The sequence below is a fragment of the Streptomyces sp. 4N124 genome, from assembly GCF_052245395.1.
In the GTDB taxonomy this organism is placed as follows: domain Bacteria; phylum Actinomycetota; class Actinomycetes; order Streptomycetales; family Streptomycetaceae; genus Streptomyces.
This window is the reverse complement of sequence record NZ_JBQQBS010000032.1, coordinates 1-113070: the sequence shown is the minus strand read 5'-3', so window position 1 is coordinate 113070 and position 113070 is coordinate 1. Positions and strand designations below refer to the sequence as shown.

The window sequence follows — 113070 nt, the reverse complement described above, 5'->3', positions numbered from 1 at the left end:
ATCTACGACGCGGCCGCGGGGCGGGGCGGGCTCAGTGCGCCCCGGTGCCCGTGAGGGAGCGGACCTCCAGCTCGGCGTACTTGCCGGTGTCCGGCTCCTCCTTGGAGAGGTAGGTGCCGACGATGCCCATCAGGAAGCCGAACGGGATGGAGATGATGCCCGGGTTCTTCAGCGGGAACCAGGAGAAGTCGACGTCCGGGAACATCGCCGTGGGGTCGCCGGAGACGACGGGCGAGAACAGCACCAGGCCGACGGCCACGGTCAGACCGCCGTAGATCGACCACAGGGCGCCCTGGGTGGTGAACCGCTTCCAGAACAGGCTGTAGAGGATCGTCGGCAGGTTGGCGGAGGCGGCGACCGCGAAGGCGAGGGCGACGAGGCCGGCCACGTTCAGGTCGCGGGCGAGGGAGCCCAGGAGGATCGAGACGGCTCCGATGCCGATGGTCGCCAGACGCGCCGCCCTGACCTCCTCCTTCTCGGTGGCCTTCCCCTTGCGGATGACGTTGGCGTAGATGTCGTGCGCGAAGGAGGACGACGAGGCCAGGGTGAGACCGGCGACCACGGCGAGGATCGTCGCGAAGGCCACCGCCGAGATCGTGGCGAGCAGGATCGCGCCCCATGCGGAGTCGACGCCGCCCAGGTGCAGGGCGAGCAGGGGCGCCGCCGTGTTGCCGGACTTGTTGGACGCGATGATCTCTTCCTGCGAGATCAGCGCCGCCGCTCCGAAGCCGAGCGCGATGGTCATCAGGTAGAAGCCGCCGATGATGCCGATCGCCCAGTTGACGGACTTACGGGCGGCCTTGGCGTTGGGCACCGTGTAGAAGCGGATCAGGATGTGCGGCAAGCCGGCGGTGCCGAGCACGAGGGCGATGCCCAGGGAGATGAAGTCGAGCTTGGTGGTGCCGGTCGCGCCGTACTGGAGGCCGGGCTCCAGGAAGGCGGCGCCCTTGCCGCTGTTCTCGGCGGCGGTGCCGAGCAGGTCGGAGATGTTGAAGTTGAACTTCAGCAGCACCAGGAAGGTGATCAGGATGGTGCCGCTGATGAGCAGCACGGCCTTGACCATCTGGACCCAGGTGGTGCCCTTCATACCACCGATGGAGACGTACACGATCATCAGGACGCCGACGAGGGCGACGATCAGGATCTTGCCGGCGTCGGAGGTGATGCCGAGCAGCAGCGAGACCAGGACACCCGCACCCGCCATCTGGGCCAGCAGGTAGAAGATCGAGACGACGATCGTGGAGGTACCGGCGGCCGTGCGCACAGGGCGCTGGCGCATGCGGTACGCGAGGACGTCGCCCATCGTGTAGCGGCCGGAGTTCCTGAGCGGCTCGGCCACCAGGAGCAGGGCCACCAGCCAGGCGACCAGGAAGCCGATGGAGTACAGGAAGCCGTCGTAGCCGAAGAGGGCGATGGCGCCCGCGATGCCGAGGAAGGACGCGGCCGACATGTAGTCGCCGGAGACGGCGAGGCCGTTCTGGAAGGCGCTGAACGAACGGCCGCCCGCGTAGAAGTCCGCGGCGTCCTTGGTTTGGCGGCCCGCCCAGACGGTGATGAACAGGGTCGCGACCACGAAGAGCGCGAACAGGGTGATGATCAGTGGTCGGTGCTCGCTGGCCTCGTTGGCCGCAAGGGTCATCGCGGGGCTCATGCGCCGCCCTCCATCTGGGACTTGATCGCTTCTGCCTTGGGGTCGAGCTTCGCGGCGGCGTGCCGCGAGTACCACCAGGCGATGAGGAACGTGGTGAGGAACTGGGCGATGCCGAAGACGAAGGCGACGTTGATGTTGCCGGCCACCTTGGTGCCCATGAAGTCGCCCGCGTAGTTGGACAGCAGGACGTACAGCAGGTACCAGGCGATGAAGCCGACGGTCAGCGGAAAGGCGAAGGAGCGGTAGGAGCGGCGCAGTTCACCGAACTCCGCGCTCTCCTGCACCTCGACGAACTCCTCTGTGGAAGGGAGTTGGTGTTCTTCTTTCGAGGGGGGCGGTGCGTCGGTAGCCACGGAGTCTCCTCGCGTTGCGGGTGTGGGTTGTACGAGTGGTGATGTGGATCACTTGAACCGGGTGGCGATGTTAGGGCCCCCGAGCGTGATCCGACAGGGGGCTCGATCGTGCTCGGCCTCCTGCTCAAGGTCACGGCGCCACGCGAGGACCGGTTCAACCCTCGGTACTTCTTTCCGAACCAACATCGGGGAAGTCATTGCTGGCCAGCGCAATCGGGAGATAGTTTCGCCCTGCGCCACCCGTCATGTACCTGCCCGAGCACCATCTGTGTCTCGGGCCGGTTTCGTTTCCGGATGATGTGGAGACCCCATGCCTCATCTGCGTTCCAGACGTCGGCTCGCTCTCGCCGTGCCCGTCGTCCTGTCACTGACCGCCTCTCTCGGCTTCCTGCCCGCGGCCGCCTCGGCCGCACCGCAGGCGGAGCCGGCCACGCAGTCCGCGGACGCACCCGTATTGGCGTATGTCGTCAACACGAAGACGGACCGTCGCACCATCGCGGCCGTGCAGAAGGCGATCGCCGCGAAGGGCGGCACCGTCGTCGAGACGTACGCGAAGATCGGCGTGATCGTCGTGCACTCGGCGAACCCGGACTTCGGCGCGCAGATCCGCGCCGTGCGCGGGGTGCAGACGGCGGGTGCCACGCGCACCGCGCCGCTGACCGCCGCCGGCACCACGGACGAGGGCGCCGCGCAGCTCCTGACGAAGGAGCAGGCCGCGAAGGTCGCCCAGGCCTCCGCCGCCACGGGCGCGAGCGAGCCGCTCGAAGCCGACCAGTGGGACCTGCGGGCGATCGGCGCCGACAAGGCCGCGCAGATCAACCCGGGCAGCAGGAAGGTCACCGTCGCCGTCATCGACACCGGCGTCGACGACACCCACCCCGACATAGCCCCGAACTTCTCCCGCTCGCAGTCGGCGAGTTGTGTCGGCGGCAAGGCGGACACCAGCGAGGGCTCCTGGCGGCCGTACACCGCGGAGGACTACCACGGCACGCATGTGGCCGGTGAGATAGCCGCGGCCCGCAACGGCATCGGTGTCGCCGGTGTCGCGCCGGGCGTCAAGGTCGCCGGGATCCAGGTGACCGACCCCGTCAACGGCCTCTTCTACCCGGAGAGTGTCGTCTGCGCGTTCGTGTTCGCCGCCGACCACGGCGTGGAGATCACGAACAACAGCTACTACGTGGACCCGTGGCTGTACAACTGCCTGGACGACCCCGACCAGAAGGCGATCGTCGACGCGGTCAACCGTGCCCAGCTGTACGCGCAGGGCAAGGGCACCCTCAACGTCGCCGCGGCGGGCAACTCCAACCACGACCTGGACGCGGACTCCCTCGTCGACGACTCCAGCCCCGACGACTCCACGCCGGTCGAGCGCACCATCGACCCGCACGAGTGCTTCGACGTGCCGACGATGCTGCCGGGCGTCGTCACGGTCAGCGCGGTGGGCGTGAACAACGTCAAGTCGTACTACTCCACCTACGGCAAGGGCGTCGTCGACGTCGCGGCGCCGGGCGGTGACCGGCTGTACCAGATTCCGGACACGCCGTCGAAGAACGGCCGCATCCTGTCCACGATGCCGAACAACTCGTACGGCTTCCTGCAGGGCACCTCGATGGCCTCACCGCATGCCGCGGGTGTCGCCGCGCTGCTGAAGTCGACGCACCCGAAGGCGACTCCGGCGCAGCTGCGGGCGCTGCTCAAGGCGCAGGCCGACAACCCCGGTTGCCCCGACTCGTACGACCAGAACGGGGACGGCACGCAGGACGCGGTGTGCGAGGGACCGAAGCGGGTCAACGGCTTCTACGGTTTCGGCATCGTCGACGCCCTGGACGCGGTCAAGTAGTCCCAGCGCGCGGTGCGGCCCAAGGCGGGCCGCGCCGCCCGGACTTCCCGCACGGTCCGCCCGTACCACGAACGAACTGGAGAGACCATGACAGCGCCTCACCCGCGCTACCGCAGAGCGATGGCGATCCCGGTCGGGATGGCCATGGCGACGGCACTCGCCTTCCTGCCGAACGTCACCGCGTCCGCAGCCGACGCGCCCGTCTCGGCCGAGGCCGAGGCCGAAGCCACCTCGCTCAGCTATGTCGTCAACGTCCGCCCCGGACACGGGGTTCCCGGACAGGTGAAGAAGGCGATAGCCGAGGCCGGCGGCACGATCGTGACGTCGTACGACAAGATCGGCGTGATCGTCGTCCACTCGGCGAACCCCGACTTCGCCAAGATCCTGCGCACGGTGCGTGGGGTGGACTCGGCCGGCAACACCCGTAACGCGCCGCTGCCCGCGCAGTCGACGACCGACGTCGGCACGCCGAGGGTGCTGAGCGCGGCGGAGGCCGACGCCGCCGAGGCCGTGGACGGGCAGGATCCGCTGGAGCCGCTGCAGTGGGACCTGCCCGCCATCAAGGCGGACAAGGCGCACGAGAAGTCGCTCGGCAGCTCCAAGGTGACCGTCGCCGTCATCGACACCGGCGTCGACGACACGCACCCCGACATCGCGCCGAACTTCGACCGCGAGGCGTCCGTCAACTGCGTGACGGGCAAGCCCGACACGGCCGACGGGGCGTGGCGACCGGGCGCGACGGAGAGCCCGCACGGCACCCATGTCGCCGGTGAGATCGCGGCCGCCAAGAACGGCGTCGGCATGACGGGTGTGGCGCCCGGGGTGAAGGTGTCCGGCATCAAGGTGTCCACCACCGCCGGCTACTTCTACACGGAGGCCGTGGTCTGCGGCTTCATGTGGGCGGCCACGCACGGCGTCGACGTGACCAACAACAGCTATTACACCGACCCCTGGTACTTCAACTGCAAGGACGACCCGGACCAGAAGGCGCTCGTGGACGCCGTCTCCCGGGCCTCGCAGTACGCGGAGCGCAAGGGCGCGGTCAACGTCGCGGCGGCCGGCAACGAGAACTACGACCTCGCCGCCGACGAGATCACCGACCCGGTCTCCCCGAACGACGCCACGCCCACCGAGCGGGTCGTCGACCCGTCGGAGTGCCTCGACATCCCGACCCAGCTCCCGGGTGTGGTGACGGTCGCGGCGACCGGCGCGAAGGGCATCAAGTCGTCCTTCTCCAACCACGGCCTGGGCGTCATCGACATCGCCGCCCCCGGTGGCGACTCGACCCGCTTCCAGACCCCGGCCCCGCCCGCCACCAGCGGACTGATCCTGGGCACGCTGCCCGGCGGCAAGTGGGGTTACATGGCCGGTACGTCGATGGCCTCGCCGCATGTCGCGGGCGTCGCCGCCCTCATCAAGTCGACGTATCCGTACGCCCCGCCGGCCCTGGTGAAGGCCCTTCTGTACGCCGAGGCCGACGCCACGCCGTGCACGGACCCGTACGACATCGACGGTGACGGCAAGGTCGACGCGGTGTGCGAGGGCACGAAGAACCGCAACGGCTTCTACGGCTGGGGCACCGCGGACGCGCTGGACGCGGTGACGAAGTAGTACGACCTGTGGGGGCCGGGCGGTGCTTCCGTCCGGCCCCTGCTGTCCGTGTTGATCGGGTCAACGCCGCATAGTGCTGCGTATGACCGACATCGAGGACATCGAGTACGTCTGGTCCGCGCTGGGCGGCGATCCGGCCCTGGTCCCGCGGATCTCGGTGACCGCCCGCGAGGGAGCGCTCGAAGCGCGGCTTCCGGTACGGGAGTTGGCGCGGGCGTGCGTGGGCGCGTGCACGCTGGCCGCCGCCGAGCTGGGGGCACGGCGGGGCGGGCTGCGCGACGTGCCTGGAGTGCGGGTGGACGACGGGGCCGTGGCGACGGCGTTCGTCAGTGAGCGGCATCTGCTCGTCGACGGACGGGCGCCGGTCACCTTCGCTCCGTTGTCGCGGTTCTGGCGTACGGCGGACGGGTGGGTGCGGACGCATGCGAACTATCCGCATCACCGGGCGCGGTTGCTCGCCGCGCTGGGGCTGTCCGACGACCGCGTGTCCGCCGTCGAGTCGGTGCTCGCCGAGCGTTCCGCCCTGGAGGTCGAGGAGTCGGTGTACGCCGTCGGCGGTCTGGCGGTCGCGCTGCGCACGCCCGAGGAGTGGGCCGGACATCCGCAGGGCGTCGCGCTGGCCGGGCGACCGCTGGTCGAGCGCGGGCGGCTGGACGCCACGCACGCGCGCGTGCTCGCGCCGGTCGACAGCGATCCCCTGCTGCCCGCCGCCGGACTGCGGGTGCTGGACCTGACCCGGGTGATCGCCGGGCCCGTCGCCACCCGCACCCTCGCCCTGCTGGGCGCCGACGTGCTGCGCGTGGACGCGCCTCAGCTGCCTGAACTGCCCGACCAGCACGCCGACACGGGCTTCGGGAAACGGTCGACGAGGCTGGACCTGACGACTGACCGGCGTGCCTTCGAGGAGCTGCTCGCGGCAGCGGACGTGGTCGTCACGGGGTACCGGCCGGGCGCCCTGGACCGGTTCGGGCTGTCGCCGGAGGCGCTGGCCGAGCGCAGGCCCGGGGTGGTCGTGGCGCAGCTTTCGGCGTGGGGGGCGTACGGGCCGTGGCGGGAGCGGCGTGGGTTCGACAGCCTGGTGCAGGTCGCGACCGGCATCGCCGCCGTCGAGGGCTCGCCGGAGCGGCCCGGCGCGCTGCCCGCGCAGGCGCTGGACCACGGCACGGGCTATCTGCTGGCAGCGGGGGTGCTGCGCGCGCTGACCGAGCAGTCGTACGACGGTGGCAGCAGGTTCGTACGGCTGGCGCTGGCGCGGACGGCGGCGTGGTTGATGGACGGGGTCGGTGGGGCTGAGGCGGGGGACGCCGTGTACGAGGGCCCGGACGGGTGGCTGGCCGAGACCGGCAGTGCGCTCGGGCGGCTGCGGTACGCGCTGCCGCCGGTGTCCTTCGCGGGCGGGCCGGTGGACTGGGGGCGGGCGCCGGGGGTCTGGGGTGCCGATACCGCGCGGTGGGTCTGAAGGGCGCGACCTGCCTGAGCGCCGGTGCGCCCGAAAACGTACCCATGGGTGGAATGCCGTATTGCCGGTTGCTCGGTGCTTGCCCGTTCTGCGGCGGTTGGTGACTATCTTGGGGTGACCTTGACAAGACCCACCTCCGGGGTGGCCGATGAGGGGGCCGTACGGCGCCCCGGTGCCGGCCGGGCCGTCGCCGTTCTCGTTCTCGGGGCGCTGGCGGCGCTGATCCCGCTGCTCGGTCCGTCCGCCGCGCTGCACGAGACCGGGGAGGCGGCAGCGCCCGGCACGGGTGGCATCGCCCTGCTGCGGGCGGTGCTGTTCGCGGCGCTGTGTGTCCCGGTGGGCGAGCTGTTCGTGAACCGGCTGGCCCGGGCCGTGCCCGGCGATCCCGCTCAGGCGCCGCGCAGTTGGTCCCCCTACGCGGCCGGCGTCGGTTTCGTCGCCGCGCTGGGGCTCGCCTCGGTCGTGGCCACCGGCAATCTGGTGCCGGGCAGCCTCGCCGAGATCGACGTCGGCGGCCTCTACGCCTCGCGAGACGGCAAGCTGGCGCTGGTGGAGGTCAACGCGTTCCTCGCGGCGGGCCTCTGCGCGCTCTCGCGACGACCGGCGACCGGCGTCTGGCCGTTGGCAGCGGTGGTCGTGGCGGAGGCGCTGCGCGCGCATCCCGCGACCGAGCACGACCCGCTGATCGGCTCCGGGCTGACGCTCGTTCATCTGGCCTGCGCGGCACTGTGGGCGGGTGGGCTGCTGCACGTGCTGCGCAGGCTGCGCCGCGACACGCCGACGGGAACGGTGTTGCTGGGGCTCTACGCGCGCGTGGCCGCCGTTCTGCTCGCCGCCATCACCGCGACAGGGGTGTGGAGTTCGCTGCGCCGTATGCCGCCGGACACCGTCCTGGAGCAGTTGACGACGACCGCGTACGGACGCGTCCTGCTCGCCAAGGTGCTCCTCGTGGCCGCGGTCGCCGTGCTCGCCCTGTGGGCCCGAATCCGGCTGCGCCGCGCGGCGGATCCGCTGACCGCCTGCTCCCCCGCGCGGGCGGAGGTCGTGGTGCTGGGGCTGGTGGTCGCGGTGTCGGGGCTGCTGACGGCGCTGCCGGTGCCGATCAGATGGTGAGGCTGAGTTGGTGCCTCAGTCGGCGCCTCAGTCGGCCCTTCAGTTGGCGAGGAGCGCCTTGGGGGCCGGTGGCGCTTGGACGGCCACCGGTGTTCCTCTGACCAGCAGGAGTTGGGCGGCCACGTAGGTCAGCATGATCCAGAAGTCGGGTCGCGGCAGCTGGGGCCACTCCGCGACGCCGGTCGCGATGAGCGTGTCGGAGAGCATGAAGAGGGCGCCGCCGAGTCCGGCGAGGAGTCCGAACCGGGTGACGGCTCCGTATGCCATGGCCGTGAGCAGGGCGCTGTAGCCGGCGACGGGGGGGCGGAGGTCGGCGGGGAGGTCGGGCCACAGGAGGGCGACGGTGCTGACGAGGGCGGTGGCGTAGGCGATGGCGAGAAGTGCGGCACGCGCGCGTGGGGCCGCGTTTTCGGTGCCGTACCTCTTGAAGAGCACGAGGTAGCAGACGTGCCCGGCCGCGAAGGAGGCCATCCCGGCGAGGAACGCGGGCTCGGCGTCGGACAGCAGCAGGACGTCGCCGCCCCAGCCGAAGAGGAGAGCGGCGAGGAGGAGGCGGGGGGCGCCGCGGACGTATGCGTAACCGGCAAGGAGAGGCATCAGGAGGGGCTTGGTGACGACGTGCCCGGTGTCGGAGCCGACGGCGAGGAAGGCCAGGTCGGCGACGGCGGCCAGGGCGAAGGCGCCCAGCAGAACGCGGGACTGTCTCACGCGGCCGTCGTCTCCTCGACGGGCGCTGCGGCGGGCGGAGTGGGCTGCCAGCCCGGCCCCCGGAACACCCGCCCGGCACGCTCGCGCCAACTGCCCGCCGCCTTCAGGTCCTTGGCGATGGCGGCGTATTCGTGCGTGGCGACCTTGAGCGGGTTGTAGGTGTCTATGTTCTTCGTCAGCCCGTACACGGGCCGCTCGGTCTCGGCGACGAAGGAGCCGAAGAGGCGGTCCCAGACGATGAGGATGCCGCCGAAGTTGCGGTCCAGATAGCCGCCCTGCGAGGCGTGGTGCACCCGGTGGTGCGACGGGGTGTTGAGGGCGAATTCAAACCAGCGGGGCATCTTGTCGATGCGCTCGGTGTGGATCCAGAACTGGTAGACGAGGTTCGCCGAGGAGCAGAACGCGAGCGCGGCCGGGTGCACACCGCACGCGATGAGGGGGACGTAGAACGGCCAGACGGTCAGGGAGGTCCAGGGCTGGCGCAGCGCGGTGGTGAGGTTGAACTTCCGGCTGGAGTGGTGGACGACGTGACAGGCCCACAGGATGCGGATGACGTGGTGGCCGCGGTGCGACCAGTAGTAGAAGAAGTCCTGCGCGAGCAGCATCAGTGGGACGGTCCACCACAGGACGGGCACGCGGAGCGGGGTGAGCTCGTAGATCGCCGTGTAGACGGCGACGATGGGGATCTTCCAGAGCAGGTCGAAGACGAGGCTGCCGAGGCCCATGGTGACGCTCGTCGCGGCGTCCTTCGCCTCGTATCCCGCCGCGTCGTCGTCCGGATGGATACGGACGCTGATCATCTCGATCACGGTGAGCAGCACAAAGGCGGGTATCGACCACAGCACGACATCGGGCAGGTTCGGCATGAGGGCACCGTAGAACCGCTGGTCGTCCGGGGCTAGACGTTGTTACCCACAAGTATTACCGGGAGTACGCGCTTGCTTGTTGGCGATCTCCGCCAAGTCGGGCGGCCCGTCACACCCCGGCGGCCCCCAACAATGACCCGGCTCCATAGGTGACCCCCATCGCCAGCACCCCGCCCCCCCACGTTCCGCAGCACCGCCCGCCCGGGCTCCGCCCCGCCCAGCCGCGCACTGCTCCACCCGGTGACGACGAGCGCGACCACCACCGACACCACGGTGACCGGAAGCCGCCAGTCCGCCCCCGGCAGCACGATCGCCAGCAGCGGCAGCATGGCGCCCACCGTGAACGCCACGAAGCTCGCCCCGGCCGCGTGCCACGGGTTCGTCAGCGCTTCGGGATCGATGCCGAGTTCCACGCGCGCGTGCGCCCTCAGCGCATCACGCTCCGTCAGCTGGACAGCGGCCTCCCTGGCCACGTCCCGCGTCAGCCCACGCTCCTCGAGAAGCTCCGTCAGCTCCTCGAGTTCCTCCTCCGGTTGCTCCCGCAGTTCCCGCTTCTCGACGGCCAGCGCGGCCTTCTCCGAGTCCCGCTGGGTGGACACGGAGACATACTCCCCCGCGGCCATCGACATGGAGCCGGCGAGCAGGCCCGCGAGCCCCGCCGTCAGCAGGGCCGAGCGGTCGTCGGTGGCGCCTGCCACGCCGACGACCAGGCCGGCGGTGGACACGATGCCGTCGTTGGCCCCGAGGACGGCCGCCCGCAGCCAGTTGAGCCGTGTCCCGAGGGCGCCGCCGTGGGCCTCGTCGTGCGTTGGTTCCGTCACACCGGGGAGGATCGCACCCGGGATGCCGCAGGGGTCGTACCGACGCTCCTGACGCCCCACACGGACATTCGCCCCGCTCGAACACCCGGCCGTGAGACGGCACCTGACGGACCGGACTGTCGGACCCGGCCCGTATCCTCGGTGACCATGCTCGAAGACCTCACGACCGCAGCGTCCTCCCCCACAGTGTGGCCGGCCGCGTATCCCCAGGGATACGCGGTCGTTGACGTGGAGACCACGGGCCTGGCCCGGGACGACCGGATCATCTCCGCGGCCGTGTACCGCCTGGACGCGCGCGGTGAGGTCGAGGACCACTGGTACACGCTGGTCAACCCGGAGCGGGACCCGGGCCCGGTGTGGATCCACGGTCTGACGAGCGACGTGCTCGAGGGCGCGCCCCTCTTCGAGGACATCGCCGAGGAGTTCGCGACCCGGCTGGAGGGCCGGGTGCTCGTCGCGCACAACGCCGTCTTCGACTGGCAGATGATCGCCCGGGAGTACGCACGCGCGCGCAGCGAGCCGCCGGTTCGGCAGCGGCTGTGCACCATCGCCCTCTCGAAGGAGCTGGAGCTGCCGCTGCCCAACCACAAGCTGGAGTCGCTCGCCGCGCATTTCGGCGTCGTACAGCAGCGGGCACACCACGCGCTGGACGACGCGCGCGTGCTGGCGGAGGCGTTCCGGCCGAGCCTGCACGCCGCCGCACAGGGCGGCGTACGGCTGCCGCTGCACGAATGCCGGCCGCTGACCGAGTGGACGGACCGAGCCGTGCCCCGGCAGCAGTCGAGCTATGGCGCCTACGCGCCCACCAGTTGGCGCCCGGCACGCAGAAGGCCTGCCTGCCCCTATCCCAATCCGGGTCGTTACGAAGACGGCAAACCGCTCAAGCAGGGCATGCGGGTCGCGTTCTCGGGAGACACCTCGGTCGAGCGCGACCTCCTGGAGGACCGGGCGATCGAGGCCGGACTGCATGTCGCCACCAGCATCTCCCGGCTGACCAGCCTGCTCGTCACGAACGACCCGGACTCGGGCACGTCCAAGGTGGTCAAGGCCCGGCAGTACGGCACGCCGGTGGTCGACGAGGCGGCGTTCGGGCAGCTCCTCGGGGATGTGGAAGCGGCGTCGGAGGGATGACCGTACGGACGGGTGATTGCCGTGCGACTCGCCCGGAGCCGTCTCGCCCCGGCCACGGCGACGGCCCACCCTGTGGCGCATGGCAACATGTGAAGTTTGCGGCAATCACTACGGAATGACCTTCGAGATTCATGCACAGGGCGCGGTGCACGTCTTCGACTGCTTCTCCTGTGCGATCCACCGCATGGCACCCATCTGCGAGCACTGCCGCGTCCAGATCATCGGGCAGGGCGTCGAGGTCGAGGGCCACTGGTTCTGCGGGGCCCACTGCGCCCGCGCGGAGGGGAAGGTGGGGATCGTCGACAAGGTGTGAGTCCCCCGGGCCCCGCCCCGGCCCCGCACCCGACCCATACCCGCCTGAACACACCCCACGACCGAGTTGTACGGTCGTGGGGTGTACCGCTTCCTGTTGTCCCGGCAGTGGGTGATCCTGACGCTGGTCGCTCTCCTCCTCATCCCCACGATGATCAGGCTGGGCATCTGGCAGATGCACCGCTACGAGACGCGCACCGCCCGGAACCAGCTCGTCGCCGACGCGCTGGCCGCGAAGCCGGTACCCGTGGAGAAGCTGACCTCCCCCGGACACACCGTCACCGACGACGAGCGCTACCACAGGGTGACCGCGAAGGGCCGCTTCGACACCGACGACGAGGTCGTCGTCCGCCGCCGCACCAACTCCGACGACGAGGTCGGCTACCACGTCCTGACCCCGTTCGTCCTCGACGACGGCAAGGTCCTGCTCGTCAACCGCGGCTGGATCCCCGCGGACAGCCCCAGCCAGACCACGTTCCCCAAGATCCCCGCACCGCCCCGCGGCGAGGTCACCGTCACCGGACGGCTGATGCCCGACGAGACGACCGAGGCGAGCGGCATCAAGAACCTCAAGGGCCTGCCGGACCGCCAGATCATGCTGATCAACAGCGAGCAGGAGGCACGGCGCCTCGACGCCCAGGTGCTCGGCGGCTACATCGCCCAGACGGCACCCGAGCCGAAGGGCGACACCCCGGAACTGCTCGGCAATCCCGGCAACGAGGACGCGGCGCTGAACTACGCGTACGCCATCCAGTGGTGGCTGTTCGCCGCGGGCGTCCCCGTCGGCTGGGTCATCCTGGTCCGCCGCGAGATGCGTGAGCGGACGCAGGGGAAGGACGGGGCGGACGACACCGCGCCGGCCGAACCCGCGACGGTGTAGAGGGGCCCGTCACTCTCCCGGCTCTTCACGGGATTGCCCCTCCCCCCTGCCGGGAACCCGGAACCCCGTGCACCCCCGAATCGAGGACTACGCCCTCATCGGCGACGAACAGACGGCGGCCCTGGTCGGCCGCGACGGCTCGGTCGACTGGCTGTGCCTTCCCCGCTTCGACTCGGCCGCCTGTTTCGCCAAGCTGCTCGGCGACGAGGAGAACGGCCACTGGCGGATCGCCCCCAAGGGCACGAGCGGCGAGTGCACGCGCCGCGCCTACCGTCCGAACACCCTCGTCCTGGACACCGAGTGGGACACCGACGAGGGCTCGGTCCGCGTCACGGACCTGATGCCGCAGCGCGACCGCGCCCCCGATCTGGTACGCGTCGTGGAGGGCACCGGCGGCCGGGTCACCGTCCACAGCACACTCCGGCTCCGCTTCGACTACGGCTCGATCGTGCCGTGGATGCGCCGCTCCGACGGCCACCACGTGGCCGTCGCGGGCCCGGACTCGGTGTGGCTGCGCAGCGAGCCCGAGGTGCGCACCTGGGGCAAGGACCTCGCCACGCACGCGGAGTTCACGGTCGAGGAGGGCGAGAGGGTCGCCTTCGTCCTGACCTGGCACCCCTCGCACGAGCCGCGTCCGCCGCTGGTCGACCCGTACGAGGCACTGGACGCGAGCGTCGGGGACTGGCAGGCCTGGGCGAAACGCTGCTGCTACGACGGCCCGCACCGGGACGCGGTCGTGCGCTCCCTGATCACCCTCAAGGCCCTCACCTACAAGCCGACCGGCGGCATCGTCGCCGCCCCCACCACCTCGCTGCCCGAGGAACTCGGCGGCATCCGCAACTGGGACTACCGCTACTGCTGGCTGCGCGACTCCACCCTGACCCTCGGCGCACTGGTGACGGCCGGTTACCGGGAGGAGGCCGAGGCCTGGCGCGACTGGCTGCTGCGCGCGGTCGCCGGCGACCCCGCGGACCTGCAGATCATGTACGGCCTCGCGGGCGAGCGGCGGCTGCCGGAGTACGACCTGCCGTGGCTGCCCGGCTTCGCCGGGACATCGCCCGTGCGGATCGGCAACAAGGCCGTGAAACAGCTGCAGTTGGACGTGTACGGCGAGGTGATGGACTCGCTGGCGCTGGCCCGGCGCGCGGGCATGGCCGCCAAGCCGCACATGTGGGACCTGCAGCAGGAGCTGCTGGATTGGCTGCGCGAGAACTGGCAGCAACCGGACGAGGGGCTGTGGGAGGTGCGCGGGGGCCGCCGCCAGTTCGTGCACTCGAAGGTGATGGTGTGGGTGGCCGCGGACCGGGCCGTGCGCACGCTCGAGGAGAAACCGAAGCTGCCCGGCGACCTCGACGGCTGGCGCACCCTGCGCGACGAGGTGCACGAGGAGGTGTGCGAGAAGGGCTATGACGCCGAGCGGAACACCTTCACCCAGTATTACGGCTCACGCGAACTCGACGCCTCCCTGCTGCTGATCCCGCGGGTCGGCTTCCTGCCCGCGGACGACCCGCGCGTGATCGGCACCGTCGACGCGATCCGCGCGGAGCTGAGCCACGGCGGTTTCATGCGCCGCTACAGCGCCGAGGAGACGGTCGTCGACGGACTGCCGGGCGGTGAGGGCACCTTCTTGGTGTGCTCCTTCTGGCTCGCGGACGCGCTGCACATGACCGGCCGCACCGAAGAGGCCCGCGAGCTGTTCGAACGGCTGGTCGGCCTCGCCAACGACGTGGGGCTGCTGTCCGAGGAGTACGACCCCGTCGCCGGCCATCAGCTCGGCAACTTCCCGCAGGCGTTCAGCCACGTCGGTCTGGTGAACACGGCCCTCGCCCTGTTCGGGGGCGACACGGCAGGATAGGACCCATGGATCTTGGACTGAAGGACCGGGTGTACGTCGTCACCGGGGCCACGCGTGGGCTGGGCAACGCGGCCGCGCGTGAGCTCGTCGCCGACGGGGCGAAGGTGATCATCACGGGGCGGGACGGCAAGGCCGCGAGCGAGGCCGCGGCCGAGCTGGGCGGCAACGCCGTCGGCGTTGGCGCGGACAACGCCGATCCGGAGGCGCCGGCGCGGCTCATCGCGGCCGCGCGCGAGCACTTCGGGGGGTTCGACGGGGTGCTGGTGAGCGTGGGTGGGCCCGCGCCGGGGTTCGCCGCGGACAACACGGATGAGCAATGGCAGGCGGCGTTCGAGTCGGTGTTCCTGGGGGCGGTGCGGTTCGCTCGCGCGGCGGCCGGGGAGTTGGAGGCGGGCGGGGTCATCGGATTCGTACTGTCCGCGTCAGTGCACGAGCCGATTCCGGGGTTGACCATCTCCAACGGGCTGCGGCCGGGGCTTGCCGGGTTCGCGAAGTCCCTGTCGGACGAGTTGGGGCCGCGGGGGATTCGGGTGGTGGGGTTGCTGCCGTCTCGGATCGATACGGATCGCGTGCGCGAGCTGGATGGGATGTCGGCGGATCCGGAGGCCACTCGGGCGGGGCATGAGTCGCGGATTCCGTTGCGGCGGTATGGGTCGCCGGAGGAGTTCGGGCGGGTGGCGGCGTTTTTTCTGTCTCCGGCTGCGTCTTATCTGACGGGGGTCATGTTGCCTGTGGATGGTGGGGCTCGGCACGGGTTCTGAAGCGCCGTTGCCGAGTGCAGGTCTGTGGGGGCTTGTCGCGCAGTTCCCCGCGCCCCTATCGGGGCGTCAAGTCACCCTCTCCGCTCGGTGCTTGACCGCCCTCAGTCTTACCTCCGCCGGTAGTGACTTGAGGCCCGCCGAGTCCCTCGCGTGGGCCAGTGCCTGGGTTGTGAGGTGGTTGAGGGCCTCGCCCGGGTCCACGTGGGGTTCCAGGAGGAGGCGGACTCGGGCCTCGGGGGTGCTGCGGCGGCCGGTCAGTTCCGCGTGGGCCCGGGCTACGCCGTCCAGTTGGCTTGCGTCCCCTGCCAGTACGCCCTCCAGGGCCCGGCCCCGGAGCAGGGCGCCCTCGCCGTCGCCGGTGTCGACCAGGACCTCGGCGAGGCGGCGTCGGCGGAGTTCGGCGGTGAGCCACCACAGGGCGAGCAGGAGGAGGACGGCGAGTACGGCGATGACGGTCGGCCACCACCAGCCGTCGTCCCGCCAGCGGGTGCGTTCGGCGCCGCTGAGCAGTACGTCGTGCTGCCCGTCGTGGATCCACCAGGAGGGCGGGTTCAGACCGAGGCCTACGGCTAGCACGGAACCGCCGATCAGAATCAGCAGCAGACCGATGATGCCGAGCAGCACGCGATTGACGATCCTGAGCACCGCGCTCACCCCTTCCGTCCGGGGCGCCGGACATGCACCGACAGGGCGGGGGGCCGGGCGAGCCCCAGGCCCTTGATCGCGTCGGCGAGTGTGGTGTCCAAGTCGACGCGTACGTCGTCCAGTTCGCGGAAGTGGGAGATCGCGCGGACATCGGCCCGGGCACGGCCCATCCGGACCCGTACCGATTGCACGCCGGACACCTCCATGGCCCGGTCGCGCAGCACGAGGGCGGCCGCGTCCCGGTGGAGGCCGGCGCGTACGTCGGGGTGGGTGCGCCGCATGGGCAGTACGGCGCGCAGGCCGGGCGTGGCGGCGAGCAGGATCAGCCAGAGGCCGAGGGCCGCGGCGAGGCCCGCGCCGACGAGCACCCAGGTGTCGTCGAGGGGGCGTTCGGCGAGTTGCGTGGCGAGTTCGCGGCGCCAGGCCATGGCGGGGCGGTCGGCGCGCACGGCGGCGATGTCGTAGAGGAAGGCACCGGCGACCAGCAGCAGGAGCAGCGCGACGATCGCGGCCGGGACACGGCGGGCCGACCAGAAGCGGCCGCCGTTCTCTCCGCCGACGGGTTCGTAGTCCGCCGCGGAGGCGGACTGGCTGTGTCCGCCCTCGTCGGCCTTCTCCAGGACGGGCAGCCGCTGAGTGCTCTCGGCCCCCTGCGACTCGCTCATTGGGTCCTCCCCTGTGTCACGCCGGGTACCGCGACCGGATGCAGCCGCTCCACGTGTACGGCCACTTCGTGCACCTCCATCCCCACGAGAGCGCCTACCCGCTGGGTGACGTGCCGACGCACGGAGGCGCACTGACGGCCGACGTCGGAGGGGTAGCCGAGGTCGAGGCTGACGCGGACGCGGGCGGTGTCGTGGTGGACGACGACCGAGGCGTGCGGCGGTGAGGCGTCGGGCGGCAGTGCGCCCAGCGCCTCACGCGCCGCCTGCGAGGCGATCTTCGCCACCACCCGGTCGGCGATCCGCGTGGCACCGCGCTCTCCCGGCGGTACGGCGATCCCGGGTCTGTGGAGCTCGGCGGCCCCTTCGCTCACGGACGTCACCGCCGTCGGTCGTCACGCGAGCGGAAGAGGTCGCCGATGTCCAGGTCTCCCTCCAGGAACCGGCCGACCACGAACCCGATGGCGCCCAGCGCCGCCACCAGCAGGAAGGCTCCGAACCCGCCGAAGTACCCGGCGAAGCCCAGGGCCATTCCGGCGATCATGCCGATCACAGCCATGCTCATGGTGCGCTCCTTGGCGGTTCGGTCGCCGACGGGTCACTGGATCCGCGGTTCCTGCTCCTCTTCTTCTTCCTCCGGCAGCTTCACATCACTCACCGCGATATTGACTTCGACGACCTCGAGCCCCGTCATCCGCTCGACAGCCGCGATCACGTTCTCGCGCACATCCCGTGCCACATCGGCGATCGACACGCCGTAGTCGACGACGATCTCCAGATCGAGCGCGGTCTGTACCTCTCCGACCTCGGCCTTCACGCCTCGTGTCACGGACTTGGATCCGCCGGGCACCCGGTCCCGTACGGCTCCGAAGGTCCGCGACAGGCCGCTCCCCATGGCGTGCACGCCCAGGACATCCCGGGCGGCCAGCCCGGCGATCTTCTCCACTACCCCGTCGGCGATGGTGGTCCGCCCCCGGGTCGCCGGTTCCCCGCCCCCGCGTTTGGTTGCCTTACGGGTCTGCACCGGCGGCTCGTTCTCGCCCTCCGGGGTCTGCGTCCGGTTCCGCTCCGTCATATCGGTCATCGCCGTACGTCCCTTTCGGTCGTCGTCCTTTGACCACGGTAAGTGCGGTTCCGCTCCCGCGCGCCGGGGATGCGGCAGGCTGGAGCAATGACGTCCGACCGGTTGGCGCAGACAGTTCGACAGCAGCTGGGGCTGGGCAGACTCGTCCCCCTGGGCGGCCCGCACGACGGCGCGTGGATCACGGAGGCGGCGGCCGAGGCGGTGCTGCGGCGCGCGGCGGAGGCGGTGCGCGGGGTACGCCTCGACGCACTGCGGATCGCGCTCACCGATCCGGACGACGCCCACGAGCCCGCCGTACCGCCTCAGCCGAGCGCACTGCCATCCGGCCCGCTCCGTCTGACGGCGGACTTCGGGGCAACACCGTCGGCTCCGCTGCCGACGACGGCGTCCCATCTGCGCGGGGTCCTGGCAACGGCGGCCACGGAACGGCTCGGCCTGACGGTCACGGAGGTCGACCTACGGGTGACGGCCCTGCTGGACGAGGACACGGAGCCCGAGCCCGTACGACCGCCCGAGCCGAGGCAGGCTTCGGAAGTCCGGGACGGCGACGAAGCCCGCGCGGCCGAGGCGGCCCTCGGCGTCCCGGGTGTGACCGCCCTGACGGGCACGCTGGGGCGGGCGATCCACATGGAGGAACGGCAGGCCGGCGACACCGCGCTGCCGCACCGTCATGTACGCGTGGAACTGGCGACGGACGCGGACCGCCGGGCCGTGCAGGTGGCCCGGGAGGTCCGCGTCGCGGTGTCGAGCGCCCTTCAGGACAGCCCGACGGTGGCGGTGCTGGTCACTGCGGTCAGCTGACCGCTCATTCGCCCAGCCCGGCCAGCTCCCTGAGCCGGCGGGCCTGCGCGGCTCGCTCCGCCGCGCGCTGCTCCTCGTAGGTCCGCTCCCCGGCACCCCGCAGCAACGCCTTCGTCTCGATCACGGCATCCCGGGGCGCGGCCAGGATCGCGGACGCCAGATCCGCCACGGCCGCGTCCAGCTGCTCACCCGGCACGGCGAGATTCGCCAGTCCCGTACTCACCGCTTCCTCGGCCAGCACAAAGCGCCCGGTCACGCAGATCTCCAGCGCCCGCGCATACCCGACGAGCCCGACCAGCGGATGCGTGCCGGTCAGGTCAGGAACGAGCCCCAGGCTGGTCTCGCGCATGGCGAACTGCACGTCGTCGGCGACGACGCGCAGATCACACGCGAGGGCAAGCTGGAACCCGGCCCCGATGGCATGCCCCTGGACGGCGGCGATGGACACGATGTCGCTCTGCCGCCACCAGGTGAAGCCCTCCTGGAACCCGGCGATGGCCGCGTCCAGTTCGGCGTCGCCGCCGCGCGCAAGGTCGACGAACGACGGCTCGCCCTCGATGCCTTCGGGCGTGAACATCTGCCGGTCGAGACCGGCGGAGAAGGACTTGCCCTCCCCGCGCAGCACAACGACACGCACACTGCCCGGCAGCAACCGCCCGGCCTCGCCCAGCGCACGCCACATCGCGGGGCTCTGCGCATTGCGCTTGGCCGGATTGGTCAGCGTCACCGTGGCGATCGCGTCGTCGACGGTGAGCCGTACGCCGTCCTTGTCGAGTACGGGACCTTCGGGACCTCGGGACACAACGTCCTGGTCGGGCGAAGCCATGGGGCGCCTCCGATGTGTGCGGTCATCCTGGATGCCGTACCACACGGCAGGCATCCTTAAGTGACTGCACAGTAACCACCCGGCCGCTCAGAAGACCGACCGGGTGGCCACCATCGAAAGCGAGGGGCCGCCCGGGCTCAGGACGATGCGGCCTTCTTGCCCCGAGTCGCCCCGCCGCGCCCACGCAGCGTGACGCCCGACTCGCTGAGCATCCGGTGTACGAAGCCATACGAGCGGCCGGTTTCCTCGGCCAGCGCCCGGATGCTCGCACCGGAGTCGTACTTCTTCTTCAGGTCTGCCGCGAGCTTGTCGCGCGCGGCGCCGGTTACCCGGCTGCCCTTCTTCAGAGTCTCGGCCACCCGTGCCTCCTCATGGGAAGTGCGCTCTGGTCCCCTCATGATCACCCCTCCGGGCCTTGATGGCCACCCATTCGGCAAGGTCCGTAAGACAGGGTTTTGACGACAGGAGCGCATCCCCACATGCGGAATCTGTGATTCAGCGGAGAGCTGTCCGTACGGCCGAACGGGTTGTTCCGCGAAGTGCCTGGTCAGGGACGCGCGACGGCCGAGCCCTTGTCGATAAAGGGCTCGGCCGTGAAATCGATGTAGGACACACCTCGGTACGAGGAGATCTCACACAGATGATGGATCAAGGATGAGCCGAATGATCCATACGCTGTGGATCACGCTTTCGATCAAGCCAGGGCGACGAGATCCGCGTAGTCGGCACCCCACAGGTCCTCGACTCCGTCCGGAAGCAGAATGATCCGCTCCGGCTGGAGCGCCTCGACCGCGCCCTCGTCGTGGGTGACGAGGACGACCGCGCCCTTGTAGGTGCGCAGTGCGCCGAGGATCTCCTCGCGGCTGGCCGGGTCGAGGTTGTTGGTCGGCTCGTCGAGGAGCAGGACGTTGGCCGACGACACCACGAGGGTGGCCAGCGCGAGGCGGGTCTTCTCACCGCCGGAGAGGACACCGGCCGGCTTGTCGACGTCGTCGCCGGAGAACAGGAACGAGCCGAGCGTCTTACGGACCTCGACCAGGTCGAGGTCGGGGTTGGCGGAACGCATGTTCTCCAGGACCGTGCGCTCGGGGTCGAGGGTCTCGTGCTCCTGTGCGTAGTAGCCGAGCTTGAGGCCGTGGCCCTCGACGACCTCGCCGGTGTCGGGCTTCTCGACGCCGCCGAGGAGACGCAGCAGGGTCGTCTTGCCGGCGCCGTTGAGGCCGAGGATGACGACTCGGGAGCCCTTGTCGATGGCCAGGTCGACGTCCGTGAAGATCTCCAGCGAGCCGTACGACTTCGACAGGCCCTCGGCCATCAGCGGGGTCTTGCCACAGGGCGCGGGCTCGGGGAAGCGGAGCTTGGCGACCTTGTCGGAGGCGCGGACCGCTTCGAGGCCGGCGAGCAGCCGGTCGGCCCGCTTGGCCATGTTCTGCGCGGCGACGGTCTTGGTGGCCTTGGCGCGCATCTTGTCGGCCTGCGAATGCAGCGCGGCTGCCTTCTTCTCGGCGTTCTGGCGCTCGCGCTTGCGGCGCTTCTCGTCGGCCTCGCGCTGCTGCTGGTAGAGCTTCCAGCCCATGTTGTAGACGTCGATCTGGGAGCGGTTGGCGTCCAGGTAGAAGACCTTGTTGACGACCGTCTCGACGAGGTCGGCGTCGTGGGAGATCACGATGAAGCCGCCGCGGTAGTTCTTCAGGTAGTCGCGCAACCAGACGATCGAGTCGGCGTCGAGGTGGTTCGTCGGCTCGTCGAGGAGCAGGGTGTCCGCGTCGGAGAACAGGATGCGGGCCAGCTCGATACGGCGGCGCTGACCGCCGGAGAGCGTATGGAGGGGCTGGCCGAGCACCCGGTCGGGCAGGCTGAGCGCGGCGGCGATGGTGGCGGCCTCGGCCTCGGCGGAGTACCCGCCCTTGGTGAGAAACTCGGTCTCCTGGCGCTCGTACTGCCTGAGGGCCTTCTCCCGGGTGGCGCCCTGGCCGTTGGCGATGCGCTGTTCGTTGTCGCGCATCTTCTGGATCAGTACGTCGAGGCCGCGCGCGGAGAGGATGCGGTCGCGGGCGAGGACGTCGAGGTCGCCGGTGCGGGGGTCCTGCGGGAGGTAGCCGACCTCGCCGGAGCGGGTGATGGTGCCGCCGGCGGGGCTGCCCTCACCGGCCAGGCACTTGGTGAGGGTGGTCTTGCCGGCGCCGTTGCGGCCGACCAGGCCGATGCGGTCGCCCTTGGCGACTCGGAAGGTGGCGGATTCGATGAGGACGCGGGCACCGGCGCGCAGCTCGATACCGGAGGCGGAGATCACGGTCAGACTCCAGGGCGGAGGGGGTTGGCAGGTGGGCGGCTGAGGACGTTCCCGCCGTCTAATGCGCGAGGAGAATGGCCATAGCGGCAAGTCTAACGGGGCGGTGCAAGCGCTTTTCCGGCGTTCCGGTGTCCGGACCGACCGCCGCGGCCCACTGCGGGTGCGTCGTGGCTGGTCGCGCTGTGCCCCGCGGTCGGGAGGGCGTTGTCAGTGGTGGGTGCGAGACTGGCGACAGGCAGCAGGATTCCGGTGATTTCCAGCACAGGGGAGTGATCGTCATGGCGGGCACGGGCGGCGCGAGTCCGAGCATCTACCCGACGGTGCTGTACGCGGACGCGAAGGCAGCGATCCGGCAGCTCACGGAGGCCTTCGGCTTCACCGAGCTGTCGGTGTACGAGGGCGAGAACGGCATGGTGGCACACGCGGAGCTGGTGCAGGGCAACGGCGGGGTGATGCTCGGCTCGAAGGGCCGCGGCGGCCGTTTCGACGAGCTGATGAAGGGCGCGGGCCCCGCCGGGGTGTACGTCGTGGTGGACGACGTCGACGCCCACCACCAGCGTGCCGTGGACCATGGTGCGGAGATCCTGATGCCCCCGACGGACCAGGAGTACGGCTCGCGCGACTACATGGCCCGGGACATCGAGGGCAACATCTGGAGCTTCGGCACGTACGCCCCCGAGATAAAGGGCTGACCGGGCCCTGGCTACCCGCCGGTGTGCACCTGGAAGGCCGCGCGGCGTACCGCCTTGGCCAGGGCGGGGTCGGGGTGTGCCGCGGCGAGGGCGACCAGGACCTGCACGGTGCGGGGGTGCCCGACGGCACGCACCTCGTCGAGCAGCATGGGGACCGTCGGCTGCACCGCGGACTCCAGGTGCCGCACGAGCATCGGGGCCTCGCCGTGGTCGGCGACGGCGGCGGCCGAGTCGACCCACAGCCAGGTGGCCTCTTCCCGGGTGAGGACCTCATGCGCGTCCTCCGGGTCGAACCCGTCGTACTCGGCGAGCCACAGCAGGGCGTAGGGCCTGAGCGTCGGCTCGTCGGCCACAGCGCGTACGTCGGGCTCGGCGGGGGCGCCGACGACGCGCAGTGCCTCGAAAGCGAGGCCGCGCAGCAGGGCGTCATCGCCGCGGGCGGCGTCGAGCAGTTCGGTGACGGCGCTGCCGACGGGGCGGGCGGCGAGCCAGGCGCGGTACTCGTCGCGGGCCGCCTTCGGGCGGAGCTGGGCGCAGCCGCGGAGCATCTCGTCGGCGGCGACCTCGATGTTCCCGGCGGGGCTCTGCGCGGCGACGCAGATCTGCTCCAGCTTGACCCAGACCGCCCAGCTGCCGAGCGGGGTGAGCGTGGCCTGCCCGTCGCCACAGGTGAGGGCGCCGACGGAGGCCAGGGCGTGCAGGGCCCAGTCGAGGAGCGGGTCGAGGGGGGTGGCGGCGGGCTCCGCCGCCGGCTCGGGCTGCGGACCGTAGGGAATCTCGCAGCGCTCGGTGCGCAGTTCGGTGACCCGCTGTCCCAGGAGGTCGAGGAGCTGCTCGACCGGGACGGGACCGGCGGAGAGCTGGAGGAAGGAGAGCACCTGGGGCATGGCCGAGACGACCTCGGCGACGGCGGCGGGCTCGTGGTCCGCGGGTTCCGGGTGGGCGAGGGACCAGGCGTCGAAGAGGGCGACCCAGCCGCGCAGTACGGCGCTGTCGTCGCGGTCCCAGGCACGCAGCCGCCAGCCGGGGCGGGCGCTGTCGCCGTGCACCTCGACGAGGCCGGCGAGGCGGGCGGTGTCCCAGTCGGCGCGGACCTGAGCCGGGGTCAGGCCCAGGTCCCTGGCCGCCAGTTCGGCGGTCGCGTCGGAGAGGGTGCCCTTGCCGTCGGGGCTCGCACCATAACGGCCGGGGTGCAGAGCGGCGTCGGCCCAGTGGGCGACACGGGCGGCGGAGGCCAGACCGGAGCGAGCCATTCTGGCCAGCTCCGCCCGTGCCGGAGTGCCCTCCGGGGGGCGCGGGGCGGGGCGGCTTGAGCGCCGCTGGTTCATCGCTCGGGGGGCGGCGGCCAGGGGTCGCGGGCGGACGAGTCGAAGCCTGGAGTCGCGCGGGATACGGGACGGCATGGGTGCAGTCTTCCGGTTGAAGGTACGAAAACCCAAACGGAATGTCACGGCGGGCGACGGGGATGGCCAACGCACGGGGTCCTGCGGGCGGTGGAGTGCCGAGAACAGGCCAGTGATACGGCGTTAAACGGAATCCGTGGGACCGGGTGGGATCGGAGCGGACGGGAGGTCACATCAGCGGGGTCAGAAAGCGGCGCAGCGTCTCTTCGTAGGACTGCGGGTCGGCGTTCCACATGGCTGCGTGCGGGGCGCGCTGGACCGTGTGGAGGGAGATCAGGTCGGTGCGGCTGTCGGCGAGGCGGCGGGAGAGGGCCCAGGGGGCCACCGTGTCGTCGGGGCCGTGGAAGATCAGCGTCGGCACCGAGAGCCGGCCGGGGTCGGCGGCATCGGTGATGCGGTCGCCGTGCAGCCCGGTGCGGCCCTGTGCGGCGCGGACCGCCAGCGGCAGCAGGGCGCCCGGGGTGCGCCGGGCCGAGGCCAGGGCGCGCAGCGTGGTCTCCCAGCTGAGCACCGGGGAGTCCAGGACGAGCCCCGAGACGCGCTCGCGCAACCCCGAGTGCGCGGCGGCGCGCAGCGCCATGGTGGCGCCGGTGGACCAGCCGTGCAGGACGACCTGCTTGGCGCCGTAGCGCACGGCGTAGCGGATCGCCGCGTCCAGGTCGCGCCACTCGGTCTCGCCGAGGTGGTTCAGGCCGTCCGGGGAGCGTGGGGCACCGAGGTCGCCGCGGTAGGCGAGGGCGAGTACCGGGAAGCCGCGGTGGCCCAGGAACTCCATGACGTTCATGGCGTGCTCGCGGGTGGTGGCGAGGCCGTGCACCGCGATGACCCAGATGTCCCGTACGCCGGGCACGAACCAGGCGGGCAGGGAGCCGAGTTCGCCGGGGATGTCGATGTCGGCGTGGTCCAGGCCGAGGGCGGCGCCGGGGTTGCCGACGTACACGTTCGGAGTGAGCCACACCTTGTCGCCGGGCTCGAGGGTGCCGTGGGTGACGCGTTCCAGGCGACGCACGACGGTGTCGGCGGAGTGGTTCGCCGCGTCGAGGACGGGGCCGACGACGGCGTGCGAGGCGTCGCCGGCGAGGCCGTAGGTGCCGGGGCGCAGGGAGGCCAGGGACCGGGTGAGCGCGATCTGGCCCGCCGCCGTCGCATGCACGGTGAGCCGGGGTTCGCCCGGCAGGGGCCGTCCCGGTGGCGCCTTCAGCGCGGCGTCGCTGGCGAACCGTCCGGCGGCCACGCTGGCCGCGCCGGCCGCCAGGGCTACGGTGACGGCCGCGGCCGCCGTTTTGACAGTGCGCACGGATTCAGTGTCCTGGCGGACCCGGCTGTCGGCCAGCCGGGGGACATGGTCGGGCGGGTACAGGTGATTTCCGGTGGCACAGGGGACCTCACCCCCGCTGCCCATACCCCCGCAGCTTCTCCCCCGCATCCCGCAGCTGCTTCTCCGACAGCAGGCTCGGGGACAGGCCCGGTACCGAGGAGGCCGTGAGCCAGAGGCGGCACATCCACTCGAGCTGGGCGGTGCGGTCGTAGGCCTGGTCGAGGGTGGTGCCGTAGGCCATCGTGCCGTGGTTCTGGAGCAGGCAGGCGGAGCGGTCGGTCAGGGCCTGGAGCATGTTCTCGGCCAACTCGTCGGTGCCGTACGTCGCATATGGGGCGACTCGGACGGGTCCGCCGAGCGCCCCGGTCATGTAGTGGATCGCCGGGAGCTCGGTGACGAGGGTGGAGACGGCCGTGGCGTGGACGGCGTGGGTGTGGACGACGGCGCGGGCGTCGGTCGTGCGGTGGACGGCGAGATGCATGGGCAGCTCACTGGTCGGGACGAGGGTGCCGAGCACCTGCCGGCCGTCGAGGTCGACGCCGGTCACGTCGTCCGGCGTGAGGCGGTCGTAGGGGACACCCGACGGTGTGACCAGGACCGTGTCCCCGACGCGCAGGGAGACATTGCCGGACGTGCCGACGACGAGCCCGTCGGCCACGGTCCGGCGGGCGGTGGCGACGAGCTCCTCCCAGGCGCGCACCTCCTCCTTGAGCACACCCCTCCCCCATGGCTCCCCCACAACCTCTGCCTCCTCCCGGGCCTCCCGCCCGTCCCCCTGATCCCGCCGCTGCTCAGCCATGCCGCGATCCTGCCAGGCGCGGCGTCAACCCGCCGTCAGGCGGGGGCACTTTAGGGCGGAGGACCGACCTCCGGAAGGGTGCATACAGGCACATACACCCCTCACTCCTGGCTTGGCCGGAGATCGATGAGCGTTCAAGGACACTCCAGTACTCTCTGGGGGATTTGACGTGCACGTCGCCATTCCGGGGGGAAATATGGCTCGTGATCGCAAACCGTTCCGTCGTCGCGCCCATGTGATAGCGGCCTCCGTGACGGCGTTGACTGTCGGGGGAATCGCCCTCACCGAGGTTCCGGCCTTCGCCGCGAGCAAGCCGAGGGGGCACGACGTCTCCTCGCACCAGAAGAACGTCAACTGGAGGAGCGCGGCGAGCAAGGGCGCCAAGTTCGTCTACGTCAAGGCGACCGAGTCCCACACCTACCGCAACCCGTACTTCGGCCAGCAGTACAACGGCTCGCGCACCGCGGGCCTGGTCCGCGGGGCTTACCACTTCGCACTGCCCAACAAGTCGTCGGGCAAGACCCAGGCCGCCTATTTCGTGCGCAACGGCGGCGCCTGGCGGGCGGACGGCTGGACTCTGCCGCCGGCGCTCGACATCGAGTACAACCCGTACGACAAAAGGCACAAGTGCTACAACATGAGCAACTCCAGGATGGTCGCCTGGATCAAGTCGTTCAGCAACGAGGTCAAGCGGCTCACCGGACGCCGCCCCGTGATCTACACGACCGCTCACTGGTGGAACACGTGCACGGGCAGCAGCCGGGCCTTCGCCTCGAACCATGCGCTCTGGGTCGCCCGCTACAACTCGTCGTCGGCGGGAACGCTGCCGGCGGGCTGGAGGGTCTGGACGTTCTGGCAGTACGACAACAGCGGCAGCCTGCCGGGTGACCAGAATCTCTTCAATGGATCCCTGTCCCAGCTGAAGAAGTTTGCCCGAGGCTCCTAACCCTTGGGCCGTCTGGGCCGCGCGGGTCCGGCAGTGCGACAACCGCCACGTCAGGACACCGTGCGGCCCTTCCTAGTTCATCTTCCGTTCACTCAGGTTACCTACGTTCATCCGGCCAACGACTTCGAACGATTGCCTGGGTAAATGGAAAGCTTCTCGCTGATCCTCGCGATTGTGGTGATCACCGCTCTCGCGTTTGATTTCACGAACGGTTTCCACGACACCGCCAACGCGATGGCCACGACCATCTCGACCGGTGCGCTCAGACCCAAGGTCGCGGTGGCCATGTCCGCCGTCCTCAACCTCGTCGGCGCCTTCCTCTCGGTGGAGGTCGCCAACACCATCTCCAAGGGTCTCGTCGACGAGACCGGCATACGTCCCGAGGTCATCTTCGCCGCCCTGGTCGGCGCGATTCTCTGGAACCTGCTGACCTGGCTGGTCGGTCTCCCGTCCAGCTCCTCGCACGCCCTCATGGGCGGTCTGATCGGCGCCACCATCGCCTCGGCCGGCGTCGGCGCGGTCCACGGCGACGTGCTGGTCACCAAGGTGCTGATCCCGGCGATCGCCGCCCCGCTCGTCGCGGGCATCGCCGCGCTGCTCGCCACGCGGCTGTCGTACTCGCTCGGCAAGAAGGCCGACGGCAAGGCCGCCGCGAAGGGCTACCGCGCCGGCCAGATCGCCTCCGCCGGCCTGGTCTCCCTGGCCCACGGCACCAATGACGCGCAGAAGACGATGGGCATCATCACCCTCGCCCTGGTCACCGGCGGCGCCATCGCCCCCGGCTCGAACCCTCCCACCTGGGTGATCCTCTCCGCGGGCCTGGCCATCGCACTCGGCACCTACCTCGGCGGCTGGCGCATCATCCGCACCATGGGCAAGGGCCTGACCGACCTCCAGCCGCAGCAGGGCTTCGCCGCCCAGACCAGCGCGGCCACGGTCATCCTGGCCTCCTCCCACATCGGCTTCTCCCTCTCCACCACGCACTCCGTCTCCGGCGCGGTGATGGGCGCGGGCCTCGGCCGCAAGGGCGGCGTCGTCCGCTGGTCCACGGCCACCCGGATGTTCGTCGCCTGGGGCCTGACGCTGCCGGCGGCGGCGCTGGTCGGAGCCGTCGCGGAATGGGTGACCGGCTTCGGCAGCTGGGGCACCGCCCTGGTCGCCGTCTTCCTGATCGCCTCCAGCGCCGCGATCTGGCAGCGCTCCCGCCGCGAGGTCGTCGACCACACGAACGTCAACGACACGACGGAGGAACCGGCGGGCGTGGTGACGACGGCGATCGCCGCGGTGACCCCGCCGCCCACGGGCACCGCGACCGACGAGCTGACGGCCACGATCCCCGCCCCGGCCTCCGATCCGGCGCCTTCGCAGGCCACGGTCTGACCCCCACCCGGTTCCCCCAGAAAGCGAAAGCAGCAACATGAAGATCGACTGGGCGGCCCTCGGCTCCGTCTTCGGCGTCAGCCTCGTGGTCACCGTGGCCCTCGTGTCCCTGTTCACCCTCGGCGTCGCGGGCCTCTCCCGCCGCGAACGCGCCATGTCCCAGGGCGACTCGGCCGCACTCGCGGCCACCGGCGCGTACACCTGCTTCGCGGCCTGCGCGGCGGCGGTGGGGTACGGGATCTATCTGATCGTCGCCTGACCCAGTCTGCACGGGTCCACCGCGCCGAAGGCCCCTACTCGGGTCGGCAAGGAGGGCCCGTGTCGGCGTCGTCCGAAACCTTCTCGGCAGCATTGAGCAGATCCCCCACGTCCTCAACCGGGTAATCGGCCAGTACGTCGCAGAGACCGTCCGGATGACCCCGAAGAGGTCCCAGCGACAGGGTTACCCAGCCGAGTTCGGATTCCGCGGAGATCGTGTCCTGCCCGAACCGCAAGGTGTCCCAGGGAGACCAGAGGTGCAGCGGGCTGACGAGCTCGGCTCGCTTCGTGTCCCAGAGCTCCAGGCTTTCCTTGTCCCTCCTCTCGCTCGTGCTCCGCCGGGCCAGTACGAGCGTCCGACCGTCCGCGCGAAACGGACCGACTGCACGTGTACCGGTGGCCAGCGTTTTGCTCCGGTCCGTGCCAGGCCACCACAGCATGACTTCGTCATCGGTGGTAAGCGCTGCTACCTCGCCCTCCGGTCCGAACACAAGATCTCCTGCTTCCATCCACCCCAACGACGCCTTTGGGCTTTGGTGGCCGGTCTTCGGACTCCACAACTCCGCCTGCCCGTCTCTCCGCAGAATCACGATCTCGCCCTTGCCTCCCGGACGTTCTGCGGCAGCCAGGCAGAACCGAGGGTTGGAGAGGGTGTCGACAGGACAGTCCGGCTCAGCCAGGCGGACCAGCCGCCCGTCGGCTCCGTACAGTCGGCTCAGGCCCGTTCGTCCCAGGAGGAGGAAGTCCGCCTGCCCCAGGGGCTGAACGCTGGAGATCTCGAGTGCACGCTCCTCGATGATCTCCCCGTTCTTATCGGTAGGTGAGGACCTGCCCGTCACGTAGTCAAGGTCGGGCGCCGTCCACAACTGCCATCCGTCGCTGTCCCATGCCACGACGTGGCGGCCGTCAACACTCGCGACGACCTCGGCAGTTCCCTGATCCTGATGCAGCTGCTTCTCGTGCGCCTTCCCTCCCATCCTGCTCAACAGGGCGTAGGGGATGTCCCCATCGGACGTGGGTTCACCGCTGACAAGCTCGACGAGGGGCTGACCGGACGACCCCCGTGCAACCCCTTCCAGCTCTGTCAACCTGCTGATGACCGGATACTCCGTCGGAAGCGTCGAGAACATCAGCACGTCGCGGCCCTGCAGGACAAGCACCAGCGGAGTCTGTCGCCCTGTACGGGGCACTACCGTGACAAGGCCCGCATCCATACCGATGGGAACAGTCGTGCTGTACCGCTTTCCCGTACGGCTGTCCTCCAGTACCAGCGGCATCGCATCGTGGTCCCCGTCGGCGGCGCTGATCTCAGCGTCACGCATGACGACGAAACGCCCGCTTGTATCCATTTCGTCCATGCCTTCACGGCCCAGGTCTGCCTTGCTCTCGTGTCCCACCGAGCCTGCCGCACTGAGGACCCACGCCCTGCCGCCCGATGGAAGTCGAGCAGTCGCTCTACCGCCGATGCCCAGCACAACCCCGTCCAGCACATCGGATCCCTGCGTCATCTGATCCACACTGTTCGACAGCGCGGCACTCTTGAGGCGGTACTCCTGTGCGGGTTCCTCCTCCGTGCCCACTTCCTTCCAGGTGACAGCACTGACCTGGTCCGGTCCGCCCTCCGCGGGCAGTGCGACATCGGACACGCAGTCGTCACCGTCGAAGAACCCATCCGGAACGGTGCGTTGACTGCGGCCCGGGACATCCCGGATGTAAAACGAGTGCTTGACGTCTTCGTCGCTGCACGCGTCCGAACCGCCATCGGAGACAACGTGCAGCAGCAGGTCTCCCCGAGCAGAGAAGTCCAGGCGAGAGGGCCCCCACCCGTCGCCGGGATCAGCGCCCCATCGCCACTTACTCACCGGATTCCGCTGACCGGTCCTCCATACCCTCACCCATCCGTCCAACCCACCGGCGGCGATCTTCGATCCGTCGTCGCTGACGGCCACTGCGTCCGCCTGAGCCGGCACACTTCGTGGCCGCCGCTCCTCCGACAGGCCGCCATCCAGGCCAAGCCTCAGTACGAAGATGCCGACGCTGCGATCGTCCTCCCGACGGTGCAGCACGGCGATCAGTCGCCCATCCACGGACGCAGCGGCATGAAGCACTTCCCCCTCGGGGAACATCCGCTGCACCCTGGTCGCCCGCGACAACGGCAACGCGGTTCGTGTCACCGCCTGCCGCGCCTCTGGCACATCGCTGGTCCGGCGCGCGCTGAGCGCCAGCAAGGCCGCCGCCACCGGGTCCTTTGCAGCGCGGCTCTCGGCATAGCCTGCCAGCCTGCGCGCGGCCTCCCGCTGATCGTTCTCCTTCCCACCCTGGATGAGCACAAAGGACACGAGGCTCAGCCCAGCCACGAGGGCCACAAGGCAGGACACCAGAGTGATCGCGGTACGTCCCCGTCGCACCGAACGTCTGTGATGCTGCCGGCTCAGGCGGATGAACTCGCTCTCCTCCGTGGAGAGTTCCGCCGGCCGCTGCGCCGCGCGGGTCTTCGCGGCGGTCAGCTCCTGTCCACGCAGCAGCAAGTCGTTGTGGCGTCCGCTGTCCTCCCACTCCCGCAAGCGGCCCCGCAGCTTCTCGTGCCAGGCGAGGAAGGCGCGTGACTCGTCGAGCCAGCCGCGCAACGTCGGCCACTTCCGTACGAGCGCCTCATGGGCCAGCGCCACCGTCTCCTTCCCCGAGCTGTCACATGAGATGACCAGGAGACGGGTCCCGGCCAGCGCTTGGGCGGCGGCACGGAGTTCGGGTGGGAGTTGGCCGAAGGCCCGGGCCACACGGGCGTACTCCTTGCCTCCGACCGGACGGGCCAGGCGTTCGAAGAGGCGGCGGGCCGTCGTCTCGTCCGGGCCGTCCGGAGTCTTGCAGACCTGGGCCAGTTGTTGGTCCGCATACCGGGACAACGCCCCTTCGACGCCGCCGATCTCCCGGTACGCGGCGTGCGTGAGGCGGCCGTGCTGCCGACGGTCCCAGAGTTCGGCGAGGGCGAACTCCACCAGAGGAAGGGCGCCGGGCTCGCCGCCCGCGTCGGAGACGAGCAGTTCCGGCAGGCCCGGTTCGAACTCCACGCCCGGGATGGCGTCGATGGGGCGGCGGACCACCTCGTCCAACTGGGCCGGGGTCATCGGCGCAACCATCTGGACCGTGCCGCTGAGCGCCTCGGCGTGTCCACCGGTGACGAGTTCCTCGAGAGAAGCGGAGCGCAGGGTGGCCAGGACGCGGAGGCGGCGCCCCGCCGGGTGTGCGGCGCGGGCCATCGGCAGCAGCACATCGAGCAGGGCGCGGGCGTCGGAGGGACGCGCCCCCACCGTCTCCTCGAACTGGTCGAGGAGGATGACATGGCCTGCCGTCCCGGCCAGTTCGAGGATCCGCGCACCGAGCAGGGTGGCCGTTTCCGGATCGCGGCCCAGCCGTTGTGCCAGGTCGCGTGCCGGTGGGAACTGCCCACCGACCGCCTCTGCCAGAGTCCGCACGGGATCCGTGTCCGGCTGGCCCGCGAAGTCCGTCACCGTGTGGCCGGCGGACCTGAGCAGGGGGAGCACCCCCGCCCGGACCAACGACGACTTCCCCACCCCCGATGCCCCGGCCACGGGAACGAAGGGGTGCGCGCGGAGGGCCTCGGCGATCCGTTCGCTCTCCGCCCGCCGGGCGAAGAACACCCCCGCGTCCTCCTCCCGGAAGGATTCGAGGCCCCGGAAGGGACAGGCCAGGTGCGCAGGTTCCAGCCCGAGCAGCAGCGCGGTGGGGATGAGGTACGCGGTCGTCGCCCCGGAGCCGACGTCCGCGGCCACCGTCATGCCGACCACACCGCCCTGCTCGATGTCCCAGACCGGCGCCCCGCTGAAGCCCTGTCCGACGGGCAGCCCGCGACGGGACTCGGTGGGCTCCATGGAGGTCCAGCCCCTGCCGACGGGAGCCCGGAGCCGGCCGTGCGCCCATAGGCCATGGTCGTCGGAGCGCAAGGGGAAGCCCAGCACTCGGAACCGGTGGTCCCAGACCGCCGTACCGCCCGCGAAACGCACCGGAGTGGTTCCGGGGACGATGGCCTCCAAGGCCAGTAGCGCGATGTCACCCCCGCCGTCCCCGGCGACCGGCCGCCAGTGCGTCACCGTCGCCGTCAGCCGGGCCGAGGGCGGGGTCAGCAAGGGGAAGTCGAGGGTCACCGGTGCGGCGGGCGGGGCCGGATCGGTGTCGGACGTGCCCAGCGCGTTCGCCACCACATGGGCGCAGGTGCACAGCGTCCGCTCGGCGATCAGGAAACCGCTGCCCGTGACCTCTCCGTCGCCGTTCCAGAACCGTGCGATCCCCCGCGTGAGTTCGTCGTCAGACGGCAGCGTCATCATCACGCTGCCCCGGGATGTCGGTTCGGTCCGGATTCGGCCATTCCATGGTGACCGTGAAGTGCGCCTCGGTGGAGCCCCGTGCCACCACGACCCCCGCCTCGGCGCTGAGCGTGATCCCGAACTCCACGGTCACCGAGCCGGGCGGTCTCGGCAGCCCCTGCGCACCGTCCAGTACGGCGCCGAGGGCAGGACGTACCCGGCCCAGCGCCTGCTGGAGAGTTTCGGCCGCGCCGGCGACCACTCCGCCACGGGACACCCGCTGCACTCCGGCCGGGCCGTCGCCCGCCACCTCCAGCAGCACGATCTGCCCGTCATCCAGCAGCATTTCGCCCACGTACGTCACCGCGCGTCCCCTCCCGCGTCCGTTGCGCCCCCTATGGCGCGTACGTGATATTCCAGAATCTCACCCTCCGTGATCACAAGCCGGATCATCGAATGCCGCCCGCCCGAGGGGAATGCACCACGAGTCACCCACAGCGCACCGGTCGGCGTGGTAGCGATGTGGGCTTCTGCACACTCTCCCCGCGCAGGTCAACGGCAAGTTGACGGCCCTTCCAACCCCGTGGTGGACTGCCGGGGCCATGTACGGCGGCAGAAGAGGAAGCCGGTGTGAGTCCGGCGCGGTCCCGCCACTGTCACCGGGGTAGAAAGCCCCGGGAGCCAGGAACTCTCGCCGCCGGTCTCGTCGAACCAGGGCGTGGACACCCTGAGTGAGGACATATCGCGATGCTCGGCTGCCGTTCGAGGTTCAGTACCAGGTCTCTGTCTGACCCCGCGGTCGGCTGAGCTCCATGCCCGCCGATCGCGACTTCGCGTACGGCGCCGCCGCCGGACTCCTCGGCGACCTGCTGCTCGGCGATCCGCGCCGGGGGCATCCGGTCGCCGCGTTCGGGCGGGTCGCCGGGGCCGTGGAAAAGGTGTTGTGGCGCGACCATCGCGGGTGGGGCGCGCTGCACACCGCCGTGTGCGCCGGTGGCGCCGTGGCCGTCGGGGCGCTCGCCGCTCGTGTCGTGCGTACGTCTCCCACCGCATCCGCCGCCCTGACCGGCGCCGCCACCTGGGCGGTCGTCGGGGGGACTTCGCTCGCCCGGGAGGCGCGGGGCATCGGGCGTGCGCTGGAGGCTGGGGACGTCGAGGGGGCTCGGGCGCGGCTGCCGCATCTGTGCGGGCGGGATCCGCAGGCGCTGGATGCGGACGGGATCGCCCGGGCCGTGGTGGAGTCCGTCGCCGAGAACACCTCCGATGCCGTCGTGGGGGCGCTGGTGTGGGGCGCTGTGGGTGGCGTTCCCGGGCTCGTGGGGTTCCGGGCCGTGAACACGCTCGACGCCATGGTGGGGCACAAGTCGCCCAAGTACCGGCGGTACGGCTGGGCTTCGGCCCGGCTCGACGACGTGGCGGGGTGGCCGGGATCGCGGCTGACCGCCGTACTCGCCACCGTCGCCGGCGGTGACCCCCGTGCAGCCGTACGAGCCTGGCGTGCCGATGCCGCCCAGCACCCCAGCCCCAACGCCGGGCCCGTGGAGGCCTCGTTCGCGGGGGCGCTCGGCGTGCGGCTGGGCGGGACCCTGTCGTACGGCGGACGGGTCGAGCACCGGCCCGTGCTGAACGGGGCCGGGCGCACCGTCGGTACGCAGGACATCGAAGCGGCCGTACGGCTGTCCAGGCGCGTCGGCTGGCTCGCGCTCGGCGTCTGTGTCGCCGCGCGCCGCATCGTGAAGGGGCGTACCTCATGACAGGCGGTGGACTCCTCGTCGCCGGCACCACCTCCGACGCCGGCAAGAGCGTCGTCACCGCCGGGATCTGCCGGTGGTTGGTGCGGCAGGGGGTCAAGGTCGCGCCGTTCAAGGCGCAGAACATGTCCCTCAATTCGTTCGTGACCCGGGAGGGCGCGGAGATCGGGCGGGCGCAGGCCATGCAGGCGCAGGCCTGTCGCGTCGAGCCGACCGCGTTGATGAATCCCGTGCTGCTCAAGCCCGGTGGCGAACAGAGCAGTCAGGTCGTGCTCATGGGGAAGCCCGTGGGGGAGCTGAGTGCGCGGGGGTATCACGGGGGGCGGCAGGAGCGGCTGCTCGGTACCGTGCTCGACTGTCTTGCCGAGTTGCGGGGCACGTATGACGCGGTGATCTGTGAGGGGGCCGGCTCTCCGGCCGAGATCAATCTGCGGCGGACCGACATCGTCAACATGGGCATCGCCCGTAATGCCGGGCTGCCTGTGCTTGTGGTGGGTGACATCGACCGCGGTGGTGTCTTCGCCTCCTTCTTCGGGACCGTGGCGCTGCTTTCGCCCGAGGACCAGGCACTCGTCGCCGGGTTCCTCGTCAACAAGTTCCGGGGCGACGTCAGCCTGTTGGAGCCCGGCCTCGACATGCTGCACGACCTCACGGGGCGGCGGACGTACGGCGTCCTGCCCTTCCGGCACGGCCTCGGGATCGATGAGGAGGACGGGCTGCGGGTCTCTCTGCGGGGGGCGGTGAGGGAGTCCACGGTCTCCTCCCCCGTCGGCGCTGACGTGCTGCGGGTCGCCGTCTGCGCCGTCCCGCTCATGTCCAACTTCACCGACGTCGACGCCCTCGCCGCCGAACCCGGCGTCGTGGTGCGGTTCGTGGACCGGCCGGAGGAGCTGGCGGACGCGGACCTGGTGGTGATCCCGGGTACCCGGGGGACCGTCCGCGCGCTGGAGTGGCTGCGGGAGCGGGGCCTCGCGGACGCCCTCGTGCGGAGGTCCGCCGAGCAGCGGCCCATCCTCGGTATCTGCGGTGGATTCCAGGTCCTCGGCGAGCACATCGAGGACGAGGTCGAGAGCCGGCGCGGGCAGGTCGAGGGCCTCGGGGTGCTGCCCGTCCGCGTGCGGTTCGCGCGGGAGAAGACCCTCACCCGGCCCGCCGGTGAGGCTCTCGGCGAGCGCGTCGAGGGGTACGAGATCCACCACGGGGTCGCCGAAGTCGGCGGCGGGGAACCCTTCTTGGACGGCTGCCGGGTCGGCCAGACCTGGGGTACGCACTGGCACGGCTCGTTGGAGTCGGACGGTTTCCGGCGGGCCTTCCTGCGTGAGGTGGCCGCCGCCGCGGGCCGCCGTTTCGTACCGGCCCCCGACACTTCGTTCGCCGCGCTGCGCGAGGAGCAGCTCGACCGGCTCGGCGATCTGATCGAACAGCACGCGGACACGGACGCGCTCTGGCGGCTCATCGAGTCGGGCGCGCCGCAAGGACTGCCTTTCATTCCACCGGGAGCGCCCGCATGAGCACAGTGTTGTTGTTGTCGACCGCCGACACGGATCTGTTGGCGGCCCGGGCCGCTTCCGGTGCCGACTACCGGATCGGCAACCCGACCCGCGTGGACGTCGACCAGGAACTCCCGAGCCTTGTCGAGGGCGCGGACATCGCCGTCGTACGGCTGCTGGGCGGCAAACGGGCCTGGGAGGACGGGCTCGCCGCGCTCAAGGCGTCCGGTGTTCCCACCGTGCTGCTCGGTGGAGAGGCCGTGCCCGACGCGGAGTTGATGGCCGAGTCCTCCGTGCCCGCGGGTGTGGTGGCGGAGGCGCTGCGGTACCTCGTCGAGGGCGGGCCCGCCAACCTCACCGAGCTGGCGCGGTTCCTGTCCGACACCGTGCTGCTGACGGGTGAGGGGTTCGTCGAGCCGCAGAAGATGCCGGAGTACGGCGTCCACGGCGAGCGTCCTCTGGTCGCAGGCCGGCCCACCGTCGGCGTGCTCTTCTACCGGGCGCATGAGCTCAGCGGCAACACCTCCTTCGTCGACACCTTGTGTGACGCCATCGAGGCGCGGGGCGTCAACGCCCTTCCCGTGTACTGCGGTTCGCTGCGCGGGGCCGACGCCGGGCTGTACGAGATCCTCGCGAAGGCCGACGCCCTGATCGCCACCGTCCTCGCCGCCGGCGGCACGCACGCCTCGCAGGCCTCGGCCGGCGGCGACGAGGAGGCCTGGGACATCGGGGCGCTCGCCGACCTCGATGTGCCGGTGCTGCAAGGACTTTGTCTTACGTCGTCGAAGGCGGCCTGGGACGAGTCCGACGCCGCCCTCTCCCCCATGGACGCCGCGATGCAGGTCGCGATCCCGGAATTCGACGGGCGGCTCATCACGGTTCCCTTCTCCTTCAAGGAGCAGGGCCCGGACGACGTCCCCGTGTACGTCGCCGACCCCGAGCGAGCCGCGCGGGTCGCCGGGATCGCCGTACGACATGCGAAGTTGAAGCACAAGGCCAACGCCGACAAGAAGCTCGCGCTCGTCTTCACCGCGTACCCGACGAAGCACTCGCGCGTGGGCAACGCGGTCGGCCTCGACACGCCCGCCTCGGCAATTCAGGTGCTGGACGCCCTGAAGGATGCCGGATACAGCCTCACCGAATACCCCGACAACGGCGACGAGTTGATCCACCGGCTCATCGAGGCCGGCGGACACGACGTCGAGTGGCTGACCGAGGACCAGCTGGCCTCCGCGCCCGCGCGCGTCCCGCTCGCCGACTATCAGGCGTGGTTCGGCAAGCTGGACCCGGAACTCAAGGACGCGATGCTGGAGGCGTGGGGTGAGCCGCCTGGCTCGCTGTACGTCGACGGGGACGACATCGTGCTCGCCTCGCTCCAGTTCGGGAACGTCGTCGTGATGATCCAGCCGCCGCGCGGCTTCGGCGAGAACCCGATCGCGATCTATCACGACCCGGACATGCCGCCGTCCCACCACTACATGGCCGCGTACAGGTGGCTGGAGAACAGCTTCGGCGCCGACGCCATCGTGCACATGGGCAAGCACGGCACGATGGAGTGGCTGCCGGGCAAGGGGCTCGGGCTCAGCGGAGGCTGCGCGCCGGACGCCGTGCTCGGTGAACTCCCGCTGATCTACCCGTTCATCGTCAACGACCCGGGCGAGGGCACCCAGGCCAAGCGCCGCGGCCATGCCACCGTCGTCGACCACCTCGTACCGCCGATGGCCCGTGCCGACACGTACGGCGACCTGGCCAAGCTGGAGCAGCTGCTCGACGAGTACGCGCTCGTCTCCGACCTGGACCCGACGAAGGCTCCGGCGGTCCGGGCGCAGATCTGGACGCTGGTGAAGGCGGCCGAGCTGCACCACGACCTGCATGTGGACGACCAGCCGGACGACGACGCGTTCGACGAGTTCGTCATGCACATCGACGGCTATCTGTGCGAGATCAAGGACGTGCAGATCCGCGACGGGCTGCACATCCTGGGCGGCGGCCCGGTCGGCGAGCCGCGCGTGAACCTGGTGCTCGCCGTGCTGCGCGCCTCGCAGGTGTGGGGCGGCCAGGCGAACGCCCTGCCAGGGCTCAGGGCTTCCCTCGCGGCCCATTTCGGGCTCAGCGAGAAGGAGTTGCTGGCCGAGCCGGGGGCTCCGTTGAAGGTTCCGGTCGAGCTGTCGGACCTCGTGGATGGTCCCTCCCGTTCCGCCGCCGACGCGATCGACCTGCTGGAGCAGCTGTGCCGGCGGATGGCGGAGGGGATGGAGGAGCGCGACTGGGCGGTCTCGGCGGCCCGTTCCCTGGTCGCCGACGTCCTCGGCACCGAACTCCCGGACGCCGTGGCCGTGTTGGAGTTCGCCTGCACCGAGGTCGTGCCCCGGCTCGCCCGTACCACCGACGAGATCGGGCACATCCTCAAGGCCCTCGACGGCGGCTACGTCCCGGCGGGCCCCTCCGGCTCCCCCACCCGCGGGCTCGTCAACGTCCTGCCGACCGGCCGCAACTTCTACTCCGTCGACCCCAAGGCCATCCCGTCGAGGCTGAGTTGGGAGGTCGGGCAGTCCCTTGCTGACTCGCTGGTGCAGCGGTATCTCCAGGACTCCGGGGAGTACCCGAAGTCCGTGGGCCTGACGGTCTGGGGTACGTCCGCCATGCGCACCCAGGGCGACGACATCGCCGAGATCCTCGCGCTGCTGGGCTGCCGACCGGTGTGGGACGACGCCTCGCGCCGCGTGACCGGCTTCGAGATCGTGCCCCTCACCGAGCTGGGCCGTCCTCGCATCGACGTCACGGTCCGCATCTCCGGCTTCTTCCGGGACGCGTTCCCGCACGTGGTCGGGCTGATCGACGACGCCGTACGCAAGGTCGCCGAGCTGGACGAGCCCGCCGACCAGAACTACGTGAAGGCGCACTCCGACGCGGACACCGCCGAGCACGGTGACCGACGGCGCGCGACGGCCCGTATCTTCGGCTCGAAGCCGGGTGCGTACGGCGCCGGATTGCTCCCGCTCATCGACGCCCGCAACTGGCGCTCCGACGCCGACCTCGCCGAGGTGTACGCCGTCTGGGGCGGCTACGCCTACGGGCGCGGGCTGGACGGGCGGGCGGCGCGCGGGGACATGGAGACGGCGTTCAGGCGGATCGCCGTCGCCGCCAAGAACGTCGACACGCGCGAGCACGACCTCGTCGACGCCGACGACTACTTCCAGTACCACGGCGGCATGGTCGCCATGGTGCGCCATCTGACGGGCACCAGCCCCGAGGCCTACGTCGGCGACTCCGCCACCCCCGACCAGGTCAAGACCCGCACCCTCGGCGAGGAGACGCACCGCGTCTTCCGCGCCCGTGTCGTCAACCCGCGCTGGATGGCGGCGATGCGGCGGCACGGCTACAAGGGTGCCTTCGAGATGGCGGCCACCGTCGACTATCTCTTCGGCTACGACGCGACGGCCGGGGTCGTGGACGACTGGATGTACGAGAAGCTGAGCGCGGAGTACGTCTTCGACCCGGAGAACCGGGACTTCATGAAGAAGTCCAACCCGTGGGCGCTGCGCGGCATCACCGAGCGGCTGCTCGAAGCGGCCGACCGTGGACTGTGGGCGGAGCCCGACGCGGACACGCTGGAGCGGCTGCGGGCCACCTACCTGGAGCTCGAAGGCGACCTGGAGGGCGACGACCAGTGAGTACTCCCTTTCCTTTCACGGCCGTCGTCGGCCAGGACGATCTGCGGCTCGCGCTGCTGCTGAACGCCGTGTCCCCGGCGGTGGGCGGTGTGCTGGTGCGCGGCGAGAAGGGCACGGCCAAGTCGACGGCGGTGCGGGCGCTTTCGGTGCTGCTGCCGGAGGTGGACGTGGTCGCCGGGTGCCGTTTCTCCTGCGATCCGGGCGCGCCCGACCCGGGCTGCCCCGACGGTCCGCACGAGACCGGCAGCGGGACCACGCGCCCCGCGCGCATGGTCGAGCTGCCCGTCGGCGCCTCCGAGGACCGGCTCGTCGGCGCGCTCGACATCGAGCGGGCGCTGGCGGAAGGAGTCAAGGCCTTCGAGCCCGGCCTGCTCGCCGACGCGCACCGCGGGATCCTCTACGTCGACGAGGTCAACCTCCTCCACGACCACCTGGTCGACCTGCTCCTGGACGCGGCCGCGATGGGTGCGTCGTATGTCGAGCGGGAGGGGGTGTCGGTCCGGCACGCCGCGCGGTTCCTGCTCGTCGGGACCATGAACCCCGAAGAGGGCGAGCTGCGGCCGCAGTTGCTCGACCGGTTCGGGCTGACCGTGGAGGTCGCGGCGTCGCGGGAGCCGGAGCAGCGGGTGGAGGTCGTACGGCGCAGGCTCGCCTACGACGACGATCCGGCCGGTTTCGCGGCCCGTTGGGCGGACGAGGAGGCAGCGGTACGTCAACGTATCGTCGCGGCACGGGAGTTGCTGCCGTCGGTGCGGCTGGGCGACGGGGCGCTGCGGCAGATCGCGGCGACCTGTGCCGCCTTCGAGGTGGACGGCATGCGGGCCGACATCGTGATGGCGCGGACGGCCACCGCGCTCGCGGCGTGGGCCGGGCGGACCGAGGTGCTGGCGGAGGACGTACGGCAGGCCGCGCTGCTCGCGCTGCCGCACCGGCGGCGACGGAATCCCTTTGACGCGCCGGGACTTGACGAGGACAAGCTCGACGAGACGCTGGAGGAGTTCTCCGGCGACGACGACCACGATCCCGATCCTGATCCCGATGACGGTGGGCCGGGTCCGGGCGGGGGTGGCGGGCAGCCGGCTCCGGACGACGGTCCGCAGGGTGGTGACACGGGCGCTCGGCCCGAGGCCGGTGAGGACGGCGAGCCGCAGGCCTCCGGCGCCGGGGAGCAGTCCGCCGTACGGGCCTCGGAACCGTTTCGTACGAAGGTGCTGAGCGTCCCCGGTATCGGGCAGGGTGCCGCCGGGCGGCGTTCGCGGGCGCGGACCGAGCACGGGCGGACGACGGGGGCGCGGCGGCCACGAGGGGCGCTGACCAAGCTGCATCTGGCGGCGACCGTGCAGGCGGCGGCGCCGCATCAGCGGGCGCGTGGGCGGGTCGGGCGTGGGCTCGTCGTGCGGCGGGACGATCTGCGGCAGGCGACGCGGGAAGGGCGCGAGGGGAATCTCGTGCTGTTCGTCGTCGACGCGTCCGGGTCGATGGCGGCGCGGCAGCGGATGAGTGCCGTGAAGGGGGCTGTGGTGTCGCTGCTGCTCGACGCGTATCAGCGGCGGGACAAGGTGGGGTTGGTGACGTTCCGGGGGTCGAGCGCCGATGTGGCTCTGCCGCCGACCTCGTCCGTGGATGCCGCGGCTGCTCGGCTGGAGTCCCTGCCGACGGGTGGGCGGACGCCGCTGGCCGCCGGGTTGCTGAAGGCGCATGACGTGCTGCGGGTGGAGCGGCTGCGGGATCCCGCTCGGCGGGCGCTGGTTGTCGTGGTGACGGACGGGCGGGCGACCGGTGGGCCGGAGCCGGTTGTGCTGGCCGGGCGGGCGGCTCGGTTGTTCGCCGCCGAGGGGATCGCTTCGGTGGTGGTCGACTGTGAGTCCGGGCCCGTGCGGCTGGGTCTCGCCGGGCAGCTTGCCGGTGAGCTGGGGGGTACGGCCGTGACGCTGGACGAGCTGCGGGCGGACTCCATCGCCGGGCTGGTGAAGGACGTACAGAGGAGGGCCGCGTAATGCCTCAGGGACAGCCGAGTGTCGTGCCGAACGATGGGCTGACGACTCGTCAGCGGCGTAATCGGCCTTTGGTGGTGGTGCACACCGGGGTCGGGAAGGGCAAGTCGACCGCTGCTTTCGGGCTGGCGCTCAGGGCCTGGAATCAGGGGTGGCCCATCGGGGTGTTCCAGTTCGTCAAGTCCGCCAAGTGGAAGGTCGGCGAGGAGCGGGCGCTGCGGGTGCTCGGGGACTCCGGTGAGGGCGGGTCCGTCGCCTGGCACAAGATGGGCGAGGGGTGGTCCTGGGTGCAGCGGGACTCCCAGATGGACAACGAGGAGAAGGCGCGGGAGGGCTGGGAGCAGGTCAAGCGGGATCTGGCCGCCGAGACGTACCAGCTGTACGTGCTGGATGAGTTCGCCTATCCGATGCACTGGGGGTGGGTCGACGTCGATGAGGTCGTGGCTGTGCTGCGGGACCGGCCGGGGACCCAGCATGTCGTGATCACCGGGCGGAACGCGCCGGAGAAGCTGGTCGACTTCGCCGATCTCGTGACCGACATGTCCAAGGTCAAGCATCCGATGGACGCCGGGCAGAAGGGGCAGAGAGGCATCGAGTGGTGATGTCTGTTCCTCGGGTGGTCGTCGCCGCGCCGTCGTCGGGCAGCGGTAAGACCACCGTTGCCACGGGGTTGATGGCCGCGTTCGCCGCGCGGGGGCTTGTCGTGTCTCCGCACAAGGTGGGGCCGGACTACATCGATCCCGGGTATCACGCGCTGGCGACCGGGCGGGTGGGGCGGAATCTCGATGCGTATCTGTGCGGGCCGGAGTTGATCGGGCCGTTGTTCGCGCATGGGGCGCGGGGGTGTGACATCGCCGTGGTCGAGGGGGTGATGGGGCTGTATGACGGGGCCGCGGGGGAGGGTGAGCTGGCGTCCACCGCTCATGTGGCGAAGTTGCTGCGGGCGCCGGTGGTGCTGGTTGTCGATGCGTCGTCGCAGTCGCGGTCCGTGGCGGCGTTGGTGCATGGGTTTGTGTCCTGGGATCCGGAGGTTCGGGTCGGGGGCGTGATCCTGAACAAGGTGGCTTCGGATCGGCATGAGGAGTTGTTGCGGGAGGCGTTGGAGTCGGTGGGGGTACCGGTTCTGGGTGTGTTGAGGCGGGCGCCACAGGTGGATACGCCGTCGCGGCATCTGGGGTTGGTTCCGGTTGCGGAGCGGCGGGGGGAGGCTGTGGAGGCTGTTGCGGCTATGGGGGCGCAGGTCTCCGACGGGTGTGATCTGGATGCGGTGATGGCGTTGGCTCGGGGGGCGGGGGCGTTGTCGTGTGCGGCTTGGGATGCGGCTGAGGTGCTGGGTTCTTCGCCCCCGCCGCCCCTACCCGTCCCATCCTCCAGGGGCTCCGCCCCTTCGACCCCGCCAGGGGACTCCGCCCCCTGGACCCCCACCGGGGCTTCGCCCCTGGACCCCATCGGCCTTCGGCCTCGTCCTCAAACGCCGGACGGGCTGAAGCGCGTCGCCGTGGCCGGTGGGGCCGCGTTCACGTTCTCCTACGCTGAGCACACCGAGCTGCTTGCGGCCGCTGGTGCGGAAGTCGTCGTCTTCGATCCCCTCCGCGATGAACAACTCCCTGACGGCACCTGCGGGTTGGTCATCGGGGGCGGGTTCCCTGAGGTGTATGCCGCTGAGCTGTCCGCCAACGAACCCCTGCGCAAAGCCGTCGCCGCCCTCGCGGAGTCCGGGGCTCCTGTCGCCGCCGAGTGTGCTGGGCTGCTCTATCTGTGCCGGGAGTTGGATGGGCTGCCCATGTGCGGGGTGCTCGATGCGACGGCTCGGATGAGCGGGCGGCTCACGCTGGGGTATCGGGATGCTGTTGCCGTGAGTGACAGTGTGATCGCGGGCGCCGGCGTGCGGATGCGGGGGCATGAGTTTCATCGGACGGTCGTCGAGCCGGGGGCGGGGGCCGCTCCCGCGTGGGGTGTACGTGCTCCTGAGCGGCGGGTCGAAGGTTTCGTACAGCAGGGTGTGCATGCGAGTTATCTGCACACGCACTGGGCGTCCGCGCCCGGTGTGGCCCGTCGGTTCGTGGAGAGGTGCCGGACGTCATGAGCAGCAGCAGGTTGATCGGAGTCGGGGTGGGGCCCGGCGATCCGGAGCTGGTGACCGTCAAGGGCGTCAATGCTCTGCGTGCCGCCGATGTCGTCGTCGTGCCGGTGATGGCTGCATTTGATGGGAAAGATGGCGGCGAGCGGGGGCGGGCCGAGGCCACCGTCTTGCATTATGTGCCCGAAGAGAAAGTTGTGCGGGTCGTCTTCGCGCTGAACGAGCGGAGCGATCGTGGGCGGCGTGAGGCTGCCTGGGATGCTGCCGGGGAGCGGGTGGCCCAACTGCTCAGGACACATGGGGTCGTTGCCTTCGCGACCATCGGGGATCCCAACGTCTACTCCACGTTCACCTACCTCGCGCAGACCATCGGCGAGTTGGTGCCCGGAACCGTCGTGGAGACCGTGCCCGGGATCACCGCCATGCAGGATCTCGCCTCGCGGTCGGGGGCCGTGCTGACCGAGGGGACCGAGCCGCTCACGCTCGTGCCGGTGACCGCGGGGGCCGCCGTGCTCAAGGATGCGCTGGCCGGGCCCGGGACCGTCGTCGCGTACAAGTTCGGGCGGCAGGCCGGGGAGGTCGCGGAGGCGCTGCGGGAGACCGGGCGGCTGGACGACGCCGTATGGGGGTCGGCGCTCGGGCTGCCGGAGGAGTCCGTGCGGCCTGCCGCCGAGCTCGACGGTGAACCCCTCCCCTATCTGTCGACGCTGATCGCGCCCGCGCGGCGGGACGGCGGGCGGGGCGGCAAGCTGTGAACGGCCAGGGTGCGGACGGTTCAGCCGGAGATGCCCACCACCAGCCAGATGAACGCCGCTCCGGCGATCGTGCAGAGCAGGGTCGAGCGGGCGGGCCGCATGTGGTGGGCCTCGGGGAGGATCTCGGACGCGGCGAGGCAGAGCAGTGCGCCGCCGAACAGGCCGAGGTAGTAGCCGAGCAGTTCCTCCGGGATGGTGAACAGGAGCGTGGAGGCCGCGCCGGCGACGGGGGCCGCCGCGTCCGCCACCAGCATGACGAGCGCTCGGCGGCGGGCGTTCCCGTAGAGGCGGGTGATCGTGTACGTGTTGAAGCCGTCCGCGAAGTCGTGCGCGATCACGGCGAGCGCGACCGCCACGCCCATGTCCCCGCCGACCTGGAACGCGGCGCCGATCGCGATGCCGTCCATGGCGCTGTGTCCGACCATCGCGGCCCCCGCCGACAGGCCCACCTCGGGCGTCCGGCCGTTCGGCTCGTGTGCCGCGCGTGCGGCCAGCAGCCGTTGCACCAGGTGGGCGAGGAGGAAACCCGCCACGAAGAGCACCAGGGCCGCGGGTACGCCGAAGACGTCCGCGTCCGCCGCGTCCAGCGCCTCCGGCAGCAGGTCCAGGCCGACCACGCCCAGCATCAGACCGCCGGCCAGGCCCAGGACCAGATGACGGCGGTCGGTCACGCGCTGTGCCGTCCAGCCGCCGGCCAGCGTCATCAGGAACGCGCCGAGCGCGACGAAGACCGCCATAGGGCTTTGCTATCCGATCACCCTGCGTGCGCGCATGTCCGGCACTCCCGTACGCACTGACTTTTCGCCCGACTTCGTAAGACCGCCGAATTCGTAAGACCGCTTTGCAGCTTGTAAGACCCGCTTTGCTTGTACGAGAGGACCGATTCCCCATGGCCGATGCCACCGCCGGCAAGGTGACCTTCGTCGGTGCCGGCCCCGGCGCCGCCGATCTGCTGACGTTCCGTGCCGCGCGCGCCATCGCCGAGGCCGATGTCGTGATCTGGGCGGCCAGCCTGGTCCAGGCGGAGGTCCTCCAGCATGCGCGCGAGGACGCGGAGATCCTGGACTCGGCGACGATGTCCCTGGAGGACGTGGTCGCCGTGTACGAGCGGGCCCGGACCGATGGTCTGCGGGTCGCCCGTATTCACTCCGGGGACCCCGCTCTCTGGGGCGGAACGCAGGAGCAGCTCGACCGGTGTGCCGCGCTCGGCATCGCCACCGAGGTCGTACCCGGCGTCTCCGCCTTCTCCGCGGTCGCCGCGCTCGCCCAGCGGGAGCTGACGATCCCCGAGGTGGCACAGTCCGTCGTGCTGACGCGGCTCGGCGGCGGCAAGACGCCGATGCCGCCCGGGGAAGAGGTGCGCGAGTTCGCCAAGCACGGCACGACCATGGCGATCTTCCTGTCGGCCGCCCGGAGCGGACAGCTCGTACGGGAGTTGCTGGAGGGCGGCTATCCGACGTCGACGCCGGTCGTCATCGCGTACCAGGCGACCTGGCCCGAGGAGCTGGTCGTGCGCTGCACGATCGCGACCCTGGAGGAGACGGTCAAGGAGCACAAGCTCTGGAAGCACACCCTCTTCCTGGTCGGCCCCGCCCTCGGCGCGCAGGGCACCCGCTCGCACCTGTACCACCCCGGCCATTTCCACGGCTACCGCAAGGCCGACCCCGAGGCCCGCAAGGCGCTGCGTGAGCGAGGGGCGAGTACATGATCACGGTCGTCGGTACGGGGACGGGGGCGCCGCCTCCCGAGGACGTCCTCGGCGCCGCGGAGCTGGTGGTCGGCGGGCGGCGGCATCTCGACGCCGCACGGCTGCCGTCGGGCGTTGAGCAGGTCGTGCTCGGTCCTCTGGCGCCCGCGCTCGACCGGATCGAGGCGTACGTCGCCAAGCAGGCGCCGGTCGTCGTGCTGGCCTCCGGCGACCCCGGGTTCTTCGGGATCGTGCGGGTGCTGGCCGAGCGCTTCGGTGCCGGGCTGCTCGACATCCGGCCGGGCGTGTCCTCCGTGGCCGCCGCCTTTGCGCGGGCCGGGCTGACGTGGGACGACGCGGTGGTGGTCAGCGCGCACGGGCGGGAGCCGCGGACGGCGGTCAATGTGTGCCGGGCGCAGGCGAAGGTCGCGGTGCTGACCGGGCCCGGCGCCGGTCCGGCCGAGCTGGGGGCCGCCCTGCTGCACAGTGACCGCGTCCTCGTCGTCGCGTCCGCGCTGGGCGACTCCGAGCGGGAGCGGGTGGAGCGGGTGACGCCGCGCGAGGCCGCCGCGCGTGACTGGGGGACGGCGGTGAGTGTGGTGCTGTGCCTGGACGAGGCGCGGTTCTCGGCCGGTGCGCGGACGGTCGCCGGGCCCGGGGTCGGGTCCGACCGATGGGCGCTGGACGAGGGCGAGTTCGCCCACCGCGACTCGATGATCACCAAGTTCGAGGTACGCGCCCTCGCCCTGGCCCGGCTCGGGCCGCGCCTCGGCGATCTGGTCTGGGACGTCGGCGCGGGCTCCGGTTCCGTGGCTGTCGAGTGCGCGCGGCTCGGGGCCGCCGTCGTCGCCGTCGAGAAGACCGGGGACGGCGTCGAGCGGATCCGCGCGAACGCGGCCGCACACGGGGTTGACGTACAGGTGGTCCACGGGAGCGCGCCGGGCGCGCTGGCCGAACTCGACGATCCCGACGCGGTGTTCGTCGGCGGGGGCGGGGGTGACCTGCCCGAGATCGTCGCCGCGTGTGCGCGGCGGGCGCGGCGGACGGTGGTCGTCGCGATGGCCGCGCTGGACCGGGTCCCGGCGGTGCGCGAGGCGCTCACCGCGGCCGGGTTCTCCTGCGACGGCGTGCTGCTGCAGTCGTCCCGGCTGGCGCCGCTCCCGGGGGACGTGACCCGGCTCGCGGCGACCAATCCCGTCTTTCTGCTGTGGGGCGTCAGGCCTCACGTACCTCAAGCCCTTGAAAATGAAGGAGTTGCCCAGTGATCGGCCTCATTTCCGCCACCGCGGCGGGCGCGGCTGCGCGGGACCGGCTGGCCGCGGCCTGGCCGGAGCGGACCCGGGTGTACGACGGTCCGGTCGGGGACGCCGTACGGGCCGCGTTCGCGGAGTGCGAGCAGCTGGTGTGTTTTCTGGCCACGGGGGCGGTGGTGCGGCTGGTCGCTCCGCTGCTGTCGGACAAGCGGGCCGATCCCGGTGTGGTGTGCGTCGACGAGGGCGGGCGGTTCGCCGTGTCGCTGGTCGGCGGACATGAGGGCGGGGCGAATGAACTCGCCGTGGAAGTGGGTGAGTTGCTCGGCACGCAGCCCGTGGTGACCACGGCCACCGATGCCGTCGGACTGCCGGGGCTGGACACGCTCGGGCTCGCGGTGGAGGGGGCCGTGCCCGCGGTGTCCCGTGCGCTGCTGGACGGTGAACCCGTCGCCCTCGTAACCGAGGTGCCGTGGCCGCTGCCTCCGCTTCCCGTGGCAGCGCAGGGTGCGTACACGATCCGCGTCACGGATCGCACGGTCGAGCCCGCCGAGCACGAGGTCCTGCTGCGCCCGCCGTCCCTCGTCGTCGGCGTCGGGGCCTCGCGGAACGCCCCCGTCGACGAGGTGCTCGGGCTCGTCGAGGGCACGTTGCGGGAGGCGGGGCTGTCCGGTCGTAGCATCGCCGAACTCGCCACCGTCGACGCCAAGGCCGAGGAGCCCGGCATCGTCGCGGCGGCCGAGCGGCTCGGGGTGCCGCTGGTGACGTACTCGGCCGGGGAGTTGGCCGCCGTCGAGGTGCCCAACCCCTCCGACGCGCCGCTCGCCGCCGTCGGCACCCCCTCCGTGGCGGAGGCGTCGGCGCTCATCGGCGGTGGTGAACTGCTGGTGCCGAAGCGGAAGTCGGCGATGGTCACGTGTGCGGTCGTACGACGTCCCGCGCGCGGGCGTCTCGCGGTGGTCGGGCTCGGACCCGGCGCCCGGGATCTGCTCACCCCGCGAGCGAAGGCCGAACTCCGGCGCGCTTCCGTGCTCGTCGGCCTGGACCAGTACGTCGACCAGATCCGCGATCTGCTGCGGCCCGGCACCCGGGTGCTGGAGTCGGGGCTCGGCGCGGAGGAGGAGCGGGCGCGGACCGCGGTCGCCGAAGCCCGGCGCGGGCAGGCCGTCGCGCTGATCGGCAGCGGGGACGCGGGCGTGTACGCGATGGCCTCCCCCGCCCTCGCGGAGGCGTCCGACGACATCGACGTCGTCGGCGTACCCGGCGTGACCGCCGCGCTCGCCGCCGCCGCGATCCTCGGGGCACCGCTCGGCCACGACCATGTGTCGATCAGCCTGTCCGACCTGCACACGCCGTGGGAGGTCATCGAGCGGCGGGTGCGGGCGGCGGCCGAGGCGGACATCGTCGTGACGTTCTACAACCCGCGCAGCCGGGGCCGCGACTGGCAGCTGCCGAAGGCGCTCGCGATCCTCGCCGGGCACCGGTCGGGGACGACGCCGGTCGGAGTCGTCCGCAACGCCTCACGGCCCGACGAGTCCGGCCGGCTGACGACCCTGGCCGCCCTGGATCCGGCGACGGTCGACATGATGACCGTGGTGACCGTGGGCAACACGGCGACCCGCGAGATCGCGGGCCGCATGGTGACGCCGCGCGGCTACCGCTGGCAGGAAGGGCAGGAGGGCGCCGAGTGAACCGTGTGGTCCACCCCATCGAGCAGGAGTCCTTCCGGCGGCTGCGCGCCCGCCTGGACACCTCGCACTTCCCGCCGCTGACCCGGGCGGTCGTGGAACGGGTCATCCACTCCGCGGCCGATCTCGACTACGCCGCCGATCTCGTCATGGACGAGTCCGACTTGGCCGGCGCCCATGCCGCGCTGCACGCCGGGGCGCCGGTCGTCGTGGACGTCGAGATGGTCGCGGCCGGGATCACCCGGCGCGAGACCGTCTGCCGGCTGCGGGACGCCGAGGCCGGGCCGGGGCTGACCCGCTCGGCCCATGCGATCCGGCTCGCCTACGAGCAGGTCGGTCCGGGCGCCCTCTGGGTCATCGGCAACGCACCCACCGCGCTGGAGGAGTTGCTGACGCTGGACGCCTCCCCCGCGCTCGTCGTCGGTCTGCCCGTCGGCTTCGTCGGCGCGACCGAGTCCAAGGCCGCGTTGCGCGAGAGCGGGCTGCCCGCTGTCAGCAACGTGTCCGAGAAGGGCGGTTCGGCGGTCGCCGCCGCCGCGCTCAACGCCCTGCTGTACCACCCCACTTCGCCATCCGAGGAGAAACAGTGACCACCGCGCCGCCCGCCCTGCTCATCGCCGGCCACGGCACCCGGGACGACGCCGGAGCCGAGGCGTTCCGCGACTTCGTACGGCAGTTGGGGCACCGCAATCCCCAACTGCCGGTCGCGGGCGGCTTCATCGAGCTGTCCCCGCCGCCGCTGGGCGACGCGGTGACCGAGCTGGTGGAGCGGGGGGTGCGGCGGTTCGCCGCCGTTCCGCTGATGCTGGTGTCCGCCGGGCACGCCAAGGGGGACATCCCGGCGGCGCTGGCCCGCGAGAAGGAGCGGCACCCCGGGATCTCGTACACCTACGGCCGTCCCCTGGGCCCGCACCCGGCGCTGCTGAACGTGCTGGAGCGGCGGCTGGACGAGGCCCTGGGCGGGCGCCGCCCCCAGGACCGGGCGGACGTCACCGTGCTGCTGGTCGGGCGGGGTTCCACGGATCCCGACGCCAACGCCGAGGTGCACAAGGCGGCCCGGCTGCTGTGGGAGGGGCGCGGATACGCGGGCGTGGAGACGGCGTTCGTGTCGCTGGCCGCGCCCGACGTGCCGAGCGGCCTTGAGCGGTGCGCGAAGCTGGGCGCGCGGCGGATCGTCGTCCTCCCCTACTTCCTGTTCACCGGCATCCTGCCGGACCGGGTCAAGCAGCAGACCGAGGGCTGGGCCGCCGCGCACCCCGAGATCGAGGTGCGGTCGGCCGAGGTCATCGGCCCGGAGCCGGAGCTGCTCGATCTGGTGATGGAGCGGTACGAGGAGGCCGTCAAGGGCGATCTGCGCATGAACTGCGACTCCTGCGTCTACCGCATCGCACTGCCCGGCTTCGAGGACAAGGTGGGCCTGCCGCAGCAGCCGCACTTCCACCCGGACGACGACGGCCACCACCATGACGGTCACCACCATCACGGCGGACACGCCCATGCACACTGACGGCGGCCACGACCTGCGGCACCACGGTGACGCAGAGGTGCGGGACGACGGCTCGGCCCTCGTGGACCTGGCCGTCAACGTCCGCGCCGACACACCTCCGGCCTGGCTGCGCGACCGGATCGCCGCCTCGCTGGGCGGGCTCGCGGCCTACCCGGACGGGCGTTCCGCGCGGGCGGCGGTGGCGGCGCGGCACGGGGTGGCGCCGGAACGGGTGCTGCTGACCGCGGGGGCCGCCGAAGCGTTCGTGCTGCTGGCGCGGGCGCTGAAGGTGCGTCAACCGGTCGTCGTGCACCCGCAGTTCACGGAGCCGGAGGCCGCGCTGCGGGACGCGGGCCACACCGTCGACCGGGTGTCGCTTCGCCCGGAGGACGACTTCCGGCTGGACCCGGCCGCCGTACCGGAGGAGGCCGACCTGGTAGTGATCGGCAACCCGACCAACCCCACCTCGGTGCTGCATCCGGCCGGCACGGTCGCCGAACTGGCCCGACCCGGGCGGACGTTGGTGGTGGACGAGGCGTTCATGGACGCCGTGCCGGGTGAGCGGGAGGCGCTGGCCGGGCGGACGGACGTACCGGGCCTGGTCGTCCTGCGCAGCCTGACCAAGACCTGGGGTCTGGCGGGTCTGCGCATCGGCTACGTGCTCGCCGCCCCGGAGACCATCGCCGACCTGGAACGGGCCCAGCCGCTCTGGCCGGTGTCCACGCCCGCGCTGGCCGCGGCACAGGCCTGCGTGGAGCCACAGGCGCTCGCGGAGGCCGCACACGCGGCCCACCGCATCGCCGCCGACCGGGCCCATCTGGTCGCCGGGCTGGCGGAGTTCGACGAACTGCGGGTCGTGGCGCCCGCCGAGGGCCCCTTCGTCCTCGTACGACTGGCGCGCGCAGCCGACGTGCGGCGACGGCTGCGCGAGCTGGGGTTCGCGGTACGGCGCGGAGACACCTTCCCGGGTCTGGACGAGGAGTGGCTGCGGCTGGCTGTACGGGACCGCAGCACGGTCAACTCCTTCCTCCATGCCCTGCGTCAGGCACTGGCCGGTCCCTGAGCACCCGCATGATGAAGCGCTTGCCGGTCAGCTCCGGCGACGGCGTGACAGCACCACCGCTCCGCCGCCCGCCACGACCAGGGCGATCGCTCCGCCGGCGATGTACGGGGTCGCCGAGTTGCCGCCCGTCTCGGCCAGCCCGTCCTCGGCCGGGGCGCCTTGGGGCTTCACGTCGGCCGCCGGGTCCTCGCTCGGGGCGGCGGACCCGGCGGGTGCCGTCGGTGCCTCGCAGGTCGCCTCGGCGAGCGTCAGGGTGCCGGTCACCTCGGCCACGTTGAGCTTCAACGGGTTGACGGAGACGGTGAGTTCGAGGGCGGTGGCGGCGGCCGTACGGGACGTCGTCTCCGTCTTCGACAGATCCAGCCGGACCTCGCCGACGCCGGGCACCTTCACCTCCGTCGTGCCGCCGGTGGACACCGTGACCTTCTTGCCCAGTACGGTGACGGCGCCCAGCAGGTTGGAGGAGGCGCTCGGCGTCTCGCCTGCCTTGCAGGTGGCCTTCGACGTCACGCCCTCGAGCTCGATGAGCGACAGCAGCGGCAGGCCGGGGACATGGACCCTCGCGTGGGCGAGGTGGGTGGAGGCCTGCGCCGTGCCGTCGGCGACGGTCGCCTTCGACGCCGCCGCGTCGGCGCGCAGCACCTGGATCGGCTGTCCGCCCTCGACGCCGTCCAACTGGGCGGTCAGCGCGGCCTTTTCGGCGCTCTGCGGCGCCTGCACCTCGTTGAGGGAGACCGCGAGCGGGACGTTCACGGTCTTGTTGAGCAGGGACACATCGAGCCCGGTGCGCAGGACGACGGCGTGCGCACGGCCGTCGTCGGTCGCGTGGGCGGGCCCCGCGCCGGCCAGGGCGGCGGGACCGGCGGCCAGGGCGGTGGCCGTCGCGACGGTGGCGAAACGCCGGGCGGGCGTACGGAAGTTCTTGCCGTTCAAGGTGGGGACCCCCAGCGGAGACTTGTTCGGGACCCGGCAAGAATTGCGTACCGAGAGTGAACAGTCAGCAGTCCGGCGCGACTTCACTCCAACGTGACTTTCCCGTGGATATTTTCGAATCACCGGGCACGGATGTTCCTCGAAGTCACCCCCGTACCCCCTCCTGTGCGAGCGCTCGCGTTGACACGTCGGCGTGAGACACGGAGTGAACAACGCTGCCGGGCGACCATCGGTCACGCTGCGTCAACTGGCTTCCCGGCCCGACAGGCCTACCCGACGACGTGTCCGTTCAGCACGACCCTGCGCGAGTCCGCCAGCACCCGTACGTCGGCCCGCGGATCCGCCTCGTACACGACGAGGTCCGCCGGTGCGCCCTCCTCCAGACCCGGGCGGCCGAGCCACCGCCGCGCCCCCCAAGCCGTCGCCGACAGGGCCTCCACCGGCGGGATTCCGGCCGTGACCAGTTCGGCCACCTCACCCGCCACCAACCCGTGGGCCAGGGAGCCGCCCGCGTCCGTGCCGACGTAGACGGGGATGCCGGCGTCGTAGGCGTTGCGGACGGTGTCGTAGCGGCGTTCGTAGAGGCGGTGCATGTGGGCGGACCAGCGGGGGTAGCGGGTCTCGCCGCCGGCGGCGAGTTGGGGGAAGGTGGCGATGTTGACGAGGGTGGGGACGACGGCGACGGAGCGTTCGGCGAAGAGGGGGATCAGGTCGTCCGTGAGGCCGGTCGCGTGCTCGATGCAGTCGATGCCGGACTCGACCAGGTCGCGGAGGGAGTCCTCGGCGAAGCAGTGGGCCGTCACGCGGGCGCCGAGGCGGTGGGCCTCCGCGATCCCCGCCGCCACGGCCTCCCGCGGCCAGCACGCCGACAGATCGCCGAGGTCGCGGTCGATCCAGTCGCCGACGAGCTTGACCCAGCCGTCGCCGCGCCGGGCCTCCTGGGCGACGTACGCGACCAGGTCCTCCGGTTCGATCTCGTGGGCGAAGTTGCGGATGTAGCGGCGGGTGCGGGCGATGTGCCGGCCGGCCCGGATGATCTTCGGCAGGTCCTCGCGGTCGTCGATCCAGCGGGTGTCCGAGGCCGAGCCGGCGTCCCGGATCAGCAGGGTCCCGGCCTCCCGGTCCGTCAGCGCCTGCTTCTCGGCCACGTCCGCGTCGACCGGGCCGTGCGGACCGAGGCCGACATGGCAGTGCGCGTCGACCAGGCCGGGCAGGGCCCAGCCCTCGACGGTCCGGATGTCGCGGGTGCCGGCGGGACGGTCGTACGAGATCCTCCCGCCGATCACCCAGAGTTCGTCGCGGACGTCCTCGGGCCCGACGAGGACCCGGCCCTTCACGTGCAGCACCGCACCCTGATCGCTCATGTACGGCACCCTAGTCAAGCCGCTACTCGGACTTCCCCACCTGGTCGGAGGTCTCCTCCTCCACCTCCGCCATCGCCGGGTCGAGCAGGCGGGAGAGGAAGTGGCGGGTGCGTTCGTGGGCCGGGTTGGTGATGACCTGGTCCGGGGTGCCGTCCTCGACGATCACTCCGCCGTCCATGAAGACGACGCGGTCGGCGACTTCGCGGGCGAAGGTCATCTCGTGGGTGACGACCATCATGGTCATGCCCTCGTTGGCGAGCATGCGCATGACGGCCAGGACGTCCCCGACCAGCTCCGGGTCGAGCGCCGACGTCGGCTCGTCGAACAGCATCACCTCGGGGCCCATCGCGAGGGCACGGGCAATGGCGACGCGCTGCTGCTGGCCGCCGGAGAGGGAGGACGGGTAGGCGTCCGCCTTCTCGGACAGCCCCACCCTCTCCAGGTTCTCGGCGGCGACCTTCGCGGCCTCCGCCTTGCCCCGCCCCAATACCCGCCGCTGCGGCAGCGTGAGGTTCTCGGTCACCGAGAGATGCGGGAAGAGGTTGAACTGCTGGAAGACCATGCCGATACGGCGGCGTACCGCGTCGATGTCGACATCGGGGTCGGTGAGCTCCGTACCGCCGACGAAGACCTGGCCCTTGGTGGGTTCTTCGAGGAGGTTCACGCAGCGCAGCAGCGTGGACTTGCCGGAGCCGGACGGACCGATCACGCAGACGACCTCGCCCTGGTTGATCTCCAGGTCGATGCCGCGCAGCACCTCGTTGTCGCCGAAGGACTTGTGCAGGTCCTGGACGTGGATCTCTGGACGGGTCACTTGACGGCCTCCTGGGCCTTCGCCTCCATGCGGCGTACGACGAAGCCGAGCGGGATCGTGACGAGCAGGTAGCACAGGCCCGCGACCAGGATCGGCGTGGAGTTGGCGGTCTGGCTGGCCAGGTCGCGGCCGAACTTGGACAGTTCCCGCTCCTCCAGTGTGACGCCGAGGAACAGCACGAGGGAGGAGTCCTTGAACAGGAGCACCAACTCGTTGGTCAGCGGCGGGAGGATGATCCGGAAGGCCTGGGGGATGATGATCGAGATCATCGCCCGCGCCGGTGAGAAGCCCAGCGAACGGGCCGCCTCCATCTGCCCCTTGGGCACCGCCTGGATGCCCGCGCGGATCGTCTCCGCCATGTAGGCCGCGGACACCAGGCCGAGCGCGAGCGCGACCTTGCCGTAGGTGCCGCCGGGGATCTCCGTACCCGGGAAGGCGAGCGGCACGGCCACGCCGACGAAGATGAAGATCAGCAGGGCGGGCAGACCGCGGAAGATCTCGATGTAGACGCTCGCCAGCCAGCGGTACGGGCCGACGGACGACAGCCGCATCAGCGCGATCACCATGCCGAGGACCAGGCCGAAGACGAAGCCGGACAGGGTGTACAGCACGGTGTTCTTCAGCGCCAGCGTGATGACGTCCGGGAACATCTGCTCGGCGATGTCCGCCTGCGCGAACTGGTTCTGCAGCCGGTCCCAGTCGGCCGAGACCGCGAAGGCGATCACGGCCGCGACGAAGACGGTGTACTGGATGCCGCGCGAGACCCGGCGCTTCTGACGCCGGGTCAGGCCCTTCTTCTTCGGCTGAACGGTGACGTCGGTCATGAGGCGGACGGGGAGGCCGCGGCCTCGTCGTACGGGCCGATCCACTGCTCGTACAGCTTCTTGTACGTCCCGTCCGCCTTGGCGTCCGCGAGCGCCTTGTTGATGGCGGCGACGAGCTTGGTGTTGCCCTTCTTCACCGAGAAGCCGTACTGCTCACCGGTGTTGATCTGCTCGGCGACATCGAAGGCGGCGGCGTTGGCCTTGTCCTTCAGCCAGCCCTGGACGACCGGGTAGTCGATGACGACGGCCTCGACCTGGCCGGTGCGCAGGCCGTTGAGGACGGCATCGGAGGACTCGAACGAGACCGGGTCGAGGCCCTTGCTCTTGGCGTAGTCCTCGCCGGTGGTCTGCGCCTGGGCGCCGACCTTCTTGCCCTTGAGCTCCGCGAAGGACTTGATGCCGCTCTTCTTGTCGACCAGCACGGCCTGGGTGGCCTCGAAGTACGGGTCCGAGAAGTCGACGTTCTTCTTGCGCTCGTCGGTGATGGTCATGCCGGCCGCGGCCAGGTCGCACTGGTCGGCGTTGAGGGAGCCGCCGGTCTTGAAGTTCTCGAAGGGCTGGTCGACGATGTTCTGCTTGACGCCCAGGTCCTTGGCGACCAGGTCGATCAGGGACACGTCGAAGCCCTGCACCTTGCCGTCGATCTCCGACTGGAACGGCGGGTACGGCAGGTGTGTGCAGGTGGTGAGCTGGCCCGCCTTGACGACTTCGACGCCGCCGGCCGCGGTCTTCGTACCCCCGCCGCCGTTGTCGTCGGAGGAGCAGCCGGCCACGAGCACCAGCCCGGCCGTCGCGGTGGTGGCCGCCAGAATGCGGGTCCGGCGCCCGAGGGTCGTCTTCAAGGGTGGGCCTCCTATCAGGGAACGGTGAGTTCCGATTATAAGGAAAGGTTTGAGTCACTCAAACCAAACCGATGGCTGTGGAGTCGTTCTACCTAAGATCGGCGGAGTAGACCTCCACGAAGGAAGTGAGCAACCCCGATGCCCCATCCATTCCTCGATCTTCCCCCGCTGAGCGCCGCGCATTTCGCGTCCATTGAGGACCGCGTGGCTCGACTGCTGAGTACCCGACAGGACGTCGTGATCATGCAGGGCGAGGCACTGCTGCCGCTGGAGGGGGCGATCCGCGGGACCGCCGGACCCGGCACGACCGCGCTGAACGTGATCACCGGGCCGTACGGGCAGACCTTCGGCGACTGGCTGCGGGACTGCGGCGCCACGGTGATCGATCTGGCGGTGCCCTTCCACACGGCGGTCACCGCCGCGCAGATCCTGGACGCCTTCGCCGAGCACCCGGAGATCGACTTCGTCTCGCTGGTGCACGCCGAGGCCGCGACCGGCAACACCAACCCCGTCGCGGAGATCGGCGAGGTCGTACGGCAGCACGGCGCGCTGTTCTACCTGGACGCCGTCGCCTCCGTCGGGGCCGAGCCGGTGCTGCCGGACGCGTGGGGCGTGGACCTGTGCGTGATCGGGGCGCAGAAGGCGATGGGCGGGCCCGCGGGGGTGTCGGCGGTGTCGGTGAGCGAGCGGGCGTGGGCGCGGATGGCCGCGAATCCCAGGGCGCCGCGCCGGTCGTATCTGTCGCTGCTCGACTGGAAGGAGCGGTGGATCGACGGCGGGCGCCGGGCACTGCTGCACGCCCCGGCCCAGCTGGAGATGCTGGCACTGGAGGCGTGTGTGGAGCGGATCGAGGCGGACGGCCTGGACAACGTGATGGCCCGGCACGCGGCTGCCGCCGCGGCGACGCGGGCCGGCGCGTCGGCGCTGGGCGGCGGGCTGGAGCCGTATGTGTACGAGGCCGCGGACGCGGCGCCGGTGGCCACGACGCTGCGGGCACCGGCGGGCGTGGTGGCCTCCGAGCTGGTGGCGCGGGCGCTCGCGTCGGATCCCGCGCTGCCGCTGGCCGCGGGCGGGGGCGCGCTGGCCAAGGAGATGATCCGGGTGAACCACTACGGCGTCGACGCGACGCGGGGAGCGGTCCAGGGGAGTCTGGCGGCGCTGGGGGCGGCGCTCGCCGAGAAGGGGCTGGGAGTGGATCTGGACGGGGCCCGGCGGGCGGCCGAGACTGCCTGGGTATAGTTGCTCAGCGCCCCATGCCATGCTCGGCCCATGACTGCCGACACACCGCACACGCTTCCCGACGGCCGCCCCGTCCCCCTTCTCACCGGCGACGAATTACCCATGCTCCAGAGCTGGTTGGCCTTTCACCGGGCCACGCTCCAGCTGAAGTGCGCGGGGCTGGACGACACTCAGGTGCGGCTGGCGTCCGTCGAGCCGTCCTCGCTCACCCTCCTCGGCCTTGTGCAGCATCTCGCCGAGGTCGAACGGAACTGGTTCCAGCGGGTGTTCGCCGGGCTGGACGTGCCGCCGGTGTTCGGGGAGAGGAGCGGGTACATCCTGGACCCCGACCGCGGGCTGGACGAGGCACTCACGGTGTGGCGGCAGGAAGTCGCCCGAAGCGAAGAGCTGATCGCCGGGCGGTCGCTCGAGGACACCGGGCGGATGGTGGACGGGCCCGTGGCCGGTCTTGAGGTCAGCCTGCGGTGGGTGCTCATCCACATGATCGAGGAGTACGCCCGGCACAACGGCCATGCGGACCTGCTGCGGGAGCGGATCGACGGAGTGACCGGAGCCTGAATTCGGCATTGAATTCCGGGATTCACGACCCGCAATTCGGGAATTCATTCGAGAGCAGCTTCCCGTATTCTTCTGCCCGCTTTCCACCGACCTAAACACAAAGATTTCGCGAACGCCAACCGGTGCGTTTCGGGCAGATCTCGTGAGGGTTGCACGGTTGTGACGCGTTACACATGACCATCGATTTGCCCGTTATATGCAGGTCAAATCACCCCAAACCTCTCAGTCCCCTGCGCCCACTCACGCCCGCGCGATAACACATGAACCGCTGACACGTAACCCCTTCCGGCCATGCAATTCGGATTTTCCCTCGGTAAATTCAATTCGCATGACTGCCGCACAAGCAGACTTGCACGCAGACCTGCACATCGACCGTCCGACGGTGTCGGACGGCGCCGCACTCTGGCGAATCGCCAGAGACTCGGGGAAGCTCGACCTCAACTCCTCGTACAGCTATCTGCTGTGGTGCCGTGACTTCGCCGGTACGTCGGCCGTGGCGCGCGCCGCCGACGGAAGGCCCGTCGGCTTCGTCACCGGGTATGTGCGGCCCGAGCGCCCGCGGACCCTGCTGGTGTGGCAGGTGGCCGTCGACTCCGAGCACCAGGGACAGGGGCTGGCCGCCCGGCTGCTGGACGGGCTCACCGCGCGCGTCGCGGCCGAGCGCCCGCTGACCGACGTCGAGACCACCATCACGCCGGGCAACACCGCGTCCGAGCGGCTCTTCACCTCGTACGCCGAACGCCACGGTGCGCGCGTCGAGCGTGAAGTCCTGTTCGAGGCGGGGCAGTTCCCCGACGGTCCGCACGATCCCGAAGTGCTGTACCGCATCGGGCCCCTGTCCCTCTGACCTCCCCCCACACTCTTACTTACGCTTCGAGGAGCGATTCGTCGTGACCATCACCCAGCCCGACCTCAGCGTCTTCGAAACCCTGGAGTCCGAGGTACGCAGCTACTGCCGCGGCTGGCCCACCGTCTTCGACCGCGCGCAGGGCAGCCGTATGTACGACGAGGACGGCCACGAGTACCTGGACTTCTTCGCCGGCGCCGGATCACTGAACTACGGGCACAACAACCCCGTGCTGAAACGGGCGTTGATCGACTACCTGGAGCGGGACGGCGTCACGCACGGGCTCGACATGTCGACCACCGCCAAGCGCACGTTCCTGCAGACCTTCCAGGACCTCGTCCTGCGCCCGCGTGACCTGCCGTACAAGGTCATGTTCCCGGGCCCGACCGGCACCAACGCCGTGGAGTCCGCGCTGAAGCTGGCGCGGAAGGTGAAGGGCCGCGAGGCCATCGTGTCGTTCACCAACGCCTTCCACGGCATGTCGCTGGGGTCGCTCGCCGTGACCGGTAACGCCTTCAAGCGGGCCGGCGCGGGCATCCCGCTGGTGCACGGCACGCCGATGCCGTTCGACAACTACTTCGACGGCACGGTCGAGGACTTCCTGTGGTTCGAGCGGCTGCTCGAGGACCAGGGCTCCGGGCTCAACAAGCCCGCCGCCGTGATCGTCGAGACCGTGCAGGGCGAGGGCGGCATCAACGTGGCCCGCCCGGAATGGCTGCGGGCGCTGTCCGAGCTGTGCGAGCGGCAGGACATGCTGCTCATCGTCGACGACATCCAGATGGGCTGCGGCCGCACGGGCGCGTTCTTCTCCTTCGAGGAGGCGGGCATCACGCCCGACATCGTGACCGTGTCCAAGTCCATCAGCGGCTACGGCCTGCCGATGTCGCTGTGCCTGTTCAAGCCCGAGCTGGACATCTGGGAGCCGGGCGAGCACAACGGCACCTTCCGCGGCAACAACCCCGCCTTCGTCACGGCCACCGCGGCCCTGGAGGCGTACTGGGCCGACGGGTCCGCGATGGAGAAGCAGACCCGGACCAAGGGCGAGCAGATCGAGCAGGCGATGATCTCCATCACCGAGGAGAACCTCGCCGACGTCAAGGAGTACCGGGGCCGCGGTCTGGTGTGGGGCATGGAGTTCCACGACAAGGACCGTGCCGACCGGATCGCCAAGCGCGCCTTCGAACTCGGGCTGCTCATCGAGACGTCCGGCCCCGAGAGCGAGGTCGTCAAGCTGCTGCCCGCCCTCACCACCACCCCCGAAGAGCTCGACGAGGGCCTGCGCGTCCTCGCTCGTGCCGTACGCGAAACCGTGTGAATCAACCGAGTCATCCGAGATAGGGAGCTGTTCAGCACCGTGATCGTCCGTTCGTTCAAGGACATCGAAGGCACCGACCGGCATGTGAAATCCGCGTCCGGCACCTGGGAGAGCAAGCGCATCGTCCTCGCCAAGGAGAAGGTCGGCTTCTCCCTGCACGAGACGATCCTGTACGCGGGTACGGAGACGTCGATGTGGTACGCCAACCACATCGAGGCCGTCGTGTGCGTGCAGGGCGAGGCCGAGCTGACCGACGACGAGACCGGGCGGAAATACACGATCACGCCCGGGACCATGTACCTCCTCGACGGCCACGAGCGGCACACGATGCGGATCAAGGAGGACTTCCGCTGCATCTGTGTCTTCAACCCGCCCGTGACCGGACGGGAGGACCATGACGAGAACGGCGTGTACCCGCTGCTGACCGAGGAGGGCTGACCACTCATGACCACGATCACGGACCTGTACCCCACCCGAGGCGCCGCCGAGGTGGCCGTACCCCGCCAGGACCCGGTCGTCTGGTCGGCTCCCGGCGCGCCGGGACCCTTCTCGGCGGCCGATCTCCAGGCGTTCGAGCGGGACGGCTTCTTCGCCCTCGAGCAGATCATCACCGAGGACGAAGTCACCGTCTACCGGCAGGAGTTGGAGCGGCTCGTCATCGACCCGGCGATCCGCGCCGACGAGCGGTCCATCGTCGAGCCCAAGTCGCAGGAGATCCGCTCGGTCTTCGAAGTGCACCGGATCAGTGAGGTGTTCGCCGCGCTGGTGCGGGACGAGCGGGTCGTCGGACGGGCCCGGCAGATCCTCGGCTCGGACGTGTACGTCCACCAGTCGCGGATCAACGTCAAGCCCGGCTTCGGGGCCAGCGGCTTCTACTGGCACTCCGACTTCGAGACCTGGCACGCCGAGGACGGTCTGCCGAACATGCGCACGGTGTCCGTCTCGATCGCGCTGACCGAGAACTACGACACCAACGGCGGCCTCATGATCATGCCGGGGTCGCACAAGACGTTCCTCGGGTGTGCGGGGGCCACACCGAAGGACAACTACAAGCAGTCCCTCCAGATGCAGGACGCGGGCACCCCGTCCGACGAGGCGCTGACCTCGCTGGCCGGCCAGTACGGCATCAAGCTGTTCACCGGCCGGGCGGGTTCGGCGACCTGGTTCGACTGCAACTGCATGCACGGGTCGGGCGACAACATCACGCCGTTCCCGCGCAGCAACGTGTTCATCGTGTTCAACAGCGTGGAGAACGCGGCGGTCGAGCCGTTCGCGGCGCCGATCCGGCGGCCGGAGTTCATCGGCGCGAGGGACTTCACTCCCGTGAAGTGATCCCCCGTGAAGTGATCCTCACAGCCACGACAGCGACGCGGCCCGCTCCAGTACGTTCCGTACGGCGGCCGCGTCGCCCGTTTCTCCCCTCGGCACCGCCTCCGGGGTGTACCGCCCGCCGACGAGCAGGCAGAAGTCGACGGGATCCAGCGTGAGTTCGGCCTGTACGGGGTCGGCATCGGAACCCAGTACCCATTCCTCGCCCCCGGTGACCGAGAACAGCACCGGGGGCGCGGTGGGTCCCAGGGACAGGCCGAGGACACGGACGGCGAGGCGGACCAGCTGCTTCAAGTGCTCCTGGGACGGCGGCGGGACGGCGAGGCCGAGGGCGCGGCCGATGTCGTCGGTGTGGATCCATGTCTCGAAGGCGCGCACCAGGAAGTGATCGGCGACGGGCAGCCGCATCCCCATCAACGTCATGGCGCGGGCGGCGAGTTCGGCGTCGCGAGCCTCGGGCGTGCCGAGCAGCGCGTCCGCCTGCGCGGCCCAGTCGGCCACGGTCTCCTGGGGCGTACGACCGTGCTCGTGGGCGATGACATCGGCGCTGCGGCGGTTCCAGGCGTCCTCCCAGGGCGTGCCCTCCTCGATCGGCGAGGGCGGCACGCGCGCCTCGACGCCCAGCCGGACTGCCAGGTGCTCGTCGGCGGCGAGGAGGTGGGCGACGGTGGCATGCGCGTCCCAGTCGTGTACGACCGGTGTGGCCCACCGGCCCTCCAGTTCGGGCAGCAGAGCCCTGAGCCCGGCGACGGTGGCGGCGTAGGGGGCGACGTGCCCGGCGACCGGGGAGGCAGCCGGGCGGGTACGCAGGGCGAGGGAGAGCGCACCGTCGGCCGGCTGCGCGGGAGCGTTCAGCGGGGGCCCGTCCAGGAGCCGTACCGTCTCCCGCAGCCGTGCCGCCTCCGCCGCGCAGCTCTCGCACTCGGCCAGGTGCGTCCGGACCGTCCGCTCGTCGGCCGGGTCGAGGACACCGAAGCCCCAGGCGACGAGCAGGTCACGTACCGCCTCATGATCGTCGGTCATCGCGCGCCTCCTCCCCGTGCCTGTTCGTTGCGAGTACCCCTCCCGCCATCATGCGCCCCTTTCGAGCGCCGGATCGGGTGGGTCGGCCAAAGTTTCCGCCAAGCTGCGCAGGGCGGTGCGCAGCCGGGTCTTGGCCGTGCCCTCCGGTATCCCCAGCTCCACCGCGGCCTGTCGGTAGGTGCGGCCGGCGAAGTAGGCGAGGTGGACGACCTCCCGTTGCGGCTGCGGTAGTTCGGCGAGCGCGGAGTGCAGCAGCAGGGAGCGCTCCCGGTCGACGACCGTCTCGTCGGGGCCGGGCCCGGTGTCGGGGATGGCGTGCAGCGCGGAGTCGTCGGCGCGGGCGTCCTTGCGGTGCCGGGCCTCGCTGCGCACCCAGTCCACGGCCCGCCGATGGGACAGCATGGACAGCCAGGTGCGCAGCGAGCCGCGGCGTGCGTCGAAGGCGTACGGCCTGCTCCACAGCTGGGCGAAGACCTCCTGCGCCACGTCCTCGGCGGCGGCCGGACTGCGGGTGACCCGCATGGCTACGCGCCGCACCAGGCCGCCGTACGCCGTGTACGCCTCGGCCAGCGCGGACTCGTCCCCGTAGACCAGCCGCCGGTGCAGCTCCGCGTCTGCGGGCAGCTCGACGGACGTTTTGCCCGTGGACTCCACGGCACCACCACCCCTGGTGCCCTTCCTAGCGTCCTCGGCGGGCCCGCGCCAGTGGTTCAGGAAGACAGTGCCTCCAGCAGCCGGTCGACGTCGGTCGTCGTGTTGTACAGATGGAAGGCCGCGCGCAGGTTGCCCGCGCGGTTGGAGACCTCGATTCCGGCGCTGCTCAGCTCGGGCTGGCGGTGGCCGAGGCCGGGGACGGAGACGATCGCCGAGCCGGGGGCGGGCACGGGTTCGTGGCCGAGGGTGGCGAGACCGGTGCGGAAGCGGTCGGCGAGGGCCAGGTCGTGGGCGCGCACGGCGTCCACGCCGATCTCCTCCAGCAGGGCGAGGGAGTGGCGGGCGCCGGCGTAGGCGAAGAGTGCCGGGCTCTCGTCGAACCGCCGTGCGGAGTGGGCGAGTTCCTCGACCGGGCCGTAGCAGCTGTCCCAGGGCTCCTCCCCCGCGACCCAGCCGGCGAAGACCGGAGGGAGAGAGCCGAGGTCCTCCGGGACGACCAGGAAGGCGACGCCGCGCGGGCAGACGAGCCACTTGAAGGCGACGGAGGAGACGTAGTCGTAGTCGTCCGCGTCGAGGTCCAGCCAGCCGGTGGCCTGGGACGCGTCGATGTAGGTGCGCGCCCCGTGCTCGTGCGCGGCGGCGCGGATCGCGGGCAGGTCGGCGATCCGGCCGTCGGCCGACTGCGCGGCACTCACCGCGACCAGCGCGGTGCCGGGCCGCACGGAGTCGGCGATCCGCTCCAGCGGCACCGTGCGCACCTTGAGGTCGCCGCGGATGTGGAACGGGGTCACCGTGGAGCTGAAGTCGGCCTCGGCGGTGAGGACTTCGGCGCCCTCGGGCAGGGAGGCGGCGATCAGGCCGGTGTAGACGGCGACCGAGGCACCCGCCGCCACCCGGCGGTCGGGCACCCGGGTCAGGCGCGCGAAGGAGGCGCGGGCGGCTTCGACATCGGCGAACATGTCGGTCGGCTGCCCGGCCGCCGATGCCTCCACGGCGGTGCGCATGGCGGCCACCGTCCGGGCCGGCATCAGCCCGGTGCTCGCGGTGTTGAGGTAGGTGCTCTTCGGGGCGAACTCGGAACGGACCAGGCTCTCGAAGGTCTCCATGGGTCCACTCTGGGCCCCGCTGAAGTCGTAGTCCATTGCGTATTTTTACGTGGTTCCGCGAAGGAACGCTTATACATCGCCCCTGAACTGCGGGTTCAGTGCCGATGTCAGTGCTGGGGCACCGCGCAGCCGTCGGGACCGCAGGCGTCCGCCTCGTCTCCCCCACCGACGAGCTTGAGCGACGGCCGCTCGCCCCACGCCTGGGTCAGGGCCTGGGCGAAGGCCTCGGGGGGCTGGGCGCCGGAGACGCCGTACTTGCGGTCGAGGACGAAGAAGGGCACGCCGTTCGCGCCCAGTTCGGCGGCCTCGCGCTCGTCGGCGCGGACGTCGTCGGCGTACGCCTCCGGGTCGGCGAGGATCTTGCGGACGTCGGCGGCGCGGAGTCCGGCCTCCACGGCCAGTTCCACCAGCCGTTCGTCGCCCTCGGAGAAGAGGGAGCGCTCCTCGGCGAAGTTGGCCCGGTAGAAGACCTGGATCAGCTCGTCCTGCCGGCCCTGTTCCTTGGCGAAGTGGAGCAGCCGGTGCAGGTCGAAGGTGTTGCCGTGGTCCCGGCCGCGGGTGCGGTAGTCGAGTCCCTCGGCGGCGGCCTGCGCACCGAGGTTGTCCTCACCGGCCTGCGCCTGGGCCTCGCTCATGCCGTACTTCTTGGTGAGCATCGTGATCACGGGCTGGGTGTCGCCCTTGGCCCGGCCGGGGTCCAGCTCGAAGGACCGGTGCACCACCTCGACCTCGTCCCGGTGCGGGAAGGCCGCGAGCGCCTTCTCGAAGCGGGCCTTGCCGACGTAGCACCAGGGGCAGGCGATGTCACTCCAGATCTCGACGCGCATGTCTCGGCTCTCTCCAGCTCGTGCGGGAACGGAGACTCCCTCCGCCGGAGTGTGTGAACGTTCAAGCGGCCGTTTTCATTCCCCGCCGATCATGAGGTGCAGCCGCAGATGACGGCTCCCGTCGAACGGCTCCGCGACCCAGCCGCGGCGGCCGTAGAAGGCCCTGGCCCGCTGGTTGTCGACATGCACGTCGAGTACGGCGGTGCGCTTGCGATCGACCCGCCACTGCTCGACACAGGCCGTGTGCAGGGCCGTGCCGATACCGGAGCCCCAGTGGTCGGGGTCGACATGGAACTGGAACAGCGTGACCGATTCCGCGGGGGCGCCCTCGGGGGTGCGGAAGGACGCGACGCCGACGACACGGCCGCGCTCGACGGCACACAGCACATGGGCGTCCGGCCGCTGGATCACGCCCCGCCAGGCGGCGATCCAGTCGGTGCCGTCGTCCGGGACACCGCCCGGGTAGTACGTCGCCCGGGCCCGCGCATGCAGCGCGGCGACGGTGTCCGCCTCGGCGGGCAGGACGGTACGGATCACTCGGTTTCCGGTCAGCGGCTCCCTGATCATGCCACCGAGGACGTGACCGGCCCCGCTCCGGTTCCGTGTTTTCTTGGACGCCTCCGGGGCGCTCCAGTCGGTGTCGAGAGCCCCTGCGGCTGGAGACGGCTGAACTGGGACCGGTAAGCGCTCGGGGTGAGGCCGGTGCGGCGGGTCACGTGGGCGCGGAGGGAGTCGGCGGTGCCCAGGCCGCAGGAGCGGGCCACCTGGTCCATGGGCAGGGTGGTGGTCTCCAGGAGTTCCTTCGCACGCTCGATGCGCTGATGCAGCAGCCACTGCAGGGGGCTGACCCCGCTCTCGGCGTGGAACCGGCGGGTCAGGGTGCGCACACTCACGCCCGCGTGCCGGGCCAGGTCGGTGAGGGTGAGCGGCTTGTCGAGGTTGCGCATGGCCCAGCCGCGGGTGTCGCCGCAGGCGTTGCCGCGCTCCGGCGGCAGCGGGGTCTGGGTGAACTGGGTCTGGCCACCCGGCCGGACGGGCGCGACGAGGGCCCGCCGGGCGACCTCGTTGGCGACGGCGGCGCCGTAGTCGGTGCGGATGATGTGCAGGCACAGGTCGATGCCGGCGGCGTAGCCGGAGGAGGTCAGATACGGCCCGTCCTGGACGTACAGCACGTCTCCGCGCAGGTCGACCTGCGGATACCGGCGGCGCAGTTCCTCGGCGTGCGCCCAGTACGTCGTGGCCCTGCGCCCGTGCAGCAGACCGGCCTCGGCGAGCTGGAAGGCGCCGGTGCACAGGGACGCGATCCGCTTGCCGTCGGCGGCGGCCTCGCGTACGGCGGTGACGATCCGCGACTCCGGCTCGAACGGTTCCCCGGTCCCCGCGACGAGCACCGTGTCCGCCTCCCGCACGGCGTCGAGTCCACGCCGTACATACAGGTCGAGCCCGCCGCTGGTGGGCACCGGACCCGGCTCCGCCGCACAGATGACCACCTCGTAGCCCGGCTGCCCGTCCACCTCCACCTTGCCGAACAGCATCTCCGGGATGGCGAGGTTGAACATCGACACGGGCGAGGGCGCGACGACGGCGATCCGGCGCGGGGTGCGCGACTGGGGCATGACCAGAACCTCCGGGTGCATGGCATTCCGGCCACTACTGTACGGCGGCCCGGATCCGCAGCATGGAGGGCATGTCAACGAACCGCTCTGTGAAGGACGACGAACTCGCCGTCTCCCCTGACGAGTTGGGACCCAAGAAGCCCTCCTCCGCCCTGACCCTCACCGCGGGCCTCCTCGGCTTCGCGCTGGTCTGCCTCGACGCGTCCATCGTGAACGTGGCCCTGCCCGCGATCGGTTCCTCTCTCGGCGGCGGAATGTCCGGCCTCCAGTGGGTGGTGGACGCCTACACGCTGGCCTTCGCCGCGCTGATGCTGTCCACCGGGGCGTTCTCGGACCGGGCGGGCGCGAGCCGGGCGTACGCGCTCGGGGCCGCCGTCTTCACGCTCGCCTCGGCGGCCTGTGGCCTGGCGCCGAATCTGGCCACCCTGATCGGCGCGCGGATGGTGCAGGGCGTGGCGGCGGCCGTGGTCCTGCCGGCCTCGCTCGCACTGGTGCGGCAGGCGTACGCCGATCCGGCGCGGCGGGCCCGCGCGGTGGCCGTGTGGGCCGCGGGCGGTTCGGTGGCGGTGGCGCTGGGTCCGGTGGCGGGCGGTGCGCTGACGACGGCCTGGGACTGGCGCGGGATCTTCTTCGTCAACCTGCCGGTCGGTGCGCTGATCCTCGTGCTGCTGGTGCGGGCCCCGCGCTCACAGCCCCGTCCGGCGCCGCTCGACCTGCCCGGCCAGGTGACGGCGGTGGTGGCGCTCACGGCACTGACGTTCGCGGTGATCGAGGGCGGCACGGCGGGATGGGCGGCGCTGGCGGTGGCGGTGGTCGCCGCTGTCGCGTTCTTCAGGATCGAGGCGCGCCGGCCCCACCCGGTCGTCCCCCTCGGCCTGTTCCGCAACCGGACCGTCGCGGTGACGGTCGCCACGGGAGCGGCGGTCAGCGTGGCCTTCTACAGCATGGTGTTCGTCTTCTCGCTCTTCTTCCAACAGGTTCAGGGCCGCTCGGCACTGGCCGCCGGACTGATGTTCCTGCCGATGACCGGGCTGATCGCGGTGACGAACGTACTGGCGGGCAAGCTCGCGAGCCGCCACGGCGCACGGCTGCCCATGGTGGTGGGACAGGCACTGGCCGTCGTAGGACTGCTCGTCCTGCTGTACGTCAACGCCGGCACGCCTCCTGTCCTGGTGGCCGTGCTCCTCGTCCCCATGGCACTGGGCTGCGCCCTGACGGTGCCGCCGCTGACCGCGGCGATGATGGACGCCGTGCCCGCCGAGCGGGCGGGACTTGCGGCCGGGTTGCTCAACTCGGCGCGGCAGATGGCCGGCGCCCTGGGCATCGCCGCCTTCGGGACGCTGATCTCCGACGGTTTCGTGGCCGGTATGCGGTTGAGCCTCGGGATCAGCGCGACCCTGCTGACGGTGACGCTCCTGCTCAGCTGCCGTCCCGCAGGTCCTTCGGCCAGTCCGTCCTGAACTCGATGTGGTCGTACGTCACCACGCACCCCTCCCCCATCGGCGACTGCGACATGAAGCCGACCAGGGCAGCGCCCGTCTCCTCCGCCCCGCCCAGCGTGAACAGCCGCACGAAGGTCCAGCGTTCACCGTCACGCGAGGCATGGAAGGCGAAGGAACGGCCGGTCCGGCTCACCCGGAGCCAGACCGAACTGCCCTCCACAGTGAAGGAGTTGGCATCATCGGAGTGCCCCCGGGTGACCACCGTGCACACGGTGGGCACATCCGGGGAGTACTCCAGACACAACTTCGCCCAGGCCCGCTCCCCGACATGGACGTACAACACCCCCGCGTCGAACGCCGCGGCGAACCCGACGGTGACACGGGCGATCAACTGAAAGTCCCCGACGGGCGCGCCCAACAGCCGCGGCGCATCGGACGCCGGATCCAGAGCCTCACCGGTAGGCGGCACAAACCGATCCTGCCGGGCCCCGGCCCACCCACTGAGGATGCCGTCCTCATAGGCCCAGTGCCCGTCGGGTCCGTAGGTACGGAGGGGGAAAGGCAGTTGGGGAAGTTCCACGTCCATCGCTCCAGTGTCTCAGGCTCAGTGGAGCTACCTCAGGGGCGCGGGGAACTGCGCGACAAGCCACAACGAACCCGCACCCCGCAGACAACCGCACCCCAACGGCGAACCCCGCAGAGCGCTACCGCTCCAAACGCCCGTTGAACCGTCGAGGCAACCCCAGCGGATTCTCATCCCGAAGCTCCGCAGGAAGCATCGCCTCAGGCGCCCCCTGATAAGCAACCGGCCGCAACCACCGCTCAATAGCCGTACCGCCCACCGAAGTAGAGGTCGACGTCGTAGCCGGGTAGGGCCCTCCATGATGCTGCGCGGGCGCCACCGCAACCCCCGTCGGCCACCCATTGACCAGCACACGGCCGGCCAGCGGCGTCAGCTCGGCAAGCAGCTCGGGCCCCCGCCCTTCTCCCGCCGCCTCCTCCGACGACACATGAACCGTCGCCGTCAGATTTCCCGGCAGCCGGGACAGCACGCCCTTCGCCTCCGCCTCGTCCTCATAGCGGGCCACCACGGTGACCGGCCCGAAGCACTCCTCCAGCAGCAGGTCGTACGCCCCCTCGCTGGTCAGCTTCTCGGCCGGCACCGTGAGGAACCCCGCGCTGACGGTGTGCTCACCGCCCGCTCCCGGCGTCACCGGCGAGTCCACGTCGGGCAGCTCGGTCCGCTCGGCGACCCCGGCGACGAAGTTGTCACGCATCCGGTGATCGAGCAGAACGCCCGCCTCCGTGTCGCTGACCGCCTCCGTCAGCGACTTGAGCAGCCGGTCGCCCGCAGCGCCCTGCGGTGCCAGCACGAGCCCGGGCTTCACACAGAACTGCCCGACGCCCAGCGTCATCGAACCGGCCAGCCCCGTGCCGATGGCCTCCGCACGCTCGGCGGCGGCGGCCTCGGTGATGAGCACGGGGTTCAGCGAACCCAGCTCGCCGTGGAAGGGGATCGGGACCGGCCGCGCGGCAGCCGCGTCGAAGAGGGCACGCCCGCCTCGTACCGAACCGGTGAACCCGGCCGCAGCGACCCGCGGGTGCTTGATCAGCTCGATGCCCGCCTCGAAGCCGTGGACGAGGCCCACGACGCCCGCGGGGATGCCGTGGTCCGCGGCGGCGGCCCGCAGTACGGCCGCGACCAGCTCGGACAGGCCCGGGTGGTCGGGGTGGGCCTTGACGACGACCGGGCAGCCCGCGCCCAGCGCGCTCGCGGTGTCGCCGCCGGCGACCGAGAAGGCGAAGGGGAAGTTGGAGGCCGAGTAGACGGCGACGACGCCGAGGGGCACCTTGTAGCGGCGCAGGTCCGGGATCGGCGGGGTCGCGGTGGCGTCGGGGTGGTTGATGACGACGTCGAGGAAGGCACCCTCGTCGACGATGTCGGCGAAGGCACGCAGCTGGTAGCAGGTGCGGGCGAGTTCCCCGGTCAGCCGGACCGGGCCGAGCGCGGTCTCGGCGTCGGCGGCCTCGACGAGCTGGTCCTTGGCCGCCTCGAGCCGGCCGGCGGCGGTGCGCAGGAAGGCCGAGCGGACCGTGCGGTCGGCCAGGGCGCCGCGCGCGTCGTGCGCGGCACGGACGGCGGCGTCCACCTCCTGGGCTGTGGCCTCCACCGCAACCTGTTCCCGCTGCTTCCCGGTTCGGGGGTCGACACTCCAGACTGGTGCTGCTGCCACCGCGGGTCCCTCCACACATGTAATGCCGCAGTACTGGGTCATTCACCAGGGTCGTTCGATATACTGAACGCTGTCTCTGGTGGTGAATATGCTGTTGGAGACTATTTCCCGTCGAACGAAGGGGTCAAGGGCGATGTCGGCTGGCGAGACGGGGGGCGGAGCGCAGGTCAAGTCCGCGGTAAGGACTGTTGAACTGCTCGAGTATTTCGCCGGACGCCCCGGAATGCACTCCCTCGCGGCGGTCCAGGAGGCCGTCGGATACCCCAAGTCCAGCCTCTACATGCTGCTGCGCACACTGGTCGAGCTGGGCTGGGTGGAGACGGACGCGACGGGCACGCGGTACGGGATCGGCGTACGGGCGCTGCTGGTCGGCACCTCGTACATCGACGGCGACGAGGTGGTCGCGGCGGCCCGCCCGACGCTGGACCGCCTGTCGGACGACACGACGGAAACCATCCACTTGGCCCGCCTGGACGGCACGAACGTCGTCTACCTGGCCACGCGCCAGTCCCAGCACTATCTGCGCCCCTTCACGAGAGTCGGCCGCCGCCTCCCCGCCCACTCCACCTCCCTCGGCAAGGCGCTGCTGAGCACCTACACGGACGAACAGGTCCGCAAGATGCTCCCGTAGACGCTGCCCGCTCTCACCGAGAACACGATCACGGACCGCGAGAAGCTCATCGAGGAGCTGCACCAGGTCCGGGAGCAGGGCTTCGCCGTCGACCGAGAGGAGAACACGCTGGGGCTGCGCTGCTTCGGCGTCGCGATCCCGTATCGCACCCCCGCCCGGGACGCGATCAGTTGCTCGGTACCGGTGGCGCGGCTGACCCCGGCCCATGAGCAGATGGTGAAGGACGCGCTGTTCGACGCGCGGGACCGGCTGACACTGGCCACCCGTAGGCTCTGACGCCATGGATGTGGAACTCCGCGAGATTCACGACAGCGACCTGCCCGTCTTCTACCGGCAGATGATGGACCCGGAGGCCGTGTGGATGGCGGCCTTCACCGCCAAGGACCCGGCCGACCGGGACGCCTTCGACGCCCACTGGAAGCGGATCCGGTCCTCGGCAGACGTCCTCAACCGCACGGTCCTGGTGGACGGTGACGTGGTGGGGCACGTGGCGGTGTACGGGCAGCCGGACGAGCGTGAGGTGACGTACTGGATCGACCGGGCGTACTGGGGGCGGGGTATCGCCACGGCGGCCCTTCGGATGCTGCTGACACAGGCCCCTGAACGCCCGGTGTACGCGCGGGCCGCGGCGGACAACGCCGGGTCGCTGCGCGTGCTGGAGAGGTGCGGCTTCCGGCCGACGGGCCGGGACAGGGGTTTCGCCAACGCGCGGGGCGAGGAGATCGACGAGGTCGTGCTGACGCTGGAGGGCTGAGGCCGGGGCCGAGGCTCGGGCCGGCGCTCCTCCCCCGTGCGGCGGAGGCGGATCGTCGTGGCGCAGGACGTGCCGGTCGGGCTCCGCACGGCAGCGTGGACGTATGACCACGTCACTCGTCGCCACCAAGCCCCGCCGGCTGCTCCGTGCCGTCGCCGTCGTCTCCTGCGTGCCGTATCTCGCTCTCAAGGTCGCCTGGGTCGCCGGGAGCCGGGTGGGGATCCCGGACGGCAGTTCGCTGCTGGAGCACCGGACGTCCATGGCCGTCGCCAACAGCATCTCCGTGGTGCTGGACAGCGCCGTCATCGTGCTGGCGCTGGTGCTGACCCGGCCGTGGGGGCTGCGGGTGCCCGCGTGGCTGCCGGCGTTTCCGGTGTGGGTCGCGACCGGGCTGCTCGCGCCGATCATGACCGGGTTTCCGTTGCAGCTCCTCGTGAGGGCGCTCGGCGGGAGCGTGTATACGGCCGCCGGCACCGGGCGGGAGCCCTTCCTCGACGAGTGGGTGTTCGGGGTCGTGTACACCGGGTTCATCGTACAAGGAGTGGCCCTCGGCGGGCTGTTCGTGCTGTACGCCCGCGACCGCTGGGGCCACCTGTGGCGCGGACGCGTGTGGGAGCTGCCCCGCAGTACGGTCGGTGCCGCCCAGCGCGTCACAGCGGGCGCCGCCGCCGTACTCGCCCTGCTGCCGCTCACTCTGCACCTGCTGTGGGCCTTCGGCAGTACGGCCGGGCTCAGCGCGGGGCGGGCCGGCGACCGGACCTCCGACTTCCACGTCCTGGAAGCCATGACGGCCCTCTACCTTGTCGCCGCCGTGGCCGGTGCCTGGCTGCTCGCCTTCCGCAGCGCCCCGGCGCTGCCCGTGAAGGCGCCGCTCGCCCTCGCCTGGGTCGGTTCGGGTGTTGCCGTCTGCTGGGGCGGCTGGCTGACGCTCGCGTCCCTGACGGGGGTGGACGACATCGCCGACCGTCCGACGCCGGTGATGCACCTCGCCTACGCTGGGCAGATGATCGTCGGCATCCTGGTGGCAAGCCTCGGCGCCCACTTCCTCGCGGAGCGGTCCACGGGCACGAGAGACGGCTCTTCCGCCGCGGCGAAGCAACCGGCGTGAGCGCGATCGCCCGGTTCCTGTTCGGCCGTCGGGCCCGCCGCCGCTGGATCCATCTGATCCTCGGCGGCGCGCTCGCGACGCCGTACGTCCTCGTCGGCTCGGTGGTCGTCGGCCCGGCGACCGGCTCCACGGACGTGTTCGGCTCCTTCACCCTCCAACTGGCCTCGTTCGCCCTGGGGTTGCCCCTCGCCGCCCTCACCTCCCTGTTCCCGCTGACCCGGCCGCTCGAGGTCGCCGCCGTGCGGTCGCTGTGCGGCGTGGACGAGGACCGGCTCGCCGACGGGCCCGCACGGAGCCGGTCCGCGAAGGGACGTACGGCGGCCTGGTTCACGCTGCACCTCGGGTTCGGCGGGATCATCGCCGGGATGTCGCTCGCGGTGCCGCCGTTCGCGGTCGTGCTGATCGTGCTGCCCGTCTTCGCCGGGCTGCGCGACCCCCGGCTCGGGCTGCCCGAAGCACTCGACCACACCTGGGCGTTGGCGCTCGCACCGGTCGCGGGAGCGGCGACGCTCGTCGCGCTCGCCGCCTGCGCGGCCGCGTCCGGGGCGCTGCTCGCCCGCTGGGCACCCGCCCTGCTCGGCCCCACCCCCGAGGACCGGCTCGCCGCCGCCGAGGCACGCGCCGCCGACCTGGCCGTACGCAACCGACTCGCCCGCGAACTGCACGACTCCGTCGGCCACGCCCTGAGCGCCGTCACCCTCCAGGCCGGCGCGGCCCGCCGCGTCCTCGACACCGACCCGGACTTCGTCCGCGAGGCCCTGGCCGCGATCGAGGACACCACCCGCCGCACGGTGACCGAACTGGACGCAGTCCTGGGTGTGTTGAGGAACGGCGACTCGACCGTCCCGGCTCCGACACTCGCCGCTGACCTGGACGACCTCCTACGCCGCACACGCGCGGCGGGCCTACGCATCAGGGACGTGATCGGCGTCGCCCCCGAGACCCTCCCGCCGGTCGTCTCCCGCGAGGCCTACCGCATCGTGCAGGAGGGACTGAGCAACTCCCTGAAGCACGCCGCCGACAAGCAAGTGACCCTGCACATCGAGGCCGCAGACGAGCACCTGGACATCACCCTGGAGAACCCACTGAGAGACCTAGGTGGAGCGCCCCAAAGGGGCGCGGGGAACTGCGCGACCAGCCACAACGAACCCGCAGACAAAGGACATCCGGAGCGCCCCCGCGGACACGGTCTGCACGGAATCACGGACCGAGCCCACCTACTCGGCGGCACCGCACACGCAGGACCCGTCGATGGGACCTGGCGCCTGCACGTACGCCTGCCAAGAAGGGGCCCCGCATGACCACCCCACCGATCCGTGTCGTCCTAGCCGACGACGAACGCATGGTCCGCACAGCCCTGCGCGCGATCCTCTCCGCCGAACCGGACATGGAGGTCATCGGCGAGGCGGCGACCGGCGCGGAGGCGGTGTCGGTCGTACGGAACCTCCTCCCCGACGTGGTCCTCATGGACGTCCGCATGCCGGAGGCCACCGGCATCAGGGCCACCGAACAGATCCTCGCGACCCTCGACGCACCGCCCCGCATCGTCGTCGTCACCACCTTCGAGAACGACTCCTATGTGTACGACGCCCTGCGCGCCGGAGCCGCCGGGTTCCTGCTCAAGCGGGCGGACGCCGACACGCTCGTGCAGGCGGTACGGCTGGTCGCGCGCAGCGACAGCCTGCTGTTCCCGTCCGCCGTACGGACCCTCGCGACCGAGCACGCGCGCGTGCACACCGCTGCGCCCGCCTGGGTGGCGAAGCTCACCGGACGGGAGAGCGAGGTGCTGCGGCTCATGGCGGCCGGGCTGACCAACGCGGAGATCGCGCGGCGCATGGAGGTCGGCCAGGCCACCGTGAAGACGCATGTGGCGGCGGTCCTGGCGAAGACCGGCACGCGGGACCGTACGCAGGCGGTGATCGCCGCGTACGAGGCGGGGTTCCTGAAGTCACCCCGGCCGGCTTCATGAACACCCGATGAGAAAAGCAGGCGGAACGGAACGATCCGCAGCGCCTCGATCGTCTTCTTGGCGGGATGAACAAGACGATCAGGCGCGCATCGGTCTTCGCGCTGCTGCTGGTGTTCGCTCTGCTGGTCAGGGCGACCTGGGTGCAGTTCTACGACGGCCAGGCACTCGCGGACGACAGCAAGAACCGGCGGAATGCGATCGAGACGTACTCGTCGCCGCTCGGGAACATCATCGTGGCCGGTGATTCGATCACCGGCTCGGCACGGACGAAGGGCAGCGACCTCGCATACAAGCGCACGTACACCGACGGCGCGCTGTACGCCGCGGTGACGGGCTACGCCTCGCAGAGCTACGCGCCCACGCAGTTGGAGGGCATCTACCAGGACCTGCTCAACGGCACGGACACCCGGCTGAAGACCCTGATGGACACGGTCACCGACAAGCGGGCCGATCCGGGCAACGTGGTCACGACGATCGACCCGGCCGTGCAGAAGGCGGCGTACGACGCGCTCGGCGACAAGAAGGGCGCGGCCGTCGCGATCGACCCGACGACCGGCAAGATCCTGGCGGTCGTGTCGACCCCGTCGTACGACCCGACGTCGCTGACCGACGCGGACACCGCCGGGACGGCCTGGAAGAAGCTCAACGCGGACTCCGACAAGCCCCTCACGAACCGCGCCCTGCGTCAGCCGCTGCCGCCGGGCTCGACCTTCAAGCTGGTCGTCGCGGCTGCCGCGCTGGAGGACGGGCTGTACTCGTCGGTCGACGAGAAGACGGACAGCCCCAACCCGTACCCCCTGCCGGGCACGACGAGGGCCCTCGAGAACGAGAACGCGTCCGCGCCCTGCGAGAACGCCACCATCCGCACCGCGCTGCAGTACTCCTGCAACAACGTCTTCGGCAAGATGGCCGTCGACCTCGGCCAGGACAAGGTGAAGGCGATGGCCGAGAAGTTCGGCTTCAACGACGAGACACAGGACGTGCCGGTGCGGGCCTATCCCAGCGTCTACCCGTCCGGGATGGACAAGGCGCAGACCGCCCTGACGGGCATCGGCCAGTTCGACGTCACGGCCACGCCATTGCAGATGGCCATGGTGTCCGCCGCCATAGCCAACGACGGCGAGATGGTCACCCCGCACATGGTCTCCGAGATCACCGACAGCGGCGGCGACGCCCTGGAGAACTACGACGACAGGACCAACACCACCCGCATCGTCAGCTCCGACACGGCGGAACAACTGCAGTCCGCCATGGAAACGGTCGTCTCCAAGGGCACCGGCACCAACGCCCAGATACCGGGCGCCACGGTAGGCGGCAAGACCGGCACGGCCCAGCACGGCGAGAACAACAGCAAGACCCCGTACGCCTGGTTCACGTCCTACGCCAAGTCCGGGGACAAGGAGGTAGCCGTAGCGGTGATGGTCGAGCAGTCGGACGCGGCCCGCTCCGAAGTGAGCGGCAACGGTTTGGCGGCCCCGGTAGCCAAGGCAATGATGCAAGCGGCCGTCGAGTAGGCGCCCCTTTAGGGGCGCGGGGAACTGCGCGACCAGCCACAGCGAGACCCGCACCCGACCGCGCAGCGAATCCTCACCTCACACGCCGAGAATCTGCTCAATGGGGTCGATCGCAAAGTAGACGAGGAACAGCCCCGACGCCCCCCACAGCAACCAGTGAACCTCCTTCGCCTTCCCCAGCACCGACTTGATCACCACATACGCCAGGAACCCCGCCCCGATGCCATTGGTGATCGAGTACGTGAAGGGCATCACGGCGATGGTCAGAAACGCCGGGATCGCGATCTCGTACTTGTCCCAGTCGATGTGCTTGACCTGGGTCATCATCAGGAAGCCCACGGCTACCAGCGCAGGCGCGGCGGCCTGGAGCGGGACAATGGTCAGCAGCGGCGTGAGGAACAGGGCGAGCGCGAAGAGCCCACCGGTGACCAGGTTCGAGAAGCCCGTGCGCGACCCCTCGCCGACGCCCGCCGCCGACTCGATGTACGACGTCGCGGAGGACGAGGACGCCGCACCGCCGGCGACCGCAGCCGCACCGTCGATGAGCAGGACACGGCCGAGGTTCGGGACCTTGCCCTGCTCGTCGAGGAGGCCCGCCTCCGCGCTGATGCCGACGACCGTGCCCATGGTGTCGAAGAAGTCCGACAGGATCAGCGTGAAGATCAGCAGGATGACCGTGATGACACCCACGTCGGTCGCACTGAACGCGCCGAACAGGCTGAACTGGCCGATGAGTCCGAAGTCGGGAGTGTCGACGAGCTTGTCGGGCCACTCGGGCGTGGTCAGCCCCCAGGCCTTGATGTCGGCGATCGAGTTGATGATGAGCGCGACGATCGTCATGGCGACGATGCTGATCAGGATCGCACCCTTCACCTTCCGGGCGAGCAGCGCGATGGTGAGCAGAACTCCGAGGCAGAAGACGAGCATCGGCCACCCGGTGAGCGAGCCGGTGCCACCGAGCTGAACCGGCACGGTGGTGTTGGCGGCGTCGGGGATACGGCTGACGAAGCCGGCGTCGACGAAGCCGATGAACGCGATGAACAGGCCGATACCGACGCTGATCGCCTGCTTCAGCGGCTGCGGAATCGCGTGCATGACGGCCTCGCGCAGGCCGGTCAGCACCAACACGCAGATCAGCAGGCCCTCGATGACGATGAGGCCCATCGCGTCGTCCCAGCTCATCAGCGGGGCGATCTGGAAGGCGACGACCGCGTTGAGGCCGAGGCCGGCGGCGAGGGCGAGGGGCAGATTGCCGCCGATGCCCATGATGATCGTCATCACCGCGGCCACCAGGGCGGTGGCGGTGGTGAGTTGGACGGGGTCGAGCTGTTCGCCGAACTTGTCCTTGGCGCTGCCGAGGATGATCGGATTCAGGACAAGGATGTAGGCCATCGTGAAGAATGTGGCGAAGCCGCCGCGTATCTCACGGCCGAAGGTGGAGCCCCGTTCGGAGATCTTGAAGTACCGGTCGAGGCTGCTCACCGCGGACGGCGCGGGACTTGGCCGGTCGGCCACCTTCTGCGAATCGGACATGGACACGTACTCCTTGCTGCCTGATTGATCAGTGTGCGGATGCTGGCTGGATTGTTCCCCTGTCGAACCTGTTTCAGGTTTTCTCCGTGTTACGGAATCAGCGCTGCTCACCGTCCGACGTGCCACACCTCGTTCGAAGGCTCGTACGAAGCAGGCAATCGATCACTGCTACGCTTCCGCATCTCGACCGGATGATCTCCGGACGATCACATGTCTTCCACATGCCACGCAGAGCCAGGAGAGGTCGCCCGTGGGCACAGTCGTCGACGACGCCGCCTCCGTGGAGTTCCATGCCTTCTTCGAGCGTCACTACGCCGAACTGTCCCGTCTCGCCCACCTCTTGACGGGTGAGCCGGACGCCGCCGACGATCTGGCGGCGGACGCGCTGCTCGCGCTGTGGCACCGCTGGGACCGGGTGCGCGCCGCCGACCATCCGGTGGCCTACGCCCGCGGAGTCGTCGCCAACCTCGCCCGTACCCGGATCCGCAGCGCGGTCCGCGAACGGCGGCGGGTCGCCCTGTTCTGGTCGCAGCGCGAGGAGAAGACGGAGAACCCGGACGTCGCGGGCGTGGTCGATGTCCAGGAGGCGTTGCGTAGACTTCCGTTCCGCAAACGGGCCTGTGTGGTGCTGCGGCATGCGTTCGACCTCTCGGAGAAGGACACGGCGCTCGCCCTGGGTGTCTCGGTGGGTACGGTGAAGAGCCAGACCTCGAAGGGAATGGCCGAGCTGCAAAGACTGCTCGGCACACAGGGTGCTCCCCAGAGGATGCACGCGACGATGGCGCGTACCAGTGACGCCGGAGGGAGGAACCGATGACCATGCGGCGGGACGTGCACGACGAACTGCGCGCCCGGCTGCACGAGGCGGCCGGACAGCACGAGCCCGACCGCGCGCGCATCCTGGCCCGCGTCGAACGTGGCATGACCGAGCAGACCCGGCCCGACCACCGGGCCACCCACCCGCCGGTCTTCGGCTGGGTGCGGGTCGTCAGCGCCACCGCCGCGGTCGCGAGCGTGCTGGCCGTCGGCGGGTACGCGGTCGCCTCCGCCGTGAAGGACGAACCCTCCCCGCAGCAGACGGTCGCCGTCTCGCCGACGCCCACACCGTCGCCGGACGCGACGAGCCGCGCCCCCCTCCCGCCGGTGGACCCGACGCCGAGCGCGCCGCCGAAGTCCGGGGAACCGAGCACCCCCGAGTCGCCGTCCCCGTCCGCGCCCGCCACCACCCTGGCGCCCGCGAACGGTGAGAAGGACGGCCCGCTCTGGTCGGACGGCTCGGTCGACCCGCACAGCAACGACTTCTGGGCACAGAGCAATGTGACCGTCCGGACGGACGAGCAACTCACCGCGCTGGCCGTCCAGTTGAAGGTGAAGCAGACCGGCGGGGTGAGCTCCACCGGCGCCTGGCGCGCGCTGCCCGAGCAGGACTTCACCCTCACCGTCGGCGAGCAGGACGGCTTCCTCGTCTACACCTGGGTCCTCAAGGAGGGCCGTACGGTCCCGAAGGGCGAGTGGGTGTTCGCCGGGCAGTACAACCATGAGCGCGGCGGGCGCGACGCGGGGGACGACGGCTACGCGGCGACGGCCACCGCAGGGGACCAGCAGCTCTCCGTGGCAGGCGACTTCGCACCTCACGAGGGCGACGAGTCGACGTCCGAGGGCGATTCCTAAAAAGTTCCGAGGACGCGGCAACCCTTCCCGCACGCGTGGCGACCAGGAGACGTAAGGATCCCGCACGGGCGCCGAGCCCGCCCAAGCACGAAGGGCCTGACCCTTGAGCGCGCACAAGAAGCACCCCACACGCAGACGTGTGCTCGGGGCCTCCGCGATCGGCGTCGCCGCCACCGGCGCCGCCGTCGCGGGCGGCACCGGCCTCCTCTCGTCCGCGTCCGCCGCCACCTTCGGCTACCAGGACGACGGCTCGAACTACGTGATCGACACGGGCGCCTCGCTGGTCTTCAAGGTCTCGAAGTCGACCGGCGACATCACGTCCCTGGTCCACAAGGGCAAGGAGTACGAGGGGTACGGCGGCAGGCACTCGCACGTCGAGTCCGGCCTCGGCGCGTCGACCGTCACGATCAAGCAGACCGGGTCGACGATCCTCGTGAAGGCCGTGCACGGCGCGATCACCCAGTGGTACGCGGCCCGCAGCGGCCAGAACAACGTCTACCTGTGGACCGACAAGGCGGACGCCTCCTTCACGGCGACCCGCTACATCGTCCGGCTCAAGCCCGGGATCTTCCCGAACGAGGGCCCGGACACCTGGATCGAGGCCTCGGACAAGGTCATCGAGGCGGGAGACGTCTGGCAGCGCGCGGACGGCACGACCCACTCCAAGCACTACTCGGGCAAGCGGGTCATCGACTACGACTACGTCGGCTTCACCACCGGCTCGGTCGGTCTCTGGCTGGTCCGCTCCAACCACGAGAAGGCGTCCGGCGGCCCGTTCTACCGCTCACTGCTGCGCCACTCGAACGATCTCGGCGTCGGCCTCTACGAGATCCTGCACTACAACCAGTCGCAGACGGAGGCCCAGCGCTTCGGTCTCCAGGGCCCCTACGTCCTGTCCTTCACGGACGGCGGCACCCCCGCGTCCTCGCTGTTCCACGCGAACCTCGACACCTCCTGGGCCGACGGCCTCGGCATCACCGGCTGGGTCGGCAAGGCGGGCCGCGGCAGGGTGGCGGGCGTCGGCCTGAAGGGCATGGACGCCACGTACGCCTACACGGTGGGCTTCGCCAACAAGGACGCCCAGTACTGGGCGAAGGCCGCCGCCGGCACCGGTGCATTCTCCTGCAAGGGGATGCTGCCGGGGACGTACACGCTGACCGTCCACAAGGGCGAACTCGCCGTCCACACCGGGGAAGTGAAGGTGACGGCGGGCGGCTCCACGGCGCTCAACACCCTCACCCTCACCAGCGACCCCTCCGCCGCGCAGACCGTCTGGCGGCTCGGCGACTGGGACGGCACGCCCGGCGAGTTCAAGAACGCCCAGCTGATGACGTACGCGCATCCGTCCGACGCCCGCGCGGCAAAGTGGACGGGCAACGTCACGATCGGCAGCGGCAGCGAGGCCGCGTCCTTCCCGGCGTACATGTGGAAGGACGTCAACGACGGCATCCTCGTCTACTTCAAGCTGACCAAGGAGCAGGCCGCCTCCGCGCACACCCTGCGCGTCGGCGTCACCACTGCCTACATCAACGGCCGGCCACGGGTGACCGTGAACGACTGGGTTTCGGCCATCCCCACCGCCCCCGCTCAGCCATCTACGCGCTCTCTCACCACGGGTTCGTACCGGGGACACAACCACACGTTCACGTTCAACGTCCCTAGTAGTGCGTGGAAGACGGACGTGAGTCAGTACAACGTCCTGAAGCTCAACATCGTCAGTGGTTCGACCGGCTCGGCCTACCTCAGCCCGGGCACGTCGTTCGACTGCATAGACCTGCTGATCTGAGCCCCCCTCGATCAGCAGTCGCCGGCCTGAGCCCCCCTCGGCCGGCAAAGAAAGGCCCCGCCAGTGACGACCGGCGGGGCCTTTCGGTGTGCCCGTTCAGTTCATCGTCGACCCGATAGTCGTGGAACCCGTCGTCAGGAAGGTCGTCGCAGGCAGCGAGCCATCCGCCTTGCGCGCCCCGTACGCCGTAGCCGCATCCGTCGACTTGAAGCCCGGCGTGGACACCCCCTTGTCCCAGTTGTTCGCAGCACACACCGTGCCGGAACCCACCTTCGACAGCCCGCCCTTGTTGCCCACCGCCAGATTCCGCGCCAGTCGTGCCTTACCCGTGGCGAAGTAGAATCCGGCCTCGGCATTGGCGTACGCGGTGTTGCGGTTCAGCGCCATCGCACCGGTGTTGGAGTTCTCGGTGAACCCGTGCAGCGTGTTGTCCCAGGCCGCGTTGTTGTTGACGGCATGCGCCACCCTCGCGCCCCCGCCGCCCAGCTTGAACCCGTTGCCATTGCCCTCGAACGCGGAGTCGCCCCACCGGTTCTTGCCGTTGCCGAAGGCCCACGCGTGCTCGATGGTGACCGGCGAGGAGAACTGCCACAGGTCGAGCCCGTCATCCGAGTTGTTGTAGAGCCGAGCGCCCGTGATCTTGTTGCCCGTGCCCGAGCCGAACTTCACCGCGATCCCGTCGGCGTTCTGGCCGTGCCCGGCGGGGTCGTAGTTGCCGTGACTGTCCAGGTTCTGCACGAGGTTGTCGGTCGTGCCGTCACCGCGCAGCGTGAACCCGGAGTCGCCGTTGTTGGCGGTGACCAGGTTCTTGAAGACGCCGCCCACGGAAGACGTGGCGACGAAGCCCTGCGCCGGGGAGTTCTGGAAGGTGAGGTTCTGCACGGTCCAGTAGTCGCCGTAGATCCCGGCCAGCCAGGAGCCGGCGGGCAGCTTGGAGCCGTCGATCTTCACCTTCTCGCTGCCGTGGGGCCGCAGTGTGATGCGGTTCGAACTGGTGCCGTTGGCCGTGGACTTGAGGGTGGCCGTCGGGTAGTACGTGCCGGCGCGCACCTCGATGACGGAACCCGCGGCGGCGCGGGCGACGGCCGACTCCAGCTGGGCGGTGTTGGAGACGGTGACGGTCGTCGCGGCTGCCTGGGCGCCGCCGTTCGACAGTCCGAGGTAGACGCCGCCGGCGCCGGCGGAGACGGCCACCGCCGCCGCGATCGAGAGGGTGCGCGTCCTGCGGTGGCGTCCGGTGCTGAGCCGCACTGGGCGTTCCTTTCCTAGGGGGTGGGGACGCGATGCAGTCGCCGCCATGACGGGAAGAGGTTGCCGTGTCCCTGGCGAAAGCGACCGAAACTTTCGCCACCCTCCATCTCACGCCTACCGATTGACGTGCTGTTTCCCACTGGTGACACTCCGAAGGCGCCGCATCATCCAACAGAAACGCCCACACTCCTACAGGACTGCCCATGCGCCCCAGAGCCGTGCTCGTCGCCTGTCTAGCCCTCCTCCTCACCCTTGTCACCGCCCCAGCCGGCACCGCGCAATCAGGAGCGCCGCCCGTGAGCAAGTCCAAGTACGCCGGTTATCTCTTCGCCTACTTCACCGGCGAGGGCACCGCAGACGGCGAGCAGATCCGCTACGCCCTCAGCCGCGGCAACGACCCGCTGCGCTGGCGGGAGCTGAACGCGGGCAAGCCGGTCCTCACCTCCACCATCGGCGAGAAAGGCCTACGCGACCCGTTCGTGATCCGCTCCCCCAAGGGCGACAAGTTCTTTCTGATCGCCACCGACCTGCGCATGTACCGCAATTCCAGCGGCAGTTGGGACCACGTCCAGCGGCACGGCAGCAAGTCCATCATGGTCTGGGAATCCACCGACCTGGTCAACTGGACCGACCAGCGCCTGGTGAAGGTGTCCCCGGACAACGCGGGCAACACCTGGGCGCCGGAGGCCTACTGGGACGACACGCTGGACGCGTACGTCGTGTTCTGGGCGTCCAAGCTGTACGCCGACGACGACCCCGACCACACCGGCTCGACGTACAACAAGATGCTGTACGCGACGACCAAGGACTTCCGCACCTTCAGCGAGCCGAAGGTCTGGGACGACCCCGGCTACTCGGTCATCGACTCGACCGTGGTGAAGCACCAGGACACCTACTACCGCTACACCAAGGACGAGCGGGACCCCACCTCCTCCAGCCCCTGCTCGAAGTTCATCACCGCCGAGAAGTCGACGACGCTGACGGACACCTCGTACGACTTCGTCTCGGACTGCATCGGCAGCGGCTCGATCGACCGCGGTGAGGGCCCGACGGTGTTCAAGTCCAACACCGAGGAGAAGTGGTACCTGTTCATCGACGAGTACGGCGGCCGGGGCTACGTCCCCTTCGAGACCACCGACCTCGACTCGGGCAAGTGGACCATGTCCACGAACTACCAGCTCCCCGCAAGTCCCCGCCACGGCACGGTGATTCCGGTGACGCAGGCCGAGTACGACCGGCTGCTGGCCGCCTACCCGGTCACGCCGACGTCGGTCGTGGACGCGACGGCGAAGGGCCAGAAGGGGTACGCGATCGTCACCGAGGCCACGAGCAAGGTCGTGCTGCCGATGCAACCCGCGGCGGATCTACGGCACTTGGCGCCCAGGTTCGCCGTCGGCGCGGGCGCGAAGGTGACCCCGCCCAGCGGCACGCGCCGCGACTTCCGCGAGCCGCAGACATACAAGGTGACGGCGGCGGACGGAACGACCAGAACCTGGACGGTCGAGGCGGTGCCGACCCGCAGCCCGGTCCTGCCAGGGCTGTACGCCGACCCCGACATCCGCTACATGGACGGCCGTTACTGGATCTACCCGACCACGGACGGCTTCCCCGGCTGGAGCGGTACGCAGTTCAAGGCGTTCTCGTCGAAGGACCTGGTCCACTGGAAGGACCACGGCGTCATCCTCGACCTGGGGCCTGATGTCTCCTGGGCCGACAAGAACGCGTGGGCTCCCGCGATCGCCGAGAAGGACGGCAAGTACTACTTCTACTTCTGCGCCGAGCAGCAGATAGGGGTGGCCGTCGCGGACTCCCCCGCGGGCCCGTTCAAGGACGCCCTCGGCAAACCCCTCGTCGCCAAGGGCGGTTCCCTCAGCGGCCAGATGATCGACCCGTCCGTCTTCACGGACGACGACGGAACGTCGTATCTCTACTGGGGCAACGGACACGGCTACGTCGTCCCGCTCAACGACGACATGACCTCGTACGACCCCTCGAAGGTGCAGGACATCACCCCGGACAACTTCCGGGAGGGTTCCTTCGTCGTCAAGCGCAAGGGCACGTACTACTTCATGTGGTCCGAGGACGACACCCGCAGCGAGAACTACCACGTCGCGTACGCGACGGGACCGTCCCCGCTCGGCCCGTGGACCAAGCGGGGCACGATCCTGTCCAAGCGCCCGGAGTACGGGATCAAGGGCACGGGCCACCACTCGGTGGTCAACACCCCTGGTACCGACGACTGGTACATGGTCTACCACCGGTTCGCTCTCAACGGCCCCGGCACGGCGGGCGGCGACGGCACCCACCGCGAGACGACCATCGACCGCATGGAGTTCGCGGCCGACGGCACGATCAAGCCGGTGGTGCCGACCCTGGAGTCGATCAGGCCGGTACGGCGCTAAGCGCTCCGCTGGAAGTGCCGCGCTATGCCGTCAGTCGCCTGCGGCACCGTCGTGGCTGGTCGCGCAGTTCCCCGCGCCCCTTCGGGGCGCTGCCGAGCCGCAGCGGACTTCGCCGCCGGGCCCGCTTAGCTCACTCACAGGACGGTGTCGAGCCAGGCGAACACCTCGTCCTGCATGCGGTCGTCGAAGACATGGCCGAGGTCGGGCCATGTCTTCAGACGCAGCCGTTCCTCGGCGTGGCGCGAGCGCCAGACGGCGGTCAGCTTGTCGTGGGCCACCCGTACGCCGTCGGCGGGGAAGAGGGGGTCCAGGGCGCCGCTGAAGAAGAGCATCGGCCTGGGTGCGGCGATGCTCGCCACGTCGGGGAAGTCGAGGAACCGGGGAAGCCCGGGGTGGAGCATGTAGTACGACGACTGCCCGCGCAGCGTGTTGTTGCCGGGCACCATCATTTCCTTCAGGCCGGTCATCCAGCAGACGGCCGCGGTGGCCGCGACGGAGTCGGTCAGCGCGGCGGTCTGCCAGGCACGGAACGCGCCCATGGAGAACCCGACGGCCGCGACCCGGTGTGCGTCCACGCGGTCAAGGCCCGCCAGGAATCCGGCGGCACGGGCGTCCTCACGGGCCATGAGTCCGGCGAGCGAGGAGCCGAGGTTGAAGAAGTTGCTGGCGAGGGCCTGCTGTTGCTCGTAGGTGAGGGGCCCGCGGTCGCCCCAGCCGGGCGCGTCCAGGCAGAGGACGACATACCCGCGCCGGGCGAGTTCGTCGCCGATGAACCTGCCGCTGAAGTGCCGGTCCGCCCAGGCCCGCGCGGAGGCGAGCCGGGTGTCGTCGTACCAGGGCCGGACCAGCTTCTCCTTCCCGATGTCGAACGTGGCTCCGTGATCGTGCAGAAGCACTACGGCGGGGAAGGGCCCGGGACCGTGCGGCGTGAGCAGGACACCGCCGACGCGTTCGTAGCGGGTGAGGGAGAGGGTGACCAACTCCCGTGTGCGGGAGTCGTCTTGTACGGCGTGCGTGAACTCGGGTGCGTACGGAACCCCGTCCTGCCGCCCGACGACGAGCAGCTCCTCGACCTTGGCCCGCGCCGCCCGCCGCCACTCCTCGAAGTCCCGGATCGGCGAGGTGCCCCAGGCGAGCGGGAAACGCAGGTCGTCCTTGAGGGTGGAGTGGAACTCAGGCAGCGGGGCGCCAGTCACGGAGGTATGCCTCCCGGGTGTGCGACTCGGCTTCCTCAGCGCCGAGTTGGGGACGGTTCTCCGGGGCGCTGATCACGGCGCCGGGTCCGGTGTTGCCGAACTCACGGAACCGCATGCTCTGCCACGGGTACTCCTCCCGCATGTTCGTATACGGCGCCACCGCGTCGATGCCGCGCCCGATCCACGTGTCCCGCACGACCAGCGAAGGCCAGGCGGTGGTGTCGGAACTCGGCACCCAGGGCCGGGCCAGCTTGTACGCCCCGTCCTCCGCGCCGCTGGTGATACGGCACTTCAGGGCCAGGTAGCCGTACGGGTTGGCACCGGCCGTGGACGGCGCGAACACCATGCCCTTGGGCGTGAAATCGACGTCCCGGGCCAGCGTGTGGAAGCGGCAGTGCTCGTACACGGCGGTGGCCCGCCCGAAGACGAAGTCGACGTCACCCTCGGCGTAGCAGTGCGCGAAGTACTGCCGGGCGAAGGTGCCGAGCGCCATCGAGTCGGCGTACAGCGTGTCCTGATGTCCGAGGAACCGGCATCGCCAGAACGCCGAGCGGTCGCCCTGCACCTTGATGGCGACGGCCTGGGTACCGGTGATCTCGGGGTGGTCGGCGCGGAGCCAGTCGTTGGCGAAGGTGATGTCCCGCGCGGTGAACCCGTCGGCCTGCACGGTGGTGGTGGCGGACCCGCTGGTGCCGTACGTGCCGCCGCCGGGTTTCGGAGTACCGGCGGCGTTGTCGTACACGATCACGACGTCGCGCGAGTTCTTCGAGGCGCCGATCCAGGTCGCTTCCGTCCGGGTGGCGTCGACGGCGACCGTCTCCCGGTAGATGCCGGGTGCGAGGATCAGCGTCCAGCCGCTGCCGGCTGCGGCGTTCACGGCGGCCTGCACGGAGGTGAAGTCGCCCTGGCCGCGTGGGTCGACGTACAGAGTCTTCGGGGTGCGGCGGGCGGCCGGTGAACCGTATCGGCCGAACGGTCGCGGTCTGCCGCCTGCCCGCGCGGGGGCGGAGGCGAGGCCGAGGGCGGCGCCCGCTGCGGCGGATGCCGTGAGGAATCCTCGGCGGGACAACGGGAACTGCGAGGGCATAGCGGTGCTCCTTCGCGGTGCGGCTCGTGTGGGTGGGTGGGCGGTCGGGCCGGAGCGGGTGCGGCCCGCCCCGGCCCGTCCGCCAAGCGTCAGCGCAGTCGGCCCGCGCCCGCGCGGTGGGCGACGATCCCCGGGACCGCCCTGGGGTTGTCGACCTTCGTCCGCAGGGCCGGCTTCCACCCGGCGCCGGACTGGAGGGTCTCCTCCGGGATCTCGGCGTTGTGGACGGCGATGAGGTCGGTCAGCTTGCCGTTGACGTAGTTGTTCTCGGCGGTGAGCGGTGACTCGTTCCACTTCTTCAGCGACTTGCCGACGCTCGCGCCGGGCGGCAGTGAGATGGCGTTGTCGGTGGCGTGGAGCTGCGAGGAGATGCCGACGCCGAAGAGGTAGTAGTCGTCCTGCTGTTCCTCGTTCACCACGTAGTGGTTGTTGTAGACGTCGACCTGTCCGAACCGCACGCGTGGGGAACGCTGGAGGATTCCGTCGAAGCGGTTGTGGTGCATGGTGACCTTGAGCTTGCCGGCGTCGATGGCGGCGAGGCCGTCGCCGTTGCCGATCAGCATGTTCTTGTCGTGGTTCTCGTAGCGGTTCCAGGACACGGTCACGTAGTTGGAGCCGCGCACGATGTCCGTCAGGCCGTCGTGCTGCTGGAAGACCTTGCCGAAGTAGACGGGCCGCTCGCTGTCGGGGTAGCGCCCGTCGGTGAACGTGTTGTGGTCGAGCCACACGTGGTCCGTGCCGTAGACGACCACGGTGTCGTACTCGGAGTTCCAGTTGCCGGTGTTGTTGTCGTCGGTCGGGTCCCACTTGGGGAAGCAGTCGAGCGGGGCCTCGATGGTGAGGTTACGCAGGATGACGTTCGAGACACCGAGGATCTGGAGGCTGCCGCCGAGGATGCCGGAGTTCTTTCCGACGCCGACGATGGTGGTGTTGCTGGGGATGAAGGCCTTGATCTCCGCGTTCTGCTGGGCGGCCGACGCGACCCGCGCGTCCTCCTGCGGCCCCATGGCGACCTTGTCGTTGCCGTAGACGGCCGGGTCGTAGTCCTTGAGGTACTGCTGGAGGTCGTAGCCGTCGGTGACGAAGGCCTCGCAGCCCTGGGACACGGCGTCGATCACGCCCTTGACCTTGATGATCTTCGGCGCGTCACCCCCGTCCTGCAGCGCGGCCTTGAACTCGGCCCACGTGGTGACGGTGTAGACGTGCTCGGCATCGGCGGCCGAACCACCGGTCGTCCCCGCCCCCTCCGATCCCCAGCCGTCACCCGCGCCGAGGACCTGACGGCCCAGGTCACGGGGTCCGGCCTGAGCAGTGGTGCCGGTGAGACCGAGGACGAGCGCGGTGCAGCCGATCAGCACAGCTGCCTTCTTCATGGCATGCCCATGCCATATCTGTGCGTTCATTGTGCGGCTCTCTTTTCTGTGGTCGGGGTGTTTACGCGGCGGCCTGCGGCCAGGTGATCCAGGACTCCGGGATCTCCTCATCGAGCCGGCGCACGTCCCGCGGGCCGAGCACACGCGTACGCATCAGCTCCCGCACCACAATCCGCGCCACGGCGATCGCACCCGGCGGATTGAAGTGCGTGTTGTCCTGCTCGGTCTCGGTCCAGTTGAAGTACTTCTTCGTCTCCTCGACTCCCAGCCCCTGCCACAACGCAAGCGACAGCGCCTGAAGGTCGAGCAACGCCACCCGCTCCTCCTCCGCCAGCGCCCGCATCGCCGCCGGATAGTCGCCATGACTGGGCACAGCGTTGCCGCCCACATCGAACCGACGCCGCTCGACGGCCGTCGCCAACACGGGCCGCGCACCCCGCGCCCGAGAGCCGTCGACGTACAACCGCAGATACTCCTGATACGTCGTCCAGGGCTCGGTGTAGCGGGTGGGATCGTCGGCCTTCTCGTCGTTGTGCGCGAACTGGATCAGCAGGACGTCGCCGGCCCGAATCTGTCCGAGGACGACATCGAGCCGCCCTTCATCGACAAAGCTTTTCGAACTACGGCCGTTTACCGCGTGGTTGGAAACGGCCCGGTCTTTGTGGAGGAAGAAGGGGAGCGCCATTCCCCACCCTGTCTCGGGTGCGGCACTGGCGTATTTCTGAGCGGCCGTGGAATCACCGGCGATGAAGAGGGTGCGGCGGGGGCGGCGGCCGGATGCGTGAGCGGTACCGGTGGCCGCAATCGGAACGACGCCAAGGGCAGCAGCAATCTGTCTACGGCTGAGAGACACAACGGTGTCCTTTTCAGTAAGGGGGAGATCGCCTACCTAGGGGCGCGGGGAACTGCGCGACCAGCCACACCGGACCCGCAGCCCCCCACAACCGAAACCCACCGAGCTCTTAGCCGTTCTGTTCCTTCCACTCGGCCTGAGCCTCATTCAGCTGGTCGGCGAGCGTGTCCAGAAAGTCCTTCGCGCTCATGTCCCCGAGCAGCACCTTCTGGAAGTTCGGCTCGTTGTCCGCCTTGGAAATCGTGTTCCAGTCAGGCAGGAAGTACGGCAGCTGCACAATCGTCGTGGACCCGTCGCTCAACGCCTGCGCAGCCAACTTCGTAGGCTCGGCCTCAGAGATCCACGAGTCCTTGGCCGCCTCCGTGTGCGCCGGCACCTGACCCGCGGACTTGTTGAACTTCGAGTTCTCCTCGTGCGACGTGGCGAACTCGATGAACTTCCACGCCGCGTCCTTGTTCTTGGAGCTCTTGAACAACCCCAGCCCGTCAACGGGGTTGGACACCTGGACCCGCTTACCGGTGGAGCCGATCGGCTGAGGGATACCGCGGAACTTGTCGACTCCGAGCGCCTTCACGTGATCCTGGTACGACCCCAGGTTGTGGTTCAGCATCCCGATCGTGCCGGAGTCCCACTGCGCGACCATCTTCGTGAAGTCGTTGTTGAGGTCGGCGGCCGGAGTGACCTTCTTGAACAGAGCCGCGTACTTCTCCAACGCCGCCACGTTCTTCGGGTCGTTGACGGTCGTCTTCTCACCGCTCGCGTCCCAGAAGGACGTGATCCCGGACTGCCCGTACATCGCGTCCAGCGCCTGCGCGATGGACCCGGCGCCACCACGAATGGTGTACCCGAACTCGTTCTTCCCGGAGTTGGTGAGCTTCTCGGCGGCCTTGTAGAAGGCCTCCCAGGTGAGCGGCTCCTCCAGCCCGGCCGCCTTGAACAGATCGGTGCGGTAGTACAGGACACCGTTGTTCGCGGAGGTCGGAATCGAGTACAGCGTGTCGTCCCGACCGCCGGCGGCCTTCAGCGACTCGACCATGTCCTCGTTGAGCTTGCCGTTCAGCGAGGACTTGCCGAGCCGGTCGTCGAGCGGCTCCAGCGCGTTCTGCGCGGAGAACCCGGCGAGCATGGCCGCGCCGACACCGCCGACGTCGGGCAGGCTGTCGGCCTGGATGGCGGTGTCGACCTTGGACTGGTACTCGGTGGAGGCGATACCGACGTACTCGACGTCGATGTCCGGGTTGGCCTTCTCGAAGTCGGCGATGATCTCTTCCCAGATGTCGGTGCGGACACCGCCGTTGTTGTCCCAGAAGACGACCTTGCCCTTGCCGCTGCCTTCCCCGCCCGCGTCACCGCCCGTCCCGCTGCCGTCGTCACCGCAGGCGGTGGCGGTCAGCGCGAGTGCTGACCCCAGGGCGACCGCTATGGCCGCGCGCCTGCTTCTGCGAATGCTGATCTTCATGGTCGGCTCTCTTCTTCTGGATCCAGCGGAGTTATGAAGTTGTGGGGGTCTGTGTCGGCTCGGGCGCCACCCCGATCCGCTCCTGCGGTCCGGAGAACCGCTTCACGATGGCGGGCACGGCGGCAGCCGGGTCGAGTCGGTAGTCGTAGAACTCCCGCGGTTCGAAGGCCGCACCCCACGCGTCGTGCCGCCCGCTGGTGTTCTTCAGGATCGATCCGCGCTGCACCAACTCGGCGGTGGCATCGGCCTGGTAGGGGTGCTGGACGTCCTGGTAGTAGGAGTTCTCGATGACCATCCTGGTCTTGCCGCGTGACCAGTTCCCGTACGTCCACACGGGGTCGCCGGGGTCCACCTGCGCCGTGAGGTAGTTGTTGTAGAGGTGCGCGTACGCGGCGTTGTCGATGGACGGGTTGCGCTGCTTGGTCTGGGCGAACCAGTTGTGGTCGATGGTGATCTGGGTCTTGACGTTGGTGGTCCAGCCGAGCCCGAACGTCTTGTTGTTGTTCTCGAACCGGTTGTAGGAGACGGTCACGTACTCGCTGTCCTTGCGGACGTCGAGCTGTCCGTCGCAGATGTTCGAGAAGCGGTTGTGGTCGACCCAGACGTGGTGGACGGTGTCCATCTGGATGCCGTCGAAGTCGGTGTCCTTGCAGTCCCAGTTGCCCTCGACCGCCGAGTCACGGATCGTCATGTTGCGGATGATCACGTTGTGGGTGCCGGGGCTGAGATGGAACTCGCCCTGCACCAGCTCTCCGCTCGCGCCGACCCCGACGATCGTCTTGTCCGAGGCGACCTCGACGCTCGCGCCGAACGGCTGAGCCGTGATCGTGCCCTGGACGCGGATGATGTACGGCTCCTCGGCGGCCGCGTACTTCATCAGCGAGGCCTGGTCGGTGACGGTGACGACCCTGCCGCCCGCGCCACCGGTGGTACCGCCGGCGAGCGAGGCGAACCCGTGCGGCCGGTCGCTCCAGCGGGACCAGGAGGCCGGGGCGGCCTTCGCCTCCCCGACGGCTCCGAGACCCAGTGCGGCGACCAGGCCCACGACCGCGGCCAGGACCAGGCCGTACCCCGGTCTCGAAGGGTGGGGCAAGCGCTTGCTATGGAAGTGCGTCATTGCGGCTCCCGACAGGCGTAACAGGCTTACGGGTGACGTGAGTTACAAGGGGGTGATCCGGAAGTGCGTGAAGACCGCGGCGCCGGCGTGTCCCCCGCCGACGGGCGCGAGCGCGAACAGTCCGAGCAGGGCGCCGACCCAGCGCCAGGGGGTGGCGGCGAAGACGGGACCGGACGACGTCCAGCCGTCGCCGATGTCGTACGAGAAGCGGCAGCGCGCCCCGGAGCCGATCTCGATCCGCAGCCGGGCCCGTCCGCCGGGCGCGAGCCGCGGATGGGCGGCGTCCCGTTCCTGCTCGGCTACGGCCTCGGCGAACCGGTGCACCAGGTGGACCGTCCCGTCGGTCCCCCGCTGCAACCCGATCCAGCTGAAGGCGTCTCCGAGCACCGCGAGCCCTGCCCTGGACCCCTGCTCCTCGCTGTGCAGGTGCAGCCCGACCTCCACCGTGCAGGGTGTCCCGGGCAGTCGCTGGGTGAGGATGCTCGGCAGTTTGCGCAGGTCGTGCGTGTCGGCCGAGCGGACGCAGGTGAGGCGGAGGCCGTCGCCGGAGTGCTGGGTGGCCCAGCCGTCCTGCGGGTTGGCGGTCCACGACCACTGGCGGCCGTGGCGTCCGCCGGGGAAGTCGTCGTCGGTGGCGGGCGCGGCCGACGGCTGCGGTGGCAGGTTCGGACGCTTGTGTACGGCGACGGGGGCGCCGTCGTCACCGAGCACCGGCCAGCCGTCCGTGCCCCAGCGCATCGGCTGGAGGTGGACGACCCGGCCGTACGCACCCCGCTGCTGGAAGTGCACGAACCAGTCCTCACCGGACGGGGTGCGCACCCAGCCGCCCTGGTGCGGCCCGTTGACGTCGGTGTCCTTCTGCTCGAGGACGATCCTCTTCTCGTACGGCCCGAAGAACCCGCGCGAGCGGAAGGCGCCCTGCCAGCCGGTCTCCACTCCCCCGGCGGGGGCGAGGATCCAGAACCAGCCGTCGTGCCGGTAGAGCTTGGGGCCTTCGAGGGTGAACCAGCCGGGGATGCGGTCCCCGTCGACGATCACCTTGCCCTCGTCGAGAAGCGACGTCCCGTCAGGGTGCATCCGGTGGCCGGTGAGGCGGTTCTTGATGCCGGAGCGGGACTTGGCCCAGGCGTGGATGAGGTAGGCCTCGCCGGTCTCGTCGTCCCAGAGGGGGCAGGGATCGATCAGCCCCTTGCCCGCCTTGACGAGGTGGGGGCGGGTCCAGGGGCCGCGGATCTCGGGAGCGTTGATTTGGTAGACGCCCTGGTCGGGGTCGCCCCAGAAGATCCAGAAGCGGTCGTCGTGGTGGCGTAACGCGGGTGCCCAGACTCCGCAGTCGTGGCGCGGGGACCTGAACTCGGCGGCTGGCTCCAGACGATGGAGGGCGTGGCCGACCAAGGTCCAGTTGACCAGGTCGCGGGAGTGGAGCAGGGGCAGGCCGGGGGCGCGGCCGAAGCTGGAGGCCGTGAGGTAGAAGTCGTCGCCCACGCGGACCACGTCCGGGTCGGACCAGTCGGCGTCGAGGATCGGGTTGCGGTACGTGTCGGTCGTCATGCGCTCACCGCCTTGCGGACCAGGGACGCCGCTTCGAGCCGGCCGATGCGGCCGTCGGCGACGACGGTGACGATCCGGCGGACGGTGGTCTCGCCGGGCGGGATCGGCAGCCGCTCCTCGGCGGCGAGGGAGGAGCCGACGCCGGGATACTCCGTGGCGCGCACGAACCACTGGTCCCGGCGGGTCTGTTCGGTGGCCCCGGCGAAGATGAGGGTCCAGGTGGAGCCCGTGAGGGCCACCCAGGCGGCGCGGGTGCCGTGGACCTCCTGCTCGCCCTCGCGGTCGATGGTGAACACGTCCGGTGCCGTGGACTCCTTGCGCGCCCGCCAGAAGAAGCCGCCGTACGCGGCGCCGGGGCGGCCGTTGGTGGCCGGGCTGCCGATCGACAGCGGGGCGGAGGTGACGTTGGTGAGGGAGAAGGTGAGGTCCAACGCCCAGGCGGCGTCGGTGAGTTCGGTGGCCGCCACCGTACGGCGCTCACGCAGCAGCTCGCCGCCCGCGGCCACCCAGCGCAGCTCCTCCACGAAGCCGTCGGGGTCGCGGAGCTGGAACGCGGTGTGCCGCTGGGCTCCGTGGTTGTCCAGCTCGGTGGGGCCCCGGTCGCGGACGTAGGTGCGCCCGCCCCAGAAGTTGTGCCCCTCGACGTCGGGAACGGCGACACCGACGCCGAGGTGGTGGGTGTGGTCGGCGGGGCTCAGCTCGGTGACCGCTGTGCCGGCCAGGGTGGTGACGGGGTGCAGATAGGGGCGTGGGGAGAGCCGGGGGGCCAGCTCGGGCCGCGTCACATAGCGGGCGACCGGGCGGCCCGCGACGCTCAGGACCGGGGAGTCGGTGGTCGTCATCAGGTGCTCACCTCTTTCGGGCGCGCTTGCGGGAGCGCCCAGGGGGCGCCCAGCTCGGAGTAGAGGGAGAGGGTGTCGGCGGCGGCGGCGACAAGGCCGTCGACGCCGGGGACCACCCGGCGGCCCTCTTCGGGGAGGAAGTGCCAGGCCTCCTCCGGCAGCGGGGCCGGGTCGGGGGCCAGTCGAATCGCTTCAACGACCTTCATGAAGGCACCCGTCGAGTCCGGCGCGACCAGCAGCTCGGCACCGGTGGTGACGTGGTCGACGAGGTTCTCCAGCAGGTCCGTACGGCCGTACTCGGTCTCCTCCGGGCCGTGGTCGGCGCGCTGGAGCAGCACACGGTCCTGCTTGTACCAGAAGGTGATCCGGCCGCGGCTGCCGTGCACGAGGACGTACGGCTCGTCGGGAACCTCGGCGCACAGGGTCGCGGCGACGGTGACCGAGCGGCCCGCCGTGGTGGTGACGCGGACGCAGGAGGTGTCGTCGGACTCGATGTCGTTGGCGCGCAGCAGCTCGGTCTCGATGTCGGTGACGTCCTCGGCGCGGGTCGTGCCGTTCAGCGCGAGGGCGGTGGCGACGGCGTGCGCGAGCGGGTTGGTCAGCACCCCGTCGATCACCTCGACACCGTTCAGCCGCCGCTTGCCCGCCCACGGCGCACGCCGGTAGTACGCCTCGGCGCGCGCCCAGGCACCCGCCCCGCCGATGCCGACCAGCTCACCGATCGCCCCCTCGGCGATCAGCTCACGGATGACCGGCACCGCGTGCGAGCCCAGCGACTGGAACCCGATCTGGCAGGCGACGCCCGCCCGGGCGACCCCGTCGGCCATCCGGCGGAACTCGGCGTACGACGGCGCGGGCGGCTTCTCCAGCAGCAGGTGCACGCCCCGCTCGGCGGCGGTCAGGGCGAGGTCGGTGTGGGTCGGGATCGGTGTGCAGATCACGGCGATCCGCGCGCCGGTGGAGTCGAGGAGGGCGCCGAAGTCGGGCGACTGGGCGGGCAGTTCGCCGCCTCCGAGTTCCGCCTCGGTCAGCGGCGTCAGCTCGCAGATGCCGGCCAGCCGTACCAGCCCCTTGTCCTGGAGCCGACGGATGTTCTCGACGTGCCAGCGGCCGTGACCGCGCGCGCCCGCCAGGACGATGTCTACGCTCATGGGAGCCTCCCTGCGCCCGCGCCGCGTGCCACCTCTCGGTCGGCCCGCTCGGCGCTGTCGATCTTTGTGTGCAGGGTAGGTGTCCAGCCGACGTCGGCCGTGAGATCGCGCTCGCTGCCGGAGTTGTAGGCGTTGTGGATCGCCAGCAGGTCGACCGGATAGCCGTTGAAGAGGGTGCCGGTCTGGTGCAGGGCGGTGCCGTTCCAGCTCTTCACCAGGTCGGCTGCCTCGATGTGGCCGGGGGTGCGGAAGGCGTTGTTCTCGGCGTAGAGGGCGGACTCGGTGGAGACGCCGAGCGAGTACCGGTGGCCGTCTTCCACGACGTACCGGTTGTTGTAGACGTGCACCTGACCGAAGCGGACGCGCGGGGCGCGTTGTACGACGGACTCGAACTCGTTGTGGTGCAGGGTCACCCGGAGCTTGCCGCGATCGCCCGTCGCCGAGTCGCCGTTGCCGATCAGCATCGCCTTGTCGTGGTCGGCGAACCGGCTCCAGGAGACGGTGATCAGGTCGGAGCCGTTGGTGATGTCCAGCAGGCCGTCGTGGCGAAGGTAGTTGCGGGCGAAGTGGGTGGGCTCCTTCGCGTCGGGGTGGCCCTGGTCGCTCGCGGTGATGTGGTCGATCCAGACGTGGGTGGCGCCGGTCAGCCACAGGGTGTCGTACGCCGTCTTCCAGTCGCCGAGGCCGCCGGTGTTGGGCTGCCAGACGGGGAAGCAGTCGTAGGCGTCGCGGAGTTCGAGGTTGCGGATGATGACGTTGTTCGCGTTCCTGACCTGGAGGCTTGCGCCCTTGAGTACCGCTGAGGAGCCGAGGCCGACGATCGTGGTGTTGGAGCCGACGTTCAGGACGACCCGTTCGGCCTGCTGGGCGGCGGACGCCTGGCGGGCCTCCTCCTGCGGGCCGCTCGGCTTCGCCGCACCCCAGGTGCGGGGATCGTACGCGGCCAGATACTTCTTCAGGCTGTAGGCGTCGGTGGCGTAGTCGGCGCAGTCCAGGTGGTCGCCGTCGTCGTCGGTGTTCGCGTCGATCGTCCCGGCGATCCGGATGATCTTCGGGGTGTCGCTGCCGCCATCGAGGGCGCGGACCAGTTCGGCGCGGTCGGTGACGGTGAAGACGTGGGTGTCGTCGGCGGCCGAGCCTCCGGTGGTGCCGGGGCCGTACGCCGCCCAGCCGTCGTTGACGGGCAGGGTGTCGCGGCTGATGTCACGGTCCTCGGCGTGGGCGGGGACGCTGAGCGCGGCCAACAGGGCCAGCGGCACGATGAGTTGATGCTTTCTCATCCCTTCACCGCTCCCGCGCTGAAGCCGGTGATCAGCCACTTCTGGATGAAGGCGAACACGATCACCACGGGTACGGCGGCGATGATGCCGCCCGCGGCGAGCGCGCCGAGGTCGACGCTGTCCGCGCTCATCAGGGTGTTGAGGCCGACGGGGATCGTCTGCTTGTCCTGGTTGTTGAGGAACATCAGGGCGAACAGGAAGTGGTTCCAGGAGTGCACGAAGGCGAAGGAGCCGACGGCGATCAGACCGGGCCGCAGCAACGGCAGGACGACGATCCGGAAGGCGGTCATCCTGTTGCAGCCGTCGACCCAGGCGGCCTCCTCCAGGGAGTACGGCACGTTCTTGATGAAGTTGCTGATCAGGATCATCGACAGCGGTAGCTGGAAGACCGTCTCCGCGAGGATGACGCTGCCCAGCGAGTTGATCATCTGCAGTTCGGCGAAGATCTCGAACAGCGGCACCAGGAGCAGCGCGCCCGGCACGAACTGGGAGCACAGCAGGCCGAGCATGAAGGCCCGCTTGACCTTGAAGTCGAACCGGGCGAGGGCGTAGCCGCCGGCCAGCGCGACGATCGTCGTCATCAGCAGGGTCGCGACGCCGACGAGGACGCTGTTCTGGAAGTAGGTGCCGAAGGACCGGTCCGTCCACACCTTCTCGAAGTGGTCGAAGGTCATCGGCCAGGGCACGAGTGAGGTGGAGCCGGCCGGGCGGAGCGCGAACAGCACGATCCAGTAGAAGGGGACCAGGGTGAAGACCAGGTAGATCCCCAGCGGGGTGTAGATCTGCCAGCGCGGGGCCTCGTCCCAGGCGCGGCGCTTCTTCGCCGGACGCTGCGGCTCGGGGACCGGGCGGCGGGCCGCCGGGGCGACCGCGGTGGCCTCCTTGATGGTGCTCACTTGTCCTCACCTCCGAACTTGCTCAGCCGCAGATAGACCATCGAGCAGAAGAGCAGGATCACGAACGCGACCGTGGTCAGGGCCGACGCGTAGCCGAAGTTGTGTGCGTCGATGCTGGTGTTGGCGATGTAGAGCGGAAGTGTCGTCGTCTCGCCCGCCGGTCCGCCGCCGGTGAGGGTGTAGAGCAGGTCGACGTTGTTGAACTCCCACACCGCGCGCAGCAGCGTGGACAGGATGATCGCGTCCTTCAGATGGGGCAGCGTGATGTGCCAGAACTGCTGCAGCCTGCTCGCCCCGTCGACCTCGGCCGCCTCGTACAGGTCCTTCGAGACGGACTGGAGGTCGGCGAGGATGAGGATCGCGAAGAAGGGCACACCGCGCCAGAGATCGGCGACGATCGCCGCCGGGAACACGGTGGAGGTGTCCGACAGCCAGCTGGTGCCGTAGGAGCCGATGCCCATGTCGGCGAGGTAACGGGTGATGCCCGTCTGGGAGTTGTAGAGCAGCACCCAGATCGCGGAGGTCAGCACCCCGGAGACGGCCCACGGCGAGAACACCAGCGCCCGGCCCAGCCCCCGCCCGACGAACGTCTGGTTGATGATCAGCGCCAGCGCCAGACCGAACAGCAGCTGCAGCCCGACCTCGACGACGACCCACTTCGCGCTGAAGATCAGCGTGTCCCAGAAGACCGGGTCCTCGGTGAAGGCGTGGACGAAGTTGTCGAATCCCGCGTAGCCGTTCCGCCAGGGTTTGGTGGGGTTGTAGTTCTGCAGGCTGTAGTAGAAGACGCTGAGCACCGGGTAGGCGATGAAGCCCAGCATCAGCACGGCGGCCGGGGCGATCAGCAGATACGGCAGTCTGCGCGGGGTGGCAGAGGCACGGCGCCGCCGCCTCGGTGGCGCGGGCGGTTTCGCCACGGCTGCGGCTTGGGCCATGACTGTTCTCCGTTCTCGTGCGTTTGCTCGTGCGGGTGAAGCGCTTACCGATCAACGTTCGGGATCTCGGCCAAGAGGGGTACGGCCGAGAGTGGTTCAGCCCGCGTACGGGTCCTGCACCGTGCCCGGCCGCGCGAGGAACTCGAAGTCGCAGCCGGTGTCCGCCTGGGTGACCTGTTCGTTGTAGAGCGCGCCGTATCCGCGCTCGTACCGCACGGGCGGCGGCGTCCACTCCGCCCTGCGGCGCTCCAACTCCTCGTCGTCCACGTTGAGTTGGAGCGTTCGCGCGTCGACGTCCAGGGTGATCGAGTCGCCCGTGCGCACCAGCGCGAGCGGGCCTCCGATGTACGACTCCGGCGCCACGTGGAGCACGCACGTGCCGTAACTCGTGCCGCTCATCCGGGCGTCGGAGATCCGCACCATGTCCCGTACACCCTGCTTGAGCAGGTGGTCGGGGAGGGGCAGCATCCCGTACTCCGGCATGCCCGGACCGCCCTTGGGGCCGGCGTTGCGCAGCACCAGCACGCTGTCGGCGGTGATGTTCAGGGCCGGGTCGTTGATGGTCCGCTGCATCGTCTTGTAGTCGTCGAAGACGACCGCGGGGCCGGTGTGCTTGAGCAGCTGCGGCTCGGCGGAGATGTGCTTGATGACGGCGCCGTCCGGGCAGAGGTTGCCGCGCAGCACGGCGACCCCGCCTTCCCGCGCGACCGGGTTGTCGCGCGGGCGGATGACGTCGTCGTTGTGGACGACGGCGCCCGCGATCTGCTCGCCCAGGGTTCCGTTCACGGTCGGCCGGTCGAGGTGCAGCAGGTCGGTGATCCGCGAGAGGAAAGCGGGCAGGCCGCCGGCGAAGTGGAAGTCCTCCATGAGGTACGTCCGTCCGCCGGGCCGTACGTTGGCCAGCACCGGCACGGTACGCGCGATGCGGTCGAAGTCGTCGAGGGTGAGCTTGATGCCGGCCCGTCCCGCCATGGCGATCAGATGGATCACGGCGTTGGTGGAGCCGCCGAGACCCAGGACGGTCGTCACCGCGTCCTCGAAGGCCTCGCGGGTGAGGATGGAGGACGGCTGGATCCCGTGCCAGGCGAGCTCCACGGCGCGGCGCCCGGAGGCGGCGGCCATCCGCTCGTGCCCGGATTCGACGGCCGGTATCGACGAGGCGCCCGGCAGCGTCATGCCGAGGGCTTCCGCCGCCGCGGTCATCGTGGAGGCGGTCCCCATGGTCATGCAGTGACCCGGCGAACGGGCCAACCCGCCCTGGAGCTCCCGCAGTTCGCAGTCCGTCAGGTTGCCCGCGCGGTGCTCGTCCCAGTACTTCCACATGTCGGTACCGGACCCGAGGGTCTCCCCGCGCCAGTGCCCCGGCAGCATCGGACCCGCGGGAACGAAGATCGACGGCACATCGGCCGAGACCGCGCCCATGAGCAGCGCCGGCGTCGACTTGTCGCAGCCCCCGAGCAGCACCGCCGCGTCGATCGGATACGACCGCAGCAGCTCCTCCGTCTCCATCGCGAGCAGGTTGCGGTAGAGCATCGGAGTCGGCTTCTGGTAGGTCTCCGAGAGCGTGGAGACCGGGAACTCCAGCGGGAAGCCACCGGCCTGCCACACCCCCCGCTTGACCGCCTCGGCGCGCTCGCGCAGATGGACATGGCAGGGGTTGATGTCGGACCAGGTGTTGAGGACGGCGATCACCGGGCGGCCCCGGTACTCCTCCGCCTCGTATCCCAGCTGGCGCATGCGGGCGTTGTGCGACCAGGTGCGCAACTGGCCCTCGGTGCCGTACCACTGGTGGCTTCTGAGTTCTTCCGGGCGCTTTCTTCCGGTCATATGGACCACCCCGCGGCTATCGCGGCGACCTCGGCGCGTTCGTCCTCGGGCAGCGGCTTGCTCGGCGGGCGGACGTCGCGGCGGCACAGGCCGAGGGAGGCGAGGGCTTCCTTGACGACGGTGACGTTGTTCGCCGAGCCGTTGGCGGCGCGGAGTTCCTCGAAGCGGCGGATCTGCTCCCAGACCTTCATGGCGGCCGGGTAGTCGCCGGATCGAAGCGCTTCGATCATGTTCAGCGAAACGGAAGGGGCGACGTTCACGAGTCCCGAGGTGAAGCCGGTGGCGCCCGCGGAGAAGTAGGAGGGGGCGTAGGGCTCGGCGAGGCCCGCGACCCAGACGAAGCGTTCCAGGCCCGCGTCGCGGGCGAAGGCGGCGAACTTGGCGGCGTCCGGGACGGCGTACTTCACGCCGATGACGTTCGGGCAGGCGTCGGCGAGTTCGGCCAGGCGGAAGCCGCTGAGCTGGGCGTTGCGGATGTACGGGACGACGCCCAGCTCGGGCACGGACTCGGCGATGGCGCGGTGGTAGTCGACCCAGCCGCCCTGGGAGACGTACGGGTGGACGGGCTGGTGGACCATCACCATCTGGGCGCCGAGTTCGCGGGCGTGACGGGCGGAGGCGACCGCGGTGGGTACGTCGTGCCCGACGCCGACCAGGATGGCGGCTCGCTCGCCGGCCTCGTCGATGGTCAACTCGGTGACGAGCTGCCGCTCTTGGGGCGTGAGGGCGTAGAACTCCCCCGTGTTCCCGTTCGGCGTGAGGATGCTGACGCCGCCGTCGAGCAGCCGGCGCAGCAGGGCCCGGTGGGCGTCCTGGTCGACGTTGCCGTCCTTGGCGAACGGGGTCACCGGGATCGCCACCACGTCGGCCAGGGCCGCCCGCTGGGCCTCGAACGTCACGCTGCTCATTCCTGACCTTCCTCGTCCTGGTGCTCGGCCTGGATCTCTTCATGGGCCCCGGGGAAGGCCCGCCGCACGAACGACGCGATATGCGCGTGAAGGGCGCGCGCCGCACCGTCCGCGTCGCCCTCCAGGGCCAGCCGCAGGATCTCCCGGTGCTCACCGGCCTCCCGGTCCCAGGAGGGCGAGGCCGCCCAGGCGACGGCGGAGACGAGGGCGGCCTGGTCGCGGACCTCGTCGAGCATCCGGCCGAGCAGCGGGTTGCCGCAGGGCAGGTACAGGGCGCGGTGGAACTCCCGGTTGGCGAGGGACCGTTCGGCGGTGTCGCCGGCCGCGTCGGCGCGGGTCAGCGCGGCGCGCGCGGCGTCGAGCGAGGCGCCGCGCCGGACCGCCCGCTTCAACGCCTCGGGCTCCAGCAGCAGCCGCACGTCGTAGACCTCGCGTGCCATGTCCGCGTCCACCATGCGCACCGTGACGCCCTTGTACTGGTTCATCACGACGAGCCCGGTCCCGGCCAGGGTCTTCAGCGCCTCCCGCACCGGGGTCTTGGACACCCCGAACTGCGCGGCCAGCTCCGTCTCGACCAGGGCCTGACCGGGCGTCAACTGCCCGGTGAGGATGCGGCGTTTGATCTCCTCCTGCACATATTGCGTGCGGGAGGGGATCGGCGTGGGCACAGAGGTCATGCGCGCCTCTCGGATCTCACATATCGCGTCTCATATATGACGTACGAAGTACGACGCGTTGAAGGTAAGAGGGGCGCAATGTTTCGTCAATGCTTCTGACAGCTTCCGACAAAGGAAGTTGGGGATTGCGGCGAGGGAGGTCCGGTCACCGCCCCGGCGTCCACCCCGGGTCCCGGCCGCTCAGCCCCACCGCACGGTCGAGCAGCGGCGCGTCCTGAGGCACCGGGACGACCGGACCGAAGATGCCGCCGCCGCGTGAGGGGTCGTCGGCCGCCGCGAGGAGCAGGTCGTAACACAGCTGGAGGGCGGCGGGGTCGGGCTCGTAGGGCTGGCCGGTGGCGCGGGCCAGGTCCCAGCCGTGGATCACCAGCTCGTCCACGGCCACGGCTCCGGCCTCCGCGCCCGACAGCGGCACGCCGCCCGCGCGGGTCTCGCCGGTCCACGCCGCCGGGTCGCGCCAGGCTTCGGCGAGTTCGTCGAGGACCTTGGGCAGCTCCTCGCGCCAGCCGGGTGCGATGTCCGGCGCGGATTCGCCGGGGTCGGTGTCCGTGGAGGGGCCGAGGTTCTTGCGGCCGGCGTCGCGGAAGGCGGCGGCCAGGTGGGTGAGGTGCCCGAGCATGTTGCGCACGGTGTAGTCGGGGCAGGGCGTGACGTCCGCGAGCCGTTCGTCGGGCACGCCGTCCGCCAGGCGCGCCAAGATCCTGGTCTGCGGGCCGAGGTCGATGGTCGGCTCGGGCATGGCAGGTCCTCCTGAAGTCGGCGATCGCGGTCTCTGCTCAGGTGGTGGACCCGCCCGCGGCGCAAAACTCATCGGCCTGACCGGCGCCCGCCCTTCCATCGTCCCTCCGCAGCCGCATTAAGGCATCTGCCCGATGCCCGCCGCCCCGCCTTAGAACCACCATGACCAGGCATGACACCGACCTGGACAGTGCTGCGCGTGCTGCGCGACCGCAACGCGGGGCTGTATCTCTCCGGCGTGGTCGTCTCCGGCTTCGGTACGTCGGCCCTGTGGCTGGCGTCCGGCGTATGGGTCAAGGACCTCACCGGCTCGGACGGCCTCGCCGCGCTCACCATGCTCGCCATGTGGGCGCCGACCCTGTTCGGCCCCCTGCTGGGCACGCTCGCCGACCGCACCCGCCGCAAACCTCTCCTCATCGGCACCAACGTGCTCCTGGCCGCCCTGCTGCCCACCCTCCTCACCGTGGACTCCGCGGACGGCCTGTGGCTGCTGTTCGCGGTCCTGTTCGTGTACGGCGCGGCGGGCGTCGTCCATGACGCGGCGGAGTCGGCGCTGGTCGTCGCCGCCGTCGACCGATCCCTCCTCGGCGACTTCAACGGGCTGCGGATGACCGCCACCGAGGGCATGAAACTCGTGGCCCCACTGGCGGGCGCGGGCCTGTACACGGCGTACGGCGGCCCGAGCGTGGCGCTCCTGGACGCGGCGACGTTCGTGCTGGCCATCGGCCTGTACGCCAGTCTCCGCGTGCGCGAGGAGAAGCCACGGCCGGTCTCCGGCCGGCGTGGGCAGACGTCCGAGGGCGCCCGGCACCTGTGGGCGCACCCCCGGCTGCGGCCCCTCGTCCTCGCGGGCGGCACGACGATGCTCTGCGCGGGCGTGAACGGCGCGCTGGTCTACGCCGTCGTCGACGGCCTCGGCCACTCCCCCGCGTACGCCGGGCTGCTCGCCGCCGTCCAGGGCGCCGGTTCCGTGGCGGTCGGCCTGTTCTCGGGCGCGGGGCTGCGGCGCCTCGGCGCACCGCGTTTCGCGGCGTGCGGGATGGCGGTCACGGCCGTCGCGGCGGCCCTGCGGGCGGTGCCGTCCGACGCGGTCGCCCTGGTGTGCAGCGCGGCGATCGGCGCGGGGCTGCCGTGCGTGCTGATCGCCGCGCTGACCGCCGTACAGCGGGAGACACCGGATGCGCTGCTGGGTCGTACCGTCGCCACGGCCAACACCTTGATGTTCGCGCCGAACGTGATCGGGCTGGCCGCGGGCGCCGGTCTCGTCGAACTGGTCGATCACCGGCTGCTGTTGCCGGTCCTTGGCCTGGCATGGCTGGTGGCGGCGGCTCAGCTCGCGGCGAGCGCGGAGCGCACCGCCTCCAGGTCGCCGTCCGACGCCAACCCGGCGTGATACAGCCGGATTTCGCTCGCCCCGAGCTCCCGGGCGCCGGCCAGGTCCGCCGTGAGCGTGGCCGGGCTGCCGCCCATGCCGGAGACGACGGTGAAGTTGGCGGCGACGACAGCGCTTCCCTGCTTCACGCTGCCCTGCTCCACGAAGGGCGTGAGCAGACCCGGCCCGCCCGCGCACGGTACGACCACACCGTCCGCGACCGACAGGATGTGCTCCGGGTCCACCCCCGCGTTCGCACCGCAGTGGTACGACACCGGGTCGGCGTGCAGCAGCACCTGGAAGCCGTCGGGAGCGGCCGCACGCACCGCTCGGACCGCCGCCTCCTGGAGCGTGCGGGCGGTGTCGTCGCGCCACGCGCGCGTGGCCGTCGCGTTCGCCTCGCCGAGCAGCTTCTCGATCGCCGCCCAGCCTCCGTCGGAGGGTGCGCCCTGCCACACGGGCTCCAGCGCGGTGCGTACGGCTGCCGCCAACTCGTCGGCGTCCAGCCCCTGTTCGCCGTACCCCGTGCGGCAGTCCGGGCAGAAGCAGAGCGACATCAGATACTGCCCGGCGTCCCCGAGGCCCACCCCGCCGGTCTTGTCGTGGGCGTGCAGGTGCTGCAGCCCGTACCAGCCGAGGGACTCCAGTTCGGTGCCGCGCGCGCCGGGCCGTACCGCCGCCTCGACGGCCAGGTCGACCAGGTACGCGCGGGTGGCGGGCTGGGCGATGCAGGGCGCCCATGGGTAGCGGTCGCCGTAGGCGTTGACGACCGAGGTGTCCGGATGTTCGGCTCCCATACGGGAGTTGTGCGCGAGGACGACCCAGGTGTGTACCTCCAGGCCGGCGTCCGCGAGCGCGGCGGCCGCCTCGCCGTAGGCGTCACCGGGGGCCCAGTCACCGGCCGCGTACGGGCGCAGCTCCCGCCCGTCCCACCGGTCGTCCGTCGGGTACAGCACGGCCGCGTGCTCGGCGGTGACGATGCGGTGACGCGGGTGGCGGGGGGTGAGGGCGCGGGTGGAGTGGTAGGCGGCGGCGAGCGTCACCTGCTGCACGCCGAGCGCGGCGATCCGGCCGGGGGCCTCCGGGTCGCCGTTGACGTCCCAGGGGTAGACGAATGTCGACGCCTTCACGCATCCTCCTGCAGCAACTCGTAGCCCCTGTCGATGAGTTCGGCCAGCTGCTTCACATGTTCCCCGGCCGGTTCGTGCAGCGGCGACCGTACCGGACCGACGTCGAGCCCCCGCAGTCGTACGCCCGCCTTGACCAGCGAGACGGCGTAGCCGCGGCCCTGGGCGCGCAGGTCGACGAAGGGCCGGTAGAAGCCGTCCAGCAGCCGGTGCGCGGTGGTGTCGTCGCCGGTGCCGAGCGCCCGGTGGAAGGCGAGGGCGATCTCCGGGACGAAGCAGAACACGGCGGAGGAGTAGAGGGTGATGCCGATGCCGCGGTAGGCGAGCTGGGTCTGTTCGGCGGTCGGCAGTCCGTTGAAGTAGAGGAAGTCGCCGGGGGCCTCGGTGCGGACGGCGCTCACGACGCGCTGCATGAGGTCCAGGTCGCCGAGCCCGTCCTTGAACCCGATGATCCCGTCCGTGCGGGCCAGTTCGACGGCCGTCTCCGGCGTGAACACGGCGTTGTCGCGCTGGTAGACGATCATGGGCAGCGCGGTCGCGTCCGCCACCTCCCGGTAGTGCCGCAGCAGCCCCTCCTGCCCGGCGACGACGAGGTACGGCGGCATGGCGAGCAGCCCGTCCGCCCCGGCCGCCGCCGCGAGACGCGCGTACCGCACGGCGAGCGCGGTGCCGTAGCCGGCGCCCGCGACGACCGGGACCCGCCCCTCGGCCGCCTCGACGGCGGCGCCCACACAGGCCTCGAACTCCTCCGGCGTGAGCGCGTGGAACTCCCCGGTGCCACAGCAGGCGAACACGGCGGCGGCCCCGGCCTCGACGCCTTGGCGGACATGGGTGCGGTAGACGTCCAGGTCGACCGCGCCGTCGGGCCCGTAGGCGGTGACGGGGAAGAACAGCGGCCCGCTGGGGATGCTCAGGCGTGCGGCAAGGGGGGCTGGCGTCACGGGCGCTCCCTATAACGAGGACGGCTGCAAACGAGGACGACTGCATGCAGAATTCTGATCAAAGTTTACGGTTATGAACAGAGGGTGCGCCACCCTTGACGGGCAAGGTCGGTGATCCTTAGCTTGTCCATGAATGTGAATACCGTGCGTGCATGCATACGGCCCTGGACTCAAGGAGAACCGAGGATGCCAGCCCCCCGCACCGTTCTGCTCACCGGCGCCGCCGGCGGGCTCGGCACCCTGATGCGGGACCTGCTCCCGGACTACGGCTACGCACTCCGTCTGCTCGACCTGCGCCCGATCGAGGGCGTGCCGGACGCGATCGTCGCCGACCTCGCCGACAAGGACGCCCTGCGCGAGGCCGTCCGGGGCGTCGACGCGATCATCCATCTCGCGGGCATCTCCTTGGAAGCCCCGTTCGAGAAGATCCTCAGGGCGAACATCGAGGGGACGTACAACCTGTACGAGGCGGCCCACCAGGAGGGCGTCGGGCGCATCGTCTTCGCCTCCTCCAACCACGCGGTGGGCTTCACGCCCCGCCCGCAGGGCGAAGACCCGCTCATTCCGATCGACACCCCCCGCCGCCCCGACACCTTCTACGGCCTGTCCAAGTCCTTCGGTGAGGACCTCGCCCAGTTCTTCTGGGACAAGCACGGCCTGGAGACCGTCTCCGTGCGCATCGGCTCCTGCTTCCCCGAGCCGACCAGCGTGCGCATGCTCTCGGTGTGGATGAGCCCGGCCGACGGCGCCCGTCTCTTCCACGCGGCCCTGACCGCCGAGCACGTCGGCCACACCGTCGTCTACGGCTCCTCCGCCAACACCCGCCTGTGGTGGGACCTGGCCACCGCACGGGCCCTCGGCTACGCACCGCAGGACGACTCCGAGCCGTACGCCGAGAAGCTCATCGCCGAACAGGGCGAGCTCGACCCGGAGAACGTGGCGCACGCCTACCTCGGCGGCCACTTCGTCAGCGATCCGCCGATCTGGCCGTACTGACATCTGGCTTCACTCATACTTGCGCTACTTTCGCGAGAGCGCTTCTGCGGCGGGCGGGCACCGAACGGGCCCGCCCGCCGCCGTATCCGGGCACGGATCATGCCCGATCTCACGGCCTTCTCGACAGCCGTGCTGGTCCGAGGCGGGCACCAGTAGAGTCGAACGGGCACACACGGGCACTATCGGGCCCCCAACAGGCCTGGTCAGTGTCGCGGACCCGCTGTAGAACTTCCCCCATGGGTCCCACCGGGCCCGAACGGGCAACGAGGCTCTGACGTACGGAAGCAGGTGTCGGCCATGGGCGAGAAGACCGCGGAAGAGCGTCAGCGGGAGATCGTCCGCGTCGCTCGCGCCTCCGGCTCGGTCGATGTCACCGCGCTCGCCGCCGAGCTGGGCGTGGCGAAGGAGACCGTACGACGGGATCTGCGCGCCCTGGAGGACCACGGGCTGGTCCGCCGCACACACGGTGGCGCGTACCCCGTGGAGAGCGCCGGTTTCGAGACGACGCTCGCCTTCCGCGCCACCAGCCATGTCCCCGAGAAGCGACGCATCGCGGTCGCCGCGGCCGAGTTGCTCGGGGACGCCGAGACCGTCTTCGTCGACGAGGGGTTCACCCCCCAGCTCATCGCCGAGGCACTCCCCCGGGACCGGCCGCTGACCGTGGTCACCGCGTCCCTGCCGGTCGCGGGCACGCTCGCCGAGGTCGAAGGCATCTCGGTGCTGCTCCTCGGCGGCCGGGTCCGCTCCGGCACCCTGGCCACCGTCGACCACTGGACGACGAAGATGCTCGCCGGCTTCGTCATCGACCTCGCCTACATCGGCGCCAACGGCATTTCCCGCGAACACGGTCTGACCACCCCCGACCCCGCGGTCAGCGAGGTCAAGGCGCAGGCCGTGCGCGCCTCCCGGCGCACCGTGTTCGCGGGCGTGCACACCAAGTTCGGGGCGGTGAGCTTCTGCCGGTTCGCCGAGGTCGGCGCACTGGAGGCGATCGTCACGAGCACACTGCTCCCGACGGCCGAGGCCCACCGCTACTCACTGCTGGGGCCGCAGGTCATCCGGGTCTGAAAATCCAACGCACCTCCTGTAGGGCACCCCCATGCCCGGCAACACCCCTTATCTCCCCAAATGTTCAGGAGCGATCCATGCGAACCCAGAGCCGTCGGAGGCCGCGAGCCACACTCGCCGCGGTCGCCGCAGGGACGCTGCTCGCCCCGCTGCTCACCGGCTGCTGGGTCGGCGCGGGCGGGGCCGGATCGGGCGGCAACTCGATCAACGTCCTGATGGTGAACAACCCTCAGATGGTGGAGCTGCAGAAGCTCACCGCCGCCCACTTCACCAAAGAGACCGGCATCAAGGTCAACTTCACCGTCCTGCCCGAGAACGACGTCCGCGACAAGATCAGCCAGGACTTCGCCAACCAGGCCGGCCAGTACGACGTGGCCACCCTGTCCAACTACGAGATACCGATCTACGCCAAGAACGGCTGGCTGCACGAGATGGACTCGTACGTCGCCAAGGACCCCGCGTACGACGAGCAGGACGTCCTCAAGCCGATGCGCGAGTCCCTGACCGCCGAGGACGGCAAGCTCTACGGCCAGCCCTTCTACGGCGAGTCGTCCTTCCTGATGTACCGCAAGGACGTCTTCGAGAAGCAGGGCCTGACGATGCCCGCGCACCCCACCTGGCAGCAGGTGGCGGACCTCGCCGCGAAGACCGACGGCGCCGAGTCCGGCATGAAGGGCATCTGCCTGCGCGGCCTGCCGGGCTGGGGCGAGGTCATGGCTCCGCTCACCACGGTCGTGAACACCTTCGGCGGCACCTGGTTCGACAAGGACTGGAAGGCCCGGCTCGACTCCCCCGAGTGGGAGAAGGCGGTGAAGTTCTATGTCGACCTCGTCCGTGACCACGGCGAGTCCGGCGCCGCCCAGTCCGGCTTCGCCGAGTGCCTGAACAACATGACCCAGGGCAAGGTCGCCATGTGGTACGACGCCACCTCCGCGGCCGGTTCCCTGGAGTCCGCCGACTCCCCGGTCAAGGGCAAGGTCGGCTACGCGCCCGCCCCGGTCGAGAAGACCGAGTCCGCCGGCTGGCTCTACACCTGGGCCTGGGGCATCCAGGACGCCTCCCGCAACCCCGACAAGGCCTGGAAGTTCGTGTCCTGGGCGTCCAGCAAGGAGTACGAGCAGCTGGTCGGCGACGAGATCGGCTGGTCGAACGTACCGGCGGGCAAGCGCGCGTCGACGTACGAGAACCCCGACTACCGCGCGGAGGCCGCCGCCTTCCAGGAGATGACCAAGGAGGCCATCGAGGGCGCACGCCCGGGCGACCCGGGAGTGCAGCCGCGCCCGGCACCCGGCATCCAGTTCGTCGGCATCCCCGAGTTCACCGACCTCGGCACCAAGGTCTCCCAGGAGATCAGCGCGGCCATCGCGGGACGCCAGTCCGTCGACTCGGCCCTGAGCAAGTCCCAGCAGCTCGCCGAGAAGATCTCCGAGGAGTACGAGGGACGATGACCGCCACGACCACCGCTCCGATCGCCGCACCATCCGTCCGCGCCGAGAAGCGCCCCTCGGGCCGCATGCGCGCCTGGGCCACCCGAGCCCCCCTCCTCCCCGCCCTGATCTTCATGATCGTGGTGACCCAGCTGCCGTTCGTGGCCACGCTGGTGATCTCGTTCTTCGACTGGAACTCGCTCTACCCCGACGCCCGCGAGTTCACCGGCTTCGCCAACTACTCCGAAGTCCTCACCGACCCGGACCTGCGCCGTTCCGTATGGACGACGATCCTGCTCACCGTGGCCGTGGTGCTGGCCAGCCTGGTCCTGGGCCTGGTCCTGGCGCTGCTCCTGGACCGGAAGTTCAAGGGCCGGGGACTGGTCCGCACCCTGCTGATCGCCCCCTTCCTGGTGGTCCCGGTGGCCGCGGCGCTGCTCTGGAAGCACGTGCTCTACAACCCCGAATACGGCCTGCTCAACGGCCTGTTGCACTATGTCGGCGGCCCACAGCCGGACTGGATCTCCAACACCCCGCTCCTCGCGGTCGAGGCCGCACTGGTCTGGCAGTGGACGCCGTTCATGATGCTGATCCTGCTGGCGGGCCTGCAGAGCCGCGACCAGCAGCAGATGGAGGCCGCGCGGGTGGACGGCGCGAGCGACTGGCAGATCTTCCGCTATCTGACGCTCCCGCACCTGCGCCGCTATCTCGAACTGGGCGCCCTGCTGGGCTCGATCTACATCGTCCAGAACTTCGACGCGGTCTTCACGATCACATCGGGCGGCCTGGGCACCGCCAACCTCCCCTACACCGTCTACCAGACCTTCTACCAGGCCCATGAGAACGGCCTCGCCTCGGCCGCGGGCGTCCTGGTGGTCATCGGCTCGATCATCATCGCGACCTTCGCCCTGCGCGTCGTGTCGTCCCTGTTCCGCGAGGAGGTGGGCCGCGCATGAGCGACATCGCCGTACGCATCCGCAAGCGCAAGGGCGTAAGCCTGGGTCTGGTGGCCTGGCTGACCGGCATCGTCTTCTTCCTGCCCATCGCGTGGATGGCGCTGACGTCCTTCCACTCCGAGGAGGACGCGGCGACCAACCCGCCGTCCTTCGGGGCCGCCCTCACCCTGGACGGCTACCGCGAGTTCTTCGGCACGGGCGGCGGCGCGAGCCCCTGGCCGTCCCTGATCAACTCGGCGGTCGCGTCCGTGGCGTCGACGCTGTTCGTCCTCGTCCTGGCACTCCCCGCGGCCTACGCCCTGTCGATCCGCCCGGTGAAGAAGTGGACGGACGTCCTGTTCTTCTTCCTCTCCACGAAGATGCTGCCGGTGGTGGCGGGCCTCCTGCCCATCTACCTGTTCGCCAAGAACACGGACATGCTCGACAACGTCTGGCTGCTGGTCATCCTCTACACGTCGATGAACCTGCCGATCGCGGTCTGGATGATGCAGTCGTTCCTCTCCGAGATCCCGGTGGAGGTGATCGAGGCGGCAAGGGTGGACGGCGCGAGGCTCCCGACGATCCTGGCCCGCGTGGTGGCCCCCATCGCCCTGCCCGGCATCGCCGCGACATCACTGATCTGCTTCATCTTCAGCTGGAACGAGCTGCTGTTCGCGAGGGTACTGACAGGCGTCGTAGCCGAAACGGCCCCCGTCTTCCTCACCGGCTTCATCACCAGCCAGGGCCTGTTCCTGGCGAAGGTGTGCGCCGCGTCGCTCGTCATCTCCCTGCCGGTGCTCGCCGCGGGGTTCGCCGCCCAGGACAAGCTGGTCCAGGGCCTGTCGTTGGGAGCCGTGAAATGAAGGCCGCCGTCATCGAGTCCGTGGGCAAGGCCGTCGTCGCCGAGGTCCCGGACCCGACGCCAGGACCGCGCGATGTCGTGGTCGAGGTCGCGGCGTGCGGCCTGTGCGGAACGGATCTGCACATCCTCCAGGGCGAGTTCGCCCCCAAGCTGCCGATCGTGCCGGGGCACGAGTTCGCGGGCGAGGTGGTCGGGGTGGGGACCCAGGTCACGGAGCTGTCGGTGGGCGACCGGGTAGCGGTGGACCCCTCCCTCTACTGCTACGAGTGCCGGTACTGCCGTACGGGCCACAACAACCTCTGCGAACGCTGGGCGGCGATCGGCGTGACGACGGCCGGGGGTGCGGCGCGGTACGCGGTGGCTCCGGTGGCGAATTGCGTACGGCTGCCCGAACACGTCCGTACTCAGGACGCGGCGCTGGTGGAGCCGTTGTCCTGCGCCGTCCGGGGCTACGACGTCCTCCAGTCCCGCCTCGGCGCCCACGTCCTCATCTACGGCTCCGGCACGATGGGCCTGATGATGCTGGAGCTGGCCAAGCGGACCGGCGCGGCCAGCGTCGACGTGGTCGACGTCAACCCCACCCGCCTGGAAACGGCCCGCCGCCTGGGCGTCTCGTCCTCGGCCGCGAACCCCGACGAACTGGACCGCCCCCAGGGCTGGGACCTGGTCATCGACGCGACCGGCAACGCGGCGGCGATCCAGGACGGGCTGGAGCGGGTGGCTAAGGCGGGGACGTTCCTGCAGTTCGGCGTGGCGGACTACGCGACGCGGGTCACGATCGACCCCTACCGCATCTACAACCAAGAGATCACCATCACGGGTTCGATGGCGGTCCTGCACAGCTTCGAACGCGCGGCGGAACTCTTCGCGACAGGGGTCCTGGACCCCGACATCTTCATCAGCGACCGCATCCCACTGGACCGGTACCCCGAGGCACTGGACCAGTTCGCATCGGGCGTCGGCCGCAAGATCGTAGTGGTGCCGTAGCCCTACCTCGCCCCCGCCGCCCCTACCCGTCCCATCCCCCAGGGGCTCCGCCCCCTGGACCCCGCTCCTCAAACGCCGGAGGGGCTGATTTGCCAGCCCCTCCGGCGTTTGAGGCCTGGAACGTCCATCCCCAACCCCCACCCACCCGCTGGGGCGCTAGCTTCTCGGCGC

General features: G+C 70.3%; 100 protein-coding genes, 3 pseudogenes and 1 riboswitch. Of the genes and pseudogenes, 51 read left to right on the top strand and 52 right to left on the bottom strand.

All coding sequences use genetic code 11. The features are described 5' to 3' along the window. Nucleotides 1-31: 31 nt before the first annotated feature. Nucleotides 32-1651, bottom strand: a complete 1620-nt coding sequence (locus tag ACTWQO_RS28865; RefSeq protein ID WP_443240286.1) for a solute symporter family protein — start codon at nt 1649-1651, stop codon at nt 32-34. Beyond that, complete coding sequence (locus tag ACTWQO_RS28860) at nt 1648-2004, bottom strand: DUF485 domain-containing protein (protein ID WP_443240285.1); 357 nt, start codon at nt 2002-2004, stop codon at nt 1648-1650. Before ACTWQO_RS28860 ends, ACTWQO_RS28865 begins: the two co-directional genes overlap by 4 nt. A gap of 310 nt (nt 2005-2314) precedes the next feature. On the opposite strand from ACTWQO_RS28860, the gene ACTWQO_RS28855 reads away from it, so the two are divergent. The 4 genes from ACTWQO_RS28855 to ACTWQO_RS28840 all read left to right on the top strand — a co-directional run bounded on the left by ACTWQO_RS28855 (nt 2315) and on the right by ACTWQO_RS28840 (nt 8027). Further along, entirely contained in the window at nt 2315-3844 is a 1530-nt protein-coding gene (locus tag ACTWQO_RS28855) for a S8 family peptidase (protein ID WP_443240284.1), read from the top strand. Nucleotides 3845-3931: 87 nt separating this feature from the next. Further along, a complete protein-coding gene (locus ACTWQO_RS28850) occupies nt 3932-5455 on the top strand; it encodes a S8 family peptidase (protein ID WP_443240283.1) in 1524 nt (507 codons plus the stop codon). An 82-nt stretch (nt 5456-5537) separates the two neighbouring features. Beyond that, nucleotides 5538-6914, top strand: a complete 1377-nt coding sequence (locus ACTWQO_RS28845; RefSeq protein WP_443240282.1) for a CoA transferase — start codon at nt 5538-5540, stop codon at nt 6912-6914. 114 nt (nt 6915-7028) lie between these two features. Further along, on the top strand, nt 7029-8027 hold the full coding sequence (locus ACTWQO_RS28840) for a CopD family protein (RefSeq protein WP_443240281.1): 999 nt from the start codon (nt 7029-7031) through the stop codon (nt 8025-8027). Nucleotides 8028-8066: 39 nt separating this feature from the next. On the opposite strand, the gene ACTWQO_RS28835 is transcribed toward ACTWQO_RS28840, so the two are convergent. The 3 genes and pseudogenes from ACTWQO_RS28835 to ACTWQO_RS28825 all read right to left on the bottom strand — a co-directional run bounded on the left by ACTWQO_RS28835 (nt 8067) and on the right by ACTWQO_RS28825 (nt 10422). Beyond that, nucleotides 8067-8735: a lysoplasmalogenase gene (locus ACTWQO_RS28835; RefSeq protein WP_443240280.1), complete on the bottom strand. Its 669-nt coding sequence runs from the start codon at nt 8733-8735 to the stop codon at nt 8067-8069. Continuing rightward, entirely contained in the window at nt 8732-9601 is an 870-nt protein-coding gene (locus tag ACTWQO_RS28830) for a sterol desaturase family protein (protein ID WP_443240279.1), read from the bottom strand. The genes ACTWQO_RS28835 and ACTWQO_RS28830 overlap by 4 nt, the downstream gene beginning before the upstream one ends. Nucleotides 9602-9710: 109 nt before the next feature. Next, nucleotides 9711-10422 (bottom strand): annotated as a pseudogene (locus tag ACTWQO_RS28825) (VIT1/CCC1 transporter family protein). A gap of 147 nt (nt 10423-10569) precedes the next feature. Between ACTWQO_RS28825 and ACTWQO_RS28820 the strand changes: the two are divergent. The 5 genes from ACTWQO_RS28820 (at nt 10570) to ACTWQO_RS28800 (ending at nt 15361) form a co-directional block, all read left to right on the top strand. Further along, nucleotides 10570-11553: a DEDDh family exonuclease gene (locus ACTWQO_RS28820; protein WP_443240278.1), complete on the top strand. Its 984-nt coding sequence runs from the start codon at nt 10570-10572 to the stop codon at nt 11551-11553. Between the two features lie 79 nt (nt 11554-11632). Continuing rightward, nucleotides 11633-11866 (top strand): hypothetical protein, encoded by a 234-nt coding sequence (locus ACTWQO_RS28815; protein ID WP_210575583.1) that lies wholly within the window; start codon nt 11633-11635, stop codon nt 11864-11866. Nucleotides 11867-11947: 81 nt separating this feature from the next. After that, complete coding sequence (locus ACTWQO_RS28810; RefSeq protein WP_443240277.1) at nt 11948-12745, top strand: SURF1 family cytochrome oxidase biogenesis protein; 798 nt, start codon at nt 11948-11950, stop codon at nt 12743-12745. Between the two features lie 67 nt (nt 12746-12812). Further along, nucleotides 12813-14600: a glycoside hydrolase family 15 protein gene (locus tag ACTWQO_RS28805; protein ID WP_443240276.1), complete on the top strand. Its 1788-nt coding sequence runs from the start codon at nt 12813-12815 to the stop codon at nt 14598-14600. Nucleotides 14601-14605: 5 nt separating this feature from the next. After that, entirely contained in the window at nt 14606-15361 is a 756-nt protein-coding gene (locus tag ACTWQO_RS28800) for an SDR family oxidoreductase (RefSeq protein ID WP_443240275.1), read from the top strand. A 66-nt stretch (nt 15362-15427) separates the two neighbouring features. On the opposite strand, the gene amaP is transcribed toward ACTWQO_RS28800, so the two are convergent. The 5 genes from amaP to ACTWQO_RS28775 are packed head-to-tail and all read right to left on the bottom strand — an operon-like array spanning nt 15428 to nt 17752. Next, complete coding sequence (gene amaP / locus ACTWQO_RS28795) at nt 15428-16015, bottom strand: alkaline shock response membrane anchor protein AmaP (protein WP_443240274.1); 588 nt, start codon at nt 16013-16015, stop codon at nt 15428-15430. Next, nucleotides 16012-16671 carry a DUF6286 domain-containing protein gene (locus ACTWQO_RS28790; protein WP_443240273.1) on the bottom strand — a complete coding sequence of 220 codons (660 nt, stop codon included), beginning with the start codon at nt 16669-16671 and terminating at the stop codon, nt 16012-16014. The genes amaP and ACTWQO_RS28790 overlap by 4 nt, the downstream gene beginning before the upstream one ends. Then, the gene (locus ACTWQO_RS28785) at nt 16668-17051 is read right to left on the bottom strand and encodes a hypothetical protein (protein WP_443240272.1); all 384 of its coding nucleotides are present in this window, start codon (nt 17049-17051) and stop codon (nt 16668-16670) included. Before ACTWQO_RS28785 ends, ACTWQO_RS28790 begins: the two co-directional genes overlap by 4 nt. Further along, nucleotides 17048-17233, bottom strand: a complete 186-nt coding sequence (locus ACTWQO_RS28780) for a hypothetical protein (RefSeq protein WP_443240271.1) — start codon at nt 17231-17233, stop codon at nt 17048-17050. The genes ACTWQO_RS28785 and ACTWQO_RS28780 overlap by 4 nt, the downstream gene beginning before the upstream one ends. 33 nt (nt 17234-17266) lie before the next feature. Beyond that, nucleotides 17267-17752 (bottom strand): Asp23/Gls24 family envelope stress response protein, encoded by a 486-nt coding sequence (locus ACTWQO_RS28775; RefSeq protein WP_362950464.1) that lies wholly within the window; start codon nt 17750-17752, stop codon nt 17267-17269. Between the two features lie 87 nt (nt 17753-17839). Here ACTWQO_RS28775 and ACTWQO_RS28770 point away from each other — a divergent pair, with 87 nt between their 5' ends. Next, complete coding sequence (locus ACTWQO_RS28770) at nt 17840-18553, top strand: nucleopolyhedrovirus P10 family protein (protein WP_443240270.1); 714 nt, start codon at nt 17840-17842, stop codon at nt 18551-18553. Nucleotides 18554-18557: 4 nt separating this feature from the next. Here ACTWQO_RS28770 and ACTWQO_RS28765 read toward each other — a convergent pair whose 3' ends face one another. The 3 genes from ACTWQO_RS28765 to ACTWQO_RS28755 form a co-directional block, all read right to left on the bottom strand. Next, nucleotides 18558-19379: an enoyl-CoA hydratase/isomerase family protein gene (locus ACTWQO_RS28765; RefSeq protein WP_443240269.1), complete on the bottom strand. Its 822-nt coding sequence runs from the start codon at nt 19377-19379 to the stop codon at nt 18558-18560. A 137-nt stretch (nt 19380-19516) separates the two neighbouring features. Beyond that, complete coding sequence (locus ACTWQO_RS28760) at nt 19517-19738, bottom strand: helix-turn-helix domain-containing protein (RefSeq protein ID WP_004002281.1); 222 nt, start codon at nt 19736-19738, stop codon at nt 19517-19519. Between the two features lie 335 nt (nt 19739-20073). Beyond that, complete coding sequence (locus ACTWQO_RS28755; RefSeq protein ID WP_443240268.1) at nt 20074-21672, bottom strand: ABC-F family ATP-binding cassette domain-containing protein; 1599 nt, start codon at nt 21670-21672, stop codon at nt 20074-20076. Nucleotides 21673-21950: 278 nt separating this feature from the next. Here ACTWQO_RS28755 and ACTWQO_RS28750 point away from each other — a divergent pair, with 278 nt between their 5' ends. Continuing rightward, complete coding sequence (locus ACTWQO_RS28750) at nt 21951-22364, top strand: VOC family protein (RefSeq protein ID WP_443240267.1); 414 nt, start codon at nt 21951-21953, stop codon at nt 22362-22364. A gap of 11 nt (nt 22365-22375) precedes the next feature. Here the strand turns inward: ACTWQO_RS28750 and ACTWQO_RS28745 are convergent, their stop codons facing one another. The 3 genes from ACTWQO_RS28745 to ACTWQO_RS28735 form a co-directional block, all read right to left on the bottom strand. Continuing rightward, nucleotides 22376-23767 (bottom strand): hypothetical protein, encoded by a 1392-nt coding sequence (locus tag ACTWQO_RS28745; protein WP_443240266.1) that lies wholly within the window; start codon nt 23765-23767, stop codon nt 22376-22378. A gap of 169 nt (nt 23768-23936) precedes the next feature. Beyond that, a complete protein-coding gene (locus ACTWQO_RS28740) occupies nt 23937-25064 on the bottom strand; it encodes an alpha/beta hydrolase (protein ID WP_443240265.1) in 1128 nt (375 codons plus the stop codon). A gap of 88 nt (nt 25065-25152) precedes the next feature. Beyond that, entirely contained in the window at nt 25153-25884 is a 732-nt protein-coding gene (locus ACTWQO_RS28735) for a class II aldolase/adducin family protein (protein ID WP_443240264.1), read from the bottom strand. Between the two features lie 196 nt (nt 25885-26080). Between ACTWQO_RS28735 and ACTWQO_RS28730 the strand changes: the two genes are divergently transcribed. The 3 genes from ACTWQO_RS28730 (at nt 26081) to ACTWQO_RS28720 (ending at nt 28469) form a co-directional block, all read left to right on the top strand. Next, nucleotides 26081-26830, top strand: a complete 750-nt coding sequence (locus ACTWQO_RS28730; protein ID WP_443240263.1) for a lysozyme — start codon at nt 26081-26083, stop codon at nt 26828-26830. 144 nt (nt 26831-26974) lie between these two features. Then, the gene (locus tag ACTWQO_RS28725) at nt 26975-28210 is read left to right on the top strand and encodes an inorganic phosphate transporter (protein WP_443240262.1); all 1236 of its coding nucleotides are present in this window, start codon (nt 26975-26977) and stop codon (nt 28208-28210) included. 37 nt (nt 28211-28247) lie between these two features. Next, nucleotides 28248-28469 carry a hypothetical protein gene (locus ACTWQO_RS28720; protein ID WP_443240261.1) on the top strand — a complete coding sequence of 74 codons (222 nt, stop codon included), beginning with the start codon at nt 28248-28250 and terminating at the stop codon, nt 28467-28469. A gap of 34 nt (nt 28470-28503) precedes the next feature. Here the strand turns inward: ACTWQO_RS28720 and ACTWQO_RS28715 are convergent, their stop codons facing one another. Together ACTWQO_RS28715 and ACTWQO_RS28710 are read right to left on the bottom strand one after the other, a co-directional pair. Further along, nucleotides 28504-32808 carry an nSTAND1 domain-containing NTPase gene (locus ACTWQO_RS28715; RefSeq protein ID WP_443240260.1) on the bottom strand — a complete coding sequence of 1435 codons (4305 nt, stop codon included), beginning with the start codon at nt 32806-32808 and terminating at the stop codon, nt 28504-28506. Further along, nucleotides 32792-33154: a CU044_2847 family protein gene (locus ACTWQO_RS28710; protein ID WP_443240259.1), complete on the bottom strand. Its 363-nt coding sequence runs from the start codon at nt 33152-33154 to the stop codon at nt 32792-32794. Before ACTWQO_RS28710 ends, ACTWQO_RS28715 begins: the two co-directional genes overlap by 17 nt. A gap of 206 nt (nt 33155-33360) precedes the next feature. Continuing rightward, nucleotides 33361-33500, top strand: a riboswitch (cobalamin riboswitch). A 102-nt stretch (nt 33501-33602) separates the two neighbouring features. Between ACTWQO_RS28710 and ACTWQO_RS28705 the strand changes: the two genes are divergently transcribed. Genes ACTWQO_RS28705 through cobI form a run of 7 tightly spaced genes read left to right on the top strand, consistent with a single transcriptional unit; the run spans nt 33603 to nt 44534 of the window. Continuing rightward, entirely contained in the window at nt 33603-34544 is a 942-nt protein-coding gene (locus ACTWQO_RS28705) for a cobalamin biosynthesis protein (RefSeq protein ID WP_443240258.1), read from the top strand. Then, a complete protein-coding gene (locus tag ACTWQO_RS28700; RefSeq protein ID WP_443240257.1) occupies nt 34541-36052 on the top strand; it encodes a cobyric acid synthase in 1512 nt (503 codons plus the stop codon). The genes ACTWQO_RS28705 and ACTWQO_RS28700 overlap by 4 nt, the downstream gene beginning before the upstream one ends. Further along, nucleotides 36049-39705 (top strand): cobaltochelatase subunit CobN, encoded by a 3657-nt coding sequence (cobN, locus tag ACTWQO_RS28695; protein WP_443240256.1) that lies wholly within the window; start codon nt 36049-36051, stop codon nt 39703-39705. Before ACTWQO_RS28700 ends, cobN begins: the two co-directional genes overlap by 4 nt. Beyond that, nucleotides 39702-41702, top strand: coding sequence for a putative cobaltochelatase (locus ACTWQO_RS28690; protein ID WP_443240255.1), 2001 nt, complete (start codon nt 39702-39704; stop codon nt 41700-41702). Before cobN ends, ACTWQO_RS28690 begins: the two co-directional genes overlap by 4 nt. Beyond that, a complete protein-coding gene (gene cobO, locus ACTWQO_RS28685; RefSeq protein WP_443240254.1) occupies nt 41702-42301 on the top strand; it encodes a cob(I)yrinic acid a,c-diamide adenosyltransferase in 600 nt (199 codons plus the stop codon). Before ACTWQO_RS28690 ends, cobO begins: the two co-directional genes overlap by 1 nt. After that, complete coding sequence (locus tag ACTWQO_RS28680; RefSeq protein WP_443240253.1) at nt 42301-43785, top strand: cobyrinate a,c-diamide synthase; 1485 nt, start codon at nt 42301-42303, stop codon at nt 43783-43785. Before cobO ends, ACTWQO_RS28680 begins: the two co-directional genes overlap by 1 nt. After that, complete coding sequence (gene cobI / locus ACTWQO_RS28675; protein WP_443240252.1) at nt 43770-44534, top strand: precorrin-2 C(20)-methyltransferase; 765 nt, start codon at nt 43770-43772, stop codon at nt 44532-44534. Before ACTWQO_RS28680 ends, cobI begins: the two co-directional genes overlap by 16 nt. A 20-nt stretch (nt 44535-44554) precedes the next feature. Here the strand turns inward: cobI and ACTWQO_RS28670 are convergent, their stop codons facing one another. Beyond that, complete coding sequence (locus tag ACTWQO_RS28670) at nt 44555-45271, bottom strand: ZIP family metal transporter (RefSeq protein ID WP_443240251.1); 717 nt, start codon at nt 45269-45271, stop codon at nt 44555-44557. A gap of 152 nt (nt 45272-45423) precedes the next feature. Here ACTWQO_RS28670 and cobM point away from each other — a divergent pair, with 152 nt between their 5' ends. From cobM to cobC, 6 genes are read left to right on the top strand one after another with little or no spacing between them, the layout of a single operon-like run. Then, nucleotides 45424-46242 carry a precorrin-4 C(11)-methyltransferase gene (gene cobM, locus ACTWQO_RS28665; protein WP_443240250.1) on the top strand — a complete coding sequence of 273 codons (819 nt, stop codon included), beginning with the start codon at nt 45424-45426 and terminating at the stop codon, nt 46240-46242. Beyond that, on the top strand, nt 46239-47486 hold the full coding sequence (gene cbiE / locus ACTWQO_RS28660; protein ID WP_443240249.1) for a precorrin-6y C5,15-methyltransferase (decarboxylating) subunit CbiE: 1248 nt from the start codon (nt 46239-46241) through the stop codon (nt 47484-47486). Before cobM ends, cbiE begins: the two co-directional genes overlap by 4 nt. After that, nucleotides 47483-49162: a precorrin-3B C(17)-methyltransferase gene (cobJ, locus tag ACTWQO_RS28655; RefSeq protein WP_443240248.1), complete on the top strand. Its 1680-nt coding sequence runs from the start codon at nt 47483-47485 to the stop codon at nt 49160-49162. Before cbiE ends, cobJ begins: the two co-directional genes overlap by 4 nt. Then, nucleotides 49159-49749 carry a precorrin-8X methylmutase gene (locus ACTWQO_RS28650; RefSeq protein ID WP_443240247.1) on the top strand — a complete coding sequence of 197 codons (591 nt, stop codon included), beginning with the start codon at nt 49159-49161 and terminating at the stop codon, nt 49747-49749. The genes cobJ and ACTWQO_RS28650 overlap by 4 nt, the downstream gene beginning before the upstream one ends. Continuing rightward, a complete protein-coding gene (locus ACTWQO_RS28645; protein WP_443240246.1) occupies nt 49746-50666 on the top strand; it encodes a sirohydrochlorin chelatase in 921 nt (306 codons plus the stop codon). Before ACTWQO_RS28650 ends, ACTWQO_RS28645 begins: the two co-directional genes overlap by 4 nt. Beyond that, complete coding sequence (gene cobC / locus ACTWQO_RS28640) at nt 50656-51708, top strand: Rv2231c family pyridoxal phosphate-dependent protein CobC (RefSeq protein ID WP_443240287.1); 1053 nt, start codon at nt 50656-50658, stop codon at nt 51706-51708. Before ACTWQO_RS28645 ends, cobC begins: the two co-directional genes overlap by 11 nt. A gap of 27 nt (nt 51709-51735) precedes the next feature. Here cobC and ACTWQO_RS28635 read toward each other — a convergent pair whose 3' ends face one another. The 5 genes from ACTWQO_RS28635 to ACTWQO_RS28615 all read right to left on the bottom strand — a co-directional run bounded on the left by ACTWQO_RS28635 (nt 51736) and on the right by ACTWQO_RS28615 (nt 56485). Next, on the bottom strand, nt 51736-52641 hold the full coding sequence (locus ACTWQO_RS28635; protein ID WP_443240245.1) for an SCO1860 family LAETG-anchored protein: 906 nt from the start codon (nt 52639-52641) through the stop codon (nt 51736-51738). Nucleotides 52642-52910: 269 nt separating this feature from the next. Then, nucleotides 52911-54005 (bottom strand): amidohydrolase family protein, encoded by a 1095-nt coding sequence (locus tag ACTWQO_RS28630; RefSeq protein WP_443240244.1) that lies wholly within the window; start codon nt 54003-54005, stop codon nt 52911-52913. A 22-nt stretch (nt 54006-54027) separates the two neighbouring features. After that, a complete protein-coding gene (locus ACTWQO_RS28625) occupies nt 54028-54819 on the bottom strand; it encodes an amino acid ABC transporter ATP-binding protein (protein WP_443240243.1) in 792 nt (263 codons plus the stop codon). Further along, on the bottom strand, nt 54816-55643 hold the full coding sequence (locus ACTWQO_RS28620; RefSeq protein ID WP_362948492.1) for an amino acid ABC transporter permease: 828 nt from the start codon (nt 55641-55643) through the stop codon (nt 54816-54818). Before ACTWQO_RS28620 ends, ACTWQO_RS28625 begins: the two co-directional genes overlap by 4 nt. Then, complete coding sequence (locus tag ACTWQO_RS28615) at nt 55640-56485, bottom strand: transporter substrate-binding domain-containing protein (protein ID WP_443240242.1); 846 nt, start codon at nt 56483-56485, stop codon at nt 55640-55642. Before ACTWQO_RS28615 ends, ACTWQO_RS28620 begins: the two co-directional genes overlap by 4 nt. 138 nt (nt 56486-56623) lie before the next feature. Between ACTWQO_RS28615 and ACTWQO_RS28610 the strand changes: the two genes are divergently transcribed. The 6 genes from ACTWQO_RS28610 (at nt 56624) to thpD (ending at nt 61776) form a co-directional block, all read left to right on the top strand. Next, nucleotides 56624-57724 (top strand): pyridoxal-phosphate-dependent aminotransferase family protein, encoded by a 1101-nt coding sequence (locus ACTWQO_RS28610; protein ID WP_443240241.1) that lies wholly within the window; start codon nt 56624-56626, stop codon nt 57722-57724. Between the two features lie 30 nt (nt 57725-57754). Beyond that, nucleotides 57755-58282, top strand: a complete 528-nt coding sequence (locus ACTWQO_RS28605; RefSeq protein WP_443240240.1) for a DinB family protein — start codon at nt 57755-57757, stop codon at nt 58280-58282. Nucleotides 58283-58610: 328 nt separating this feature from the next. Beyond that, nucleotides 58611-59129: a diaminobutyrate acetyltransferase gene (ectA, locus tag ACTWQO_RS28600; RefSeq protein ID WP_443240239.1), complete on the top strand. Its 519-nt coding sequence runs from the start codon at nt 58611-58613 to the stop codon at nt 59127-59129. A 43-nt stretch (nt 59130-59172) separates the two neighbouring features. After that, the gene (ectB, locus tag ACTWQO_RS28595) at nt 59173-60444 is read left to right on the top strand and encodes a diaminobutyrate--2-oxoglutarate transaminase (RefSeq protein WP_443240238.1); all 1272 of its coding nucleotides are present in this window, start codon (nt 59173-59175) and stop codon (nt 60442-60444) included. Nucleotides 60445-60483: 39 nt separating this feature from the next. Beyond that, a complete protein-coding gene (locus ACTWQO_RS28590; RefSeq protein ID WP_328367011.1) occupies nt 60484-60882 on the top strand; it encodes an ectoine synthase in 399 nt (132 codons plus the stop codon). A gap of 6 nt (nt 60883-60888) precedes the next feature. After that, entirely contained in the window at nt 60889-61776 is an 888-nt protein-coding gene (gene thpD / locus ACTWQO_RS28585; RefSeq protein WP_443240237.1) for an ectoine hydroxylase, read from the top strand. Between the two features lie 18 nt (nt 61777-61794). Here thpD and ACTWQO_RS28580 read toward each other — a convergent pair whose 3' ends face one another. The 6 genes from ACTWQO_RS28580 to ACTWQO_RS28555 all read right to left on the bottom strand — a co-directional run bounded on the left by ACTWQO_RS28580 (nt 61795) and on the right by ACTWQO_RS28555 (nt 66999). Next, entirely contained in the window at nt 61795-62796 is a 1002-nt protein-coding gene (locus ACTWQO_RS28580) for a maleylpyruvate isomerase family mycothiol-dependent enzyme (RefSeq protein WP_443240236.1), read from the bottom strand. Nucleotides 62797-62844: 48 nt separating this feature from the next. Then, nucleotides 62845-63450 carry an RNA polymerase sigma factor gene (locus tag ACTWQO_RS28575; protein WP_443240235.1) on the bottom strand — a complete coding sequence of 202 codons (606 nt, stop codon included), beginning with the start codon at nt 63448-63450 and terminating at the stop codon, nt 62845-62847. Nucleotides 63451-63506: 56 nt separating this feature from the next. Further along, nucleotides 63507-64556 (bottom strand): aminotransferase class V-fold PLP-dependent enzyme, encoded by a 1050-nt coding sequence (locus tag ACTWQO_RS28570; RefSeq protein ID WP_443240234.1) that lies wholly within the window; start codon nt 64554-64556, stop codon nt 63507-63509. Between the two features lie 107 nt (nt 64557-64663). Continuing rightward, nucleotides 64664-65383 carry a DsbA family oxidoreductase gene (locus ACTWQO_RS28565; protein ID WP_443240233.1) on the bottom strand — a complete coding sequence of 240 codons (720 nt, stop codon included), beginning with the start codon at nt 65381-65383 and terminating at the stop codon, nt 64664-64666. Between the two features lie 75 nt (nt 65384-65458). Further along, complete coding sequence (locus ACTWQO_RS28560) at nt 65459-65950, bottom strand: GNAT family N-acetyltransferase (RefSeq protein ID WP_443240232.1); 492 nt, start codon at nt 65948-65950, stop codon at nt 65459-65461. After that, nucleotides 65947-66999: a GlxA family transcriptional regulator gene (locus tag ACTWQO_RS28555; protein ID WP_443240231.1), complete on the bottom strand. Its 1053-nt coding sequence runs from the start codon at nt 66997-66999 to the stop codon at nt 65947-65949. The genes ACTWQO_RS28560 and ACTWQO_RS28555 overlap by 4 nt, the downstream gene beginning before the upstream one ends. Nucleotides 67000-67070: 71 nt before the next feature. Between ACTWQO_RS28555 and ACTWQO_RS28550 the strand changes: the two genes are divergently transcribed. After that, the gene (locus ACTWQO_RS28550; protein ID WP_443240230.1) at nt 67071-68459 is read left to right on the top strand and encodes an MFS transporter; all 1389 of its coding nucleotides are present in this window, start codon (nt 67071-67073) and stop codon (nt 68457-68459) included. Here ACTWQO_RS28550 and ACTWQO_RS28545 read toward each other — a convergent pair. Both ACTWQO_RS28545 and ACTWQO_RS28540 read right to left on the bottom strand, forming a co-directional pair. Then, nucleotides 68419-69027, bottom strand: a complete 609-nt coding sequence (locus ACTWQO_RS28545; protein ID WP_443240229.1) for a DUF1349 domain-containing protein — start codon at nt 69025-69027, stop codon at nt 68419-68421. The genes ACTWQO_RS28550 and ACTWQO_RS28545 overlap by 41 nt on opposite strands. A gap of 118 nt (nt 69028-69145) precedes the next feature. Further along, the gene (locus ACTWQO_RS28540; protein ID WP_443240228.1) at nt 69146-70675 is read right to left on the bottom strand and encodes an aldehyde dehydrogenase (NADP(+)); all 1530 of its coding nucleotides are present in this window, start codon (nt 70673-70675) and stop codon (nt 69146-69148) included. A gap of 133 nt (nt 70676-70808) precedes the next feature. On the opposite strand from ACTWQO_RS28540, the pseudogene ACTWQO_RS28535 reads away from it, so the two are divergent. The 6 genes and pseudogenes from ACTWQO_RS28535 to ACTWQO_RS28510 all read left to right on the top strand — a co-directional run bounded on the left by ACTWQO_RS28535 (nt 70809) and on the right by ACTWQO_RS28510 (nt 76651). After that, nucleotides 70809-71582: pseudogene (locus tag ACTWQO_RS28535) on the top strand (IclR family transcriptional regulator). A 4-nt stretch (nt 71583-71586) separates the two neighbouring features. Next, complete coding sequence (locus ACTWQO_RS28530) at nt 71587-72060, top strand: GNAT family N-acetyltransferase (protein WP_443240227.1); 474 nt, start codon at nt 71587-71589, stop codon at nt 72058-72060. A gap of 103 nt (nt 72061-72163) precedes the next feature. After that, nucleotides 72164-73168, top strand: a complete 1005-nt coding sequence (locus ACTWQO_RS28525) for a hypothetical protein (RefSeq protein ID WP_443240226.1) — start codon at nt 72164-72166, stop codon at nt 73166-73168. Further along, entirely contained in the window at nt 73165-74469 is a 1305-nt protein-coding gene (locus ACTWQO_RS28520) for a sensor histidine kinase (protein ID WP_443240225.1), read from the top strand. Before ACTWQO_RS28525 ends, ACTWQO_RS28520 begins: the two co-directional genes overlap by 4 nt. Then, entirely contained in the window at nt 74466-75137 is a 672-nt protein-coding gene (locus ACTWQO_RS28515; protein WP_443240224.1) for a response regulator, read from the top strand. The genes ACTWQO_RS28520 and ACTWQO_RS28515 overlap by 4 nt, the downstream gene beginning before the upstream one ends. A 65-nt stretch (nt 75138-75202) precedes the next feature. After that, nucleotides 75203-76651 (top strand): peptidoglycan D,D-transpeptidase FtsI family protein, encoded by a 1449-nt coding sequence (locus ACTWQO_RS28510; RefSeq protein WP_443240223.1) that lies wholly within the window; start codon nt 75203-75205, stop codon nt 76649-76651. Between the two features lie 78 nt (nt 76652-76729). On the opposite strand, the gene ACTWQO_RS28505 is transcribed toward ACTWQO_RS28510, so the two are convergent. Further along, on the bottom strand, nt 76730-78184 hold the full coding sequence (locus tag ACTWQO_RS28505) for an NCS2 family permease (protein WP_443240222.1): 1455 nt from the start codon (nt 78182-78184) through the stop codon (nt 76730-76732). A gap of 250 nt (nt 78185-78434) precedes the next feature. On the opposite strand from ACTWQO_RS28505, the gene ACTWQO_RS28500 reads away from it, so the two are divergent. From ACTWQO_RS28500 to ACTWQO_RS28490, 3 genes are all read left to right on the top strand, one after another. Next, on the top strand, nt 78435-79001 hold the full coding sequence (locus ACTWQO_RS28500) for a SigE family RNA polymerase sigma factor (protein ID WP_443240221.1): 567 nt from the start codon (nt 78435-78437) through the stop codon (nt 78999-79001). After that, complete coding sequence (locus ACTWQO_RS28495) at nt 78998-79855, top strand: hypothetical protein (protein WP_443240220.1); 858 nt, start codon at nt 78998-79000, stop codon at nt 79853-79855. The genes ACTWQO_RS28500 and ACTWQO_RS28495 overlap by 4 nt, the downstream gene beginning before the upstream one ends. A gap of 103 nt (nt 79856-79958) precedes the next feature. After that, nucleotides 79959-81641: a rhamnogalacturonan lyase B N-terminal domain-containing protein gene (locus tag ACTWQO_RS28490; RefSeq protein WP_443240219.1), complete on the top strand. Its 1683-nt coding sequence runs from the start codon at nt 79959-79961 to the stop codon at nt 81639-81641. A 96-nt stretch (nt 81642-81737) separates the two neighbouring features. Here the strand turns inward: ACTWQO_RS28490 and ACTWQO_RS28485 are convergent, their stop codons facing one another. Further along, entirely contained in the window at nt 81738-82892 is a 1155-nt protein-coding gene (locus ACTWQO_RS28485; RefSeq protein WP_443240218.1) for a right-handed parallel beta-helix repeat-containing protein, read from the bottom strand. 203 nt (nt 82893-83095) lie between these two features. On the opposite strand from ACTWQO_RS28485, the gene ACTWQO_RS28480 reads away from it, so the two are divergent. After that, on the top strand, nt 83096-85294 hold the full coding sequence (locus ACTWQO_RS28480; RefSeq protein WP_443240217.1) for a family 43 glycosylhydrolase: 2199 nt from the start codon (nt 83096-83098) through the stop codon (nt 85292-85294). 134 nt (nt 85295-85428) lie between these two features. Here ACTWQO_RS28480 and ACTWQO_RS28475 read toward each other — a convergent pair whose 3' ends face one another. From ACTWQO_RS28475 to ACTWQO_RS28400, 16 genes and pseudogenes are all read right to left on the bottom strand, one after another. Beyond that, on the bottom strand, nt 85429-86490 hold the full coding sequence (locus ACTWQO_RS28475; RefSeq protein ID WP_443240216.1) for a dienelactone hydrolase family protein: 1062 nt from the start codon (nt 86488-86490) through the stop codon (nt 85429-85431). Further along, nucleotides 86468-87577, bottom strand: a complete 1110-nt coding sequence (locus ACTWQO_RS28470) for a pectinesterase family protein (RefSeq protein ID WP_443240215.1) — start codon at nt 87575-87577, stop codon at nt 86468-86470. The genes ACTWQO_RS28475 and ACTWQO_RS28470 overlap by 23 nt, the downstream gene beginning before the upstream one ends. 89 nt (nt 87578-87666) lie before the next feature. Further along, complete coding sequence (locus ACTWQO_RS28465; protein ID WP_443240214.1) at nt 87667-88980, bottom strand: pectate lyase family protein; 1314 nt, start codon at nt 88978-88980, stop codon at nt 87667-87669. A 31-nt stretch (nt 88981-89011) separates the two neighbouring features. Then, nucleotides 89012-89803 carry a rhamnogalacturonan acetylesterase gene (locus tag ACTWQO_RS28460; protein ID WP_443240213.1) on the bottom strand — a complete coding sequence of 264 codons (792 nt, stop codon included), beginning with the start codon at nt 89801-89803 and terminating at the stop codon, nt 89012-89014. A 109-nt stretch (nt 89804-89912) separates the two neighbouring features. After that, on the bottom strand, nt 89913-91262 hold the full coding sequence (locus ACTWQO_RS28455) for an ABC transporter substrate-binding protein (protein ID WP_443240212.1): 1350 nt from the start codon (nt 91260-91262) through the stop codon (nt 89913-89915). 70 nt (nt 91263-91332) lie between these two features. Continuing rightward, nucleotides 91333-92379: pseudogene (locus ACTWQO_RS28450) on the bottom strand (pectate lyase family protein); the annotation flags it as partial. Between the two features lie 42 nt (nt 92380-92421). Continuing rightward, a complete protein-coding gene (locus ACTWQO_RS28445; protein WP_443240211.1) occupies nt 92422-93930 on the bottom strand; it encodes a glycoside hydrolase family 43 protein in 1509 nt (502 codons plus the stop codon). Further along, entirely contained in the window at nt 93927-94772 is an 846-nt protein-coding gene (locus ACTWQO_RS28440) for a PmoA family protein (RefSeq protein WP_443240210.1), read from the bottom strand. Before ACTWQO_RS28440 ends, ACTWQO_RS28445 begins: the two co-directional genes overlap by 4 nt. Then, nucleotides 94772-95923 carry a Gfo/Idh/MocA family protein gene (locus ACTWQO_RS28435; protein ID WP_443240209.1) on the bottom strand — a complete coding sequence of 384 codons (1152 nt, stop codon included), beginning with the start codon at nt 95921-95923 and terminating at the stop codon, nt 94772-94774. The genes ACTWQO_RS28440 and ACTWQO_RS28435 overlap by 1 nt, the downstream gene beginning before the upstream one ends. After that, nucleotides 95920-97203 (bottom strand): pectate lyase family protein, encoded by a 1284-nt coding sequence (locus tag ACTWQO_RS28430; RefSeq protein WP_443240208.1) that lies wholly within the window; start codon nt 97201-97203, stop codon nt 95920-95922. The genes ACTWQO_RS28435 and ACTWQO_RS28430 overlap by 4 nt, the downstream gene beginning before the upstream one ends. After that, a complete protein-coding gene (locus tag ACTWQO_RS28425; RefSeq protein WP_443240207.1) occupies nt 97200-98099 on the bottom strand; it encodes a carbohydrate ABC transporter permease in 900 nt (299 codons plus the stop codon). The genes ACTWQO_RS28430 and ACTWQO_RS28425 overlap by 4 nt, the downstream gene beginning before the upstream one ends. Next, nucleotides 98096-99034, bottom strand: coding sequence for a carbohydrate ABC transporter permease (locus ACTWQO_RS28420; RefSeq protein ID WP_443240206.1), 939 nt, complete (start codon nt 99032-99034; stop codon nt 98096-98098). The genes ACTWQO_RS28425 and ACTWQO_RS28420 overlap by 4 nt, the downstream gene beginning before the upstream one ends. Nucleotides 99035-99130: 96 nt before the next feature. Beyond that, complete coding sequence (araD, locus tag ACTWQO_RS28415; protein WP_443240205.1) at nt 99131-100861, bottom strand: L-arabinonate dehydratase; 1731 nt, start codon at nt 100859-100861, stop codon at nt 99131-99133. Next, nucleotides 100858-101769 carry a dihydrodipicolinate synthase family protein gene (locus ACTWQO_RS28410; protein ID WP_443240204.1) on the bottom strand — a complete coding sequence of 304 codons (912 nt, stop codon included), beginning with the start codon at nt 101767-101769 and terminating at the stop codon, nt 100858-100860. The genes araD and ACTWQO_RS28410 overlap by 4 nt, the downstream gene beginning before the upstream one ends. After that, on the bottom strand, nt 101766-102446 hold the full coding sequence (locus ACTWQO_RS28405) for a GntR family transcriptional regulator (protein WP_443240203.1): 681 nt from the start codon (nt 102444-102446) through the stop codon (nt 101766-101768). The genes ACTWQO_RS28410 and ACTWQO_RS28405 overlap by 4 nt, the downstream gene beginning before the upstream one ends. Nucleotides 102447-102591: 145 nt before the next feature. Then, nucleotides 102592-103185 (bottom strand): TIGR03086 family metal-binding protein, encoded by a 594-nt coding sequence (locus tag ACTWQO_RS28400; RefSeq protein WP_443240202.1) that lies wholly within the window; start codon nt 103183-103185, stop codon nt 102592-102594. Nucleotides 103186-103356: 171 nt separating this feature from the next. Between ACTWQO_RS28400 and ACTWQO_RS28395 the strand changes: the two genes are divergently transcribed. Then, nucleotides 103357-104577: an MFS transporter gene (locus tag ACTWQO_RS28395; protein WP_443240201.1), complete on the top strand. Its 1221-nt coding sequence runs from the start codon at nt 103357-103359 to the stop codon at nt 104575-104577. Here the strand turns inward: ACTWQO_RS28395 and ACTWQO_RS28390 are convergent. Beyond that, complete coding sequence (locus tag ACTWQO_RS28390; RefSeq protein ID WP_443240200.1) at nt 104514-105686, bottom strand: hypothetical protein; 1173 nt, start codon at nt 105684-105686, stop codon at nt 104514-104516. The genes ACTWQO_RS28395 and ACTWQO_RS28390 overlap by 64 nt on opposite strands. Continuing rightward, complete coding sequence (locus tag ACTWQO_RS28385) at nt 105683-106624, bottom strand: 5-dehydro-4-deoxyglucarate dehydratase (protein WP_443240199.1); 942 nt, start codon at nt 106622-106624, stop codon at nt 105683-105685. Before ACTWQO_RS28385 ends, ACTWQO_RS28390 begins: the two co-directional genes overlap by 4 nt. A 186-nt stretch (nt 106625-106810) precedes the next feature. On the opposite strand from ACTWQO_RS28385, the gene ACTWQO_RS28380 reads away from it, so the two are divergent. From ACTWQO_RS28380 to ACTWQO_RS28355, 6 genes are all read left to right on the top strand, one after another. Beyond that, nucleotides 106811-107620 carry an NAD-dependent epimerase/dehydratase family protein gene (locus ACTWQO_RS28380; RefSeq protein ID WP_443240198.1) on the top strand — a complete coding sequence of 270 codons (810 nt, stop codon included), beginning with the start codon at nt 106811-106813 and terminating at the stop codon, nt 107618-107620. A gap of 297 nt (nt 107621-107917) precedes the next feature. Then, nucleotides 107918-108688, top strand: coding sequence for a DeoR/GlpR family DNA-binding transcription regulator (locus tag ACTWQO_RS28375; RefSeq protein WP_443240197.1), 771 nt, complete (start codon nt 107918-107920; stop codon nt 108686-108688). 77 nt (nt 108689-108765) lie between these two features. Beyond that, nucleotides 108766-110136 (top strand): ABC transporter substrate-binding protein, encoded by a 1371-nt coding sequence (locus ACTWQO_RS28370; RefSeq protein WP_443240196.1) that lies wholly within the window; start codon nt 108766-108768, stop codon nt 110134-110136. After that, a complete protein-coding gene (locus tag ACTWQO_RS28365; RefSeq protein ID WP_443240195.1) occupies nt 110133-111071 on the top strand; it encodes a carbohydrate ABC transporter permease in 939 nt (312 codons plus the stop codon). The genes ACTWQO_RS28370 and ACTWQO_RS28365 overlap by 4 nt, the downstream gene beginning before the upstream one ends. Further along, a complete protein-coding gene (locus ACTWQO_RS28360; protein ID WP_443240194.1) occupies nt 111068-111913 on the top strand; it encodes a carbohydrate ABC transporter permease in 846 nt (281 codons plus the stop codon). Before ACTWQO_RS28365 ends, ACTWQO_RS28360 begins: the two co-directional genes overlap by 4 nt. Continuing rightward, nucleotides 111910-112899, top strand: a complete 990-nt coding sequence (locus ACTWQO_RS28355) for a zinc-dependent alcohol dehydrogenase family protein (protein WP_443240193.1) — start codon at nt 111910-111912, stop codon at nt 112897-112899. Before ACTWQO_RS28360 ends, ACTWQO_RS28355 begins: the two co-directional genes overlap by 4 nt. Nucleotides 112900-113070: the final 171 nt, after the last annotated feature.

What these genes read in the sequence shown, in the direction of transcription:
- araD (WP_443240205.1), bottom strand. Translation starts at nt 100,861, where the DNA reads ATGACCGGAAGAAAGCGCCCGGAAGAACTCAGAAGCCACCAGTGGTAC.
- ACTWQO_RS28565 (WP_443240233.1), bottom strand. Translation starts at nt 65,383, where the DNA reads ATGCGCGTCGAGATCTGGAGTGACATCGCCTGCCCCTGGTGCTACGTC.
- ACTWQO_RS28465 (WP_443240214.1), bottom strand. Translation starts at nt 88,980, where the DNA reads ATGAACGCACAGATATGGCATGGGCATGCCATGAAGAAGGCAGCTGTG.
- ACTWQO_RS28410 (WP_443240204.1), bottom strand. Translation starts at nt 101,769, where the DNA reads ATGAGCAGCGTGACGTTCGAGGCCCAGCGGGCGGCCCTGGCCGACGTG.
- ACTWQO_RS28745 (WP_443240266.1), bottom strand. Translation starts at nt 23,767, where the DNA reads ATGCCGTCCCGTATCCCGCGCGACTCCAGGCTTCGACTCGTCCGCCCG.
- ACTWQO_RS28720 (WP_443240261.1), top strand. Translation starts at nt 28,248, where the DNA reads ATGAAGATCGACTGGGCGGCCCTCGGCTCCGTCTTCGGCGTCAGCCTC.
- thpD (WP_443240237.1), top strand. Translation starts at nt 60,889, where the DNA reads ATGACCACGATCACGGACCTGTACCCCACCCGAGGCGCCGCCGAGGTG.
- ACTWQO_RS28670 (WP_443240251.1), bottom strand. Translation starts at nt 45,271, where the DNA reads ATGGCGGTCTTCGTCGCGCTCGGCGCGTTCCTGATGACGCTGGCCGGC.
- cobM (WP_443240250.1), top strand. Translation starts at nt 45,424, where the DNA reads ATGGCCGATGCCACCGCCGGCAAGGTGACCTTCGTCGGTGCCGGCCCC.
- ACTWQO_RS28580 (WP_443240236.1), bottom strand. Translation starts at nt 62,796, where the DNA reads ATGACCGACGATCATGAGGCGGTACGTGACCTGCTCGTCGCCTGGGGC.
- ACTWQO_RS28395 (WP_443240201.1), top strand. Translation starts at nt 103,357, where the DNA reads ATGACACCGACCTGGACAGTGCTGCGCGTGCTGCGCGACCGCAACGCG.
- ACTWQO_RS28355 (WP_443240193.1), top strand. Translation starts at nt 111,910, where the DNA reads ATGAAGGCCGCCGTCATCGAGTCCGTGGGCAAGGCCGTCGTCGCCGAG.
- ACTWQO_RS28770 (WP_443240270.1), top strand. Translation starts at nt 17,840, where the DNA reads ATGACGTCCGACCGGTTGGCGCAGACAGTTCGACAGCAGCTGGGGCTG.
- ACTWQO_RS28515 (WP_443240224.1), top strand. Translation starts at nt 74,466, where the DNA reads ATGACCACCCCACCGATCCGTGTCGTCCTAGCCGACGACGAACGCATG.
- ACTWQO_RS28360 (WP_443240194.1), top strand. Translation starts at nt 111,068, where the DNA reads ATGAGCGACATCGCCGTACGCATCCGCAAGCGCAAGGGCGTAAGCCTG.
- ACTWQO_RS28715 (WP_443240260.1), bottom strand. Translation starts at nt 32,808, where the DNA reads ATGACGCTGCCGTCTGACGACGAACTCACGCGGGGGATCGCACGGTTC.
- cobN (WP_443240256.1), top strand. Translation starts at nt 36,049, where the DNA reads ATGAGCACAGTGTTGTTGTTGTCGACCGCCGACACGGATCTGTTGGCG.
- ACTWQO_RS28530 (WP_443240227.1), top strand. Translation starts at nt 71,587, where the DNA reads ATGGATGTGGAACTCCGCGAGATTCACGACAGCGACCTGCCCGTCTTC.
- ACTWQO_RS28365 (WP_443240195.1), top strand. Translation starts at nt 110,133, where the DNA reads ATGACCGCCACGACCACCGCTCCGATCGCCGCACCATCCGTCCGCGCC.
- ACTWQO_RS28790 (WP_443240273.1), bottom strand. Translation starts at nt 16,671, where the DNA reads ATGAGCGAGTCGCAGGGGGCCGAGAGCACTCAGCGGCTGCCCGTCCTG.
- ACTWQO_RS28830 (WP_443240279.1), bottom strand. Translation starts at nt 9,601, where the DNA reads ATGCCGAACCTGCCCGATGTCGTGCTGTGGTCGATACCCGCCTTTGTG.
- ACTWQO_RS28765 (WP_443240269.1), bottom strand. Translation starts at nt 19,379, where the DNA reads ATGGCTTCGCCCGACCAGGACGTTGTGTCCCGAGGTCCCGAAGGTCCC.
- ACTWQO_RS28435 (WP_443240209.1), bottom strand. Translation starts at nt 95,923, where the DNA reads ATGAGCGTAGACATCGTCCTGGCGGGCGCGCGCGGTCACGGCCGCTGG.
- ACTWQO_RS28555 (WP_443240231.1), bottom strand. Translation starts at nt 66,999, where the DNA reads ATGCCCCAGTCGCGCACCCCGCGCCGGATCGCCGTCGTCGCGCCCTCG.
- ACTWQO_RS28380 (WP_443240198.1), top strand. Translation starts at nt 106,811, where the DNA reads ATGCCAGCCCCCCGCACCGTTCTGCTCACCGGCGCCGCCGGCGGGCTC.
- ACTWQO_RS28405 (WP_443240203.1), bottom strand. Translation starts at nt 102,446, where the DNA reads ATGACCTCTGTGCCCACGCCGATCCCCTCCCGCACGCAATATGTGCAG.
- ACTWQO_RS28400 (WP_443240202.1), bottom strand. Translation starts at nt 103,185, where the DNA reads ATGCCCGAGCCGACCATCGACCTCGGCCCGCAGACCAGGATCTTGGCG.
- ACTWQO_RS28705 (WP_443240258.1), top strand. Translation starts at nt 33,603, where the DNA reads ATGCCCGCCGATCGCGACTTCGCGTACGGCGCCGCCGCCGGACTCCTC.
- ACTWQO_RS28750 (WP_443240267.1), top strand. Translation starts at nt 21,951, where the DNA reads ATGGCGGGCACGGGCGGCGCGAGTCCGAGCATCTACCCGACGGTGCTG.
- ACTWQO_RS28495 (WP_443240220.1), top strand. Translation starts at nt 78,998, where the DNA reads ATGACCATGCGGCGGGACGTGCACGACGAACTGCGCGCCCGGCTGCAC.
- ACTWQO_RS28430 (WP_443240208.1), bottom strand. Translation starts at nt 97,203, where the DNA reads ATGAGAAAGCATCAACTCATCGTGCCGCTGGCCCTGTTGGCCGCGCTC.
- ACTWQO_RS28780 (WP_443240271.1), bottom strand. Translation starts at nt 17,233, where the DNA reads ATGAGCATGGCTGTGATCGGCATGATCGCCGGAATGGCCCTGGGCTTC.
- ACTWQO_RS28505 (WP_443240222.1), bottom strand. Translation starts at nt 78,184, where the DNA reads ATGTCCGATTCGCAGAAGGTGGCCGACCGGCCAAGTCCCGCGCCGTCC.
- ACTWQO_RS28735 (WP_443240264.1), bottom strand. Translation starts at nt 25,884, where the DNA reads ATGGCTGAGCAGCGGCGGGATCAGGGGGACGGGCGGGAGGCCCGGGAG.
- ACTWQO_RS28775 (WP_362950464.1), bottom strand. Translation starts at nt 17,752, where the DNA reads ATGACCGATATGACGGAGCGGAACCGGACGCAGACCCCGGAGGGCGAG.
- ACTWQO_RS28800 (WP_443240275.1), top strand. Translation starts at nt 14,606, where the DNA reads ATGGATCTTGGACTGAAGGACCGGGTGTACGTCGTCACCGGGGCCACG.
- ACTWQO_RS28680 (WP_443240253.1), top strand. Translation starts at nt 42,301, where the DNA reads ATGTCTGTTCCTCGGGTGGTCGTCGCCGCGCCGTCGTCGGGCAGCGGT.
- ACTWQO_RS28445 (WP_443240211.1), bottom strand. Translation starts at nt 93,930, where the DNA reads ATGACGACCGACACGTACCGCAACCCGATCCTCGACGCCGACTGGTCC.
- ACTWQO_RS28570 (WP_443240234.1), bottom strand. Translation starts at nt 64,556, where the DNA reads ATGGAGACCTTCGAGAGCCTGGTCCGTTCCGAGTTCGCCCCGAAGAGC.
- ACTWQO_RS28420 (WP_443240206.1), bottom strand. Translation starts at nt 99,034, where the DNA reads ATGGCCCAAGCCGCAGCCGTGGCGAAACCGCCCGCGCCACCGAGGCGG.
- ACTWQO_RS28865 (WP_443240286.1), bottom strand. Translation starts at nt 1,651, where the DNA reads ATGAGCCCCGCGATGACCCTTGCGGCCAACGAGGCCAGCGAGCACCGA.
- ACTWQO_RS28455 (WP_443240212.1), bottom strand. Translation starts at nt 91,262, where the DNA reads ATGAAGATCAGCATTCGCAGAAGCAGGCGCGCGGCCATAGCGGTCGCC.
- ACTWQO_RS28480 (WP_443240217.1), top strand. Translation starts at nt 83,096, where the DNA reads ATGCGCCCCAGAGCCGTGCTCGTCGCCTGTCTAGCCCTCCTCCTCACC.
- ACTWQO_RS28510 (WP_443240223.1), top strand. Translation starts at nt 75,203, where the DNA reads ATGAACAAGACGATCAGGCGCGCATCGGTCTTCGCGCTGCTGCTGGTG.
- ACTWQO_RS28440 (WP_443240210.1), bottom strand. Translation starts at nt 94,772, where the DNA reads ATGACGACCACCGACTCCCCGGTCCTGAGCGTCGCGGGCCGCCCGGTC.
- ACTWQO_RS28545 (WP_443240229.1), bottom strand. Translation starts at nt 69,027, where the DNA reads ATGGACGTGGAACTTCCCCAACTGCCTTTCCCCCTCCGTACCTACGGA.
- ACTWQO_RS28370 (WP_443240196.1), top strand. Translation starts at nt 108,766, where the DNA reads ATGCGAACCCAGAGCCGTCGGAGGCCGCGAGCCACACTCGCCGCGGTC.
- ACTWQO_RS28620 (WP_362948492.1), bottom strand. Translation starts at nt 55,643, where the DNA reads ATGACCGACGTCACCGTTCAGCCGAAGAAGAAGGGCCTGACCCGGCGT.
- ACTWQO_RS28605 (WP_443240240.1), top strand. Translation starts at nt 57,755, where the DNA reads ATGACTGCCGACACACCGCACACGCTTCCCGACGGCCGCCCCGTCCCC.
- ACTWQO_RS28610 (WP_443240241.1), top strand. Translation starts at nt 56,624, where the DNA reads ATGCCCCATCCATTCCTCGATCTTCCCCCGCTGAGCGCCGCGCATTTC.
- cbiE (WP_443240249.1), top strand. Translation starts at nt 46,239, where the DNA reads ATGATCACGGTCGTCGGTACGGGGACGGGGGCGCCGCCTCCCGAGGAC.
- ACTWQO_RS28550 (WP_443240230.1), top strand. Translation starts at nt 67,071, where the DNA reads ATGTCAACGAACCGCTCTGTGAAGGACGACGAACTCGCCGTCTCCCCT.
- ACTWQO_RS28730 (WP_443240263.1), top strand. Translation starts at nt 26,081, where the DNA reads ATGGCTCGTGATCGCAAACCGTTCCGTCGTCGCGCCCATGTGATAGCG.
- ACTWQO_RS28725 (WP_443240262.1), top strand. Translation starts at nt 26,975, where the DNA reads ATGGAAAGCTTCTCGCTGATCCTCGCGATTGTGGTGATCACCGCTCTC.
- ACTWQO_RS28700 (WP_443240257.1), top strand. Translation starts at nt 34,541, where the DNA reads ATGACAGGCGGTGGACTCCTCGTCGCCGGCACCACCTCCGACGCCGGC.
- ACTWQO_RS28855 (WP_443240284.1), top strand. Translation starts at nt 2,315, where the DNA reads ATGCCTCATCTGCGTTCCAGACGTCGGCTCGCTCTCGCCGTGCCCGTC.
- ACTWQO_RS28630 (WP_443240244.1), bottom strand. Translation starts at nt 54,005, where the DNA reads ATGAGCGATCAGGGTGCGGTGCTGCACGTGAAGGGCCGGGTCCTCGTC.
- ACTWQO_RS28470 (WP_443240215.1), bottom strand. Translation starts at nt 87,577, where the DNA reads ATGCCCTCGCAGTTCCCGTTGTCCCGCCGAGGATTCCTCACGGCATCC.
- ACTWQO_RS28815 (WP_210575583.1), top strand. Translation starts at nt 11,633, where the DNA reads ATGGCAACATGTGAAGTTTGCGGCAATCACTACGGAATGACCTTCGAG.
- ACTWQO_RS28375 (WP_443240197.1), top strand. Translation starts at nt 107,918, where the DNA reads ATGGGCGAGAAGACCGCGGAAGAGCGTCAGCGGGAGATCGTCCGCGTC.
- cobO (WP_443240254.1), top strand. Translation starts at nt 41,702, where the DNA reads ATGCCTCAGGGACAGCCGAGTGTCGTGCCGAACGATGGGCTGACGACT.
- ACTWQO_RS28845 (WP_443240282.1), top strand. Translation starts at nt 5,538, where the DNA reads ATGACCGACATCGAGGACATCGAGTACGTCTGGTCCGCGCTGGGCGGC.
- ectA (WP_443240239.1), top strand. Translation starts at nt 58,611, where the DNA reads ATGACTGCCGCACAAGCAGACTTGCACGCAGACCTGCACATCGACCGT.
- cobC (WP_443240287.1), top strand. Translation starts at nt 50,656, where the DNA reads ATGCACACTGACGGCGGCCACGACCTGCGGCACCACGGTGACGCAGAG.
- ACTWQO_RS28525 (WP_443240226.1), top strand. Translation starts at nt 72,164, where the DNA reads ATGACCACGTCACTCGTCGCCACCAAGCCCCGCCGGCTGCTCCGTGCC.
- ACTWQO_RS28560 (WP_443240232.1), bottom strand. Translation starts at nt 65,950, where the DNA reads ATGATCAGGGAGCCGCTGACCGGAAACCGAGTGATCCGTACCGTCCTG.
- ACTWQO_RS28820 (WP_443240278.1), top strand. Translation starts at nt 10,570, where the DNA reads ATGCTCGAAGACCTCACGACCGCAGCGTCCTCCCCCACAGTGTGGCCG.
- ACTWQO_RS28850 (WP_443240283.1), top strand. Translation starts at nt 3,932, where the DNA reads ATGACAGCGCCTCACCCGCGCTACCGCAGAGCGATGGCGATCCCGGTC.